Genomic DNA, 114,535 nt, shown 5'->3' with positions numbered 1-114,535 from the left:
GACGGCGTTCTGGTCGCCACCCCGGCCGGCTCGACCGCCTATAACCTCTCCGCGCAGGGGCCTATTCTGCCCATCGGCACGCCGCTGCTGGCGGTTACGCCGATTTCCGCCTTCCGCCCGCGACGCTGGCGCGGCGCGCTGGTGCCGGACCGCGCGCGGGTCGACATCGCGGTGCTGGAATTCGAGAAGCGGCCGGTGAACGCGACCGCCGACCACTTCCAAGTGCTGAGCGTGGTGGCGGTGCGTGCCCGGCTCGACCAGTCCTCGTCCATGACGATGCTGGTCGACCGCGACCATTCCATCGAGGAACGCATCCTCGCCGAGCAGTTCGGCTGAGCCCTCAGGCGGCCAGCGAGGCTGCCTGCCGGCGCTGGCGCGCTTCCGCCTGCCAGCGGCGCAGCAGCGCGAGCACGCTGTTCTCCGCTTCCTCCGGCAGCGCCTCATAGGCGGCAATCACCCTCTCGATGATGCGCTGCTGCAGGCCCGGCGCCTCTTCGCTCTCGTCGAGATAGGCCTCCGCCTGCACGACCTGAAGCGCCGTGCGGAAGGCCACGAAGGCTCCCGCCGGCAGGCCGAGGCGCTCATAGAGCAGGCGGAACGCATCGCCGGAACGGTCAGCCGCCAGCGCGGCGACGTGATCGACGGGAATGCCCGAACTGATCGACATCGCCTCCAGGAACAGGCGCATCTGGCCCGACAGCAGCGAGCGCAGCACCAGGGCGGAGGTGAGTTCGCCGCGCGCCTGCAGCGCTTGTGCGAGAGCGCGCACGTCCGTGAAATGGGGCCGGCCGGCCTGCGCGACCGTGGCACTGTCGCACGCCTCGCGGGCGACCCGGGCCGCCTCCCCCGGGGAGAGCCAGCGGCGCTCCTCGACGAAGGAGCTTAGCGCGCCGGCGACGGTGCGGATCAGCGCGTGATGCGCGTCGGCGGGAAGGTCGGGACGGATCAGCAGCGCCTCCCGCAGCTCCGGCACCGTGCCGAAACGCGCCACGATATGGCCGAGCGCGAAGCCAGGCACGTCGGCGGTCGGGTTCCGCACCAGCGCGAGGCAGGCGCCGATGTCGCCGGACTCGGCTAGCACGGCGGCGATGGGCGCCGGCAGTTCCTCGCGCCGGGCAATGGCAGCTTGGCGGTCCGGGGTTCCAGCGGTGCAGAACTCGATCAGCTCGCGGGTATTGAGCACCGGCGACTGTTCCAGCACGATCTCGCCCGCCTCGCCCGGCAGGGCGGCCAGCTTGACCACGAGGTCCGCAGGTACCAGCGGATGCCGGCAGAGCGCCGAGGCAAGCTCGAACTGCACCAGCGGCGAGGGATCGACGGCGATCAGGGGGAAGGCCGCATCCATGTCGGCCCGGTCCTGCACACCGAGATCGGGAAGCACATAGGCCCGGCCGAGGGCCGCGACCGCCTTGGCGCGCGCCCCATCCGGTGCCGTACGCGCCCATTCGAGAAACTGACGCACGATCATGGCCGACTCCCGGCTGCATCCATCGAGGTTCGATGATGCCGACCGGCACTTAAGAAAGCGTTGACCATAAAATGCGGGCACGCGGCGGATCAGTCGCCGCTGCCCTCCTGGGGCTCGATCCCCTGCGGCGCCACCTGATCGCCGATCATCACCTCGACCGGGCCGTCCTTGCCCGCCTCGACGGCGAATTCCTTGGTGTAGGTCTTGCCCTCATAGCGCGCGACAGCGGTGTATTCGCCTTCCGCCAGCACGAAGACCGGCAGAGAGTTGATCGATTCCTTGATGCCGTCGCCGCCCGGCGTGAGGATCGACCACTGGGTCTCGGGAAGCGCCTCGCCGCCGGCGACCCTCACCAGCCGCATCGTCACCTCACCGGCGCGGTGATGCAGCGTGGCATCCGTCACCTTGCCCGGCGCAACGGCCACATCCGCCTGAATGACGGCATTGCCCTCGCCATAGGTAGACACGACATAATAATCGCCAGCCGGCAAAATAATCGTGTCGCCCGAACTGGCGCCGCGAAAATAGGGCCGCGTGGAGGCCCGCCCCTGCAGGAAGCTGCCCTCGAAAATATCGTAGGTGACCTTCTGCGTCGGGATGGGACGGTCGTTCACATCCGAGTGCAGCGTGACTCCGCCGGCCGGCACGACGAGCTGTTCGCGGCGGGATTCGTCGCCGACGACGATGCGGCGCGCGACGCTGGCGAGCCCGTAGGAGACATGGACGACATAGCCGCCGGGCGACAGGAAGAACACCGGCGCGGGATCGGCGGCCTCCGCCACCAGCGGATAAGCGCCTGACGCCTCCGGGCGGTCGGCAAAGACCCGCCAGACCAGCCCGCGCGGAATGAAGGGCTCATTGTCGCCGAAGCGCGCGCTCATGCCGATCGCCACCTTTCCGGCCGGCGGCTGCGGCAGGATGCTGTGCGGATCGGTTATCGCGCCCGCCGCCCCGGTCGTGGGTCGCGGGCCGGCGGCTGGGCCGGTCGCAGGCGGGGTGCCGACGAAGGGGAGCGCCTGCGACGGAAGCGCCGGCGCGCGCGGCGCCTGGCCCTTTCCGTCCGACGCGGCGCGTCCGGCCGGCAGGCCGCCGAACCCTTCGACGGCGAGCGGCTGGGAGAATTGCGAGGGGCCGAACGACATCGCCCCGGACGGATCCTGCACAAAACCGGACTGCGCCTGCGCCGTCGCGGTCATCGCCACCAGCAGCGCGGCGGCGAGTCGCTGAACGCCGCCGCCGGCACGGGGGCGGCGGGCTCGAATCAGGCGGATCGGCAGCAGTCGGGCGTGGGACATCGCCGCCGTTGGTGCCCCCAAACGGCGGCAAATTCAAGTCGCGCACGCCGACGCGGAGGCCCCGCCAGCCCTCCCGTGGCTTTCCGAATTGCCGCCTTCAGGCACGCCCGCGCGCCTTGGTGCCCTGCCCGGCGCGTGCTAGGCGCATATATATAAGGAGTGAGGACGCCCATGACCGCCCCCCTGACCCTGCTGAAGACCCGCAAGAGCCCCAAGGTCTTCGATCTCGCCGCGCCGGGACCGACGCCGGAGGAAATCGAGGAGATGCTCACCATCGCCTCGCGCGTGCCCGATCACGGCAAGCTGACGCCCTGGCGCTTCATCATATTCGCGGGCGAGGCGCGCGAGCGCGCCGGCGAGGCCATCGCCGCCGTCTTCGCCGCCGAAAACCCGGACGCCGATGCCGAGCGCCTCGCCATTGAGCGTGCCCGGCTGACGCGGGCGCCGCTGGTGATCGCCGTCGTGTCGAAGGCCGGCCCGCACGCCAAGATCCCGGAATGGGAGCAGACGCTTTCGGGCGCCGCCGCCGCCACGCTTCTCGTGCTCTCCGCGCATGCGCACGGCTATGCCGCCACCTGGCTGACCGAATGGTACGCCTATGATGCCCATGCGCGCGCCGCTCTCGGCCTCGCCGAGGATGAGCGATTCATCGGCTTCATTCACATCGGCACGCTCGCGCGGCCACAGGAAGACCGCCCGCGCCCGCCCCTGAGCGCCATTGTGACGCGGTACTGAGCCATGTTCTACGAGCCGGCGCGACGCAATCACGGCCTGCCGCACGATCCCATCAAGGCCATCGTGGCGCCGCGCCCCATCGGCTGGATCTCGACGCTTTCCGAGGACGGGGTGGCCAATCTGGCCCCCTATTCCTTCTTCAATCTGGTCAGCGCCCAGCCGGATATCGTCGCCTTCTCGAGCGATGGCCTGAAGGACACCGTGCGCAACATCCTCGCGACGCGCGAATTCGTCTGCAATCTCGCCACGGTCGAACTCATCGAGGCGGTGAACCTCACCTCCAAGCCGATTCCGGCCGGCGAAAGCGAATTTGACCTCGCCGGGCTCGCCCGCGCGCCCTGCCGTATGGTGAAGCCGCCGCGCGTCGCCGCCGCGCCCTGCGCCCTCGAATGTGTCTGGATTGACACACTCGAACTGAAGGACCGGCACGGCGAACCGGCCGGAAGTCACCTTACGCTGGGTGAGGTGGTGGGGGTGCACATCGACGAGACCTTCATCGAGCACGGCCTGCTGCGCACGGAACGGTTGCACCCGCTCGGGCGCGACGGCTATTTCGACTATAGCTGGGTCGACGCCGTGCGCTCCCTGCCCCGGCCGCGCTGACCCTCAGCAGGCGACGGCCTGCACATTCCCCGACTCCGCATAATCGAGCAGAACCCGGTCGCGCGTCATCAGCCGGTACCCCTGGTCGCGCGCGGTCGCGATCAGAATGCGGTCGATGGGATCGCTCGGCGGCATGCCCGGCAGGAAGGACGCCGCGATCAGCGTGTCCGCCGTCAGCGCGGTGACACTCACCCCCGGCAGCGTGCTCAGCGCCGCGAACCACTTCGCCGGATCCATGGCCAGGCGGATCCGGCCCTGATGCACCAGCACCCCGATCTCCCAAGCCGTTACCGCCGAGACCGCGATCGGGGTCCCGCGCAGCCGCGCCTCGATCAGTGTGCCGCGCGCCTCGTCGGCGATCGGGGCGCCCTGGGCGATCCAGACCGCTGCGCAGGTGTCGAGCAAAAGCGGCAGTCCCATGTCACTCCTCCACCGTCCAGTCGATGCTCACCGGCTGGGTGAGATCGGTGCTCGGCTCGACATGGATCGTGCCCCTGAGCCCGCCGAAGAGCCCCGCCAGAGGCGAGCCTGTCGAGGCCGATGCCGGCCGCGCCGACGCGGGGTCGGCGGCGACATTTGGCAGGTGCCGAGAAAACACCAGTTTTCGACCGACCATATCGACTTCCTCGCTTCGGAAGCCTGCGGACAGCCAAGCCTTGGTCATAACACTGTTTGTTGGGTTGTTACTCCACCACGCCCGGTGATTGAACGCCGATTGTGGAAGTCGCGTGCCAACAATCCGCTCTATGTCATCGAAAGACATGGAGATTCGTGGCTGCGTCCGACTGGACAGAAACGTCGTCAAGGCACTGTACTTTGACATAGGCACACCCCCCGATGTACCGAAACACTACCTGCTGGAACAATAACATTGTTACTGGTAAATGCATATCCCAATCACGCCGAGTCAATTCCGGCGTGATGGCGGTATCTTGACACCCCGCCCGCATCACCCTCGCGCCTCCCGGCGACGATCAGCCAGATCGGCACGAGACCCAGGATCGGGCGCCCATCTCACCGCCCGACACATCTACCTGGATACCGGAAGTCGCCGCGAAACAACAGTACTGACGGTGCAGCAACATGAGTGTTGGTGTAACTACGTCGACAACTCACGGCTACGACTGTTAGGGGTTTTTGCTCACCTTATAAATGATGCCTAATGGGCTGATACCACGTATTATTTTGGCAAAAATGTTCCGCTTCTGGCGCCGAATTCCGAAATACCGATTCGACATTCACTGCGCGATAGTTTGCGATACAGTCACTACGGCGCGCAATTTAGTACATGCGCTTGGGCATTAACGTTACCGGCTGCCGGCCCTTCGGCCCGACATCGCACGCCTACCCTCCTCTGCGTCCGACGCGACTCATTATTCACGCGTTTGACAACAGGTTGTTTACCATATCCGCACTAATATTCAGCGTATGAACGCGTTGGGGCTTGTCACTGATGTTGGAATTTGATCGTCGCGCCGCGCTCGCCCTCTCCCTGGGGGCGTTTGCCCTCGCCCTGGGAGGGTGCAAGCGGACCACTACGGCCAGCGCACCGCTGACCCCGATCGCTCCGGTGACGGCCTATGCGCCGGTCGGCGCCTATGGCCCCGTGGCCGACAGGTTCCCAATCGCGGGGGTCGATACCGCCGAGATCGACCCCGCCTATCTGCGACGCGAGGTGGCCTATGTGACCAGCCAGCCGCCGGGCACCATCGTCATCGATCCGCGCGAGCACTTCCTCTATCTGGTCCAGCCCGGCGGCACGGCGATCCGCTATGGGGTCGGTGTCGGCAAGGAGGGGTTCGGCTGGTCGGGCACGGCGACCATCAACTCCAAGCAGGAGTGGCCGGACTGGTATCCGCCCAAGGAGATGATCGAGCGGCGACCCGACATCAAGGCGCAGCTCTCCCAGCTGCGCAGCGGGCAGGGGGTGGCGGGCGGACTGTCGAATCCGCTCGGCGCGAGGGCGATGTATCTCTGGCAGAACGGCAAGGACACGCTCTACCGCATCCACGGCACGCTCGAACCGGAGACCATCGGCACCAATGTGTCGTCCGGCTGCATCCGCATGATCAATCAGGACGCCATCGACCTCTATAACCGCATCCCCGTCGGGACGAAGGTGATCGTCCTGGGTGGCGCGGCCGCCGCCTGACCGTTTTCCGGCATCGACGCACTGCACCCATCGGTTGTATCGCCGACATCCCGGAGAGCCGCTCTTTCTACTGTTGCCTTTGAGACACGGTTATTTTTCTGAACTCTCTGGAGGCGTTTTCGATGAGTGGTATTATTATCACAATTGCCCAGCAGAAGGGTGGCTCGGGGAAAACCACCCTCGCGGCGCATCTCGCCGTCGCCCTCGCCCATCACGCTGCGGAACGTGGCATTGGCCGCGTCGCCCTGCTGGACTGCGATCCGCAGGGAAGTCTCGGCGAGTGGTTCGAGACGCGCGAGAGGACGCTCGGTGAGGACGGCACCGGATTTACCTTCCGCACCGCTTCTGGCTGGGGTGCGCGTCGCGAGGCGCGCAGCCTGGCGCGCGATTTCAGCTTCGTGGTGATCGACACGCCGCCGAAATCGGATGTGGAATCCCGTCCGGCGATCGAGGTCGCCAGCCTGGTCGCCGTGCCGGTCCAGCCCACGCCCATCGACCTCTGGGCGACGCAGCCGACACTGGAAATGATCGCCAAGGAGGGAAAGCCCTCGCTTCTCGTCATAAATCGCGCCCAGTCGCGCTCGGCGCTCACACAGGAGATCAGCGAGGCCATTCGCGCGCTGGGGCATCCTGCTGCTCAGACCCGCCTCGGCAACCGGGTGGCGTTCGCCGCCAGCATGGGTGAGGGGCTGACGGTGGTCGAGACCGCTCCCGGCTCGAAGGGCGCGCTTGAGATCGAGGCGCTGGCCGCCGAAATTCGCCAGTTTCTCGACGTCTGACCCACACGGCGCCTCCTGCGCCGACCGTCCGCGCGACAGCCGCCGCCGCGCAGTGCGGGTCGGTCGCGTGCGGGCCGAGGCTTTGAGGCGCAACGCCTTGCGCGCCGGGAGTTCGTAGCCCTAGGCTTGCCCGCCAAAGGTTGCGGACAGGAAGCGTGCGGACCAGGGGTGCACGCGACTGTTCTCCCATGAACTAGCCTCCGGCGATCCGGCTACGCGAATGGCGAAACGCCTTCGCGAATCCCCGATTATCCCGCGCATCCCCGCCTCAAGCCGGCTTCTCGCGGGTATCGGCACGACGCCGAAGCCGGCGGGATGACGCCGTGGCGGATCGGCTCGGAAGAGACGCCGCGCGTTGGAGGCTGATGCCCGGCGAGGAGGGCGACGAGTTTCTCGTTGTGGGCGGGCGTCCTGCGACCCTGTGCAGCGCATGCGGAAAGTCCAGCGCCGCCGTGCTGGCCGGAATATTCACGGAAGGCGGATTTGTTCGCGGAAAATCGGGAGCGACGCGGGCAGGGCCGAAGGCGCGGGCAGGGTGGAAGGCGCACTCCAGACCGTCTCGGACGACACCCGGAAGCGCTCCCAGGCGGAAAAGCCGACCCGACGGACCGTGCCCCGCCCTTCTCTGGAACCCATGCCGGCGCTCCCGTTGAACCGGCACCCTCGAGGCACAGGCCGGCTCGACCGGCATCGGCCTGAGCCGACAACACCACGCGTCTCGAGTAGCCGCACATGCCGCGCGCCGTCCATCGGCACGCCTGCGGACGCGACGCTTACGGGGCGAACCCGTGCCGCCGAGGCCCCGCGACTAAGATCGGGCTGAGCCGGCAACACACCGCGCCTGCGGCAGCGGTGCACGCCGGGCGCCGGCCATTGGCGGGCCTGCGCCCCCCAAGCCAACGGGCGGACACATCCAGCGCGCCGCGCCGCTGCACGGGCACGGACGACAGCGCCGGATGTTGAGGGGTTGGTCCGGGGGAAATCACCAGGCGCGCGCCCCGCACAAACCCTGATGGGCCGCCGCGAATGCCCCCGAGGGGCTCGGCGTAGGCGCAGCGGATGTCTGGCGGCGCCGATGGCGCGGTTCCGGGCGCCCGGCGGGGTGCGCCGCACCTGAGGTAGCGACACCGCCGCCGGGGCGCGTGCCGGTTGCCTTCCGGTAACCTTGCGGCAGCGAAACTTCGCATGCATCCTCCCTTACGGTTGACGCAGGCACCCGCGCGCGGCAATCAGTGAGGGCGCTTTCCTATTGGCAAGCCAGCACAATCGGTCGTGACGTCGATGGCGCGGCCTCATCGGAGACCGCCTCCCGCGAGGGCCCGGCCTCCGGGGACCAGCAGACGGAGGGCACTTATTGGCGGGCCGATGGGAGACAGATCGTCTGCGCCCGCTGCCCGCTCTGTTGCTGGCGGTGGTGCTTCTGGTCGTCTGTGCCCTTCCCGCCTCCGCCCAGCTCTTCGGCGGCACGGAATCCGCCGGCGCGGACGGCTCCCAGCGCGGCGGCCTGTTCGATCCGCTGCTGAACCTGTTCAACCCGCAGCGCACCGCCGACGCCGGCCCGCCCGCTCCCGACGCCACGCCCTACACGGTGACGATCGAACTCGCCGGCGGCGACAGCGCGCTGCGCGACAGCGTGGAGGCGGCGTCCAATCTTGAGCGGCTACAGGCACGGGCGCCAGCCGGCGCAGCCGGCCTCGTGCGCCGCGCTTTGGCGGACCAGCGCGACATCAACGCCGCGCTCTATTCCGCCGGCTATTATGGCGGCCTCATCCGCATCACGCTGGCTGGCGTGGCGCCTGACGCGCCCGGTATTTTCGAGCGGGTGGAAGCCGCCCGCCGGCAGGGGCCGGTCCCGGTGCGGATCGACATCACGGCCGGGCCGCTGTTCCATTTCGGCCGTGTGGCGGTGTTTGACGCGACGACCCGCCAACCGTTGCCGGACGCGCCGACGCTCAGGCGGCTGCGCCTCCTGCCCGGCGAACCGGCGCTCGCGACCTCGGTGGTCCGGGCCGAAGGCGCCCTTGTCGACCACTGGCGCCGCCTCGGCCACCCCTTCGCGCGCATCGCCGCCAAGGACGTGACCGCCGATCACGCCACCCGGACGCTGGATGTCACCTTCTACGTGGCGCCCGGGCCTTTCGCGACCTTCGGCCGTTTCACCGTGTCGGGGGCGGATTTCCTCACGCCGGGCTTCATCGAGGAACGCATCGAGATCCCTCCCGGCACGCCCTATTCGCCGGAGACGCTCGACCGGCTGCGACGGCGCCTGCTCGAATACGAGTCCATCGCCAGCGTGCGCATCCACGAGGCCGACCGCCTCGACGCCGATGGCAGCCTGCCGATCCAGATCGAGGTCGCGGCGCGCAAGCCGCGCTATGTCGGCTTCGGCGCCAGCTATTCCTCCACCGACGGTTCGGCGGTGAATGCCTATTGGGGCCATCGCAACCTTTTCGGCGGCGGCGAGACGCTGCGGCTCGATGCGCAGGTGTCGTGGTTCGGCGAGCGTTCCGAGGCGGTGCCCGATGCCGACCCGTTCGGCTACAAGATCGCCGCCTCCTTCACCAAGCCGGGCATCTTCACCGCGCAGGACGATCTCGTCGCGCAGGCCGCCGTGCTGCGTGAAGTCACGAACGCCTATGTGCGCGAGGCCGCGACGCTGCTCGTCGGCGTGCGTCACCGCTACAGCGACGAGTTGAGCCTGCAGGTGAGCCTCGACCTCGAACAGTCGCAGGTGGAGGACAGCACCGGCACCGGCGATTACGGCATTGTCGGCGTGCCGTTCGAACTGACCTACGACAGCACCGACAGCAAGCTCGATCCCTCGCGCGGCTGGCGCGTCCTCGCCACGGTGGAGCCCTTCGCCCATCTCGGCGATGCCGGCGCCGGGCCAACCCTGTTCAAGGGCACCGTCTCGACCTACCACGCATTCGACGAGGAAAAGAAACTCATCTTCGCCGGGCGCATGGCCGCCGGCAGCATCATCGGCGCCGGGCTCTACGACGTGCCGCCCCAGCGCCGCTTCTATGTCGGCGGCGGCGGCTCGCTGCGCGGCTACGAGTACCAGTCCGCGAGCCCGCGCAACGACGAGGGCATCATCATCGGCGGCCGGAGCTTCTTCGAGGCGTCGCTGGAAGCCCGGCTGCGCGTCACCGACACGATCGGCATCGTGCCCTTCCTCGACATGGGCTCAGCCTTCGCCTCCGAATGGCCGGACTTCGACGGCATGAAATACGCGGCCGGCATCGGCCTGCGCTACTATACGGCCATCGGGCCACTGCGCCTCGATGTCGCCTTCCCGCTGAATCCGGGCCCCGATGACGGGGATTTCGGCGTCTATGTCAGTCTGGGGCAGGCTTTCTGATGAAACGCGCGCTTCGCCCTCTCCTCCTGCTGCTGCTCGTGCTGGCACTGCTGCCGGTGCTGGCCTTCGGCGCGTTGCAGACCCCGCCCGGCCGCGCCCTGCTGGCACGGATCGTCTCCTCGGCCGCCTCCACGCCGGATCTCGCGGTGACGGTGAGCGGCATTGGCGGGCTCATTCCCTTCGACATCCGCGCCGCGCGCATCGAGCTTGCCGATGCTCAAGGCCGCTTCGCCGGTGTCGACGCCGCCGCGCTCGACTGGCGGCCGACCGCCCTGCTCGCCGGCCGGCTCGATATCCCGCGCCTTTCTGCCGCCCGCGTCGAGTTGCTCAGGCGGCCGGAACTGCCGCCCTCGCCGGATTCCGCCACCGGCGGCACGTCATGGGGTCTGCCCGTGCGCGTCGATGCGCTCGAAATCCCCGAAATCGTGCTGGAAGAGCCCGTGCTCGGCCATTCGGCGCGGCTGTCACTCACCGGCTCGGCCGATCTCGCCTCGCTGGCGCAGGGCGTCTCGCTCCATTTCGCGCTCGACCGGCTCGACGCGCCCGGAAACCTCTCAGGCTCGGCCACATACGCGCCCGAAAGCGGGCGGCTCGACCTCGACATTGCCGGCCAGGAGCCCGCCGGCGGGCTGATCGCGCGCGCCGCCGGCTTTGACGGCCTGCCCGAGATCGCCGCGACGCTGAAAGGCGGCGGTCCGCTCGACGCCTGGGACGGCCAGTTCCGCCTTTCCGCCGGCACGCTCGCGGAAGCCAGCGGCGCAGCCGGAATCCGCGCCGTCACCGGCGGCCGCCGGCTCACCTTCGCGCTCGACGCCGACATCGCCCGGCTGCTGCCGGCCGATATTGCGCCGATATTCGAGGGTCGCGCCGAATTCGCCGGCGCTGGGACGATCGACGACGCCCGGAATGTCACCGTCGAGAAGCTGACAGCACGCGCCGCCGGTTTTCAGGCGATGGCCAGCGGAACCATTGATTCAGCCGGCAAACTAAATGCCACCTACGACGTGACCGCGAACGACGCGGCTCGATATGTCGGCCTGTCGCAAGGCATTGCGTGGAAAGGGCTTCGTGCCGCGGGAACGGCAAGCGGCGCCGTTAATCAGCCGGCTATCAATGCAGAGATAACCGCCTCCGGCATCACCGGAGCGGGCTATGGCGCGGCATCGCTGAACGCGACGCTTCGCACCGTGCCCGATTCGTCGGGACGCCTCAATCTGACCGTCGACGGTACCGCGACGGGGTTGACCGCGCAGGATCCGCAGGTGGCCACCGCGCTCGGAACCTCCGGCCGGTTCAGCCTGACCGGCACCACCGATCCGCAGGCCGTCCCGGCCGCGCAGGCGGTCACCGTACAGGCGGCGACGGTCGAACTGACGGCCCTCGAGGCGCGTTTCACCGGCGAGGCGAGCACGCAGGCCATCGACGGCGACCTTTCCGTCCGGCGGCTCGACCTTGCCGCTTTCGCCCCCCTCGCCGGCCGCCCGCTCGCCGGCAGCGCGACGCTGGAGGCGCGGCTGTCCGCCGCTGCCGATCTTTCCCGCGTCAGCGCCAGCGTTCAGGGCAGCGCGCAGGGGCTGGCGACCGGCATCGCGCGGCTCGACGCGCTGGTCGGCTCGTCGCTGCGTGTCGACGGCGCCCTCGCCCGCGATGGCACCAACGCCGTATCGGTACGCGATCTCAAGATCGACTCGCAGGGCCTTTCCGCCACCGTCAACGGGCGCATCGCCGCCGATATCGCCGACCTTGCCGCCCGGCTGACGCTGGACGACCTCGCCCGCCTCGACCCGCGCCTCGGCGGCGCGCTGGATGCCGACGCCACCTTTTCCGGCACCGTCGACGATCTCGGCGTGAAGGCACGCCTGCGCGTGCCGCAGGGCGTCGCCGAGGGCCGTCCCGTGCGCGATCTAGCGATCGACGTGACGGCCACCGACATCACCGGCGCGGCTTCCGGCAGCTTCACCCTTTCCGGCGAGGTGGCCGGCAAGCCCGCGCGCGGCGCCGGCGCGCTCGCTACGCAGGCGGACGGAACGCGCGCGCTGTCCGGCCTCGATATTGCGATCGGCTCGGTCACGGCGCGCGGCGACGTTGCGCTCACGCCCGACAACCTCGCAACCGGCCGGCTCACCGTCGCCGCCGGCGATCTTGCCGATGTCGCCGCCCTTGCCCTGACGGAGATGGCCGGCCGGCTCGACGCCGATGTGACGCTCTCGGTCGCCGAGGGGCGGCAGGATGCCGCCATTCGCGCCACGGCCGCCAATTTGCGCGCCTTCGGCCGCTCCGTGACCTCCGCCACCGTCGACGGCACCGTGCGCGACGCCCGCGGCGTTCCGATGCTGAACGGCACGGCGGATCTGCGCGCGCTGGACCTTTCCGGCCTCACGGTGGAGACCGCCTCCCTGCGCGCCAACGGAAACGCCAACGGCACCGACCTGACGCTGGACGCCGTGGCACAAGGCACCACGTTGCGGGCCGGCGGAAGGCTGGAGCCACGCCCGGACGGCGCCCGGCTGCGGCTCGACCGGCTCACCGCGACGCGGGGAAGCCTCAGTGTGGCGACCAGCGCGCCGGCCACCTTCACGCTGGCCTCCGGCACGGTGAGCGTCGACCGCCTCGCCCTCGCCGCCGGCGGGGGAAGCGCGACGATCTCCGGTTCCGCCGGTGCGGCGCTCGACCTCTCGGCCGATCTGCGCGCCCTGCCCCTCGCGCTGGCGGGACTGGCCGGCAGCGACCCCGGCCTTTCGGGCACGCTCAGCGGCACGGCGCGCATTCGCGGCACCCCGCAGACCCCGAACGGCACCTATGATCTGCGCATCGCCCGCCTCAGCAGCCCGGATCTCGCCGCCTCCGGCGCCGGCCCGTTCGATATCACGGCGACCGGCACGCTTGCCGACGGGCGCGCCGCGCTGCGCGCCAGTGTCACCGGCCAGCATCTCCAGGGCTTCACCGTCAACGGCTCGGTGCCGGTGGGGGCCGGCGATCTCGATCTGGCGCTGCGCGGCGCCGTCAATCTCGCCATCGTCAATCCGCTGCTCGCCACCACCGGCTCGCGGCTGACCGGCACCGCCACTGTCGACGCCACGCTGCGCGGCACGGCCGCCGCGCCACGGGCGGGCGGCACGGTGCGTGTCTCGGGCGGACGCTTCGACGATGCGGTGAACGGCGTCGCGCTCGACCGCATCGAGGCGCTGCTGACCGGCACCGACCGCACCGTCACCATCTCCAGCTTCAGCGCCCGCACCACCAATGGCGGCAGCGTGACGGGGCGCGGCAACATCGCGCTCGATCCCGCCGCCTTCTATCCCGGCCGGATCGATCTCGACCTGTCGAACGCCGCGCTGGTGAACAGCGACCTGATGCGCCTCGTCGCCGAGGGGCGGCTGGGGTTGGAGGGTGCCTTTCTCAACGGCCCGCGCCTCACCGGCCGGCTCGTGCTGCGCGCGCTCGACATCAACGTGCCGGACCGCTTCCCCGGCGGCGTGCAGAACCTGAACGTCCGCCACGTCAATGCGAGCGGCAAGTTCAAGAAGCTCAGTCCTTCGGTGAACCGGTCGGCGCCGGCAAGCCGCAGCGGCATCGCCCTCGATCTCGCGCTCTCGGCGCCGAGCAACAATGTCTTCGTGCGTGGCCTCGGCATGGAGGCCCAACTCGGCGGCGAACTGAAGCTGAGCGGGACCACACGGGCGCCGGTGGCGCTCGGCGGTTTCGAACTGCGGCGCGGCACCTTCGATTTCGGCGGCCGCCGCCTCACCTTCTCGCGCGGACGCGTCACCTTCACTGGCACGACCGTACCCGAACTCGACTTCGTGGCGGAAACGACAAGCACGGACATCACTGCGCAGCTTCTCATCTCCGGCCCGGCCTCGCGGCCCACGGTGAGCTTCTCCTCGACACCGACGCTGCCGCAGGACGAGGTGATCGCGCGCCTGCTGTTCGGCCGCTCCGCCGGCTCGCTCAATGCCGGCCAGGCGCTCCAGCTGGCGCAGATCGCCGCGCAGTTTTCCGGCGGTGCCGGCGTGCTGGAGAATCTGCGCCGCTCGCTCGGCGTCGACAGCCTCGACATCGGCGCCAATGCCGAAGGAACCGGCGGTCAGATCGGCGTCGGCCGCCGGATCAACGACAACATCTATCTTGGCGTGCGGCAGGGCACGACGGCGGGATCGAGCCGGGTGACGGTGGATGTCGACGTGACCAAGAACATCCGCCTGCAGGGTGCCACGGGCGCCGACGGCTCGGCCGAGGTCGGCATCGGCGCCCAGTGGGACTACTGACGCAGTGGGATTGCTGACGCCTCAGACCGCCGCGCCGACGCCGTAGCGCGCCGCCGGGCGGCTGAGCGGAGGATGAGGTCGTAGCCGCGCCGGGCGAGGCGCTCCGCATAGACCCGCTTGAGGCGCCGGTGACGACGGCGGTCCCGGGGGACAAGACGGCGTTCATGTTGCCCCCTGTCGGCCGATGTACCGAACCTGTTTCGATGATGCTTATCATTGTTAAGTACCGGCAGGGTTTGGCCAGTGTCCGTGATCCTCGTTGGGAACGTTCGCGTAGGATAGGGCGCAACGTCATGGTGGACCGATCATGCCCACGCCTTCCCAGCACCCTGCCCTCGTCTGGCTGCGCGACGACCTGCGCCTTGCCGACAATCCGGCCATCGCGGCGGCGCGCGCGTCCGGCCGGGCGCTGGTCATCGCCTATGTGCTGGACGAGGAAAGCGCGGGCATCCGGCCGCTCGGCGGCGCCGCGCGCTGGTGGCTCGGGCGCTCGCTGGCGGCGCTGGGCGCGGAGATCGCCGCTCTGGGAGGGACGCTCGTGCTGCGGCGGGGGCCGGCCGGTGACGTCATTCCCTCGCTTGTCGAGGAGACCGCCGCCGATGCCGTGTTCTGGAACCGGCGCTATGGCGCGCCGGAGATCGCCCTCGACCGCGCACTGAAGGCCGGGCTCGCCGACCGGGGTATCGCGGTGGAGAGCTTCAACGCCGCGCTGCTGCATGAGCCGTGGACGGTGAAGACGCAGGCCGGCGGCCCCTTCCGCGTCTTCACGCCCTTCTACCGCAATGCCCGCCAGCAGGAGGTGAGCGTGCCGCGCCGCGCCGAGGGCGAATGGCGTTTCGCGAAGGCGCCCGACAGCGAGCGTCTCGACGACTGGGCGCTGGAGCCGACGGCCCCGGACTGGGCCGGCGGCCTGCGCGAAAGCTGGACGCCCGGCGAGCGGGGCGCGGCCGCCCGGCTTTCGGACTTCATCGATGAGGGCCTTACCGGCTATGCGCTGGGCCGCGACCGGCCCGACCGGCCGCATGTCTCGCGCCTCTCCCCGCATCTGCGCTTCGGCGAGGTCTCGCCCCGGCAGGTGCTCGCTGCCATCCGTCATGCCGGTGATGCCGGCCTTGTGCCCGGCCAGGACGTCGAGAAATTCGTCAGCGAACTGTACTGGCGCGAGTTCAGCTACCACCTGCTGTTCCATTTCCCCGACATCGGCCGGGAGAACTTCAACCGCAGCTTCGACGCCTTCGCATGGGAGCCCGACGCCGTGCTGGAGACGGCATGGCGGAAGGGCCTGACGGGCTACCCCATCGTCGATGCCGGCATGCGCCAGCTCTGGCAGACCGGGTGGATGCACAACCGGGTGCGCATGGTCGCGGCCTCCTTGCTGATCAAGCACGGTCTTACCGACTGGCGCCGGGGCGAGGACTGGTTCTGGGACACGCTGGTCGACGCCGACCCCGCCAGCAACCCGGCGAGCTGGCAGTGGGTGGCGGGATCCGGCGCCGACGCCGCGCCCTATTTCCGCATCTTCAACCCCGTCAGCCAGGGCGAGAAATTCGATCCCGACGGCGCCTATGTCCGCCGCTTCGTGCCGGAACTCGCTCGCCTGCCCGCGTCGCTCATCCACAGGCCGTGGGAGGCACCCGCCGAGGTGCTGCGCCGGGCCGGCGTCTCGCTGGGCGAGACCTATCCGCGCCCCGTCGTCGACCACGCGGCGGCACGGGCGCGGGCGCTCGACCGATTTGCGCGCATTCGCGGGAATTGACGCGCAAGCCGGTTGCCGAGCCGGTAGTGGCCCACTAACTTCGTGGACCTTTCGGGCAGGGCAGCAGAAGAACCATGGACATCCGCAACGGTCTCGTCGAGGCGATCGGCAATACGCCGCTCATCAAGCTCCAGCACGCCTCGCAGGCCACCGGCTGCACGATTCTCGGCAAGGCCGAGTTCCTCAATCCCGGCCAGTCGGTGAAGGATCGCGCCGCGCTTTTCATCATCCAGGACGCGGTGGCGCGCGGCGAGCTGCGCCCCGGCGGCGTCATCGTCGAGGGCACGGCGGGCAATACCGGCATCGGCCTCGCCCTCGTCGGCAACGCACTCGGCTTCCGCTCGGTGATCGTCATCCCCGAGACGCAGAGCCAGGAAAAGAAGGACATGCTGCGGCTCGCCGGCGCCACGCTGGTCGAGGTTCCGGCGGCCGCCTACGCCAATCCGAACAACTATGTGAAGGTCTCGGGCCGCCTTGCCGAGGCGCTGGCGGCGAGCGAGCCGAACGGCGCGGTGTGGGCCAACCAGTTCGACAACGTCGCCAACCGGCAGGCGCATATCGAGACCACCGGCCCGGAGATCTGGGCGCAGACCGGCGGCAAAGTCGACGGCTTCGTCTCGGCGGTCGGCACCGGCGGCACGCTGGCGGGCACCGCGATTGCGCTCAAGGCCCGCAACCCGGCGATCCGCATCGCTCTGGCCGACCCCTTCGGCGCGGCGCTCTACAGCTACTACACGACCGGCGTGCTCAAGTCGGAAGGCTCCTCCATCACCGAGGGCATCGGCCAGGGCCGCATCACCGCCAATCTGGAGGGCGCGCCGATCGACACGGCCTACCAGATTCCGGACGCCGAGGCGGTGCAGATCGTGTTCGACCTGCTGGAGCATGAGGGACTGTGCCTCGGGAGTTCGTCGGGCATCAACATTGCCGGCGCCATCCGTCTCGCCCGGGAGCTTGGCCCCGGCCATACCATCGTCACCGTGCTTTGCGATTTCGGCACGCGCTACCAGTCGAAGCTCTTCAACCCCGCCTTCCTGCGCGAGAAGGGCCTGCCCGTGCCGGGCTGGCTGGAGCGCAGCGTGGACATTCCGAACGTGCTGGTCTGATGGCAACGATCCTGCTCTTCCGCGACGACGCCTACCAGAAGGAGACGACCGCCGTCGTCACCGAGCTGACGGCGGAAGGCGGCATCGTCACCGACCGCACCGTGTTCTACGCCTCCGCCGGCGGGCAGCCGGGCGACCGCGGCGTGCTGGTGCGGGCGGATGGCCGCGAGATCGCCATCGAAACCGCCATTTACGGGCCGTCCAAGGTCGACGTCGTCCATGTGCCGGCGGCCGGCACGGAGTTGCCCGAGCCCGGCGAGGCGGTGACGCTGCGCCTCGACTGGCCGACCCGCCACAAGCGCATGCGCATGCACACGGCGCTGCACCTGCTCTCGGTCGCCCTGCCCTACCCGGTAACGGGCGGTTCCATCGGCGAGGAGGAGAGCCGGCTCGACTTCGACATTCCCGACGCCGGGCTCGACAAGGACGCGATCACCGCGAAGGTGGCGGAAATGATCGCCACCGGCGCGAAGGTGTCGGAACGCTGGATCACCGACGAGGAGCTGGACGCCAATCCGGGGCTGGTGAAGACCCTTTCGGTCAAGCCACCGCGCGGCACCGGGCGCGTGCGCCTCGTCGAGATCGCCGGGATCGACCTGCAGCCCTGCGGCGGCACGCATGTGCGCTCGCTCGACGAGATCGGCGCGGTGCAGGTGACGAAGATCGAGAAGAAGGGCCAGCAGAACCGCCGCGTGCGGCTGGCCTGGGCCTGAGGCGCCACGCACGCGGCCGGGAAGTGCCCCATGACCGACAATAACCGTTTTGTCTCGACCGACTGGCTCGCCGCACATCTGGGCGAGCCCGGCCTCGCCATCGTCGACGGCTCGTGGCACATGCCGGCCAGCGGCCGCAAGGCGCGCGAGGAATACCGCGCCGCCCACATACCGGGCGCGGTGTTCTTCGACGTCGACGCCGTCTCCGACGCGTCGAGCGGCCTGCCGCACATGCTGCCGGGTGAGGCGCAGTTCGCGCAGGCCGCCGGTGCGCTCGGGCTGACCAATGACTCCACCATCGTCGTCTACGATTCCGTCGGCCTGTTCTCGGCCGCGCGCGTGTGGTGGACCCTACGCGCCTTCGGGGCCAAGAACGTCTTCGTGCTGGATGGCGGCCTGCCCAAATGGCTTGCCGAGGGCCGCCCGACCGAGGCCGGGGATGCCGCGCCGGCGCCCGCGACCTTCGCCGCCCGGCTCGACCGTTCCCTCGTCGCCGGCATGGCCGATGTCGCGGCGGCCAGCATCGACGGCACGGCGCAGGTGCTCGACGCCCGCTCGGCCGAACGTTTCAGCGGTGACGCGCCAGATCCGCGTCCGGGCGTGCGCCCGGGCCACATTCCCGGTGCCCGCAACCTGCCCTTCAACGCGGTGGTGAAGGACGGCCGGCTCGCCGACCCGGCAACGATCCGCGCCGCCGTCGAGGCGGCCGGCATCGACACCGACCGCCCCGTCATCACGAGTTGCGGATCGGGCGTGACCGCCGCCATCCTCTGGCTGGCGCTGGACGCCATCGGCACGCCGCCCGCCGCGCTCTATGACGGCTCATGGTCCGAATGGGGCGCCTCCGACCAGCCGGCGGCCATCGGTCCCGCCTGACGGCTCGCGCCATCCCCGGCTCAGTAAAGGCGCACGGCGCGGCCGGGCTCACACGCCCGCCCGCTGCCTCTGGCGGAAGATGAGACGACCCGTGACGGCCATCAACGGCCGCTCCATGAGCGCATAGGCCAGCACCCCGGCTGCGAGGGTGACGAGCGTGGCGAGGGCTATCGCGAGATCGAGGGATAGTGCCGGCATCGTCTTCAGGACGACCTTGAACACGGCCGGTATCGTGAAGACCTGCACCAGGTAGAGCGAATAGGAAGCGTCGCCGAGGAAGCCGAGGCAACGGCCGACCGGCCCGATATCCGGCCAGCGACGATTGAGCATCACCGCCGCCCAAATGATCAGCGACGCCGGTATGCCCGCGACGATGAGCGAATTCCAGGGATTGTCGAAGAAAACGAGCGCCGTCGCCCCGAGAATGGCGACCAGGATGATGCCCGGGACCCGGCGCTGCTCCAGCCACATCGCGACGCTCACGCCATAGACGAATTCGAGCAGATAGGAGCGCGTCAGGAACATGAGCACCCAGGTCTTCTCGCCGGGATCCAGCATGGTCCCCGCCGCGACGCCTACGGCGAACAACACCGCTATGCTCACCCAGATGAATCGGGGAACCGCCAGCATGCAGAAGAAGATGAGGAAATAGAACAGCATCTCATATTCGAGCGACCAGCCGACATAGATGATCGGCATGCGGTCGAACAGGAACGACATGAAGAAGAACGACGACAAGATGAACCCGCCATCCATCCACGACAGCGACCGGAAGATAGCTGGAGACAGAAAGCCGATGAACAGGAAGGCCGCCGTCAGCACCCAGTAAATCGGAACAATCCGGCGGATTCGGTGCGCAATGAACAGCCACGGATCGACATTCGGCTTGTTGCACGAATGAAACATGATGAAGCCGGAGACGACGAAGAACATATCGACGCCGACGTCACCATGTCGAAACAGGCCGAACCACTCCGTGTCCTGCCCTCGCAGGTAGGTTTCGCCTGTACCTATCGCATGAAAAACGACGACGGAAAGCGCGGCCGCCGCTCGCAGGAACTGGATATAGACAAGCTTCATTGAGACATCCACGCCGGGCCCCGGCTGCCGCGCGGCGTGCCGGAAGCACGCTTTATCGCGGCTTCCGGCATGTGGACGCATGCGAGTGGCGGCCGGTCCCGCTTAGTGCAGGATCTGGCTCAGGAACAGCTTGGTGCGCTCGTGCTGCGGGTTCGAGAAGAACGCGTTCGGCTCGTTCGCCTCGATGATCTGACCGGCATCCATGAAGATCACCCGGTTGGCGACCTGCCGCGCGAAGCCCATCTCATGGGTCACGCACAGCATGGTCATGCCTTCCTCGGCGAGGCTCACCATGGTCTCCAGAACCTCCTTGACCATCTCGGGGTCGAGGGCGGAGGTCGGCTCGTCGAACAGCATGATCTTGGGCTTCATGCACAGGGCGCGGGCAATCGCCACGCGCTGCTGCTGGCCGCCCGAGAGCTGACCGGGATATTTGTTGGCCTGCTCGGGAATCTTCACCTTCTTGAGGAAGTGCATCGCCAGTTCCTCGGCGTCGCGCTTGGGCATCTTGCGAACCCAGATCGGCGCCAGCGTGCAGTTCTCGAGGATGGTGAGGTGCGGGAACAGATTGAAGTGCTGGAAGCACATGCCGACCTCGCGGCGGATCTCGTCGATCCGCTTGAGATCGTTGGTCAGCTCGATGCCGTCGACGACGATGGAGCCCTGCTGGTGCTCCTCCAGCCGGTTGATGCAGCGGATCATGGTCGATTTGCCCGAGCCGGACGGGCCGCAGATGACGATGCGTTCACCGCGGTGAACGCGCAGATTGATGTCCTTGAGCACGTGGAACTCGCCGTACCACTTGTGTACGCCGACCAGCTCGACGGCGACTTCCCGGCTCGGCGCCGTGTGCACTGCGGGGAGCTCGTCGCTCGGCACGATCGAATGGGTATCCGACATGGGTTTTCGTCTCCGTCAGCGCCGGTGAGATGTGTTGAGGCGCCGCTCCACGAACAGGGAGTAGCGCGACATGCCAAAGCAGAAGAGGAAGTAGACCAAGCCCGCAAAGGCGAAGCCCGTATAGAGCGTCACCGGCGAGGCCCAGTTGGGATCGGTGAAGGAGGCGCGAAGCTGGCCGAGGAAGTCGAAGATCGACACGATCAGCACCAGCGTGGTGTCCTTGAACAGGCTGATGAAGCTGTTCACGATGCCCGGAATGACCAGGGTGAGCGCCTGCGGCAGGATGATGAGCCGCATCATCTGGCTCCAGCTCAGCCCCATCGCCATCGCGCCCTCGTACTGCCCCTTCGAGATCGCCTGCAGGCCGCCGCGCACCACCTCGGCCATGTAGGCCGCCGAGAACAGGGCGACGCCGACCAGCGCCCGCAGCAGGGCGTCCGGGTTGGTGCCCTGCGGCAGGAACAGCGGCAGCATGTAGGTGGCGAAGAACAGCACGGTGATGAGCGGCACGCCGCGCCAGAACTCGATGAAGACCACCGAGAGCAGCCGCACGATCGGCATCTGCGAGCGCCGGCCGAGGGCGAGCAGAATGCCGAGCGGCAGCGAGGCGACGATGCCCGTCACCGCGATGACCAGCGTCACCAGCAGGCCGCCCCACTGGCGGGTCTCCACATATTCGAGCCCGAAGTCGATATCCCAGACCAGCACCAGCGCGCCAAAGGCGAGGAACACCCAGAGCGTGGTCCGCGCCGCCCCCGTCCCGCTGCCGCCGAGCAGCGCCAGGAGGCCGCCGACCAGCGCCGCCACCGCGACGGCGGTCAGCACGTAGTCGACCCAGAAAGTAGCGTTGACGCCGGCGACGGTCACGTCGCCGACCAGGGCGTGGATCAGGCCGAAATGCTCGAACAGGAACGCCGAGGCGTCGATGTTGCCGCCGGTCAGCAGCACGAAGGACACGACCGGATAGAGCACGAAGAACAGCAGCGAGTTCAGCCGCTTGAACGGCCAGCTCGGCACCAGCAGCGGCACCATGAGGAGAATGCCCGCCGCGAAGACGATGTCGGGCCGCCAGCGCTGGTCGATGGGATAGAAGCCGTAGATCAGCTGGCCGAACTTGGCATGGATGAAGGGCCAGCAGGCGCCGACATCCGGCCCGAGGCAGGCCTCGCGGTTCTCGCCGGTCCACACCGCGTCGATGATCATGAAGCGCACGAAGGGGGGCACCACCCAGGCAACCAGCAGGATGCCGCAAATGGTCAGCACCGTATTGAGCACACTGGAGAACAGGTTCTCCCGCACCCAGCCGACGACGCCGATCTGACGGCGCGGCGGGGGCAGCGGCGCCACCAGGTCGGTGCGGATGAAGGTGCCGTCGTCGAAGGTCAAGCTCATGGCCACGCCCTCACCGTTCCACCAGCGCGACGCGCTTGTTGTACGAGTTCATGATCACCGAGGTAATGATCGACAGCACGAGATAGACGCCCATGGTGATGGCGATGATCTCGATCGCCTGGCCGGTCTGGTTCAGCGTCGTGCCGGCGAACACCGCGACGAGATCGGGATAGCCGATGCCGACCGCGAGCGACGAGTTCTTGGTGAGGTTGAGATACTGGCTGGTGAGCGGGGGAATGATCACCCGCATCGCCTGGGGGATGATGACGAGGCGCAGCGTCTGGCCGTTGCGCAGGCCGAGCGAATGCGCCGCCTCGGTCTGTCCGTGGCTCACCGCCTGGATGCCGGAGCGCACATTCTCCGCGATGAAGGCCGCAGTATAGGTGGCGAGCGCGACCGTCAGCGCGACGAATTCGGGAATGACCCGGATGCCGCCGACGAAGTTGAACCCCTTGAGCTCGGGCCGCTCGAAGGTGATCGGGAAGCCGGTGATGATCATCGCGATCATCGGCAGGCCGATGAGCAGGGAGAGATTGACCCACAGCACCGGCAGCCGCCGGCCGGTCTCCTCCTGGCGCGCCGCGGCCCAGTGGCCGAACAGGATGGCGCAGATCAGGGCGAGACCCATGGCCCACAGCACGAGGCCTGTTCCTTCGCCGAACAGCGGGCGCGGAATGATGATGCCGCGATTGGAAATGAACACCTCGTCGAGCAGGTTGATGCTCTGGCGCGGGTTCGGCATCGCGCTCAGCACGGCGAGATACCAGAACAGGATCTGGAACAGCGGCGGCAGGTTGCGCAGCACCTCGACATAGATGGTCGAGATGAGCCGGACGACGAAGTTCTTGGAGAGCCGGCCGATGCCGACAAGGAAGCCGATGACGGTGGCGAGGATGATGCCGACCACGGCGACCAGAATGGTGTTGAGCAGGCCGACGACGAAGGCGCGGCCATAGGTCGAGGTTTCGCTGTAGGGGATCAGCGTCTGGTTGATGCCAAAGCCGGCGGTGTTGTCGAGAAAGCCGAAGCCGGTGGCGATCTTCTGCGCCGCAAGATTTTCGCGCGCATTGTCGGCGAACATCCAGCCGAGCACCACGACCACGATCAGGGCGATGATCTGCAGCCCTATGCTGCGCACTTTGGGATCGTTGATGAATGAACTCTTTGCACGCGCCGGGGCGTGCTCAACAAGGTCCGTCATAGTCCCCCTCGCCCCTTTTCGAGGCCCATTGCCTTGCCGGGGTCCGAACGTGCCGTCGGCTTCACCCGGAAAAGAACGAGGCTCCCGACACATGCCGGGAGCCTCGAATGCGTGGATCAGCGGATCGGCGGGGCGTATTGCAGGCCGCCCTTGTTCCACAGCGCGTTGACGCCGCGGGCGAGCTTCAGCGGGGTGTCGGGGCCGACATTGCGGTCGTACATCTCGCCGTAATTGCCAATCTGCTTGATGATGAAGAAGGCCCAGTCATTGCCGATGCCCATGCCCTCGCCATACTTGCCCTCGGTGCCCAGCAGGCGCTTGATCTCGGGGTTGGCGGTGGACTTGAGCTGCTCGTCGACATTCTTGGAGGTGACGCCAAGCTCTTCGGCGTTCAGCTGCGCGTTCAGCACCCACTTCACGATGTCGAACCACTGGTCGTCGCCATGGGCGACCACCGGGCCGAGCGGCTCCTTCGAGATGATCTCGGGCAGAACGATGTGGTCGTCCGGGTTGGTCAGCTTGAGACGCTCGCCGGCGAGGCCCGAACGGTCGGTGGTGAGCACGTCGCAGCGGCCCGCGTCGTAGGCCTTGACCACTTCGTCGTTGGTGGCGAAGGCGATGACCTCATAGGTCATGTTGTTGGCGCGGAAGAAGTCGGCGAGGTTCTGCTCGGTGGTGGTGCCGGTCTGGGTGCAGACCGAGGCGCCCGACAGCTCCATGGCCGAATTGACCTTCTTGTCCTTGCGGATCAGGAAGCCCTGGCCGTCGTAATAGGTCACGCCGGTGAAGTTCAGGCCCAGCGAGGTGTCGCGGGTGATCGTCCAGGTGGTGTTGCGCGACAGAATGTCGATGTCGCCGGACTGCAGGGCGGTGAAGCGGTCCTTGGCGGAAAGCGGGGTGAACTTGACCTTGGTGGCATCGCCGAACACCGCAGCAGCGACGGCACGGCAGAAGTCCACGTCGAGGCCCGTCCAGTTGCCCTTGTCGTCAGGATTGGAGAAGCCCGGGAGACCCTGGCTGACGCCGCACTGGATGAAGCCCTTGGCCTTCACCTGCTCGAGCTTGGTCGCGGCCTGCGCGCCGAAGGCGCACAGACCGAAGGCACCCGCGAGGGCGAAGGTGGAGAGGAGGCGTTTCATGTTGGCTGCCTTCTTCATTCGGTTTTGAGCTGACGTGTCCGCCGCGAGGCATGCGGTCGGCACGGGCGATGTGAAAAGCAATTCGCATGCCGTAAGGGGCGTGAGGGAGCGGAACATTCCTACTTCCTTCGTCAGACGCGACCCGAGGATCGACCGCCGGCCACCACCGCAACAACAGACGCAGGGTCATCAGAACCCCCTATTCCGGTCCGGTCAAGCGCTTGACGGCAGGCGGGCGCTGCTTTCCCAATGGCGCCGCTTCGGACCCAGCTAGCAGGCAGCAGGAATGGCAGATCAACCAGAAGGCGAAGCCTCCCCTCATCTCTCGATTGAAACCGAACTCGTTCTCGCGGGCCGCGATCCGCAGCGGTTTGACGGTTTTGTGAACGTCCCGATCGTGCGCGGATCGACCGTGCTGTCGCCCACCGTGGCCGATCTGGAGGGCCATACGGGCCGCTACAGCTATGGCCGGCGGGGCAACCCGACCGTGGAGGGGCTGGAGACCGCGCTGACCCGGATCGAGGGCGGCGCCGGAGTCGTGCTCACGCCGTCGGGGCTCTCGGCCGTCAGCGTCGCGCTGCTGTCGGTGCTGGAAGCCGGCGACCACCTGCTGATGGTCGACAGCGCCTATCAGCCGACACGGCGCGTCTGCGACGAGGTGCTGCGGCGGGCCGGTGTCGAGACGACCTATTACGACCCGCTGGTCGGCGCCGACATCGCCGCGCTGATCCGCCCGAATACCCGCGCGATCTATATGGAGACGCCCGGTTCGCAGTCTTTCGAGATGCAGGACGTGCCTGCCATTGTGGCGGCGGCGGCCGAGCGCGGGCTGGTCACGCTGATCGACAACACCTGGGCGACGCCGCTGTTCTTCCGGCCGCACGATTTCGGCGTCGACATCTCGATCCAGGCTGGCACCAAGTACATCAGCGGCCATTCCGACCTGAATCTCGGCACCATCTCGGCCAATGCGCGCACCTACCGCCGGCTCAGGCTCACCCATGGCGACCTTGGCATCACCGTGGCACCGGAGGACGCTTTCCTCGGCGCGCGCGGGCTGCGCACCCTGGCGGTGCGTCTGGCCCGCCACCAGGAATCGGCACTGACGGTGGCGCGCTGGCTGTCGCAGCGCCCGGAAGTGCTTCGGGTGCTGCATCCGGCACTGCCGGAGCATCCCGGCCATGCCATCTGGCAGCGCGACTTCAAGGGTGCGTCCGGCCTGTTCAGCTTCATCCTGCAACCCGCCCCGAAGGCCGCCGTGGATGCGTTCCTCGACAGCCTCGACCTGTTCGGACTCGGCTATAGCTGGGGCGGATTCGAGAGCCTCGCCATCCCGTTCGACTGCAGCGACTACCGCAGCGCCACAAGCTGGGAGCCGGGCGGCCCGGCCGTCCGGCTGAATATCGGGCTGGAGGATCCGGCGGACCTCATCGCCGATCTGGAACGCGGGCTGGCGGTGCTCGCCGCGCACAGCGCCGCTCAGGACCCGCTTCTGTAGGCGGTGATGCGCACCTCGCGCAGGTCGCCATAGGCGAGGCCCCGCAGTTCGGTGCCGCGCTGGATGCGCAGGCCGAGCGCCTCCGCCCGGCGGGCGAAGCGCGCCTCATGCCGCCGGTCGACGAAGACGACGCGGCAGCCGCCTTCCTTCAGGAAATCGGCGGCGGCCGCGCCGTCGAGCAGGCGCGGCGGGCGAGGCAGCAGGAAGACGAGGCTCGGCTCGCTATAGCCGGCGGACGCGACCTCGATCTCCCCGCCCCCGGCGGCACAGGGCTCCTGCGCCGCGACCGCGACCATGCGCTGCGAGAGCCAGAAGCTGTCCAGGTTCGGCAGCACGAGCTGCATCACGCCGAAACCCGACACCAGCATGCCGGCGATGGCCAGCAGGGCGGACTTCTCCACCCCATATTCGCGCACCGAGCTGGCCGCCGTCACCAGCGCGAAGAAGCCGAGCAGGAGAAACGGCCAGGCGAGCACGCTGGTGGTGCGGTCGAAGACGGCGAGCCCGAGCAGCGCGGCCACCGCGATGGCCGCGCCGATCACCGGCCAGAGCCAGAGCACGCGCGCCAGCCGCGTATTGCCGAGCGCCATCGCGCCGCGCTCCACGGCAAGGGCGATCAGTATGGCAATGGCCGGCAGGGTCGGGCCCACATAGGCCGGCAACTTGACTGGCCACAGTTCGAAGAGCAGCCATGCCGGCAGGATCCAGGCCAGCAGGAAGCGCACGGCGCCGATACGCCGGGCCTTCCAGATGATCGGAACCGCCAGCGCCGCCAGCGGCGCGCCGGGCCAGAACATCGCCCAGAACAGCAGCAGATAGGAGCCCGGCGGGCCGGTGAAGCCGGGATAGTCGGGCAGCACGCGCCCGATCAGGCCACGCGCGAGGGCGGCCTCCTGCGTGTCGACCGCGCCGTAGCGGCGCAGCAGGAACCAGCCCACCGCCACCAGCAGGATCAGCGCCAGTCCGGTATAGGAGCGGGCCCGCCGCAGGAACCGCGCGGAGCGGTCGACCAGCGTGAGCGCGGCCAGCGGCAGGATCACATAAATGGGGGTCATCAGCCCCTTGGCGAAAAGGCCGAAGGCAAGGGCCGCCCAGAAGATGAGCGCCAGCCGCCCGTCGCCGCCGGAATGCGCCGGGTACGCAAGGGCCTCGCCATGACGCTCGGCAAGATACAGCCGCCCCAGCGCCCCGATCATCGCAGCGGTGGCCGCCAGAAGCGACATTTCCGGGATGGCAAGCCGCCCGCCGACGCTGAAGGCGACGCTGCCGGCCAGCAGGCTCGCCGCCAGCATCGCGGCGCGGCGGTGGGTGAAGGCGAGCGCCGCCCAGAAAGTGAGCAGCACGGCGGCAATGGCGCTGGCCAGCGACGGCAGCCGGTACAGCCATATACGGCGATCCGCCGAGGAAATGCCGACCTTCTCGGCCGCCGCGACGACAGCCGCCTGGAGCCAGTGCTGGCCTATCGGGCGGGTGCGCTTGACCTCCCAGCCCAGCCGGGTCTCGCCGAGATGCCCGGTATCGACCATCTGCCGCGAGATTTCCGCGAAACGCGCCTCGTTGCGGTCGACCGGCGGGATGCTGAAGAAGCCGGGCAGCAGCGCAAGTAGGCAAAGCCCGACAAGGAACAGGCTGGCGCGGCGATCAGAACGGCTGCAGGCGTCGAACAGTTCGACGATCCGGCTGGGAATCCGCGGACCGCCCTTCGAATAGAGCGGCGCGTTGCGTCCGCTCCGGCCCGCACTCACTGACTTCATCTGGTGCTATCCCTCCGAGCCGGCGAACCATACCAGAGGAACGCCTCCTCGGTGCAGCCACCTGCGCGGCGGCGGGTCAGATCGCGAGGTCGATGGTCGGCCCCTCGCCCATCACCCCGGCGGGATCCCAGCCGCGCATGAGGCCGGGAATGCGCGAGGCCGGCAGCGCCTTGGAGTACAGGAAGCCCTGCGCGAAATCGCAGCCATTGGCGCGCAGATAGGCGGCCTGCGCCGCCGTCTCGACGCCTTCCGCCACCGTCTCGATGCCGAGGCTCTGCCCCAGATGGATGACGGCACGCACGATCGCGGCGTCGTCGACGTCGTGCTCGATGTCGTGAACGAAGGAGCGGTCGATCTTGATGCGGTCCACAGGAAACTGCTTGAGGTGCGACAGCGAGGCATAGCCGGTGCCGAAATCGTCGAGCGCGATGCGCACGCCGGCATTGTTCAGCGTCTGCAGGCTTTGCCGCACGACGTCGGTTCCCCGGCCGAGGAAGACGGTTTCCGTCACCTCGATGGTCAGGCGGCCGTGTTCCAGCCGCGCCTTGTCGAGCGCCGCGAGCACCCGCTCGGGCAGCCCGCCCCGCGCGAATTCGGAAGAGGTGACGTTGATGGCGACATGCCCGAAGTCGCAGCCCTGGGCCACCCAGTTGGCCATGTCGCGGGTCGTCGCCTCCAGAAGGCGCTCGCCGACGACGATGGCGAGGTCCGCATCGTCGAATATCTGACCGAAATCCTGCGGGCCGAGCAAACCCCGACGCGGATGGCGCCAGCGCATGAGCGCCTCGTAGCCGACGATGGAGCCGGTGCGCAGCGACACTTTCGGCTGGTAGTAGGGCTGGAACTCCCCGTTGCGCAGCGCCAGACGCACGCGGGCATAGAGCTGGATGCGCTTCTCGGTCGCCTGCTGCATACGGGTGTCGTACTCGACCGCGATTCCCCGCCCGCCACCCTTGGCCCGGTAGAGCGCGATGTCGGCGTTCTTGAGCAGCGTCGAGGGGTCGGTGCCGTGCTCCGGCGAGACGGCGATGCCGATGCTGCCGCGGCAGGAAAGCGCCGAGCGGCGATAGTTGAAGGGCAGGCTGAGCGCCGACAGCACGTGCTGCGCGGCAACGGTCGCATCGGTCGGGCTGTCCATGCGCGTCAGCAGCACGATGAACTCGTCGCCACCGAGCCGCGCCACCATGTCGGCGTCGCCAATGCAGTTGCTGAGCCGGCGGCCGGCCTCGACCAGCAGCGCGTCGCCGGCATCGTGGCCGAGCGTGTCGTTGACGTCCTTGAACTGGTCGAGATCCACCAACAGCACGCCGACTTGGCGCTGCGAGCGGCGCGAACGGCGCAGCGCCGCCTCCAGCCGCTCGCGCATCAGGCCGCGATTGGGCAGCCCGGTGAGCGCGTCATGGTTGGCCATGTGCCACATGCGCTGCTCGGCTTCCTTCTGCTCGGTCACGTCCTGCAGGATGCCGAAGGCGCGCACCACGACGTCGCCATCTGTCTCCACCTGGCAGGACTTGCGCACCAGCCGGTGATTGCCATGCGCGTCGACGAAGGGCAGTTCGATCTCGAAGGGCTCGCGCAGACGTAGCGCCGCGCTGAATTTCTTCTGCCAGTGCAGCCGAGCTTCCGGCGGGAAATGGGAAAGCGCGCGCTCCGTGTCAGGCTCGAAGCCGGGCGTCAGCCCGTAGATGCGGTAGATGCCGTCCGACCAGTTCAGGCGCTCGGTCGCGACGTCGAATTCCCAGCCACCGACCCTGGCCAGCCGCTCGGTCTGGGCCAGCAGGCTCTGGCGGCGCCAGAGCTCGCGGCTCTGCATCTCGAGCAGACTCTGGCTGATCCGCCGGTGGTCCAGGTCGCGCTTGGTGCGCCGCGTCGCCTCGTGCAGGCGGAACTGGTCGACGATGATCCGCGCCAGATGCCCGACCAGCTCGATCTCGGCCGATGTCGGCGTGCGCGGCTCGGGGCCCCAGAGACAGAGCGTGCCGATGTTCAAGCCGGAGCGAAGCGCCAGCGGCACACCGACATAGAAGCGGATGCGCGGCTCGCCGGTGACGTAGATGTTGTCGACGAAACGAGCATCCTTGGACGCGTCCGGCACGACCAGCGTGTCGGATGACAGGATGGTCCATGTGCTGAAGGAGTGCTCGCGCGAGGTGCCTTCCCAGTCGACTCCTGCCGCTGCCTTGAACCACTGGCGTTCACGATCGACCAGAGCGACCGCCGCGCTGGGAATGTCGAGCATTTCCCGCGCCAGAACGCACACACCTTCCAGCGCAGCGGAGCGGCCGGTGCCGAGAATCTCCAGCGAGTGGAGCTCGGCGAGCCGCTCGGCCTCGTTCTCGGGTAGCGGATAGGCCATCGGACACCTGGTGGGTCGGCAGGCAAGTCGGAACCGGGAGCACGTCGATGCACCGCCGGCGCCCGGCGGCACTGTCGGCTTCGTTCGCGAGCCGGACAAGCAATATACGAGCCTATAGACAATCGCGTGTCTAGGCGACCCGCCCTTAGGTCAAATGCCCTACCGGGGTGCCGACGAGGCCGCCGGCCTCCTCGATGAAGCGCGCCACCTCGGCAACGCCGTCGCCGGCGCGCACATTGGCGAAGACGAAGGGGCGCCGCCCCCTCATGCGCCGCGAGTCGCGGTCCATCACTTCGAGGGAGGCACCGACCATCGGGGCAAGGTCCACCTTGTTGATGACCAGAAGGTCCGAGCGGGTGATGCCCGGCCCGCCCTTGCGCGGGATCTTCTCGCCGGCGGAGACGTCGATGACGTAGATGGTGAGGTCCGCCAGTTCCGGGGAGAAGGTCGCGGCGAGGTTGTCGCCGCCGGATTCGATGAGGATCAGGTCCAGCGCCGGAAAGCGCCCGCGCATCTCGGCGATGGCGGCGAGATTGGCCGAGGCATCCTCGCGGATCGCGGTGTGCGGGCAGCCGCCCGTCTCCACGCCCATGATGCGCTCGGCCGGCAGCGCGCCGGCGCGGGTGAGGATCTCTGCATCCTCCTTGGTGTAGATGTCGTTGGTGATGGCCGCGAGGTCGTAGCGTTCGCGGAAGCTCCGGCACAGCGCCTCCATCAGCGCCGTCTTGCCGGAGCCGACCGGCCCACCGATACCGACCCGAAGCGGGCCGCTGCTGTCGCCTGCCATGGAATTCCCCTCGCCTTCAGCTTCGGAATAGCCGCGTGTACTGCGTCTCGTGACGCATCGACGCGATGTCGGACTTGAGCGCCGCGCCGCCCAGATCGTCGAGCGGCACTTGCGCCGCCAGCGGCGCGACCTCGCGGACGGTCAGCGTCGCCGCCGCCAGCGCCCGGTTGCCGTCGGTCTGGCCGAGCGGCACGAGGCGGACGGCGGCGGAGATGAGGTTGGCCGCCACCGCATTGAGGAAGGCCGCCAGCGTCGCCGCCAGCGGCAGGCCGTGCGCCGCCGCAGCCACGCCGACGGCGGCCGGGTAGGCGACGCGCCCGTCCCACAGCGCGGCGACCCGTTCCAGCGCCGGTGCCGGCCAGGAAACCCGGGTCGCGGCGAGGAAGGCGTCGCCCTGGTTGAGCGTTTCCATCTGCCGTTCGCGCGAGGGCGCGAAGGCGGCGGAAAGTTCCAGAACCTCGACGAGTCTGGCCTCGTCCGCCTCGCCCACCGCGCGCCAGGCATGAGCGAGGAGCGCCGCATCGGCGAAGGGGCCGCCATGGCGCAGCAGATCGTCGACCCAGCGCGTCAGCGAGGCGAGGTCGCGGATATCCTGCTGCTCCACCGCCCATTCGAGTCCGTGCGAATAGGCGAAGGCGCCGACCGGATAGGCCGGCGAGAGCCAGACGAACAACGGCAGCAGATCGGGCGAGGCGCCCACGGGCACGGCAGCCGCCTCGCTCATGGCGCCGGCCTAGTGCCCGTGCCGATGGCCGTGGCCATGATGTTCGTGATCGTGATGGTCGTGGTCTTCATGCTTGTGGCCGTGCTCATGGCCGTGATCGTGGCCGCAGCCGCACGCCGCGCCGTGCTCGTCAGCATGCGCGTGTTCGTGGGCGTGATCATGCACATGCAGCACGTCCCGCGACGGCTTCTCGCCGGCCTTGGGTTCGTGCGCGTGCTCGTGACCGTGATGCTCGTGCTCATGATGGTCGTGATCATGGTGATCGTGGCCGCAGCCGCAGGCCTCGCCATGCTCATGATGCGCGTGGTCATGATCGGCATGGCCATGATGGGCGTGGCCGTGCGCCTCGGCGCCCTCATAGGCGCCACCCTCCGGCTCGAAGGCCGCGTCCACGACCTCGACGCTGGCCCCGAGGCCGCGCGCCATCTCCTCCAGCACGCTGTCGCGGGCGATGCGGATGCGGTCGGCGAGCAGTTCGGCCGGCACGTGGCGATTGCCGAGGTGCCAGGCGAGCCGGGCGAGATGGTGCGGATCGCGGGCGACGATCTCGGCCACCGGCTCCTCGGCGGCGACGACCGCGACGGTGCGCCCATCCTCCAGCGCCAGCCCGTCGCCGTCCTTCAAGCGCGTGGCCTCGGCGAGGTCGAGCAGGAAGGCGACGTCGCCCTCGCCACGCATGGCGATGCGGCGGCGGTAGCGGCCGTCATGGGGCAGAACAACGCGGTCGGCGGCGATGGCGACATCCCAGCTTCCGGCGGGAAGAATGGTGCGGGCGCGGATCATGCTCGTCTCCTTCAGATCGGCGCGGCCGGCAGACGCGCGGTCGCGGCACCGATCCTTAGAACAGGAAGTAGCGCTGCGCCATGGGCAGCTCGGTGGCGGGCGCGCAGGTCAGCAACTCGCCATCCGCCCGCACCTCATAGGTTTCCGGGTCGATCTCGAGTTGCGGGGTCGCGCTGTTGTGAATCATCGACGCCTTGCCGATGCCGCCGCGCACATTCTCCACCGCCACCGTGCGCTTCTCCAGCCCCAGCTTCGCGGCGACGTTGAGGTCGATCGCCGCCTGCGAGACGAAGGTGAGGCAGGTCGCCGTGCGCGCCTTGCCGAAGGCACCGAACATCGGCCGGTAATGCACCGGCTGCGGGGTCGGGATGGAGGCGTTCGGATCGCCCATCACCGCCGCGACGATGGTGCCGCCCTTGATCACCATGTCCGGTTTGGTACCGAAGAAGGCCGGCGACCAGACCACGAGGTCGGCCAGCTTGCCGTTCTCCACCGAACCGATATGGCGCGAGACGCCGTGCGCGATGGCGGGGTTGATGGTGTATTTGGCGATGTAGCGCTTGGCGCGGGCATTGTCGTTGCGCTCGCTATCGCCCGGCAGCAGGCCGCGCTGAAGCTTCATCTTGTGCGCGGTCTGCCAGGTGCGGGTGATCACCTCGCCGAGCCGGCCCATGGCCTGGCTGTCCGAACTCATCATCGAGATGGCGCCGAGATCGTGCAGGATGTCCTCCGCCGCGATGGTCTCCTTGCGGATGCGGCTCTCGGCGAAGGCGAGGTCCTCGGCGATCAGCGGGTCGAGATGGTGGCAGACCATGAGCATGTCGAGATGCTCGTCGAGCGTGTTCACCGTGAAGGGGCGCGTCGGGTTGGTCGAGGAGGGCAGCACGTTGGGCAGGCCCACCACCTTCATGATGTCCGGCGCGTGGCCACCGCCCGCGCCCTCGGTGTGGAAGGCGTGGATGGTGCGGCCCTTGAAGGCGGCGACGGTGTCCTCGACGAAGCCGCTCTCGTTGAGCGTGTCGGTATGGATCATCACCTGGATGTCGTACTCGTCCGCCACCGCGAGGCAGTTGTCGATCGCCGCCGGCGTCGTGCCCCAGTCCTCGTGAAGCTTCAGCGCGCAGGCGCCGGCCTCGATCTGCTCGACCAGCGGGCCGGGCAGCGAGGCGTTGCCCTTGCCGGACAGTGCGAGGTTGACCGGGAAGCTGTCGAAGGCGCGCAGCATCATCTCGATGTGCCACGGGCCGGGCGTGCAGGTGGTTGCGTTGGTGCCCGCGGCCGGCCCCGTGCCGCCGCCCAGCATCGTCGTCACGCCGCTCATCAGCGCGTGCTCGATCTGCTGCGGGCAGATGAAATGGATGTGGCTGTCGAAGCCGCCCGCCGTGATGATCTTGCCCTCGCCGGCGATCACCTCGGTGGAAGCGCCGATGATGATGTCGACGCCCGGCTGGATGTCCGGGTTGCCGGCCTTGCCGATACCGTGGATGCGCCCGTCGCGGATGCCGATATCGGCTTTGACGATGCCCCAGTGGTCGAGGATCAGCGCGTTGGTGATGACGGTATCGACCGCCCCTTCCGCGCGCATGATCTGCGACTGGCCCATGCCGTCGCGGATGGTCTTGCCGCCGCCGAACTTCACCTCCTCGCCATAGACGGTGAAGTCCTTCTCCACCTCGATGATGAGCGCGGTATCGGCGAGACGCACGCGGTCGCCGGTGGTGGGGCCGAACATCTCGGCATACATGGCGCGGGAAATCTTGATCGACATGGGGCAATCCGTTCCGGACATTCGGTCAGGCGAAAAGGCGGTGCGAAGGGGCGGGTAGCTACAGCTTGCCCATCACGTCCTGGCGGAAGCCGTAGACCTCCCGCTTGCCGGCGAGCGCCACCAGCTTCACCTCGCGGCTCTGGCCGGGCTCGAAGCGCACGGCGGTACCGGAGGGAATGGCGAGGCGCATGCCGCGCGCCTTGTCCCGCTCGAAGGCGAGCGCCGGGTTGGTCTCGAAGAAATGGTAGTGGCTGCCAACCTGGATCGGCCGGTCGCCGGTATTGGCGACGGTGAGCGAGATGAACTCGCGACCCACCAGAAGCTCGATCTCGCCTTCCTCGAACATGATCTCGCCGGGCGCGCCGACATGATGGCCGCCGGAGATGGGTTCGTGCACGGTGACGAGCTTGGTGCCATCCGGGAAGGTCGCCTCGACCTGGATCTCGACAATCATCTCGGGCACGCCGGGCAGGACCTGATCGGCGGTGAGCACGGTGGTTCCGAGCGTCATCAGCTCGGCCACCGTCCGGCCGTCGCGCGCGCCTTCGACCACCACGTCGGTGATCAGCGCCACCGCCTCGGGATAGTTGAGCTTCACGCCGCGCTCCAGGCGGCGGCGGGCCACAATGGCGGCCATGGCGACGAGGAGCTTGTCCTTCTCGCGCGGGCTCAGGTTCATCGGTACATCTCCGGCTCTGCAAGGGCGGCGGTCGTGTGAAAGGCGAACGATACGTGCATCAGGAGTGCCAGATGCGCGGAACCTCGGCGACGCCGAGCGTACCCAGCGTGCGGGCGATGGCGCGCTCCAGCGGGGCGCCATCGCGGGCAAGCAGGCGCACCGAGAGCATGCCGTCCCACGCGCTGGCCCCGGCGTCGAGCCCGTCCGGCAATCCGTCCGGCGCGTCCTCGGACAGGCCGAGCGCCGCGCGCACGGCCTCCAGCCGCGCCTCGGCGTCGGGCGCCACCAGCAACAGCGTCGCGAAGGCGGCCCAGCCGCCGGCGGTGGCGCGGCGATCCAGCGTCGATGCGATGTCGCCGTCGAGATGGAGGCCGTCGGCATAGATCAGCCGGCCGCCGCGGCGGATGCGCCAGCGGTCGCGCAGCAGGCCGTGCGAGAGGCGTTCGCCGTGTGCGGTGCGGCCGAGTATGACCGGCTCGACCAGCAGCAGCCGCGCCTGCGGGGCGATGTTCGCGGCGATGGAGCGTTCGAGCCGTGCGCCGTCGAACACGATGGTCGCCTGCGGCATCCAGTCGATCGACGCGCCGTCCTCGACGGACAGTTCGACCGCGACGCGCGAGAGCGCGCCGTCCGAGCGATAGACCTTCTCGGCCGCCTGCGTCGTGACCACAAGTTGGGCACCGCGCCCGGCATGAAGGCAGGTTTGCGCGGCATCGCCGCCGGCGAGCCCGCCGCCGGTGTTGATCATCACCGCTTCCAGCGAACGGCCACGCCGGCCCGAGAGCGGAAAACGCACGCGGGCGAAACCGGACTCCTCGATGCGCCCGCGCACCGTGCGTCCGTCCAGCCCCAACGCCTCGACCGAAACCCGCCCCTGCCCGCGCCGCTCGACCGGGATCGAGGCGGCGACGGTGCCGTCAGACGGCAATTCGGTTGCGTACATCCGGGTCCTCGAGGGCCGCGCCGTCGCCGGACATGACGACCGCGCCGCGCTCCATCACGATGAAATGGTCCGCCAGTTCCTTGGCGAAGTCGAAATACTGCTCGACCAGCACGATGGCGATGTCGCCCTTGGAGCGCAAGTAGCGGATGGCGTTGCCGATATCCTTGATGATGGAAGGCTGGATGCCCTCGGTCGGCTCGTCCAGCACCAGCACCTTCGGCCGCATCACCAGCGCGCGGCCGATGGCGAGCTGCTGCTGCTGGCCGCCGGACAGGTCGCCGCCGCGCCGGCGCAGCATCGAATCGAGCACCGGGAACAGCGAGAACACGTCGTCGGGTATGTTGCGGTCGGCGCGCTTCAGCGGCGCGAAACCGGTCTGGAGGTTCTCGGCGACGGTGAGCAGCGGAAAGATCTCGCGGCCCTGCGGCACGAAGGCGATGCCGCGCCGGGCGCGCTCGGAAGGCGCCATCGTGGTGATGTCGTCGCCGTTGAACTGGATGCGGCCCTTGGCGACCGGCGCCTGGCCGACAATGGCGCGCATCAGGCTGGTCTTGCCGACGCCGTTGCGCCCGAGCACGCAGGTGACCTTACCGGGCTCGGCCTTGAGCGAGACCCCGCGCAGCGCCTGCGCCGCGCCGTAGAAGAGGTTGACGTCCTGAACTTCCAGCATGCGCCTAGCGTCCCAGATAGACTTCGATGACGCGCTCATTGGCGCTCACCTGGTCAAGCGTGCCCTCCGCCAGCACCGAGCCCTCGTGCAGGCACATGACACGCACGCCGAGGTCGCGCACGAAGGTCATGTCATGCTCCACGACGACGACGGAATGGCCGTTGGCGTTGATCTCGCGCAGCAGCTCGGCGGTCTGCGCCGTCTCCGCATCCGTCATGCCGGCGACGGGTTCGTCGACCAGCAGCAGCTTGGGATCCTGCGCCAGCAGCATGCCGATCTCGAGCCACTGCTTCTGGCCGTGCGAGAGCGCGCCGCCGAGGCGGTCGCGGTGCTCGGTCAGCCGGATGGTCTCGAAGATCTCGTCGATGAGGTCGCGCTCGGCCCCCGACTCGCGGCGGAAGATGTTGGGCAGCGCGCGGCGCTGGCCCTTGAGCGCGAGGCGCAGATTGTCGATCACCGTATGGCTCTCGAACACGGTCGGCTTCTGGAACTTGCGGCCGATGCCGAGGGTGGCGATCTGCGTCTCGTCGAGCTTGGTGAGATCCGTGGTGCCGCCATTGAAGAAGACGTCGCCGCGGTCGGGGCGGGTCTTGCCGGTGATGACGTCCATCATCGTCGTCTTGCCGGCGCCATTCGGTCCGATGACGGCCCGCATCTCGCCGGGATCGACGGTGAAGGACAGGGCGTTCAGCGCCCGGAAGCCGTCGAAGGTGACGGTCACGGCGTCGAGATAGAGCAGCGCCTCGGTCAGTCGCGTATTGGCGGGCGCGCCCTCCTCCGCGACGGGAGTCTCCGGCGCCAGCGTTTCGGTGTCGCTCATGGTCCGCTCCCCTACTCTGCCGGCTTCGGTTCGGCGAGGGCCTCGCCGCCAGGTATGTCGTCACCCTCGCTGCGCCGCGCCCTCCACTCGTAGAAGGTGCCGACGATGCCCTTGGGCAGGAACAGCGTCACCGCGACGAACAGGCCGCCCAGCATGAACAGCCAGTAGGGCGCCAGCAGGCCGGAGGTGAAGTAGGTCTTGGCGTAGTTCACCAGCACCGCGCCGAGCGCCGCGCCGACCAGCGTGCCGCGTCCGCCGACCGCCACCCAGACGATGATCTCGATGGAGTTGGCGGGCGAGAACTCGGACGGGTTGATGATGCCGACCTGCGGCACGTAGAGCGCGCCGGCAATGCCGGCCAGCATGGCCGAGACGACGAAGGCGACCAGCTTGTAGTTCTCGGCCCGGTAGCCGGTGAAGCGCACCCGGGTCTCCGCGTCGCGGATCGCCACCAGCACCTTGCCGAAATGCGAGCGCACGAGGAAGCGGCACAGCACATAACCGAGCCCCAGCGCCGCCGCCGAAAGCACGAACAGCACGAGGCGGGTGCCGTCGGCCTGGATGTTGAAGCCCAGTATGTCCTTGAAGTCGGTCAGGCCGTTATTGCCGCCGAAGCCCATGTCGTTGCGGAAGAAGGCCAGTAGCAGCGCGAAGGTCATCGCCTGGGTGATGATCGACAGGTAGACGCCGGTGACGCGCGAGCGGAAGGCGAACCAGCCGAACACCAAAGCGAGGATGCCCGGCGCCAGCAGCACCATGAGCGCGGCGAAGGGGAACCAGTCGAAGCCGTACCAGAACCAGGGCAGTTCCTTCCAGTTCAGGAACACCATGAAGTCCGGCAGCACCGGGTCGCCATAGACGCCGCGCGTGCCGATTTGGCGCATGAGGTACATGCCCATCGCGTAGCCACCGAGCGCGAAGAAGGCGCCCTGGCCGAGCGAGAGGATGCCGACATAGCCCCAGATCATGTCGACCGAGAGGGCCAGCAGCGCGTAGGTGAGGTATTTGCCGAGCAGCGAGACCACATAGGTCGGCACATGCACCGCCGAATCCGGAGACACGGCGAGGTTGAGGACGGGCACCAGCACGGCGACGGCGACGAGAACGCCGAGGAAGACGAGGCCGCTAATGCCCAGCAAAGCGGGTTGACGGGTCTGGGTCATGCTCATGCTTCGATCGACCTCCCCTTGAGGGCAAAGAGGCCGCGGGGGCGTTTCTGGATGAAGAGGATGACGATCACCAGCAGCGCGATCTTGCCGAGCACGGCGCCGGCATAGGGTTCGAGCAGCTTGTTGGCGACGCCGAGCGACATGGCGCCGACCAGCGTGCCCCACAGATTGCCCACGCCGCCGAACACCACGACGAGGAAGCTGTCGATGATGTAGCTCTGGCCGAGGTTCGGGGAGACGTTGTCGATCTGGCTGAGCGCCACGCCGGCTATGCCGGCGATGCCCGAGCCGAGGCCGAAGGTGGCGGCGTCGACCCAGTTGGTGCGGATGCCCATGGAGGCGGCCATGCGCCGGTTCTGCGTCACGGCGCGCATTTCGAGGCCGATGCGGGTGAGCCGCAGCGTCGCCAGCAGCGCCACGAAGACGAGAATGGCGAAGATGATGATCCAGAGACGGCCATAGGTGATGGAGAGCTGGCCGATCTCGAAGCTGCCCGACATCCAGCTCGGCGCGCCCACCTCGCGGTTGGTCGGGCCGAAGATGGTGCGGATGGCCTGCTGGAGGATCAGCGAGATGCCCCAGGTGGCGAGCAGCGTTTCCAGCGCCCGTCCGTAGAGGAAGCGGATCACCGTGCGCTCGATGATCACGCCGATGAGGGCGGTGAACACGAAGGCGAGCGGGATGGCAATGATCAGCGACAGGTCGAACAGCCCGGGATTGTAGGTGCGGATCAGTTCCTGCACGACGAAGGTCGTGTAGGCGCCGAGCATCACCATCTCGCCATGCGCCATGTTGATGACGCCCATCACGCCGAAGGTGATGGCGAGGCCAATGGCGGCCAGCAGCAGGACCGAGCCCAGCGACAGGCCGTACCAGACATTCTGCGCCATGCTCCACATGGCGAGGTTGCGCTCGATGGCGTCGATGGCGGCGGCCGCCGCCTGCTTCACCTCCGGCGCCGCGCTATCCGGCACGCTGCGCAGGATGGCAAGCGCTTCCTGGTTGCCTTCGGCGGCGACGAGATCGACGGCGGCGATGCGTTCGGCGGGGCTGATGCCTTCCTTGCCGATGAGGATCGAGGCGCGCGCCAGCGTCATCGCCGACTTGACCTTCGGGTCGGCCTCCTTGGCGAGGGCGATATCGAGCGCCGGCAGCGCCGCCTCGTCGCGGGAACGACCGACCGCCACCGCCGCCTCCAGCCGCTTGGCCGGGTCGGGGCTCACCAGCGAGAGGGCGCCGTCGGCAGCCTCGATGGCGCGGCGGATGCGGTTGTTGACGCGCACCGGCTTCACGGCCGGCGGATCGGCCACCGGCTGGAGCGTCACGGGATCGAGCAGGCCGGCGTCGCCCCGGATGTAGACCTGGCGGGGAGAGGCGCTGAAGACGAGCTTGCCGTCCGCGAGGGCGGCGACCACGCCGGCGGCAGCGGGGCTTCCGCTGAGCGCGAGGGCGGAAAGGGCGGCTTCGGTGTCGCCGTAATTGTCATTGGCGAGCTGGGCCAGCGGCGCGCTGATGTCCTGGGCCGAGGCGCGCTCCGCGCCGAGGACGGCGCAGCAGGCGACAAGGGCGACGAGGAACCCGCGGGCGAGGCGGAGAAGTCGGACGCTGAATGTCATCATCTTCCGTCGATATGGCGCTGCGGAATGAGCCGGAGGGCTTCCCGGCGACGGCAAGTCGGATGTGGAGGACCGGATGTCGGGAACCGGATCCCTGGGATCGAATGTCGGAACTCCCGGCCCCATCCCGGGACGCACGGCCGCCGACGCGCGGCGGAACCCCTGCTCCGCCGGCTTCGCCGCCCTCCCCGAGGGAGGCGGGCGGCCAGAGGCGGGATCCGGCCGCCCGTGGGCGGCCGGAGGTCGTCGCTGTGCTCAGGCGCGATCCACGGGACCGCGCCCGGGCGTCGGGCTCACTTGCCCGCGCCGCCGCACTTGCCGGTCTTGACGTTGAAGTTGCCGCAGTTCATCGGCGAGCGCCAATCGGCGATCAGGTCCTTCGAACCTTCGAGGTAGGGCGACCACTCTTCGGCAACGATCAGGCCGGGGGTCTGCTCGACGATGTCGAACTGGCCGTCGTCCTTGATCTCGCCGATCAGCACCGGCTTGGTGATGTGGTGGTTCGGCATCATCGCCGAGAAGCCGCCCGAGAGGTTCGGCACCGCGACGCCGATCAGCGCCGGGATCACCGCGTCCGGATCGGTGGTGCCGGCCTTCTCGACCGCCTTGACCCACATGTTGAAGCCGATGACGGTGGCTTCCATCGGGTCGTTGGTCACGCGCTTGTCGTTCTTGGTGTACGCGCGCCACTTGGCGATGAAGTCCTTGTTCTCGGGGGTGTCGACCGACTGGAAGTAGTTCCACGCGGCGAGGTGGCCGAGGAGCGGCTTGGTGTCGATGCCGGCGAGCTCTTCCTCACCGACCGAGAAGGCCACGACCGGAATGTCGGTCGCCTTGATGCCCTGGTTGCCCAGTTCCTTGTAGAACGGCACGTTGGCGTCGCCGTTGATGGTCGAGACGACGGCGGTCTTCTTGCCGGCCGAACCGAACTTCTTGATGTCGGCCACGATCGTCTGCCAGTCGGAATGACCGAACGGCGTGTAGTTGATCATGATGTCCTCGGCCGGAACGCCCTTGGACTTCAGATAGGCCTCGAGGATCTTGTTGGTGGTGCGCGGATAGACGTAGTCGGTGCCGGCGAGCACCCAGCGCTTCACGCCCTCATTCGCCATGAGGTAGTCGACGGCCGGGATCGCCTGCTGGTTCGGGGCGGCGCCGGTGTAGAACACGTTGCGCTCGCTTTCCTCACCCTCGTACTGGACCGGGTAGAAAAGGATGGAGTTCAGCTCCTTGAAGACCGGGAGCACGGACTTGCGGGACACCGAGGTCCAGCAGCCGAACACGACCGCGACCTTTTCCTTGGCGATGAGTTCGCGCGCCTTCTCGGCGAAGAGCGGCCAGTTGGAGGCCGGATCGACCACCACGGCCTCAAGCTTCTTGCCGAGCACGCCGCCCGCCGCATTCTGTTCCTGCACCATGAAAAGCACGGTGTCCTTCAGCGTGGTCTCGCTGATGGCCATGGTGCCCGACAGCGAGTGCAGAACGCCGACCTTGATCGTTTCCTGCGCGGAAGCCGGAATGGCGGTACCGGCAAGCGCGAGCGCGGCGGCACCGACGGCGACGCGACGAGCCGCGTGCCGCGCCTGACTGAACAGGTTGAGCATATTCTTTCCCTTCTGGAGTTCACGCGCAGGACCCCCGTCCGCGCGCCGAGGGAAAGGAGTGCAATGGCCGTGCCAAGCACCCGGCAGCCGGCCGGGCAACCGCCCGCTCCACCCCCGCGCCATGGCTGGAAGGCGGACATGCCTAAATCATGAGCGAAAACTTCGAAATTAGTCAGGTTCGCGTTCAATCCCGCGCAAAATCATTCATTTGTATGCATTCGAGAGCGCGGCCATGCCGGCCAGCCGCTCCAGCGCGCGGTCGAGCGTGGCGTCGGTCTTGGCGAAGCAGAAGCGCACCACGCTCTCCACCGGCTCCTCGGCATAGAAGGCCGAGACCGGGATCGCCGCCACCCCTTCCCGCTCCACCAGCCGCAGGCAGAACGCCTCGTCGCGCAGACTCGGGTCGAGCGGGGCGAGGTCGACATTGAGAAAGTATGTGCCGGCCGAGGGCAGCACCCGGAAGCCGAGCGCGGCGAGCCCGCCCGCCAGCCGGTCGCGCGAGCGCTGGAGACCGGCGCGGGTGGCGAGGAACCAGTCGCGCTCCTTCCCCAGCCCGTAGGCGACCGCCTGCTGGAGCGCCGGCGGCGTGGTGAAGGTGAGGAACTGGTGCGCCTTGGACAGCGCCTTCATCAGCCCCGGCGCGGCGCAGACGAAGCCGACCTTCCAGCCGGTCATGCCGAAGATCTTGCCGGCCGAGCCGATCTTCACCGCGCGCTCGCGCATCCCCGGCAGCGCCAGCACGCTCACATGCTCAGCACCATCGAAGATCACGTGCTCCCACACCTCGTCGCTCACCAGCACGGCCCCCGACGCCTCGCAGAAGCGGGCCAATAGGTCCAGCTCGTCGCGGCCGAACACCCGGCCGGTCGGGTTGTGCGGGTTGTTGAACAGCACGAGGCGGGTGCGCGGGGTGAACGCACCGGCCAGCGCCTCCTCCGTCAGCCGCCAGGCCGGCGGCACCAGGCGCACGAGGCGCGGCACGCCGCCGGCCCGCTTCACCAGCGGCAGGTAGGCGTCGTAGAGCGGCTGGAACAGCACCACCTCGTCGCCCGGCTCGATCAGCGCCAGCAGCGCGCCGGCAATCGCCTCGGTGGCGCCCGAGGTGATCATCACCTCGGCTTCGGGATCGAGGTCGAGCCCCTGCCAGTCGCGGTAATGGTCGGCGACGGCCCGGCGCAGCTCCGGCGTGCCCATCATCGGCGGGTACTGGTTCCAGCCGTCCACCACCGCCTCGGCCGCCTTGCGCCGCACGTCGAGCGGACCGGGATCGTCCGGGAAACCCTGCCCGAGATTGACCGCCTCGTGCTCGCGGGCGAGCCGCGACATGGTCTCGAAGATCGTGGTGGGCAGGTCGGCGAAGAGCGAGTTCATGACATTACCGGCGGCGATGACGGGTCCGCCACCTTATCCCTGCAGACGCCGGCAAAGAAAAGATCACGGCATGTCGGCCGCACCGTCATACCGCCGTCAGCGGCACCTCCTAGGAGGAGCGGACGGCCGGGGCAACCGTCGAGGAACCCTCCTCTCTCGCACGCTCCGGCCCCCAGAACATCGTCACCTTCCCGTCGGGCCGGCGGTCGCACCGCTCGACGAGGACTCCCGGGAGCCCCGAATGAAACGTCTTCTTCTGGCATCGCTGATCGCGTCCGCGCTTCTGCCGGCGGCGGCACGGGCCGCCGATCCGACCGAGCTGACGGTGATGAGCTTCAATATCTGGGGCGGCGGCGCCAATGACGGCAAGCCGGTCGACGAGACCGTCGCCGCCATCAAGGCCGTCAACCCGGACATCGTCGCCCTGCTGGAGACGCAGCCCGAGCCCGACCCCTGCGACGCCGACAATTGCGTGCCGACCGGCGCCAGCGTAGCGAAGGCCATCGCCGAGCGCCTCGGCTATTTCCACTACGATCAGACCAAGCGGAATCCCGCCCTGTGGGGCGGCGCCATTCTGAGCCGCTACCCGATCGTCCAGCCGACGGCGAACGACCTCGGCGTCCAGATCGACGTCAAGGGCCGCAAGGTGTTCGCCTATTCGCTGCATCTGCCCGATTTCCCCTATCAGCCCTACCAGCTGCTCGGCATCGAGTACGGGCCGGCCCCGTTCTTCAAGACCGCCGACGAGGCGGTGGCCGCGGCAAAGGCGGCGCGCGGCCCGGCCATGGACCTGTTCATGCAGGATCTGAAGGCGGCGGACGGCGCCGACGCGGTCTTCGTGTTCGGCGACTTCAACGAGCCCTCCCATCTCGACTGGACGGAAGCCGTGGCCAAGGCCGGCGGCCAGCCCCTCGCCGTCGCCTGGCCGACCTCGCTGCGGATGACCGGGGAAGCCGGCTTCCTCGACCTGTTCCGCGTGGCCAATCCCGATCCGGTGCAGAAGCCCGGCCTTACCTGGACCACCACGTCGGAGCCTTCGGACCCGAGCGACCATCACGACCGCATCGACTTCACCTATGGCCGCGCCGCCGGCCTGAGCGTTCTCAAGGCCGGCATCGTCGGCGAGAAGGCGCCGGAGGCCGATATCGTGGTCACGCCGTGGCCGTCCGACCATCGCGCCAGCATGGCCGTGGTCCGCTTCTGACAAACCCGAACGGCGCGCCGGCATGGCCGGCGCGTCGCTACAGGCCGACCAGCGTCGCGTGATTGTCGAAGCGCGGGCCACCCGAACGGCGGGCGACGACGCCGACGCCCTCCCCGTCGGTGGCGATCAGCACCGTCTCGCCGAGCCCGCTGGTGGCGAGGAACTGCCCCGCCTCGCGGGTCGGGGCGAGGCCGCAGCCGTCGACCAGAGTGAGCGAGCCGAGGAAGCGCCCATCGCGCCGCCACAGCGCCACCCGGTTGCCGCGCGGCGAGGCGGCGGCGACATAGGCGCCCGATGCGTCAAGACACACAGAGCCGACATAGGTGCGCAGGCCCCGCCATTCCTCGTCCGGCGCGTCGAAGGCCCGTAGGCCCTCGCCCTCCACCGCGTAGAGCAGCGGCCGGGCAATGCCGTCGGCCAGCAGGTCCTGCGCCGCCACGACGGTGAAGCCGTCGGCGCCCGAGGTGAGGTGGCGCAGCGACAGTGAGGAAAGGTCATCGCCCAGCGCCGCCACCGAGCGCACCGCGCCGGTGACGGGATCGAGCCGGGCGATACTGGCGCCGGCGATCTCCGCCCCCACCGCCTCCGGCGTGTGCGGCTCGACGCCGCCATTGGCGACGACCAGCGCGCCGCCGGCGGGCAGCATGTCATGCGGGCCGATGCCGGACGAGGCCCATTCCGCCTCGATGGCGAATCCCGCCTCGACGACGCGGCGCGTCACCACGCCCTCGCCGGTGTCGCGCTCGATCTCGACGGCAAGGAAGCGCCGGCCGCCGTCGATGAAGCGGCCATGGCCGGAGAACACCCGCCCCTCGCCCGGCTCGAACCCGGCGAGCACGGTGCCGGCGCGGCGGTCGAACAGAACGGCCATGGTGCCGGGGCGGCGGGCCACAGCCACCGCCGTGCGCCGGTCCGGGCTCGGCTCCACCCAATGCAGGCGCTGCGCGCCCAAGCCGACCGGCGTGGCGGCGAAGTCCGGCGCCAGCACCACCGGCGCGAAGCCGTCGCCCACCCCCGCCGTCGCCAGCCATTCGGCGTCAAGCAGATGGTCGCGCGCATGGGCGGCCCCGCCGGCGAACAGCACGCGCGGCGCCGCCGCAAGCGTCGCGAAGGTGCCGACCAGCGAACGGCGGGTGAGATCGAGAAGGCCCATGCGCGCCTCCCTCAGTCGCCGTCGAGCGCGTTGAAGCCGAGCGCCACGCCGAGGCCGGAGGCGAGCGGACGGGCGATGCCCGCCTGCGCCGCCTTGAAGGCGCCGATGGCGGTTTCGAGGCTCTTGCGCCCCTGCGGCGTGGTCGCCGCCTGCCCGATATCCTCCGGTAGCCCGGCCGCTGCCTTGGCAGCCGCCTGCAGGGTCGTCGTCAGGCTCGCCCGGTCGGCGGCGGGAAGCCCCTGCGCCAGCGCGTCGGCCAACGAGCCGGCGCTGGTGATGATGGCGACGACGGTCTCCTTGGCGAGCCCGCTGCGGCGGCGGTCGGAAAGCAGGGGCTTCGCCTCGTCGGCATTCTTGCCAAGCACCACCAGCAGACGCTGGTCGACGACGCGCTGATAGGCGCCGGCGAGATCGGTGACGATCTGGCTCAGCAGCGCGTTCGGCTCGGGAAAAAACACCGGGTCGGCCTTGCCGGCGAGGAGCTGGGCGAGCAGTCCCTGCGTGCGGTCGCCCCAGCCGGTGCGGATCTCGTCGGCGATGGTGGCGAGGTTGCCGGCGATGGCGAGCCCGAGCGCCTGCCGACGCGAGGCCTCCGGCCCCGACAGCAGCGCCGCCTCGGCGCCCTCGTCATAGAGCAGGCGCTCCAGCGCCGGCAGGCCCTGCACGGCGGCGCTGAGGCGGAAGAACCGCTCGGGCTGGAGCCGCTCGTCGGTCGGATCGTCGACGATCTCGGCCACCGAGCGCCCGACCGCGTTGCGCCGCTCGGGGAATAGGTTGAAGCGGTCCGCGCGCAGCGACAGCATCACCGGCCCGAAGGTGATGAACTCGACCGAGGCCCAGCCATCGGAGACGGCGGCGAAGCGCGCCTTCAGCTCCTTCACCCCCTCGGCGGACGGCGCGTTGGCGAAGGCCGCCCACGCCGCCTGCTGCGCCTTCGCGCTGGCCAGCAGCGTGTCGTAGCGCGGCAGCAGCCAGCCCTCGACCACCTCGGGCGCCGAAATCGCCGCCGCATCGGCGCGGCCGACGAAGAAACCGGAGACGAGAGCGGTGGCGGCGGCGAGGACCGGCACGCCCTGCGCCGCCTGCCCGATCTGGCTCGCCAGCGCGAGCGCCACGGCGATGGGGGAACGGTTCATGCTCGGCCTCGCTCTAAAGGGAAGAAACATAGTCGAGGAGCGCCCGGCGCTCCCGGGCGCCCAGTGCCTCGAAGCGCGCGCGGGCGCCCGATGCCTCGCCGCCGTGCCAGCGCACCGCCTCGGCGACGTCGGCGGCGCGGCCATCGTGCAGCAGCCCGGTGCCGCGCGCCAGAGCGCCGGAGAGCCCCGCCAGCGGCGCGGTGCGCCACTCCCCGGCCCCCGCGCCCGGCACGCCGGCCGGATCGGCGAGCCCCTCGCCCATCTCGTGCAGCAGGACGTCGGTGTAGAGGGCGACCTTCCCGCCCCCGCGCATGGGCAGCGCGGGACGGTGGCAGGCGGCGCAGCCGGTGGCGGCGAACAGCTTCGCGCCGCGCCTGTCGGGCTCGGAGGCGGGAGCCTTCAGGCCACGCAGATAGGCGACGATGCGCTGGACGATGGCGTCGGAAATCTCCGGCTCACCCTCGCCGTCGCGCCCGTGCGGGGCGCTGCGGCAGGCGGCCTGCGCCTGCGTACAGTCGCCCCACGGCTCCATGCGCAGCGGCGTCGACAGGCCGAGATCGAGCGCGAAGGCTTCCGAGGCCTGGCTGGCGAGGTTGGCGTGGCTCGCCTTCCAGCCGAAACGGCCGACGGTCGAGCCGCCCTCGGCATGGGCGAGCCGGCGGGCGCGCCCGCGCACGCCATCCTTGTTGCGGTCGTCCAGGTCCTCGAGCGCGAGGATCGCCGCATCGTCCACCCTTTCCAGCTTGCCGCGCCCGCGCAAATCCGGCGCCGTGCGCAGCGAGACATGGGTGGCGGCATCGAGCGGGCCGTAGCCCGGCGCTTCGACGCGCGGGATGCGGCGGCCATTCTCCACCGCGACCGCGAAGGTGCCCTCCGCCGGCACGCCGGGCAGGGTCATCGTCTCCAGCCGGTGGCCATAGACCGGATCGCCGGCACCGTCCGCGCGGAACAGCGAGAGCACCATGCCGAGCCCGTCCGGCCGCCCTTCGGCGTCGAGCGCGGCCGCTCCCCGCCCGGCCCCGCCGGGATGGCAGGCGGAACAGGAGCGCGCATCGAACAGCGGCCCGAGGCCGTCATTGGCGCGGGTGGAACTCGGCGCCGGCACCCAGGGCCGCTCGAACAGCGCCTTGCCGATGGCGGCATCGAGGCGGCTGTCCTCGGCGAACAGCGGCGCGGGAAGAAGCAGGGCGCAGAGGAGAACGACGCTGCCGATGAGGCCGCTGCGCGGAGTCTTCGCTGGGTCCCGGATCGGCGCTTCGGCTGCGCCTCCGCTGGTCCGGGACACGAGGGCGTCTCCCGGACAAGCCGCGCGCAGCGCGGCGCCGATCCGGGACCCAGGGGAAACCCTTCGGCCGAATCCCGCCTTCTGCGCGGCGCGCGGGCGGCGGGCGGAAGCGGAGCTCCGTGCCATCACACGATCCGGAACCAGCCCATCATCCCGGTCTCCATATGCTCCAGAATGTGGCAGTGGAACACCCAGTCGCCGGGTGCCGCGACGAAGGCGATCTCCACCGCCTCGCCGGGCTGCACCAGCACCGTGTCGGCGAAGTGGCGCGGCAGGCGGTCGAGGCTCGATTTCACCACCTCGAAGACATGGCCGTGCAGGTGGACCGGGTGCGGAAAGCGGGTCTCGTTCTTGATTTCGACGCGGCAGGAGCGGCCCGTCTCCATGCGCGCCAGCGGCGGCGGCAGGTTGCGCCGGCTCCCGGTCGGCCAGGATTCGGCATCGATGCCCCAATAGGTGGTCGATCCGACGCACAGGCTGTCGATCAGCGCCTTGGCCAACGGATCGTCGGCCGGCAGAGCGAGGTTCTTCACCGCCGCGTCGGTCGCCTGCTGGAGGGTGAAGGAGAAGCGGGCGGCCTTCTTCATGTCCGGACGCGGCAGCTCCGGTCCCGGAAGGGCCAGCGGCCCCTTGCGCGGCTTGGCCGCCCGGCCCTCGGCGCGGAGCGTGGCGAAGCGGTAGACCTCGGAGGCACGGTAGTCGCCGAGCGTCACCGCACCGCCCTCCGCCGGCATGCGGATGTCGAGGTCGATGCGCTGGGCCGGGCCCATGCGCCAGATGCCGTCCGGCAGATCGTCGAGCCGCACGGGCTTGAGCGCATGGCCGTCGACCGCGATCAGCCAGGCTTCGCCGCCCTCGACGCCGATATCCATGATGCGGGTGGAATCGAGGTTGAGGATGCGCAGCCGCACATGCCCGCCGGCGGGCGCCTTGAGATCGAGGGAGGCGGCGCCGTTCACCGTGCGGGTGGCGCCGAAGGTGCCGGCGCGGGAGGCGCCCTCGGGCTCGGACAGCGGAAGGAAGCTGCCGTCCGGCGCGAGGCGCCAGTCCTTGAGGCAGAGCACGTGCTCGGCATCGAAGGCGGGATCGCGGGGATCCTCGACCAGCAGCACGCCGGCAAGGCCCTTTCCGGCCTGCCCGGTCTCGTCGCAATGGGGATGGAAGAAGAAGGTGCCGGGATCGTCGAGCGGCAGCAGATAGGTGAAGCGCCCACCCGGCTGCACCAGAGGCTGCGTCAGCGTCGGCACGCCGTCGAACTCGTTCGGCATGCGGATGCCGTGGAAATGCAGCGTCGAGCCCTCATGGAGCCCGTTGACGAATTCCGCCTTCAGCCGCGTGCCGCGCGGCACGCGCAGCGTCTGGAAGGGCACGCCGTCATAGGCGAGGATGCGCGTCGCCGGGCCATCCGGGCCGAGCAGCTTCAGTTCCATCTCGCCGGCGGTCAGCGTCACCGTGCGCGTCGGCGCGAAGGGAGCCGCCGCGCGGGCCAGCCCGATGCGGCTCGGCCCCGGCAGGACCAGCCCGCCGAGCGCCGCGCCCGCGCCGAGAAAGGCGCGGCGCGAGAGACCCGCGCCGCCGGTTTTCATCGCGTTCTCACTCGCCGACCTTGGACGGATCGTCCAGGCTGTCCGAGCCCTCGACCTTGATCTTGAGCTTCAGCGCGCCGACCACGCCCTCGATGGCGCGGGTCTGGGCGACGAGCGAGTCGACGCCCTTCTGCACGAGGGCGTTGCCCTCGGCATTGCCCTCGCCGATCTGCTGGTCATAGGCCTGCTTGCCGCTGTCGGCCTCGTCCTTGATCGCCTTCAGCGCGGCGAGCGCGGCGTCGATCTTGGCTTCGGCCTCCTCGGCGGCCTTCGGCGCCTTGGCGGCCGCATAGGCGGCGACCGACGCGCCCTCGACCGTCGAGCCGTCCACGCGGCTGTACTTGCCGCGATAGATCGAGGCGATGCCGACCTCGTCGTAATAATGCGAGTTGTGGGTGTTGTCGGAGAAGCAGTCATGCTCCTCCTCGGGGTCGTGCAGGATGAGGCCGAGCTTCATGCGCTCGCCGGCCAGCTCGCCATAGGAGAGCGAGCCGAGGCCGGTGAGGATGGTACCGAGCGCGGCCTTGTCCTTCTGCTTCGCCACGGCGGCGCGGGCCTTGCCCTTCGGGCCCCACCACTTGGTCATGTCCTCGAGGTCGGAGACGAGCAGGTCGGTCGCGGCCTTGAGGTAGGCGGCGCGGCGCTCGCAATTGCCGCCGGTGCAGTTCTTCGTGTCGTAGTCGGTGACCGGGCGCTTGCCGGCGCCAGGGCCGGTGCCGTTGAGGTCCTGACCCCACAGCAGGAACTCGATGGCGTGGTAGCCGATGGCGACGTTCGACTCGACGCCGCCGGCTTCCTGCAGGCTGTCGAGCAGCTTCGGCGTGATCTTGGTGGCGTCGATGGTCTTCTTGCCGACACGGACCTTGGTGTTGGCGATCACGTTGGCGGTGTAGAGCGGGTTCTCGTCGGACGAGTCGCCATAGCTCTTGTCGACATAGTCGATCAGCCCCTCGTCAAGCGGCCAGGCGTTCACGCGGCCTTCCCACTCGTCGACGATGGCGTTGCCGAAGCGGAAGCCCTCGGTCTGCTGGTAAGGCACGCGCGCGGCCTTCCACGCTGCCTTCGCCTTGTCGAGATTGGCGTCGGTCGGCTCGGCGATCAGGGCATTAACGGCGCTCTGGAGATCTTTGGCGGTCTTCAGGCTGTCGCCATACATCGCTTCGGCGATGTTGGCATAGGTGGCGACGATGTCGCGGACCTTGGGAGCCGCGCTTTCCGCGGCGGCCGGGCCGGCGGCAAGGCTGGCCCCCAACGCAAGAGCCGCGACCACAGGCGCGGCGAACAGTGTTCTGGCTCGCATGGATTGTCTCCTCCCGCCGCCCGAGCGGCACATTGCGGGAGACTCCTACGCTACCAGCCGAAGACATCGCAAGTCTTCGGCTGCACTTTAGAATGGTTTTACATTATACATTCTCATGTCGTCGGCGACGACTGAATGTAAATCCGCTTGAATACTGCAATGCACCACCCGCGCTCATGACGCAGGGGCAAGTAATGGCTGCAAGGCCTCGGAAAGCTCGGCATCGGTGACGGTCGCCAGCGGCTTCATGAGCTTGGCCGCCTCGGTCCGGCGGCCCGGCCGCATCACCAGCACCACTGTCTCGGCTCCGCCGCAGGCCGGGTCGCCGCAGGCGATCTCGCTGATGGAAATGGTGGTTTCCTCGCCGACGCCGAGCATGGCCCGCGCCCGCGCGGCCAGTTCCCGGGCGGCATCGGGCGCCGCCTCCGCGGCCGATCCCCGGCGAAAGAACAGACGTGCCATGGCTCTCCTCGTGCGTCGCGCCCCCGGCAATCCCGCCCAAGGAGGTACGCCCCGCACCCCCGGCGCGCAAGGTGCCGTGGCGGCGCCGACGCCATTCTAAGTAAAACGTCGTGGGTATAGTTTAGAACTGTAATAATATCGGAAGATAATCGTTGTGCATGACAATCAGCGAGCGTAATTATCCTGCCAACGCCGATGACGGACCGCGAATACGCTGAAACAGCGGGAACGGACATCGGTAAACCCTTCGCGAGGCCGTTTTCCCGGCAGGTCTCGTGAACCGCGCGGGACGACGGCACGCGCTCCCTCAGCCGTCGTCCCGCGCCATCCCTTCCCTGTCCGCCGCATCGTCCGCCGCCGGCCATGGGCCGTCCCAGCCCTCCGGCGGGAGCAGGCCGAGCCAGTCCAGCATGCCGCCTGCCGCCGCGAAGCCGGTGGCGAAGCAGGCTTGCAGGAGATAGCCGCCGGTCGGCGCCTCCCAGTCCAGCATCTCGCCGGCAACGAACACGCCGGGCCGCGCGCGCAGCATCAGCCGCGCGTCGACACCCGCCCGCGTCACCCCGCCGGCCGAGGAGATGGCGCGCTCCAGCGGCGCCATGCCGGTCGCCGTCAGCGGAACCGCCTTGATGCGCCGCGCCAGTTCCTCCGGCGCGGCGGGAAGCGGCCCCGCCTCGCGCAGCAGGCCGGCAGCGGCCGGAGGCAGACCAACCTTGCGCAGCCGGTTCGCCGTGGATTCGCCCTTTCGGCTGCCGGCGAGACGGTCGGTCAGCACCTCGGCGCTCATGTCGGGGCGCAGATCGACGCTGAGCATCGCGCGGCCCTCCCGCGCGATCGCCTCGCGCAGCCGGGCGGAAAGCGCGTAGACCGCGCCGCCCTCCAGCCCTTCCGCGTCGATCATCGCCTCGCCGCGCACGCACGCGCCCTCGACAGAGAGCGCGATGCGCTTGAGCGGCTGCCCCTTGAAGCGCGTACGGAACGGTTCGGACCAGCCGATGCGCACGCCGCTATTGGACGGCCGCAGTGCGGCGACCTCGACACCCCCGGCGCGCAGCAGCTCCACCCAGCCGCCGTCGCTGCCGAGGCGCGGCCAGCTTGCGCCACCGAGCGCCAGCAGCACGGCGTCCGCCGCCGCCTCCCATTCGCCGCCGGGCGTCTCGAAGCGCAGCGCGCCCGCCGCGTTCCAGCCGAGCCAGCGGTGACGGCTCGCCAGCGTGACGTCGAGCGATTCCAGTCGCGCCAGCCAGGCGCGCAGCAGAGGCGAGGCCTTGAAGCTCCGGGGGAAGACGCGGCCCGAGGAACCGACGAAGGTCGGCTCGCCCACCCCCTCCGCGAAGGCGCGCAGCCGTGCCGGCGGGAAGGCGTCGAGGAACGGGGCCAGCCACTCCGCCGCGTCGCCGTAGCGGGCGAGGAAGGCGTCGCGCGACTCGGAATGAGTGAGGTTCAGCCCGCCGCGTCCCGCGATCAGCAGCTTGCGCGCCGGCGAGGCCATGCGCTCGTAGATCGTCACCTGGCAGCCGGTCCGCGCCAGAACCTCGGCCGCGATCAGCCCCGCCGGCCCAGCGCCGATGATGGCGACACGGGGATTGGCGGCAGGCGGATTTCGCGAGTCGCTCCCGTCACTTGCGGTCATGAGCTGACACTCCGATTCCGAAGCAACCTCGCGACAAAACTGTCGCGTCGCCAACCCGTTAGGCTCGGACACCGCAAAACCGATTCTAGCGTCTGACAGGCGCCCAGCACCACCTCGCGGGGCGATTCAATCCCTTCGCAACCTGATTCCGGAAGCGCGCCCAACCGCCTGATCCTCAACCGATTTCGGGCGAGGCGACATCGGTGATGCGCAGGCTGGTCTGGGTGCGGCCCTGCCATGAATCGAGATCGAGCGTGCCGGCGACATGCACCTGCTGGCCACGCGCGGCGAGCAGCGCCTGACCGAGCGGGGTATTGGCGGCGCGGAAGGCGACGCCCGAGATCACCGCCCCGTCCGAGCCGCGCAGCCGCACCCGTACCTGATCGGCGCTGCCAGGCTCGGCATAGACCACCCGATGGGCCGGGAAGGCGAAGACCGGCTGCGGATTGCCGGCGCCGAACGGCCCGGCCCGCTCGATCAGTTCGACCAGATCGGGATTGGCTCCGGCGGCCGAGAGGGCGCCGTCGATCACCGTCTCGTCCACCGCGCGCGCCTCGTCGACCGCGCCGGTCAGCGTCTCCTCGAGATAAGCGCGCAGCTCGCCGAGCCGCTCGCGCGCGATGGTGAGGCCCGCCGCCATGGCGTGGCCCCCGCCCTTCACAAGAATGCCGCGCTCCACCGCCCCCCGCACCGCGCGCCCGACATCGACGCCGGGAATCGAGCGGGCCGAGCCCGAGCCGGTCTCGCCGGTGAAGGCGATGGCAAAGGCGGGCCGGCCGAACTTCTCCTTCAGCCGGGCGGCGACGAGGCCGACCACGCCCGGGTGCCAGCCCTGCCCGCTGGAGAGGATCACCGCGCCCTCCCCGGCGCGGCCGAGCGCGGCTTCCGCCTCGGCCTCCGCCTGCGCGACGATGGAGCGTTCCACCTGCTGGCGCTCGCTGTTCAGCCGGTCGAGTTCGGCGGCGATCATCTGCGCCTCGATGGGGTCGCGCGTCAGCAGCAGCCTTGTCCCGAGCGCGGCATCGCCGATGCGCCCGCCCGCATTGATGCGCGGGCCGAGCAGGAAGCCGAGATGCCACGCCTTGGGCGGGCCGGAAAGCCGCGCCGCGTCCATCAGCGCGGTCAGCCCGGGGCGCTGGCGCTTGCGAAGCTGGATCAGCCCCTTGGCGACATAGGCACGGTTGAGGCCGAGCAGCGGCACCACATCCGCCACGGTACCGAGCGCCACGAGGTCGAGGCTGGCGAGCAGGTCCGGCTCCGGCCGCGCCGCGCTCCACCAGCCGCGCAGCCGCAATTCGCGCACCAGCCCGACCGCGACCACGAAGACGAGGCCGACCGCGCACAGATGCCCGAGCCCGGAAAGGTCGTCGGCGCGGTTCGGGTTCACCAGCGCCTCGACCGCCGGCAGTTCCTCGCCGGCCTGATGATGGTCGATCACCACCACGTCCATGCCGAGTTCCTTCGCCCTGGCGAAAGGCTCGAAGCTCATCGTGCCGCAATCGACGGCGACGAGCAGCCGCGCGCCCTGCGCCGCCAGCCCCTCGATGGCGGGTATGTTCGGCCCGTAGCCCTCGAAGATGCGATCGGGAATGTAGAAGGCCGGGTCCAGCCCGCCGGCGCGCAGCACCTCGACCAGCAGCGCGGTGGAGGTAGCGCCGTCGACGTCGTAGTCGCCGAACACCGCGACCTTCTCGCCGCCCGTCACCGCGTCGGCCAGCCGGGCGACCATGGCGCCCATGTCGGTGAGCGTGTCGGGATCGGGCAGGAGCCGCTTCACGGTCGGGTCGAGCCAGGCCTCCACCTCGTCGATGGCGACGCCGCGCCCGGCCAGCACGCGGGCGAGGATCTCCGGCACGCCGCAGCGCTGGACGATGGCGAGCGTCGTCTGCGCGCCGCGCAGGTCGAGACGCTCGCGCCAGAAGCGCCCGGTGGCCGAGCGGGCGACGCCGAGGAAGGGCCGGGGCGGCGGAGCGGCGGTGGGAAGGACGAGACTCATGGCGGCAAGGATAAGCCTCAAGCGCGCGCCCGCGTCGAGTCGGCAGGGCGCGCAGGGCGCCCCGCCCCTCGTCATGGCTCCGTCATCGCGCCGTAGCGCGCGCGACATGCCCAAGGGTCAGGAAAGCGGTTCGGCACCGCCGACCTCCCCCCGCACGGAGAACCGCCATGGCCCGTAACACCTTCCGTCATTGCCTGCTGGCGAGCGCCGCGCTCGCGCTCGTCGCGCTGGCCGGCCCCGCCGCCCGCGCCCAGGATGCCTATCCCGCCACGCTCGCCGGCCACGCCGTGCTGCCGGCGCAGACCTTCATCGCCATGCCGGCCGACGCGCCGGAAGACCTGAAGACTTCCGGCAAGTTCACCGCCGGCACTCGCGTCGATGCCGTCGGCACGGTCGAGGGCAAGTCGGCGGGCCGCCCGACCGGCGTGTCGGTTCCCTTCAAGGGCCAGCCGGTGCAGGGCCATTCGGGCATCAAGGTGATGCCGGACGGCAGCTTCTGGATCATCACCGACAACGGCTTCGGCTCGAAGGCCAACAGCCCCGACGCGGCGCTGTTCCTGCGCCACTACACGATCAACTGGGCGACCGGCGCGTTCGAGCCGCTGGAGACCGTGTTCCTCACCGATCCCGACAAGAAGGTGCCGTTCCGCATCGTTCATGAGGGCACGGAGAAGCGCTATCTGACCGGCGCCGACTTCGACATCGAGAGCTTCCAGCCCATCGGCGACCACATCTGGATCGGCGAGGAGTTCGGCCCCTATCTCATCAAGGCCGACAAGAGCGGCAAGGTGCTCGCAATGTTCGAGACCGTGGCCGGCGAGACGCCGGTGCGCTCACCCGACCATTACGCCGTCGCCTCCGCCGGCGCGCCGAACGCGCCCGCCACCTTCAACGCCCGCCGCTCCAAGGGCTATGAGGGCATGGCCGCCTCCAAGGACGGCAAGTATCTCTACGCCCTGCTCGAAGGCCCGCTGTGGGACGCGGAAAAGAAGGACTGGCAGAAGACCGCGGACGGCAAGGAATTCCTGCCGATCCTCGAATTCGACGTCGCTGCGCAGAAGTGGACCGGCCGCATGTGGCAGTACGTGCTGGAGCAGAACGGCAACGCCATCGGCGACTTCAACATGATAGACGGCACCACCGGCCTGATCATCGAGCGCGACAATGGCGAGGGCACTGTCGACAAGGCCTGCGCCACCGGCGCGAAGGGGCCGGACTGCTTCCACGACCTCGCCAAGTTCAAGCGCATCACCAAGATCGAACTGACCGACGCCAATGCCGGCGGCCCGGTGCGCAAGATCGGCCATATCGACCTGATGAAGATCGCCGATCCGAACAAGCTCGCCCGCAAGCCGCTCAATGACGGCGTGCTGACGTTCCCCTTCTTCACCATCGAGAATGTCGACGTTGTCGACGCCACCCACATCGTGGTCGGCAACGACAACAACCTGCCCTTCTCCTCGTCGCGCAATCCCGCGAAGGCCGACGACAACGAGCTGATCCTGCTGGAAGTCGGCGAGTTCCTGAAGGCGAAGTGAGTCTCGGACATAAGGTCGGGCGGGGCAAGCGCCCTGCCCGCACCTCACGCCGTGTCGGGCAGGGTCGGGTTCGACAGGTCGCGCGCGGGCTTGCGCAGGATCAGCGCGACGCCGGCGACCATGACAAGCGCGCCGATGATCTTCACCGGCGAGGGATCATCGCCGATCAGCACGATGCCGAACAGCACGGTCAGCAGCGGGTTCAGCATCGAATAGGGCACCACCACGTTGATCGGGTAGCGCTGCAGCAGCCAGTACCAGATGCCGTAGCCGATGATCGACGAGAACACCGCGCTGTAAACCACCGATAGCCAGCCATGCCATCCCGCCGAGCCGAGCGAGGCCCATTGATGGCCCTCGACCAGCCACGAGGCGAGCATGAGCTGGGGCACCGCGAAGAGGGACGACCAGCCCATCATCGTCATGGGCTTCACCTCGGTGATGCCCTTGACGATCAGGTTCGTCACCGCCCAGGCGGTCGCGCTCATCAACAGCAGCGCCAGCGGCAGCGGGCCGGGCATGGTCGGTCCGATGGCGAGAATGCCAATGCCGGCCACCGAGACGGCGAGACCGACCGAGCGGACCAGCCCAAGCCGCTCCTTGAGCACGAAGCAGGCGAGCAGGGTGGCGATCGGCGCGCCGAGCTGGATGATGACGGCGCTGGTGCCCGCCTCGGCCTGTTCGAGCGCCGCGAAGAGCAGGCCGAAATGCAGCGAGCCGAAGGTAAAGGAGACCAGCAGCACGCCGGGCATCAGGCGCAGGGGTACCCGCGTGAACGGCACGATGATCGCCGCCACCAGCACGAAGCGCAGCGCGCTCATGAAGACCGGCGGAATCTCGGCCACGCCGAGCTTCACCACGATCATGTTGAGCGCCCACACGCAGATCACGGTGAGGGCGAGCAGCTTGTCCCTGAGGGGCATTGCGGACCAGAGGCGGGAGGGTGCGGCGGCGGAATGCGCGCGGCAGCGCGGCGCGGGCCACGCGTCGGCCCGGCGCTGATAGCGCCGCGCCGCGTGCGTGCCTAGGGGGTCGGGCGCCGGCCAGCCCTGCGGGCCGAACATGACGCAGGCAAACGACCTCGCGGCGCCTCGCATGTGCTTGCGCGGGCACGCTCGCGCATTATGGTGCGCGCCATGCTGAACCTCTCGCTGCTTGGCCGGCTCGACTTCCGGCATGTCGCCCCGACCCGGCCCGCGCTCCCGCCCGGCCGGCACGATCTCGGCCTGTTCGACACGCGCGACTATGTGCTGATCGTGCCGGAAGGCATCGACCCAGCGCGGCCTACGCCGCTGATGGTGCTGTTCCACGGCGGCGGCGGCAGCGCCGAGAAGATCCTGCCGATCATGCGCCGGCACGCGGAGGAACACGGCTTCCTGCTGCTGGTGCCGCAGTCGCTGCTGCCGACCTGGGACATCGTCATCGCCGGCAACGGGCCGGACCTCGAGCGGCTCGGCACCGGGCTGGCCGAGGTGGCCTCGCGCTTCGCGCTCGACCCGGCGCATCTCGCCTTCGCCGGACACTCGGACGGGGGCAGCTACTCGCTCTCCACCGGGCTCAGCAACGGGCGGATCGTCACCCACATCCTCGCCTTCTCCGCCGGCTTCATGACCGTGCTGGCACAGGAAGGCGCGCCGAAAGTGTTCATCGCCCACGGCCAGAACGACACCCAGACGCCGATACACACCGCCGGCCGCTCGCACGCCGCCAAGCTGCGCCCGGCGGGCTATGAGCTGACCTATATCGAGCATCCCGGCCCGCATGCCTCGCAGCCGGACATGGTGAAGCTCGGGGTGGACTATTTCCTGAAGGACGTGGCCAGGGCGGGGTGACAACGCGGTGTCCCGGACAAGCCGCGCCCCTCGCGGCGCCGATCCGGGACCCAGGGAAAACCACGCGCAGCGGCAAGACCCTTTCTCGAAGTGCCTTCGGCGGGTTTGTGCGCTGGGTCCCGGCGCGGCGCTACGGCTGCGCCTTCGCTTGGCCGGCACACAAAACGAAAAAGGCCGGCGCGGTGCCGGCCTTTCCGAAGGCAGCGTCCGAACAGGAAATGTCGCTCAGGCGACCTTCTTGGACGACTTGGCGATCTCGGCGACATCCGCCTCGTACTTGGCGACCAGCGCCGCGAAGTCGGCGGGGCCGGCCTTCAGGGCGGCCTTCACGTCCGACGCCCAGGTGGTGTTGCGCAGGGTGAAGGTGTTGGTGGCCGAGGAACCGTACTTCTTCGAGAACGCCACGTTCAGCTTGAACGGGATCGGCTCGGAAGCGAGGTAGTTGGTGGTCGGATGCTCCTTCACGAAGGCCGAATAGGTCTCGGCGACCTCCTGGTACTTCTCCGCGCCGATGAGCGCGTCGATCTTGGTCAGCAGGGGCGGAAGCAGCGAATGAGGAGCGGGCATGGGTCGTTCCCTTGGCAATCGGTTTGGCGTTCTGGCGCGAGGCGAGCCCGAGGGCCCGCGTCCCGTCGCCACTCTGGTATACAGCACACCGGCCGCCAGCCAAAGCCCGGGCTGAAGCCGAGCCCCTCCCCGCACGCCCGATAGCCTGCGAAATGAAAACGGCGCGCCGCGCGCGCCGTAGGACAGTGCTCGTCATCCCGGCCGAAGCGAAGCGCAGGGCCGGGCCGGGATCGCTCGCAGGATAATCTCCCTGCGATCCCGGATCAGCCTTCGGCCGTCCGGGATGACGACGGGGAGCCTCAGCCCAGATGGAACTTGGAGAGGTCGCGGTGCTCGGCCTCGATCCAGCGCACCGTGCCGGTGGCGGAGCGCATGACAACGGTGTGGGTCTTCACCACGCCCTTGTCATACTTCACGCCCTTGAGCAGATTGCCGGTAGTCACGCCCGTCGCCGCGATCAGGCAGTCGCCGCGCACCATGTCGGTGATGGTGTAGATCTTCTTCGGATCGGAAATGCCCATCTTCTTGGCGCGCTCGCGCTTCTCCTCGGTGTCGAGGATCAGGCGGGTGTACATCTCGCCGCCGATGCAGCGCAGGGCCGCCGCCGCGAGAACGCCCTCGGGGGCGCCGCCGGTGCCGAGATAGATGTCGACCCCGGTCTCGTCAGGATTGGTGGTGTGGATCACGCCGGCGACGTCGCCGTCGGTGATCAGCTGCACCGCCGCGCCGGTCCGGCGCACCGCCTCAATGATGGCGGCATGGCGCGGCCGGTCGAGGATCAGCGCCGCGATCTCCGAGGGCTTCACGCCCTTGGCCTTGGCCAGCGAGTGGATGTTGTCCTCGGGCGAGGCGTCGATATCGATCGTGCCCTTGGGATAGCCCGGGCCGATGGCGATCTTCTCCATGTAGACGTCCGGCGCGTAGAGCAGCGTGCCGCCCTCGGCCATGGCCATCACCGCGATGGAGCCCGGCATGTCCTTGGCGCAGAGGGTGGTGCCCTCCAGCGGGTCGACGGCGATGTCGACGGCGGGGCCCTTGCCGGTGCCGACTTCCTCGCCGATGAACAGCATCGGCGCCTCGTCGCGCTCGCCCTCGCCGATGACGATGCGGCCGGCGATCGGCAGGCGGTTCAGCTCGCGGCGCATGGCGTCCACCGCCGCCTTGTCGGCGGCCTTCTCGTCGCCGCGCCCGCGCAGGCTCGCCGAGGCCACCGCCGCGCGCTCGGTGACGCGCACCAGTTCCAGCGTCAGGATGCGCTCGAGCGCCTGGCCCGCCTTGACCGTAATCTCTTCCGCCATCGTCCCAGCCCTCAGTCCTTCTCGATCCGTATCACCTGCGGCGGCGACGCGATCACGCCATCGAGATCGATGGCGGCGATCGCGCGGCGCACCGCGTCCTCAGTGGTGGCGTAGGTGATCAGCACCACCGGTGCCGGATCCTCCGCGCTCTCCGCGCGCTCCCCGCCATGGGGACGACCGCGTCGGTGCTGCATTATGGACTCGAGCGAAATGTTCTGCTCGGCCATATGGCGGGCAATGGCTGCCGCCGTTCCAGGCCGGTCGAGCGCCGCCAGGCGGATATAATACCCACCTTCATGACGCTGGATTGCGGCCTTCTCCGCCGCGCGGAGAGTTTCGGCCCGGCGGCCGAAGGGCACGCCGCCGCGCCCGGCCGCGATATCGCACAGATCCGCGACCACCGCCGAGGCGGTCGCGTCGCCGCCGGCACCCGGGCCGACCAGCGTCAGCGCCACCGCGTCGCCGTCGATCGCCACCGCATTGGTGACGCCGGAGACCTGCGCGATTGGCCAATGTTTAGGCACCATGGTCGGATGCACCCGCAGTTCGACCGCGCCGCCGGTGCGGGCGGCAACGCCAAGCAGCTTGATGCGGTAGCCAAGCTCGTCCGCCGCCTCGATGTCGGCGAGCGTGATGGAGCGGATGCCCTCGATATGGATCGCCTCGGGGTCCGGCTGCACGCCGAAGGCGAGCGAGGCGAGCAGCGCCAGCTTGTGCGCGGTGTCGAAGCCGTCGACGTCGAAGGTCGGGTCGGCCTCGGCATAGCCGAGCTGCTGGGCCTGATCGAGACAGATGTCGAAGGAGAGCCCCTCCTCCTGCATCCGGGTGAGGATGTAGTTGCAGGTGCCGTTCAGGATGCCGGAGACGCGGTTCAGCTCATTGCCGAGCAGTGCCTCGCGCAGCGTCTTGATAACCGGAATGCCGCCCGCGACAGCCGCCTCGAAATGGATGCCGACGCCCTTCACCTCCGCTGCGCGGGCGAGCGCGACGCCATGATGGGCCAGCAGCGCCTTGTTGGCGGTGACGACGTCATGGCCGGCCGCGATGGCGGCCTCCACGGCCGCCTTGGCGATGCCGTCCGGCCCGCCGATCAGCTCGACGAAGACGTCGATGTCAGGATCGCGCGCCAGTTCGACCGCGTCAGTGTACCAGCGCACGCCGGCAAGGTCGCAGTCCCGGTTGCGGTTGCGATCGCGCGCGCTCACCGCCACCACCTCGACCGGCCGGCCGATACGTGCCGCGATCTCATCGCCACGGCGGGCCAGCATGCGCACCACGCCCGCGCCGACCGTACCGAGGCCGGCGATGCCAATTTTAAGCGGCGGCGCCATCAATGTGTCCGAACTCAACAGAAGACCAGGATGCGGCGCCGCCCCGAGGAGCGGGCGTCAGCGCGCCGCGGCGAGAGGGACGACGTTGTGCAATGTTTCCGCGCCCGTTTCAAGGAAGCGGCGGATATTGCGTGCCGCCTGGCGGATCCGCTGCTCATTCTCCACAAGGGCGATGCGCACATATTCGTCGCCGTGCTCGCCGAAGCCGACGCCCGGCGCCACCGCCACGTCCGCCTTCTCGATCAGCAGCTTGGAGAATTCGAGGCTGCGCAGATGACGGAACTTCTCCGGGATGGGCGCCCAGGCGAACATGGAGGCGGTCGGCACCGGAATGTCCCAGCCGGCCTTGCCGAAACTGTCGACCAGCGCGTCGCGGCGCTTCCGATAGACGCTGCGCATCTCGGCGATGCAGTCCTGCGGGCCGTTCAGCGCGGCGGTCGCGGCGACCTGAATCGGGGTATACGCGCCGTAGTCGAGATAGGACTTCACCCGCGCCAGCGCCGCGATCAGCCGGTCATTACCGACCGCGAAACCCATGCGCCAGCCCGCCATGGAGAAGGTCTTCGACATGGAGGTGAATTCCACCGTCACATCCATCGCGCCGGGCACCTGCAGCACCGAGGGCGGCGGGTTGTCGTCGAAATAGACTTCGGAATAGGCGAGGTCGGACAGCACGATCAGGTCGTGCTTCTTCGCGAAGGCGACGACGTCGCGGTAGAAATCGAGGTCTGCCACCTGCGCGGTGGGGTTGGACGGGTAGCAGAGAACCAGCGCCAGCGGCGAGGGAATCGAGTGCGCCACCGCGCGCTCCAGCGCGTGGAAAAACTCTGGCCCCGGCTCGCAGGGCACCGAGCGGATCGCCGCCCCCGCCATCAGGAAGCCGAAGGCGTGGATCGGGTAGCTGGGATTGGGCACAAGGATCACGTCGCCGGGGGCGGTGATCGCCTGCGCCATGTTGGCGAAGCCTTCCTTGGAGCCGAGCGTGGCCACGACCTGGGTGTCCGGGTTCAGCTTCACCCCGAAACGACGCTCGTAATAGGCCGCCTGCGCGCGGCGCAGGCCGGGAATGCCCTTGGAAGCCGAATAGCGGTCGGTGCGCGGCCGGCCGATGGTCTCCTTGAGCTTATCCACCACATGGGCCGGGGCATCGAGATCCGGGTTGCCCATGCCGAGGTCCACGATGTCGGCACCGCCGTTGCGGGCGGTAGCCTTCACGCGGTTCACCTGCTCGAAGACATAGGGAGGCAGCCGGCGGATACGATGGAAGTCGGTCATGGGTCTCAAGCTCCAGGCCGCCCCTCTCTCGCGGGGTCGGCATCATGGGCGCTTCATATCACCGTTCGAGCGCCCGCACATCGACCGATGTCAGACCAAAGGGGCAGAAGAATGGTATCGGAGCCGGCGCAGGACAAAGCCGGGCGAGAGCCGCCCCGCTACCGATCTCGCTACTGGTCCTGCTCCAGCTCGCGCACCGCCTTGGCCTCGCGCTCGCGGGCGAGCTTCTCCAGATTCTGCTGAAGCTGGGTCGCCTCGTCGGTGGTGAGCACCGGACGGTCGCCGATCTGGACGGGCGTGCCGAAATGCGGGAAGGGCTTCTCCGCCTCTTTCTCGCGCCCCTTCGGCGCCGGCGCCGCGCGCGAGGTGGAGGAATCCCGGTAGCCCGGCGACGCGGCGGGAGCGGCCGGCGGCACGGATGCGGGCGTCGCTGCGGCGACAGGCTCGGAAACCGGCACGGCGGCCGTCGACGGGGCGGGGCGCAGTCGCCCAGCCTGGATCGGCGCCACGTCCACGGTGGTGCTGCCGGCGGAGTAGCTCGGAACGCCCGTGGTGACGCCGGTTGCGGGTGTGGCTACCTCGGCCTCGGCTTCGGGCACTGCCGGGGGCTCGAGCGCCTCGCCGGTGATGATGCCGGACGGCCCGCCCGACGCGGCGCAGCCCGCGAGCAGCAGCCCGGCAAGAAGGAGCGCAACCGCTCCCCGCCGACCGCCTCGCCGCTTCTGGCCCACCCGTACTCTCACCGAACCTCCCGGCAACGTCCTTCCTCCGGCCTGTTACGCACTCGCTAGCACCGGACGGGGCGTCTATTATGGCCACCTATGAACGTAGCTGCGCGCGGGGACAAGCGTTGAGCAACCGACGAATCAGCCGGAAGACGACCACGCCCTCCACCACGGAGCCGGCCGCCGAAGCTCCCGCGCGCGCCGGCGCAGCGCCCAAGCGCGCCAGCGCGCCGGCGAGACCCGCCAGCGCCGCCAAGGCTTCCGGCGCCGCTGCCATTACCGAGGCACCGGCGGCACCGAAAGCCCGCAAGGACGCCAAGGCGGTCGGTAAGCCGGCTCCCGCTCCGGCGCCGAAAACCACGCGCAAGTCGCCGGTCGCCGTCGCTTCCGTTAAGGTTGCCGCTGTCGCCGCGCCGCCTACCCCCGCACACCCACCGGCGAAGGCGAAGGCGGCGAAGGTGATCACCGATTCGCGCCCGGCACCGAAGGCCGAGGCAAAGTCACCGCAAGCGCAGGCATCCGAAGCGAAGGCTCCCGAGGCAAAGATGGCCGGGGTCAAGGCCCCCGCCGCCCGGCCCGGGATCTCACCAGCCCGCCGCGCCGCCATCAAGGCGCGGTTCACCGTCAGAACCGCCCCGCCGGCACAACAGCCGGTCGAGCCGGCGGCGCCGGCGAAGCCCGTGGCATCGGCCAAGCCGGCCGCAGCCGCAAAGACGGCGGCCCCTGCAAAGCTGGCGGCGCCTGCGAAACCGGCCGCTCCCGCCAAGCCCGCGCCTCCGGCCGCCGAATCGGCGAGCGCGGCGGCGGACGCCGCCCGCGCCGCTGTCGCGCCGATCGACATCGAGGTCTTCGCCGCCAATCTGGCGCGCATGATGGAGGAAGGCGGCCGCGCCATGGCCGCCTATCTGCGCCCGCGCGAGGACGGACGCATCAAAGACGACGTGGCCGAGGACCTCGCCGACGTCGCCAAGACCATCGGCAATGTCGCCGAGTACTGGCTGGCCGATCCCCAGCGCACGGTGGAGGCGCAGTCCCGGCTGATCGGCGGCTATCTGGAGCTGTGGTCGTCCGCGCTCAAGAAGGCCAGCGGCAAGAAGACCCGTCCGGTGGTCGAGCCGACACCGCGCGACGGGCGCTTTTCCGACCCGGAATGGAACAGCAACCCCTTCTTCGACGCCATCAAGCAGGCCTATCTGCTCGCCTCCAACTGGGCGGAGAAGATGGTCGAGGAAGCCGAGATCGACTCCCACACCAAGCACAAGGCGGAGTTCTATGTGCGCCAGATCGCCAGTGCGATCTCGCCCTCCAACTTCGTGCTGACCAATCCCGAACTGCTGCGCACCACGCTCGCCACCAATGGCGACAATCTGGTGCGCGGCATGAAGATGCTGGCCGAGGACATCGAGGCCGGCGGCGGCGACCTGAAGATCCGCCAGACCGACGATTCCAAGTTCCAGGTCGGCGAGAACCTCGCCGTCACCCCGGGCAAGGTGATCTTCCAGAACGAGCTGATGCAGCTCATCCAGTACGCGCCGCAAACCGAGACGGTGCTGGCGACCCCGGTGGTGATCGTCCCGCCCTGGATCAACAAGTTCTACGTGCTCGACCTCACCGCCGAAAAATCCTTCATCCGCTGGGCGGTGGCCAACGGGCTGACAGTGTTCGTCGTCTCCTGGGTCAACCCGGGTCCCGAGCTCGCCCGCAAGGGCTTCGAGGACTACATGAAGTCCGGCGTCCTGACCGCCTTCGACGTCGCCAAGAAGGCGGCCGGCACGAATGACCTGCACGCCGTGGGCTATTGCGTCGGCGGCACCATGCTGGCGATGACGCTGGCCTGGCTGGCGGCCTCCGGCAAGGATGCCGGCGTCGCCAGCACGACTTTCCTCACCACCCAGGTCGACTTCACCCATGCGGGCGACCTGAAGGTTTTCATCGACGAGGAGCAGGTCGCCAATCTCGAACGCAAGATGCTGGAATCCGGCTTCATGGAGGGGCGCAAGATGGCGAACGCCTTCAACATGCTGCGCGCCAACGACCTGATCTGGCCCTATGTCGTGAACAACTACCTGAAGGGGCAGGCGCCGTTCCCGTTCGACATCCTGTACTGGAACTCGGATTCCACCCGGCTGCCGGCGGCCAACCACTCCTTCTATCTGCGCAATTGCTACCTCGACAACAAGCTGGCGCAGGGCAGCCTTCTACTCGCCGGCAAGCTGCTCGACCTCAAGCGTATCAACCTGCCGATCTACTCCGTGGCGACCCGCGAGGACCACATCGCTCCGGCCGCTTCCGTGTTCCTCGGCGTGCAGCTGCTGGGCAATCCGGGACGCTTCGTGCTCGCCGGCTCGGGCCATATCGCCGGCGTCATCAACCCGCCCGCGCGCGGCAAGTACCAGTACTGGACCGGCGGCACGCCGAAAGGGAAGATCGAGAACTGGATCGCCAAGGCGCAGATGCATCCCGGCTCATGGTGGCCGGACTGGCTTTCCTGGATCGAGGAACAGGACGGACGGCGGGTGCCCGCCCGCATCCCGGGCGAGGGCCCCTTCCCCGCCATCGAGGACGCGCCGGGCAGCTATGTGAAGGTGAAGTCCTAGCGCCCCCGGGCCAAACCCGGGGAAGCGGCGCCTTGGGTCTGTGCCGTCATCCCGAACGACCAGGGGCCGATCCGGGATCGCGCGCATTAGAGAGCGGTCCCGGAAGAGCGATCCCGGCTCTGCGGCTTCGCCTTCGGCCGGGATGACGACGGGATGCACATGCCCCTCACGGGAACAGAGCGATCTGCTCCAGCCCCGTCGTCTCCGGGTAGCCGAGCACGAGGTTCATGTTCTGCACCGCCTGCCCGGAGGCGCCCTTGACCAGATTGTCGATCGTCGAGACCACGATCACGCGGTCGGGCGCGCGGTCCTGCACCACGCCGATGAAGGTCATGTTGGACCCCTTCACGAAGCGCGACTGCGGCACCTGGCCGAGCGGGAGCACATGCACGAAGGGCTGGCCGCGATAGAAGTCCGACAGCACCCGGTGCACGCCCTCGGCACCGATTCCGGCGCCGGTCTTCAGGTAGATGGTGGCGTAGATGCCCCGGCTCATCGGCACGAGGTGCGGCGTGAAGCTCGGCACAATGCTGCGCCCGGCCGCCCGGGAGAATTCCTGGTCAAGTTCGGCCATGTGGCGGTGGCCGCCCACGCCATAAGCGTGCATGCCGTCCGTCACCTCGGTGTAGAGCAGGTTCTCCTTGGCGGAGCGGCCCGCGCCGGTGACGCCGCTCTTGGCATCGACGACGATGGAATCGGGCTCGATGGCGCCGGCCTCGATCAGCGGCACCACCGGCAGGATGGCGGTCGTGGTGTAGCAGCCCGGATTGGCGACAAGCCGCGCCTTGCGGATGTCGTCCCGGTACAGCTCGACGAGGCCATAGACGGCTTCCTGCTGCAGTTCCAGCGCCTGGTGCGGGTGGCCGTACCAGCGTTCATAGGCGCCGTCGTCGCGCAGCCGGAAATCGGCGGAGAGATCGACCACCTTCACATGCGGCGCGGTCTCGAACACCTTCTTGATGACGAGTTGCGTGGTGCCATGCGGCAGCGCGCAGAAGACGAGGTCGACGCCGCTCCACTCCACCTGCTCGATGGTGACGAGCCGGGGCAGCGCGAAGGGCGCGAATTGCGGGAACACCTCGGCCATGGACTGGCCCGCCTTGCGGTCGGCGGTCAGCGCGACGATCTCGACGCGGGGATGGCGCAGCAACAGTCGCACGAGTTCCGAGCCCGTATAGCCCGAGGCCCCGAGAATCGCGATCCGCGCCTTGCTGTCCGTCATGTCCGGTCTCCTTTGCGCCCTCCTCTAGCGCCATTGCGTGATGGCGGGAAGACGGCGCGCGCATGGCTGCCTATCGCGCGACGAGGAACCGTGACACCAATTTCTCATCGGGCGAATCGGGATGCCAACGGAGAGCTGGCAAATGAGCGTCGAGGAAGCGGCCGATGAACGGGTCGTCCGGCATGCCGAGCTGATCGCGCAGGCCAGGCGCGACCAGCAGACGGTGGCGAGCGACGGTGCCTCGGTCGCGCAGCTCATCGATGGCGTCGTGATCCGCGATCTCGCGACCCATGTCGACGAGCGCGGCTCGCTCTGCGAGCTTTTCGACCTGCGCTGGCCGGAATATCCCGATCCCTTCTTCTACTCCTACTTCTTCACCATTCGACCCGGCGTGGTGAAGGGCTGGAATCTTCATCAGATGCATGAGGATCGCTATGCCCTCATCCAGGGTGAGATGGAGCTCGTGCTCTACGACACCCGCCCGTGGTCGCCGACCTGCGGCATGCTGAACCGGCTGAAGCTGACGCCCTATCGCCGACAGCTCGTCAACGTGCCGAAGCATGTCTGGCACGCCGACCACAACATCGGCAGCACCGACGTTCTGGTGGTGAACTACCCCACCATGGCCTACGACCATCGCAGCCCCGACAAGTACCGCCTGCCGATCGACACGCCGCTGATCCCGTTCTCGTTCGGCCCGCACGCGCGCGGCGGGTGAGCCATGCCGGACCCCTCGGCGCCGCGCTTCTCGGTGCTGCTGCCCACTCACAACCGGGCTGACGTCGTCGGAGTCGCGATCCGCTCCGTGCTGGCACAGAGCGAACCCGACTTCGAACTGCTTGTCGTCGGCGATGGCTGCACCGACGCCACCGCGCAGGTGGTCGCCGCGTTCGACGATCCGCGCATTCGCTGGTTCGATCTGCCCAAGGCGCCCGGATTCGGCTACGCCAACCGCAATGTCGGGCTGCGGCAGGCACGCGGCGAACTGATCGGCTTCATGGCGCATGACGACATTGTGCTGCCCGACCATCTCGAACGCATGGGCCGCTTCTTCGACGACGCGCACATCGACCTCGCCTATTCGCGCCCGCTCTGGGTGACGACCGACGGCATCGTGGTGGCGACCGCGACCAACCTGCGCAATCGCGAGGATGCGGCCGCCTTCCGCCGGCACAATTTCGCGCCGGCCTCCTGCATCGTCCACCGGCGCTCCTGCCTGGAGCGGGCCGGCTACTGGCCGGAGGACGTGCCGACGCAGGGCGACTGGCACCTTTGGAAGCGGATCGTGCGCGAGGATGCCGGCAATGTCGCCTATGAGCCCTGCCCCACCGCGCTGCACTTCGTCGCCGACTGGAAGCGCGACCGCGCCAGCCTGATGCCGCAGGTCGCCCGCATGCTCGCCATCGTCGACACCACCGACTGGTGGCCGGCGTCGCTGCGCGTCGACGTCTCGCAGGCGGCGAACGAGCAGGCCGCCTTCGCGCGGCTGATGGAGACGGACCCCGGCTGGACCGGGCGCATGCGCGAGGATGTCGTGCTGGTGCTCGACCGGCTGGCGCGCAGCGTGCTCGACGGCACGATGGTCGACCCCAGGAGGCGGCGGCGGACGCTCCGCGCGTTGCGCCGCCTGTGGGCGCGCCTGTCGCCATGATGCCGGCGGTGTTCTCCTTTCGGTCCCATCCTGCCATAGTAGCGACGCACGATTCCCGTTAGAGAGGTGCCACTGCGCCTCCTGCCCGGAACCGCGCCCGCATTGCCCAGCGAATGGCCCTGCCACGAGACACGATGTCCGACGCCGATAACGACCTTTTCGCCGCCCCCTCCTCGCCCCGTCCCGTCCGCGCGCCGGCACGGCCGGCCGCCGCCGTTCCGCGCGAGGGAACGCCCGGCGAGGCCGGCTATACCGCCGCCGACATCGAGGTGCTGGAAGGGCTGGAGCCGGTGCGCCGGCGGCCGGGCATGTATATTGGCGGCACCGACGAGAAGGCGCTGCATCACCTGTTCTCCGAGGTGATCGACAATTCGATGGACGAGGCCGTGGCGGGCCATGCCAATTTCATCGAGGTGGAGCTGACGACCGACGGGTTCCTGACCGTGACCGACAACGGGCGCGGCATCCCGATCGAGAACCACCCGAAATATCCCGGCAAGTCGGCGCTGGAGGTGATCCTCACCACGCTGCATGCCGGCGGCAAGTTCGACAGCAAGGTCTATGAGACCTCCGGCGGCCTGCACGGCGTCGGCGTCTCCGTCGTCAACGCGCTCTCCGACGTGCTGGAGGTCGAGGTGGCGCGCGGCCAGACGCTGTACCGCCAGACCTATTCGCGCGGCCAGCCGCTCGGCCGGATCGAGGAAGTCGGCCGTGTGCAGAATCGGCGCGGCACCCGGGTGCGCTTTCATCCCGACCCGCAGATCTTCGGCGAGAGCGCCCGCTTCAAGCCGGCGCGGGTCTTCAAGATGGCCCGTTCCAAGGCCTATCTGTTCGGCGGCGTTGAAATCCGCTGGAGCTGCGATCCGGCGCTGGTCGAGGGCAGCGACATCCCGCCCAAGGCGGTCTTCCGCTTCCCCGGCGGCCTGAAGGACTATCTCGCCGCCGACATAGAGGGCCACACGCTGGTCCACCCCGACATCTTCGCCGGCAAGACCTCGCGCCCTGGCGGCCACGGCTCGGCGGAATGGGCGGTGGCGTGGCTCGGCGATGCCGACGGTGCGGTCTCCTCCTACTGCAACACCATCCCCACCGCCGAGGGCGGCACCCATGAGACCGGCCTGCGCGCCGTGCTGCTCAAGGGCCTGCGCGACCATGCCGAGCGCACGGGCAATGCCAAGCGCGCCGCCATCGTCACCGCCGACGACGTCATGGCCGGCTGCGCGGCGATGCTTTCGGTCTTCGTGCGCGAGCCGGAATTCCAGGGCCAGACCAAGGAAAAGCTGGCTACGGTCGAGGCCGCCCGCATCGTCGAGAGTGCCCTGCGCGATCCGTTCGACCACTGGCTCGCCGGCAATCCGGCGCAGGCCAGCCGCCTGCTCGACTGGGTGGTCGAGCGCGCCGACGAGCGCCTGCGCCGCCGGCAGGAGAAGGAAATCTCCCGCAAGACGGCGGTGCGCAAGCTGCGCCTGCCGGGCAAGCTCGCCGACTGCTCCAACAATTCGGCGGCCGGCTCCGAACTCTTCATCGTCGAGGGCGATTCGGCCGGCGGCTCGGCCAAGCAGGCGCGCGAGCGCCAGACCCAGGCGGTGCTGCCGCTGCGCGGAAAGATCCTCAACGTCGCCAGCGCCGGCCGCGACAAGCTCGCGCAGAACCAGCAGCTTGCCGATCTCGTGCAGGCGCTGGGCGCGGGGACCGGCGCGCAGTACCGCGATGAGGACCTGCGCTACGAGCGCGTGATCATCATGACCGACGCCGATGTCGACGGCGCCCACATCGCCTCGCTCCTCGTCACCTTCTTCTACCGGCAGATGCCGAAGCTGATCGAGAACGGCCACCTGTTCCTCGCCGTGCCCCCGCTCTACCGCATCAGCCAGGGGGCCAAGACGCTGTACGCCCGCGACGAGGCGCATCGCGACGAGTTGCTGGCGAAGGAGTTCTCCCCGCGCGGCAAGGTGGATATCGGCCGCTTCAAGGGCCTCGGCGAGATGATGCCGGCCCAGCTCAAGGAAACCACGATGAGCCGGAAGACGCGCACCCTGCTGCGCGTCACCGTCGCGGAGGCCGAGCGCGCCATGACCGCCGACATCGTAGAGCGGCTGATGGGCAACAAGCCGGAGAGCCGCTTCGCCTTCATTTCCGAGCGCGCGGCCTTCGCGAACGAGGAACTGCTCGACATCTGACGACCGGCCGCCCCGACGTCAGGCCGGCGGAGTCGGCGCGAAGTCCCGGTCGATGATCGCCTGAAGCGCCGGCTTGTAGCGTTCGTGCGCGACGGCCTTGGCGATCTCGCGCACCAGGCGGCCGCTGGCCCGCCGGGACTCGGCGGAGGCGCCGCTCCACACCCCTTCCGCATGCTGGCGGTAGACGCTCATGGGCCGGCGCATATAGCCGAGCGGGCCGATGCGCTCGAGATGGAAGGCGAGGCCGATCTCGCTCAGCCGGTGGCGATAGAGCACGCTCGGCAGCGTCTTCATGAGATCGGTGCGGAACATGCAGCACGACAGGTTGGCGATGAGGTTGAGCGTCGGCTCGGCGAGGAAGTCGGCGCCGTCCAGCCGGTCCTTGCGCAGCCGGTTCTGCCGCTCCAGCGTCTGGCGTTTGGGATTGCCCGCCGCCTCGATCTCGATGCGCGAGAACACCATCGGGCAGTCGGGATTCGCGTCGAGAAAGCCGCTCTGCCGCGCCAGCTTCTGCCGGTCGTGCCAGAAATCGTCGCCTTCGAGGATGGCGACATAGTCCCCGCTGGCGGCGGCGAAGGCGCGCCGGTAGTTGCCGGCGATGCCCCGATTGACCCCATCGCCGATCAAGCGGATCAGCCATGGCCATTTCTCGCAGTAGGACAGCGCGATCTCGGCCGTGCCGTCGGTCGAGCCGTCGTCGGCGATCACCACCTCGTGCTGGAAATCGCCGCGCTGAAACGCCACGCTCTCGATGGCGCCGGCGATGAAGTCCGCCTGATTGTAGCAGACGATCAGACTGGTGACCGTCTTGCGTCCGCCATAGCGGCGCAGGATGCGCGTCTTCGGCGACAGCACCGCCTCGGTATCGGAGATCCGCGCCCGCCCGCCGCGGGGATCCTCGCGATAGGTGAGCAGCACCTCGTCGATGAACAGCGGCGGGTGACGATGCAGGTATTTGAGAACGAGGTCCCAGTCGACGAGGCGGCGCAGGCTGACATCGAACCCGCCGAGTTCGCGGAAGCAGTCGATGTGATGCACGAACACGCCGAGATCGACGAAGTTCTCCCGGCGCAGCTCCGCGAGATCGAACCGCCTGCCGATGATGAGCGCGTCGCTCTCGCGCAGGAAGCGTGCGTACAGCGTGCGTGCCGCGCCATGGAAGACGATGCGCCGGGCGAAGGCGTCGAGCAGCCCGGGTGATGGTAAATTGTCGGAATCCGCATAGGCGATCCAGGGATGGCGCGCCATCAGCAGTCCCGCATTGCGGGCCGCGGCGACGCCGAAGTTTTCGGAGAGGCGCAGATACACCATCCGCCCCTGCGCAAGCTCGGCGGCGTAGTGCCGGTGCAGCCAGTCCCCGGTGCCGTCGGTCGAGCCGTCGTCGACGACGATCACCTCGAAATTGCGGTGCGTCTGCGCGAGGAGCAAGCGGAGGCAATCGTCGAGGATGGGCATCCGGTCAAAGGTCGGCAGGATTACCGAGAAGGCGACGTCCGCCGCAGCGTCGCATGTCTCCTCCGCGCGGATCGTGCGGCCCTCGTCGCGCCCCCACAGAGCATAGTGCAGCAGGGGATTGCAGCCGGCGGCGGCGACGTCGGCATGGGCGGCGAGATAATGCGTGCCGTCGAAGAAGGGCGAGGGTTGCAGACCCTCGCGCCAGCCCGTCCGCAGATAGTGCCTGAGCGGGCGCCGGCCCGCCTCGCGGACGAGGCCGGGACGCTGGCGCACATACCAGTGTGCATCGAACAGACCCGTCTGCTCGATGCGCGCTATGTCTTCCTTCGTCACGGGTGCGCCCGCTCCCCTGCCGCGAATCGTCGGCCAAACGCGCCGATGATGATAGCCGGCGCCATGGCCGGCAGCTATCGCCGCTCGAAGGCAATCCGGGCGGCGAGGCCGAGGAAGATCAGGCCGGTCAGCCGCTGGAACGCCCGCGCCAGCCCCTCCCGGCGCTCCAGCCAGCCGCCGATGGTGCCCGCGAATCCGCCGACGGCCGCGTTCACCACGGTTCCCCCGACATTGAACACGGTTCCCAGCAGCAGGAACTGGAGAAAGCCCGATCCGCGCGCGGGGTCCACGAACTGCGGCAGGAAGGCGAGGATGAAAACGGCCACCTTCGGGTTCAGCACGTTCACCACCACCGCGTCGCGAAAGGCCCGCCACGGCGTGCGCCCGATCCCCCCGGCGGGCGTCAGCAGCGGCCCCGGCGCGCGGAACGCCTGCACCGCCAGCCAGACCAGATAGGCCACGCCCGCCCAGCGTATCGCCTCAAACGCGCCGGGATACGAGGCGAGCAGCGCCGCCAGCCCCAGCGCGGCGGCGAAAACATGGATGAAACCGCCCGCCGCGATTCCCAGGCTGGCGGCGATGCCGGCGCGCGGACCCGCGCGCATGCCCTGCCCAAGGCAGAACAGCATGTCGTTTCCGGGCGTCAGGTTCAGCGCGAGGGCGGCGGGCACGAAGACCAGCAGCGTCTCAAGGGGCACGATCATGGCGCTCACTCCGCCTCCGGCTGGCGGTCGACGGTGACGATCTCCATCGTGCCGCCGGGCAGGCTCACCTCGTCGCCGATCCATTTGCCGGTCAGCGCGCGCGCCACCGGCGAGACCCAGGCGATGCGCCCCTCGCGCGGATCGGCCTCGTCCTCGCCGACGATGCGGAAGCGGCGCTGCTGGCCCTTGGCGTCCTCCAGCGTCACCGCCATGCCGAAGGTGATGACCTCGCCGTCCTGCGGCGGGTCGATGGGCTCGGCATTGGCCCGGCGCGCCGACCAGTAGCGCAGCTCGCGCGAGGCGCTCGCCACGGCATCGCGATCCGCCCGCGCGCCGGCCCCGGCCAGCGCCTCGCGATAGTGGCCCAGCTCGGCGTCGATCCGGGCAAGGCCGCGCCGCGTGACGAGGTTGCGGTTCATGCTCACCGGACGCTCGGGCAGCGAATCGGCGCCGCTGTCCTCCTTCACGAATGCGCGGCTCATCGCGCTACCTGCCTTCCCTTGCCGCCCGGGCCGGTCGCGAATGCACCGGAGGACCCTTGACAGCGGCGAAACTCGTTGACTTCTCGGGCGTTGCGCCTATGGTGCGTCGCGTCGTCCGATCCTATCCGACTGATGCGCTCCGTGCGACGACGAAGCAGCCTTCCCCCGGTTACGGCCCGAGGAAACGGCAAGCGGTGCGCGGCCGTAGAATTGATCCCAGATGCCTTTTGATGAACTGGGCCTGAGCGACAAGGTGCTCTCGGCCGTCGCTGCCGCAGGTTATACCGAGCCGACGCCTATCCAGGCGCAGGCCATTCCCCACGTACTCGCCCGGCGAGACGTGCTGGGGCTGGCCCAGACCGGCACCGGCAAGACGGCAGCCTTTACGCTTCCAATGCTCACCCTGCTGGAGCAGGGCCGCGCCCGGGCGCGCATGCCGCGCACGCTCATCCTTGAGCCGACGCGCGAACTCGCCGCCCAGGTGGAAGAAAACTTCAGCCGCTACGGCAAGAACCACAAAATCAACGTCGCCCTGCTGATCGGCGGCGTCTCCTTCGGCGATCAGGACGCCAAGCTGGTGCGCGGCGTCGATGTGCTGATCGCCACGCCCGGCCGCCTGCTCGACCATGTCGAGCGCGGGCGCCTGCTGCTCTCCGGCATCGAGATCCTCGTCATCGACGAGGCCGACCGCATGCTGGACATGGGCTTCATCCCGGACATCGAGCGCGTCTGCAAGCTGGTGCCGTTCACCCGCCAGACGCTGTTCTTCTCGGCGACCATGCCGCCGGAAATCCAGCGCCTCGTCGCGCAGTTCCTGTCGAACCCGGTGCAGATCGAGGCCTCGCGCCCGTCCTCCACCGCCTCGACGATCACCCAGCTTCTCGTCGCCTCCGGCAGGGAGGACTATGAGAAGCGCGACACGCTGCGCAAGCTGATCAACGAAGCCGATGCCCTCCAGAACGGCATCATCTTCTGCAACCGCAAGAGCGAAGTCGCGGTGGTGCACAAGTCGCTACTGCGGCACGGCTACAAGGCCGTCTGCCTCCATGGCGACATGGACCAGCGCTCGCGCATGCAGGCGCTCGACCAGTTCCGCACCGGCGAGGCGACGCTGCTGGTGGCGAGCGACGTGGCCGCGCGCGGCCTCGACATCCCGGCGGTCAGCCACGTGTTCAACTACGACACGCCGCACCACGCCGAGGATTATGTCCACCGCATCGGTCGCACCGGCCGCGCCGGCCGCGCCGGCGCCGCCTTCACCATCGTCACGCCGTCCGAAACCAAGTCGCTTGCCGCCATCGAGAAACTGATCGGGCGGCCGATCGACTGGATGGAGGGTTCCTCCCTCGACGCACTGCCGCCCTCCGAGCCGCGTGCGCGCGGCGGACGCGAGCGTGGCGAGCGCACCCCGCGCGGACGCGAGTCCGGCCGTGAATCGGGTCGGGACTCCGGCCGCGAGGAGCGCCGTGGCGCCCGTCCGGCACGCCGCCGCGACAGCGAGGCGACGCCCGCCCCGGCGGATGTCGTCGACGAGAAGGTCGCTGCTGCCCCGACGACCGAGACGCCGGCTGCTGAGCGTCCGGCCCGTCCCTCCCGCCGTCGCGGCAAGGATGGCGACGCCGCGCAGGCTGCGACGCCGACCGCGGCACCGGCTGCCCCCGCTCCGCGCGGACGCGAGCGCGAGAAGGCTCCGGCCCACGCCGCCGCGCCCGCTCGCGCGCCGGTCACGCCGCTGACCCATCGCCGCAGCGAGCGCGCCCCGGCCGACGAGCCGGCGGACACCTCACACCTGCCGGCCTTCCTGCTGCGCCCGGTGAAGATCAACAAGGCGGGCTGATCGGCCCGCCGACGGTGCCGGCCCGCGCGGCCGGCGCCTTCTCATTCCCGTCATGGCCGCTCGACGCGGGCGCAATGTCCCGCACGCGGGTGATCTCGCGCAGGCGCGCAATCAGGTCGCCGCGTACGCCGCCGGCCTCGCCGCTCGATGCCCAACCGGAAAAGCCCACCTCCACCCGGTCCAGCGCCATCTTCGAAATGCTGCCCGACGGACCGGGCTCCGTGCGCACGCGTGGATCGGCGCGCAGGAAGGCCAGTCCTTCGGTCAGCACGCGTTCGATATCGGAATCGGGCTTCAGCTCCAGCGCGAAGGCGAAACTGCGCTCGCCATAGACCGACTTGTTGACGATCGGCGCACCCCAGACGCGCCCGTTCGGCATCAGCACCTGGATGTTGTCGCCGGTGGCGAGTTCGGTGGTAAACAGCGACAGCCCCTTCACCGTGCCCGCCTGCCCGCCGACCTCCACCGCGTCGCCGACCCGGAAGGGCCGGAACAGCAGCAGCATCACCCCGGCCGCGACATTGCTCAGTGTGCCCTGCAAGGCGAGGCCGATGGCGAGCGAAGTCGCGCCCAGCACGGCGATGAGGCTGGTGGTCTGGATGCCGAAACGTTGCAGCACGGCGACGCCGACGAAGACCAGCACGCCGTAGCGGGCGATGCTGGCGAGAAAACTCACCACCGTCGCATCGACCCGCCGGGCATTCTCCAGCCCGCGCGTCACCAGTCGCTCGACCAGGCCCGCCACCCACCAGCCGGCGACCATCAGCGCCAGCGCATAAAGGATGTTGAGCCCGTACAGGACGAAGAGATTGCCGAGTTCTTCCAGATTCATGCCGCACGCTCCATGGCTGGCCACTCCATGGCAACGGCGCAGGCGGCGGGAGGTTCAGCCGCGCGCGCGGCTTAGCGACGGTTTGCGCCGCGCCGGAGCCACGGCGGCCGCCTGACGCGCGACCAACAGCGCGCGCCGCGCGAGGTCGGCGGCAAGATCGACGTCGTCGAGCGCCGCCTCGGGCAGCGACCAGAAGCCGAGCGTGACCCTGCGGCCCTGCCGTTCATAGGCGAAGATATGCGCGCCCTCGCCTTCGAGCCGCGCGGCGAAGCCGGCATCGGCTTTCAGGTAAAGGGTGTCATCGACAGCAATGGCGAACATCAGCCCGTCGGCATAAAGCCCGAGCCCGCCGAACATGCGCCGGCAGCGCACCGGGCCGAAGGCGGCGAAGATGTCCGATATCGCCGCCTCGTCCATCGCCGCGCCGGGTTCAGGCGCCGGCGCCGGTCGCTTCCGGCTGGACCGGGGTAATGGCGACCGATTCGCCACAGCCGCAGGCCGAGGTCTGGTTCGGGTTGTTGAACACGAACTGGGCCGAGAGCTTGTCCGCCTTGAAGTCCATCTCGGTGCCGATCAGGTACAGGATCGCCTTGGGGTCGATCAGCACCTTCACGCCCTTGTCCTCGACCACCTCATCGAAGCGGCCCGCCTCCTCGGCGAACTCCATCGTGTATTCCATGCCGGCGCAGCCGCCATTCTTCACGCCGACGCGCAGGCCCAGCACGGGCTTGTCGGATCGGGCGATCACCTGCCGCACGCGCTCGGCGGCGGCGTCGGTCAGCGTCATCACAGTGGGACGCGGGCGGGGCTGACTCATATCTCGTCTCCTAATCGACGCCGGTTCAAGGCCGGCGGATCGGTGTGCCTAATGTGGGGCAGACGGCCACCCGACACAAGATCACGCGGCGCGGATCAGCCATCGCAGCGGCGAGGACGTGGGTGGATGGCCTTTTTCCGGCCGCTTCCACCTCGCCGTCATCCCGGACGGCCGCAGGCCGATCCGGGATCGCGTGCCAATTGGAGAGCGATCCCGGCTCTCCGCTTCGCTTCGGCCGGGATGACGAATTCTCAATAATTCGGCCACAGCCCGCGTGTCGCCAGTTCGACGAGATTTCCGTCGGGGTCGCGGAAATACAGGCTGATGCCGCCGCCGGGCCAGTCGACCCGGCTCTCCAGCACCACGCCCCGCGCCGCCAGATGAGCGGCCCAGTCCTCGACCGCATCCGTGGGGATCGCCAGCGCGTAATGCAGCGCGCCCTGCCCGTCATGCGGGGGAATGGTGCCACCGGGCAGTTCGACCGGGGTCGTCGTCGCGCCGCGCAGGAACAGCAGCAGCACGCTGGCCGGGCCGGCCTCATAGGCGCAGAAGCGGCTATCGGCGAGCATCGGCTTCAGACCGAGCACACTCTCGTAGAAGTCACGCGCCCGGGCGAGGTCGTCGACATAGAGCCCGGTTTCCAGCACGCCGGAGACCGGCGGCACACCCGCCGGCGCCGTGCTCACCAGAGGTTCAGCGACAGCCGCGCTTCCTCGGACATCCGGCCCTGGTCCCAGGGCGGGTCGAAGGTGAGGTTCACGGTGACGCCCGACACGCCGCCCACGCTCGCCACCGCGCCCTCTACCATGCCGGGAAGCTCGGCGGCGGAGGGGCAGTTCGGCGTCGTCAGTGTCATCTCGACGGCCACCTGCCGGTCATCGGCGATGTCGACCTTGTAGATCAGGCCGAGCTCGTAGATGTCGACCGGGATCTCCGGGTCGTAGACGGTCTTCAGTGCCGTCACGATCTCGTCGGTCAGCCGCTCCAGCTCCTCCTGAGGGATGCCGGATTCGAAGGTGGCCGCGTTCGGGCTTTCAGAGGTCTGGGTCTCGCTCATGCGAAAAGATCCTGAGCCTTGATGAGGGCGTCGGCAAGGGCGTCGACTTCCTCATGTGTGTTGTAGAGCGCGAACGACGCCCGGCACGTCGCCGTGACACCATATCGCCCCAGAAGCGGCATCGCGCAATGGGTGCCGGCGCGAACGGCGATGCCGGCGCGGTCGATGACGGTCGCGATGTCGTGCGGATGGGCGCCCTTCACGTCGAAGGCGAAGATGGCGCCCTTGCCCGGCGCATCGCCGTAGATCTGCACGGAATTGATCCGCGACAGCCGCTCGCTGGCATAGGCGCCGAGCGAGGCCTCATGCGCGGCGATGCGCCCGCGCCCGAGGCTCTCCATATAGGCGAGCGCCTCGCCGAGGCCGATGGCCTGCACGATGGGCGGCGTACCGGCCTCGAAGCGGTGCGGCGGCTCGCCATAGGTCACGCCGTCTTCGGTGACGGTGCGGATCATCTCGCCGCCGCCCTCATAAGGCGGCATCTTCTCCAGCAGCGTCCGCTTGCCGTAGAGCACGCCGATGCCGGTGGGCCCGTACAATTTGTGGCCGGTGACGCCGTAGAAATCGGCGTCGAGATCGACCACGTCGACCGGCATGTGCACTGCCGCCTGCGCGCCGTCGACCACCACCAGAGCGCCGGCCTCATGGGCGAGCCGGGCGATTTCCTTGATCGGCGTCACCGTGCCGAGCACGTTCGACATGTGGGTGATGGCGACGATCTTCGTGCGCTCGTTGAGCAGACCCTTATAGGCCTCCAGATCGAACGAGCCGTCCTCCGTCACCGGCACCCAGCGGATCACCGCGCCCTTGCGCTCGCGCAGATAGTTCCACGGCACGATGTTGGAGTGGTGCTCCATGATGGAGAGCACGATCTCGTCGCCCTCCTTGATCGACTGGCCGAGCGAGGAAGCGACGAGGTTGATCGCGCCTGTCACCGAGCGGGTGAAGATCACCTCTTCCAGCGACGGCGCGTTGAGGAAGGCGCGGCAGCGCTCGCGCGCCTGCTCATAGGCTTCGGTCATCGCATTGGCGAGGAAGTGCAGGCCGCGATGGACGTTGGAATATTCGTTCTCATAGGCGTAGCGCATGCGGTCCAGCACCTGCACCGGCTTCTGCGCCGAGGCGGCGTTGTCGAGATAGACCAGAGGCTTGCCGTAGACCGTCTTTGACAGGATCGGAAAATCCTGCCGCACGCGCTGGACGTCGTAGCTGCCGTCGGCGACGGCGGGGTGGAGGGTCATCTTCCGGCCTTTCGTTAAGGCGTCATCCCGGCCGCAGCGAAGCGCAGAGCCGGGATCGCGGGCCGACAGATGGCCCTATTCGGCGGACGATCCCGGATCGCGGCAAAGCCGCGTCCGGGATGACGACATCAATGCGCGGCCAGCGGCCTCAGCCGCGCGCCTTCAGCCAGCCCTCGGCGCGCTCGACCAGCGCCTCGCGCAGCCCGTCATGCTCGACGGTCTCGATCGCCTCGCCGACGAAGGCCTGCACCAGAAGGCTCTGCGCCTCCTTCATCGGGATGCCGCGCGCGCGCAGGTAGAACAGCAGTTCGTCGTCGATCGCCCCGCAGGTGGCGCCATGGCCGCACTGCACGTCGTCGGCGAAGATCTCCAGCTCCGGCTTGTTGTCCATCTCCGCCTCGTCGCCGAGCACCAGCGCGCGGCTCATCATCCGCCCGTCGGTCTTCTGCGCCGCCTGGCGGACGACGATCTTGCCCTGGAAGACGCCGCGCGCGGAATCGTCCAGCACGGTCTTGAACAGCTCGCGGCTCTCGCAGCCCGGCGCCGTGTGGTCGAGGAACAGCGTCGCGTCAGCGTGCTGGCGGCCCTTGAGCAGCGTCGCGCCGTTGAAGCCGACCTGGCTGTCCTCGCCCGACAGCGTGGCATAGAGCGAGGTCCGCGCCACCGCCGCGCCGGTCGAGAAGGTGAAGGCGTGCACGATGGCCTGCCGGCCGATGTCGAACAGCAGGGTGGCGAGATGGAAGGCGCCCGCCCCGTCCTCCTGCAACCGCACCACGTCGAGATGCGCCTCGTCGCCGACCATGAACTCGGTGGCGGCGTTGGCCTGATAGGCGAGGCCATCCGGCCCCTCGAAGCTCTCGGCGAAGGTGAAGGTCGCGCCCGCGCCGATCACGACCAGCGAGCGGACATAGCTCGCCGCCGCCGTCTCGCCGGCGAAAACATGGGCGACATGCACCGGGCGCTCGATCTTCGCGCCGGGCGCGACGACGATCACCACGCCGTCCTTGGCCAGCGCGGTGTTGAGCGCCAGCGCTGCATCATAGCGGCCCGGCAGGATGCCGCCGAGCCGGCCCAAAACCTCGTCGCCAGAGGCGAGCGCGGCGGAGAGCGTGGTGAGGTTCAGCCCCTCCTCGAGATCGGCAAGGTCGGAAAGCTCGGGCACCACGGCGCCGTTGGCGACGACGATACGGCGCGCCTCGACGCCGCGCAGCAAAGTCGCGCGCGCATCGGCCTGCGCCACCGCGGCGGTGCCGGCGACCGGGACGGCCTCGCGCATCAGGGTGCGCAGGTCGGTATACTTCCATTCCTCGACCCGCCGGTGCGGCAGGCCGTGCTCCTCGAAGGAGCGGGCGGCGGCGCGGCGCAGGTCGGCGAGGCGGTCGCCGCCAGCCGGCAGGCCGCTCAGGGAGGCGAGGATCGCCTGCTCGGCAGGGGTCCGTATCGGACGGATGTCAGCGTTCATCGCCCGATCCTCACGCCGCGTCCTGCTGGTACTCGGCATAGCCGTTGGCTTCCAGCTCCAGCGCCAGTTCCTTGCCGCCCGAGCGCACGATGCGGCCCTTGTGCATCACATGCACGAAGTCCGGAACGATGTGGTTGAGCAGGCGCTGATAGTGGGTGATGACGATCATCGCGCGGTCGGGCGAGCGCAGCGCGTTGACGCCCTCGGACACGACCTTGAGCGCATCGATGTCGAGGCCGGAATCGGTCTCGTCGAGGATCGCGACCTTCGGCTCGAGGATCGCCATCTGCAGGATCTCGGCGCGCTTCTTCTCGCCGCCGGAGAAGCCGACATTGACGCCGCGCCGCAGCATGTCCTGGCTGATGCCGAGATTGGCGGCCTTGTCCTTCACGAGACGCAGGAAGTCGGGGGTGGAGATTTCCTCCTCGCCGCGCTTCTTGCGCTGCGCGTTCAGCGCCGAGCGCAGGAAGGTCATGGTGGCGACGCCGGGCACCTCGACCGGGTACTGGAAGGCGAGGAAAACGCCCTTGGCGGCGCGCTCGTCGATTTCCATCTCCAGCAGGTCCTCGCCATCGAGCGTCACCGAGCCTTCCGTGACCTCGTAGTCTTCCTTGCCGGCGAGGATGTAGGACAGCGTCGACTTGCCGGAGCCGTTCGGCCCCATGATGGCGTGCACCTCGCCGGGATTCACCGTCAGCGAGAGACCCTTGAGGATCTCCTTGCCGTGTTCGCCGTCGATCTTGGCGTGCAGGTTGTCGATTTCGAGCAGGGCCATGTCGTTCATTCCGTATCTGAAGCACGTCATCCCGGCCGAAGCGAAGCGGAGCGCCGGGACCGCGCTGAAATCTGGGAAACGATCCCGGATCGCGGCGGGCCGCGTCCGGGATGACGATTACGGACGGGCCGTCAGCCCACCGAGCCTTCGAGGCTCACCGCGATCAGCTTCTGGGCCTCGACGGCGAACTCCATCGGAAGCTGCTGAAGCACGTCCTTGACGAAGCCGTTGACGATCAGCGCCGTTGCCTCTTCGGGATCGAGCCCGCGCTGGCGGCAGTAGAACAGCTGGTCGTCGGAGATCTTCGAGGTGGTGGCCTCGTGCTCGAACTGCGCGGAGGAGTTCTTGCTCTCGATGTAGGGCACGGTATGCGCGCCGCATTTGTCGCCGATGAGCAGGGAATCGCAGTTGGTGAAGTTGCGCGCCCCGGTCGCCTTGCGGTGCGCCGAGACGAGACCGCGATAGGTGTTGTCCGAGTGCCCGGCGGCGATGCCCTTGGAGATGATGCGGCTCGACGTGTTCTTGCCGAGATGGATCATCTTGGTGCCGCTGTCGACCTGCTGGTAGCCGTTCGAGATGGCGATGGAATAGAACTCGCCCTGCGAATTGTCGCCGCGCAGGATGCAGCTCGGGTACTTCCAGGTGATCGCCGAGCCGGTCTCGACCTGCGTCCACGAAATCTTCGAACGGTCGCCACGGCAGTCGCCGCGCTTGGTGACGAAGTTGTAGATGCCGCCCTTGCCGTCCTTGTCGCCGGGATACCAGTTCTGCACCGTCGAGTACTTGATCTCGGCATCGTCGAGCGCGACCAGCTCGACCACGGCGGCGTGGAGCTGGTTCTCGTCGCGCTGCGGGGCGGTGCAGCCTTCGAGATAGCTCACATAGGCGCCTTCATCGGCGATGATGAGCGTGCGCTCGAACTGGCCGGTGTTGCGCTCGTTGATGCGGAAATAGGTCGACAGCTCCATCGGGCAGCGCACGCCCTTGGGCACGTAGACAAAGGAACCGTCGGAAAATACCGCCGAGTTCAGCGTTGCGAAGAAGTTGTCCGTCACTGGCACCACCGAACCGAGATACTTGCGCACCAGATCGGGGTACTCGCGGATCGCCTCCGAGATCGGCATGAAGATGACGCCGGCCCGCGAAAGCTCCTCCTTGAAGGTGGTCGCCACCGAGACCGAGTCGAACACCGCGTCGACCGCGACCTTCGAGCCGCCGCTGGCGATGCCGAGCAGCGCGTCGCGCTCGCGCAGCGGGATGCCCAGCTTCTCGTAGGTCTTCAGGATCTCCGGGTCGATATCGTCGATCGACAGCTGCGTCGGCCGCTTGGGCGCGGAATAGTAATACAGATCCTGATAATCGATGCGCGGATAGCTCACCCGCGCCCATTCCGGCTCCTGCATGGTCTGCCAGCGGCGAAATGCCTCCAGCCGCCATTCCAGCATCCATTCGGGCTCGTTCTTCTTGGCCGAAATAAAGCGGACCGTGTCCTCGTTCAGGCCCTTGGGAGCCTTCTCGGACTCGATATCGGTGAAGAACCCGTACTTGTACTGATCGACATCAATGGAGCGGACCTGGTCCACTGTCTCCTGTACGGCCGGCATCGTCTCATCTCCTCTCCCACGCGGGGTCAAGGCCCGCGGGTCAGGTCAACACTCGCCGGCAGCCATCGCGCGATGACCGCCCTGCGCCTTCATCCACCGCGCGAGCGCGGCTCCTCACATCCTCACGCCGCCGCGCGGCGGCGCAAAAGGCCCGGCAGCACCCGGCGGAAAACGCCCAGCGCCCGGTCCAGATCCTCTTCCCCGCTCGACCAGCCGAAGGACAGCCGGATCGCCGAGCGCGCGATGCGCTCGGGCACGCCCATCGCCGACAGCACGTGCGAGGCCGCCACCTTGCCCGACGAGCAGGCCGCGCCGGCGCTCGCCGCCACGCCCGCCAGATCGAGCGCGATCACGAAGGTCTCGGCCGGGACGCCCGGCAGGGCGAGGCACGACGTGTTCGGCAGGCGATCGACATCGCCGACGAGCAGGACGAGCTCGGGAAACTCGCACCTTAGAGCGTCTTCAAGCCTTTCACGCAAGGCTTGAATGCGCGTCCGGTCGGTGTCCACAAGGGCCGCCGCGCGCTCGGCCGCCGCCCCGAAGGCGGCAATGGCGGGAACGTTCTCGCTGCCCGCGCGCAGGCCGCGCTCCTGCCCGCCGCCGGCAAAGACCGCCGCCGGACGCAGTTCGGGATCGGCGATCACCAGCGCACCGGCGCCCGGGGCGCCGCCGATCTTGTGCGCCGATACCGACAGCAGGTCGGCGCCAAGCTCGGGCAGCGATACCCGGATGCGACCGGCCGCCTGCACCGCGTCGGTATGCACCAGCGCGCCTTGGGCGTGGGCGCGGCGCGCCACCTCGGCAACCGGCTGGATCACGCCGGTCTCGTTATTGGCCACCATCACCGACACCAGCGCCCGCCGGCCGGCGGCGGCATGGCGCGCGAGCGCCGCGTCGAGAGCATCAAGGCGAACGCGCCCGCGCGCGTCCACCGGCAGCACCTCGACGCGATCGGCGGGAAAACGATGGCCGCGCAGAACGGCCGCATGCTCGACAGCGCTCACCAGCAGCACGTCGAGCACCAGCGGCTCCTCGCCGCGGCGGTAGTCGGGCGTCAGCGCCAGCGTGTCGGCCTCAGTGCCGCAAGAGGTGAAGATCACACCGCGCGGCTCGGCGCCGACGAGGGCGGCCACGTGACCGCGCGCGGCCTCCATCACAGCGCGCGCCGCCCGTCCCTCGCTGTGCACGGACGAACCGTTGCCGGTCGCGTCCAGCGCCGCCAGAAGCGCCGCGCGGGCTTCCGGCCGGACCGGGGATGTCGCATTGTTGTCGAGATAGATGCGTTCGTTCATCGTCTTCTGGGCTCGAATTCGCGCGGGTGTTCCCTATATAGGAAGCTGTCGCGCAGTCTGCCCGTTCCTTCCGCTATATGCTTGCAAATTCAGGCGGCGTCCTTCATAGCTTGGCGTCCATTGTCTTCGAAGGGCGAGACTGACGAGCAGGTTGAACGCGCCGTCACCGCAACCCAACGTAGCATATTAGAATTATTCTAATAAGTTAGGGTTCAAGCCCTATGTCGTCAAGGCGTCTGCGGCATGGCCGTCCCTTGGGACACGCGCCGGATGCCTTTGATCCGACGCTCCCCAACGGACGCTCCCTGCCCCGCCGCATCCAAGGTCAAGAACTTCATGCCTGAGGTCATCTTCACCGGCGAGAAGGGGCGGCTCGAAGGCCGCTACCAGCCGGCCAAGCAGCGCCACGCGCCCATCGCCATCATCCTGCATCCGCACCCGCAGTTCGGCGGGACGATGAACAACCCGGTCGTCTACAACCTCTACTACCAGTTCGTGAATCGCGGCTTCTCGACGCTGCGCTTCAACTTTCGGGGCGTGGGCCGCAGCCAGGGCACGTTCGACCACGGGCAGGGCGAGCTGGCGGACGCCGCCGCCGCGCTCGACTGGGCGCAGTCCATCAACCCGGACGCGCGGGCCTGCTGGATCGCCGGCTTCTCCTTCGGCGCCTGGATCGGCATGCAACTGCTGATGCGCCGCCCGGAGGTCGAGGGCTTCATCTCGATCGCCGCGCCGGCCAACCTCTACGACTTCTCCTTCCTCGCCCCCTGCCCGTCCTCCGGCCTGTTCGTGCATGGCGACAAGGACGCGGTGGTGCCGTTCTCGGCCGTCACCGGCCTCGTCGAGAAGCTGAAGACGCAGAAGGGCATCGTCATCGACCAGCAGACCGTGCCGGGCGCCAACCACTTCTTCGACGGCAAGACCGAGGATCTGATGGAGGTTGTCGGCGCCTATCTCGACAAGCGCCTGCCCGAGACCGCCAAGAAGACCAGCGCCGCCTGACGCGCCCTTTTCTTTCGGCCGACATATGAAAAAGCCCGGCGTATGCGCCGGGCTTTTTGCTGTGCGGGGGAATGCGGGCTCAGTTGAGCACGAGACGCGCCGGCGGGTTCGACACGGTGAGGGCGTCGCCACGGCGGGCGATCTGCACCACGCTCGGTGCGGTCTCGGCCGCGCCGGGGACCGAGAAGCTGACGGCCTGCTCGGGCTGAAGGGTCGCGGCGACCCGGATCGGCGCACCGCCGGCGACGCTGAGCGTCGCGACGACATGGTAGCCGTCTTCCCGCGGCGTATAATACGCAACGCCGCTCACATAGCCGATATTGATGGTCTGGGCGGCGGCGGGACGCAGACCGGCCACCTTGTCGGCGGCGCGGACGGGGGCGATGACGGCGACGGCGACGAGGCCGCCAGCTACGGCAAGCGGCAGAAAATCGCGGAGAAAGCTGCGCATCTGAAAGTCTCCAAGTTCTGTCCAGGCCTGTTGATGGGAAGCGGCGTGCCTGGCGAGCCGGACTTCCGGGAGGCCTCAATGTAGCTGGGATATTGTGCACTGCATCATCAGATTTTGCATTGCACTAATGCGTTTCAGGAATACTGCGACATTCCTGACATGAATTCAGATTTTTTGAATGACGCGTTCAGCTTTGCTGTAACCCGTCGCGGCAGCGGCTCTTGCTGCGGCTCATGCAGCCGGTGCCGGCGGGACGATGACGCCACCGGAGAGCGGGCGGGGCACGCCGGTCGTGGTGGGAAAGCTCAGCGGCAGGCCGCGCAGCGCGCGCACCGCGAGAAAGGCGAAGGCCTGCGCTTCCAGCGCGTCGGTGGACCAGCCCACCGCATCGGCCGCCCTCACCTCGACGCCCAGCCGCTCGCGCAGGAAGCGCAGCAGCGTCGGGTTGTGCGCCCCGCCGCCGGCCGCGATCAGCGTCGCCGGGCGGGTGGGGAGATGCGCCAGCACCGCGCCGACACAGGCGGCGGTCAGTGCCGTGAGGGTCGCGGTGCCATCCTCCACGCTCATCGCCTCGAGGCCGCCCTGCGCCGCGACCCAGGCGCGGAAATCGTTGCGGTCGAGCGACTTCGGCGGGCGCCGGGCGAAGAAGGGATGATCCAGAAGCCGCACCAGCGCCGCCTCGTCGACCCGGCCCATGGCGGCCGCCGCGCCGTCGCGGTCGAGCGGCACGCCGGTGCGCGCCTTCATGAAATCGTCGATCAGCGCGTTGGCCGGGCCGGTGTCGCAGGCGATGGGGTTCGCCTCGCCGTCGATGAAGGTGATGTTGGCCACCCCCCCGAGATTGAGCACCAGCAGGGGCCCCGGCAGCGACAGGCCCCGCGCCAGCGCCCGGTGATAGACCGGCACCAGCGGCGCCCCCTGCCCGCCCGCCGCCACGTCGGCGGCGCGCAGGTCGTAAACGAGAGTCGGCCCCGGCGCGCCGGTCAGCGTGCGCACCGCCCGCGCCAGCGCCGGCCCGTCGCCGATCTGCACGGTGAGGCCGATCTCCGGCCGGTGCAGCACGGTCTGGCCGTGGAAGCCGAGGGCGGCAACGTCGCGATGGCCGGGATGCGCGTCGAAGAAGGCCGCCAGCGCCTGCGCGTGGCGCTCGGTCAGCCGCCGCTCGGCCTCGGCAAGGATGCCCGGACGGGCGTCGCGGTCGGTGAGTGCGTGCGCCTCCTCCAGCGCCTGCGTGAACAGGGCACGATCCCGAGCGTCATAAGGCAGGGTCAGGTCGGGGCCGAAGGCGGCGACGCTCTCGCCGTCGGTTTCGATCAGCGCCACGTCCACGCCGTCGAGCGAGGTTCCGCTCATCAGGCCGATCGCCTTCAGGGGACGGGGCATCCTCATTCCTCGCATGCGCGGGCTCGGGGTGCTTTCGCCGCGCGGAACTGATACATGACGCGCCGTTCCTAACATGGCGTTGATGCCCGCAGGCCCGATATGAGCACGTTCAAATCCGATTTCCTCCGCACCCTCCAGGAGCGCGGCTTCATCCACCAGATCTCCGATGAAGCCGGCCTCGACGACCTCTTCGCGAAGGAAACCGTCACCGCCTATATCGGCTTCGACCCGACGGCGCCGAGCCTGCATGCCGGCGGCCTGATCCAGATCATGATGCTGCACTGGCTGCAGAAGACCGGCCATCGCGCCGTCTCGCTGATGGGCGGCGGCACCGGCATGGTCGGCGACCCCTCCTTCAAGGACGAGGCGCGCCAGCTGATGACGGTCGACACGATCGAGGCCAACATCGCCTCGATCAAGCGCGTCTTCTCGAACTACCTCACCTATGGCGAGGGCCCCACCGACGCGCTGATGATCAACAATGCCGAATGGCTGCGCGGCCTCAACTATCTCGAGTTCCTGCGCGATGTCGGCCGGCATTTCTCGGTCAACCGCATGCTGTCCTTCGACAGCGTGAAGACGCGGCTGGAGCGCGAGCAGTCGCTGTCCTTCCTCGAATTCAACTACATGATCCTGCAAGCCTACGACTTCGTCGAACTGTCGAAGCGCTACGGCGTGCGCCTCCAGATGGGCGGCTCCGACCAGTGGGGCAACATCATCAACGGCATCGATCTCGGCCACCGCATGGGCACGCCCCAGCTCTACGCGCTGACATCGCCGCTCCTCACCACCGCCTCCGGCGCCAAGATGGGCAAGTCGGTCAATGGCGCCGTGTGGCTGAACGCCGACCTGCTCGGCCCCTACGAGTTCTGGCAGTACTGGCGCAACACCGAGGACGCCGACGTCGAGCGCTTCCTCAAGCTCTACACCACCCTGCCGATGGACGAGATCGCCCGTCTCGCGCAGGAGGCCAAGGGCTCGGCCATCAACGAGGTGAAGAAGCTCCTCGCCACCGAGATCACCGCCCTTCTGCACGGCCGGGCGGCGGCGGAAGCGGCGGCCGAGACGGCGCGCAAGACCTTCGAGGAAGGCGCGATTTCCGGCGACCTGCCCACCGTCGAGGTGCCCGCCCGCGAGCTTGAGGAAGGCATCGGCGTGCTCGCCGCCTTCGCCGAGAAGGCCGGGCTGGTCGCCTCCAATGGCGAGGCGCGCCGGCAGGTGAAGGGCGGCGGGCTCAAGGTGAACGACGCCGCCGTCACCGACGAGAAGGCGGTGCTGACCGCCCGCGACCTGACGCCCGAAGGCGTCATCAAGCTCTCTCTCGGCAAGAAGAAGCACGTGCTGCTGAAGCCGGTGTGAGGGCCTCGCGTACACACGTCATCCCAGACGGCCGGCAGGCCTATCCGGGATCGCGCGCAGTTTGGAGAGCGATCCCGGCTCTCCGGCTACGCCTCCGGCCGGAATGACGACATTCGCGCCGTAAGGGCGATTCCTACCGCGTCGGCACCACGGCGGGCGGGGTCGGGTCGGGCGCCTGCCGAAACTCGAAGATCTTGCGCAGGAAACCCGGCGCGATGGCGGAGATCGGGTTCACCCGCAGCGTCGGACCCGAAAGCGGTCCGACGATCTCGTAGGTGACGCCCACCAGCCCCTCGTTCTGGCCGCCGCCGAGGAAGAATCCGACAACGGGCAGCCGGCTGAACAGGTTGTTCAGCCCATAGGCCGGCACATAGGTGCCGCGCACCGCGATGCGGTCGCTGGCGAAATCGAGCGTGCCGTCGAAGGTGGAGCCGATGGTCGGTCCCCAGATCGCCCCTTCGCGGATCGAAAGCTGCTCGGCGGAGCGCTGGAATTCGACCTGAAGCTTGCGGAAGACAATGGCTGAGCCCGGCTGCGGGCGCCCGTCGCCGCCGGTCTTCGGCGCGGCGGCGATCAGCCGGTCGAGGCCGGGCTCGCCGCGGATGATGAAGTCGCGCATGTTGACCGTGCCCAATTGGGCCTTGCCGTCTCCGCGCGGCGCGTCGATGTCGACCCACATGTCGCCGCCATAGATGCGCGCATACAGGTTGATGAAGCGCAGCAGCGCGCCGGCATCGCTGGTGGCGACGCGCAGGCGCGGGCGTCCGTTGCCCTGCGTGGCAAGGTCGCCATTGACCCCGCCGTCGCGCCCGACCAGCGCACCGAGCGAGAAGGCGCGCAGGTCGCCGTTGCGGCGCGAGAGGGTGAGCGCGGCCTGGCGCATGGTCTCGCCATTGTTGCCGACCACGACCCCGAGCTTCACATCGAGGTCGATGTCGGCCGGCTTGACGTTCTGCTGGCCGGCAATCGGGGCTTCCATCAGGTCCTTGAGGAAGGCGCGGGCCTCGATCACCTCGCCGCGCACCGTGATCTTCAGCGCCCCGTCGGCATTCTCGACCTTCACGCTCGCCTTGTCGCCGTCCGAGAGCTGGAAGGTCGGCAGGTTGGCGCTCACCAGCGCGGATTTGGAATCAAGCTCGACGGTGCCGCGTATGTTGACGCCCTGCCCCGTCACCACGAGGTCTTCCAGCCGCGTGCCCGCGCTCGTCAGCGTCGCCTTGGCGGTCAGGCGCGCCGGCTTGCCCGCCGGCTTCGACCAGCCCGGCACCAGCTCGGCCAGACGCGCATTGGTGAGGTCGATATCGACATCGGCAGTCTTCGACTTGGGGCCGACTATGCCCGATACCTTCACGCCCACCGATCCCGACATGCCGCCGAGATCGAGGCCGAGCTTCTCGCGGGCGGCGTCGTCGAGCGTCGCGGCGAGCACGAAGGTGATGTCGCCGCTGGCCGGGCGGCTGTACTCGAAGCTCGCCGGCGCGCCGCCGACCTTGCCCTGTCCGCGCAGCACGGTGGCGGCGGGGGTCACAAAGACGCGCACCTTGGCGTCGTCGAGATTCTGGCCGAACGCCACCTTGCTGGCATCGAAATTGGTGAGATCGGCATCGAAGGCGTAGTCGACGTCGGAGGGCTGGATGTTCTCCGACAGCCTGATGTTGATCTGCGCCGTGCCGTCTATGGTCCCGTTCACGGTCTGCACGTCCACCGGGAACACGCCGGGCGTGCGCAGGGCCGGCATGGCGGCAAGCTCGATGGCGGCGGCGGCCGAGCCGTTCACCGCCACCCGCACCTTGGCGTCGGGCTTGGCCGGCGCGGTGTCGGGCACGTCGAACACCGCCTCGCTGATGTTGAGCCGGCGCCGGCCCGGCGTCTCCATGACGCCCTTGGCGACGTCGACATGGGCGGTGCGCCCGGTCACGCGCACGGCGACGTTGGCCTCGCCGATGGTCGGCAGCCCCACCACCGGGACGAAACGGCCATTGGTGCCGGTAATGTCGATGTTCAGCGCGTCGTCCGCGAGCGGCCGGTCCTTGCGGCCGATCGAGGCCAGCGGCGCCTTGAAGAAGATCTCGGCGTGAGTCACATCGCCGGCGACCAGATTGTCGTAGACCCAGCGGCGCGGCTCCGGCGCCGCCAGGACCGGCCAGAGCCGGATCAGCGAGGTGGCCGACATCGGCGTCGCTGACACGCTCATCGAGAGCGAGGGCACGGCGGCGCCGAGATCGAGCGCCCCGCCAATGGTCACGCCGCCCTGCGGTCCCTTCAGCTCGCCACGCTCGATGGCGAGGCGCTGGCCCGCCGGATCGAAGGACAGGACGGCCGCGTTGTCGTCGAGGACGAAGGGCGGCACCTTCTCGGCAAACGGGCCACCACCGCTGAAACTCGCGCGGGACGTGCGCGTGGTGAGGGTCCATTTGCCCGCCGCGTCGGCGGGCATGCGTACCTCGCCGGTCAGGTCCATGGCGAAGGGTCCGGCCTGCACCGTCACCGAGGTCAGGTCGATCAGGCGCTGGGCGGGATCGATCGCGAAGGCGATGGAGGCTTCCTCGACGAGCATGCGGCCCGCCGCGTCGGAGCCGAGTTGGAGTTCGCCGGCGCCGACGCCGAGGCGCCCCTCGCTCGCCAGCAGCAGCCCGAAATTGTCGATGCTGGCCTTGAGGTCGACGGTAAGCGGTGAGGTGGCGAGGATGTCGCCATCGGCCTTGCCGGCGGCAAGAAGCAGGTCGCGCGGGGCAAGGTCGCGGATGGCCAGAACCAGATCGCGGCGGCCATCGACCAGTGCGCCGATGGTGGCCTGCGCCGACCACGGCCCGTCGGTGCCCCCGGCCGTGAGGTCGAAGGTCACGCCGCCCTCGTGCGGACGCGACAGGGACAGGTCGATATCGTCGAAGGTCCAGCTGCGCCCGCTGGCCTCGCTGCGGATGACGACGACGCCGTCGCGCAGGCCGATGGAACTCAGCGTGCCGCCGTCGAGACCGCCGCGGTCGATCTGGTGGGCGAGCGCGGCCAGCGCGGTGAGCCGCAGCGGGGCGAAGGGCGCCGCCAGCGGCGGCGCCTGCGACGTGCCCGCAGGGCTCCCCTCATGCGCGAGGGCGGCCGGGCTGACTTCCCCCGGTGCCGCCGACGGCGCAGGAAGCGTGGCGATGGGATGGTCGGGCGAGGCGATGGCCGCGCCGCCCTCGGTGGAAACGGCAAGCTGGCCCTGCGCGTCGATCAGGACGTTCAGCCGGACGCCGACGAGATCGACGCGCTTGGGTTGCATCAGCCAGGGCAGCCAGCGATCCTGAAGCGCCACTTCCGCCTGCGGGGCGACGGCGATCACATCGCCGCCGGCATCGCGCACCACGATGTCGGTGGCGTGCAGAACCATGCCGCCCTCCGGCGCGCGGTCGGCCAGAATGCCGCCAATCTCGACCGTGCGTCCCTCGCCAAGCCGGGATTCGAGCGCGCGCTCGACATAGGGGCGCGCCATGTCGATGGTCACGACGCCGGTAACGAACAGCAGATAGGCAAGGGCGACGACGACGACACCGGCGCAGATGAGCGAGCCGCCCGACCAGTAGCAGACGCGCAGCCAACGGCGACCGCCGGCGGGCTCCGCGCACGCCTGCTCCACACACGCTTTGGCCGCGCGACGCATGCGCAGCTTTCTGACGTTGCGCTTTCCGCCGGGGTCCGGCCTGTGCGTCGTCGGCTCTTTCATCTAGGGCTCGAATCCTCGCAAGCTTGGGCATAATGCCCCTGCCGTCGACGGGGAGCGACAGCTTTCGACACGCGGATGGTCATGCGCAGTATCACGAACGGTGATCCGCTGCGTCCTTCCAGCCGAACAACGCAAAATCACGCCGAAAGGAAGGCAAATGGCCGAGATTGCTGACGGGCAACCCGCTCCCGACTTCACCCTTGCGACAGATGGGGGCGAGAGCGTGACGCTCGCCGCCTGTCGCGGGCGCAAGCTGGTCCTGTATTTCTATCCAAAGGCGGGCACGCAGGGCTGCACGCTCGAAGCTCACGACTTCAACCGGCTGAAGCCGGACTTCGACGCCGCCGACACGCGCGTCATCGGCATCTCGCCCGATCCCGACAAGGCGCTCGCCCGGTTCCGCTCCAAGGAGGGGCTGACCTTCGACCTTGCCGGCGACGAGGCGCACAAGGTGCTTGAGGCGTATGGCGTATGGGCGGAGAAGTCGATGTATGGCCGAAAATACATGGGCGTCGAGCGTACCACCGTTCTGATCGACCGCGACGGCGGGATCGCGCGCGTCTGGCCGAAGGTGAAGGTCGCCGGCCATGCCGATGAGGTCCTCGCCGCCGCCCGAACGCTGTAGGGGGCGTGGCCGACCCGCAAACGGCCGTCGTCCCGGCCGAGCGAAGCGAGAGCCGGGATCGCTCTCCAATGTTTGCGCGGTCCCGGATCGGCCCTCCGGGCCGTCCGGGATGACGAGAATGGGGAGGACGCGCTTCGGCGTCCTCGCCTCAGTCCACGTCGTCGACGCTGGCCGGGCCGCCGCCATAGGCGCGCTGGGCCAGCGCGGCCTCCATGAAGGGGTCGAGGTCGCCGTCCAGCACTTCCTGCGGGGTGCCAGACGTGACGCCGGTGCGCAGGTCCTTCACCAGCTGGTAGGGCTGGAGCACATAGGAGCGGATCTGGTGGCCCCAGCCGATGTCGGTCTTGGCCGCCTGATCGGCGGCGGCCTGCGCCTCGCGCTTCTTCAGCTCCATCTCGTAGAGCTTGGCGCGCAGCATTTCCCACGCGGTGGCGCGGTTCTTGTGCTGCGAGCGGTCGCCCTGCGCCACCACGGCGATGCCGGTCGGGATATGGGTGAAGCGCACCGCCGATTCGGTCTTGTTGACGTGCTGGCCGCCGGCGCCGCCCGAGCGCATCGTGTCGATGCGCAGATCGCTTTCCTTGATGTCGACCACGATGCGGTCGTCGATGACGGGATAGACGTCGACCGAGGCGAACGAGGTCTGGCGCCGCGCATTCGAATCGAAGGGCGAGATGCGCACGAGGCGATGCACGCCGGCCTCGGTCTTCATCCAGCCATAGGCGTTGTGGCCCTTGACCAGGATGGTCGCCGACTTCAGCCCGGCGGTCTCACCGGCCGATTCCTCGATCAGCTCGACCTTGAAGCCGCGCCGCTCGGCCCAGCGCGTGTACATGCGCAGCAGCATCAACGCCCAGTCCTGGCTGTCGGTGCCGCCGGCACCGGCATGGACTTCGAGATAGCTGTCATTGGCGTCCGCCTCGCCCGAGAGCAGAGCCTCGAGCTGGCGACGGGCCACTTCGGCCTTGAGCTTGCCGAGCGCGGCCTCGGCCTCCGTCACGATCGATTCGTCGCCCTCGGCCTCGCCGAGCTCGATCAGCTCGACATTGTCGGCGAGCTCGCGCTCGATGCGCTCCAGCGCGCCGAGACCGTCCTCCAGAGTGCCGCGCTCCTGCATCAGCTTCTGGGCGCGCTCGGGGTCGTTCCACAGATTCGGATCCTCGGCGAGCGCGTTCAGCTCGGCAAGGCGCGCCTTGGAGCGATCGAAATCGATGTGCTGCCGCAGCAGGCCGGCGGCTTCACGGATCTCGTCGATGCTCGTTTCGAGATCGGCGCGCATGGTTCGGTCACTCTCAGAAGGAGGCGGAAGGCGGCGGAAAATAGAGAGCTTGGGCAGGGCTGTAAACGGCCCGCCTGCCGTGGAACGGAAAACGCGTCCGGCGCGACCCTCAGGCATTGCGGGATGGCGCCCCGGCAATAAGCTGGTGCCTCCCGAAAACGGAGAGCCCCATGCGCCTCATCGGCATGCTGGATTCGCCTTATGTCCGCCGCGTGGCGGTCTCGCTGGCCTTCCTCGACCTTCCCTTCGTCCATGAAGGGGTATCGGTGTTCCGGCACTATGACCGCTTCGCCGCCGTCAATCCGGTGGTCAAGGCGCCGACTCTGGTGACGGATGCGGGCGTGGTGCTGATGGAATCCAGCCTCATCCTCGAACATGCCGAGCGCCTCGCCGATCCGGCCCGTTCGCTCGTGCCGGCCGACATCGACGCCCATGCGCGCGCCCAGCGCATCATCGGCCTCGCCCTCGCCGCCTGCGAGAAGAGCGTGCAGATCGTCTATGAACGCCAGCTTCGCCCGGCCGAAAAGCAGCACCAGCCCTGGATCGACCGGGTGACGGGCCAGTTGCTCGCCGCCTACGGGCTGCTGGAGGAAGAGATCGGCACCGGCGGCGACTGGCTGGCCGGGACGCGGCCGCTGCAGGCCGACATCACCGCCGCCATCGCCTGGACCTTCACCCGCGACCTCATCCCCGACGTCGTGGCGGCAAATGCCTTCCCGGCCGTGGCGGGTCACGCCGCGCATGCCGAATCGCTGCCGGAATTCCTGGCCTGGCCGCACGCCTGAGAAAAGCGAGGCCGGCGGACCCGCCGGCGGGCGCTCAGTAGAGCCCGCCGGTACCGCTCGCGCCGACCGCGCGGTCGGCCTCGGGATTGATGCCGATCGGATTGCCGGACGCATCGGTGGCGCCAATGATCGAGTAGCTGTCCGGCGGCGAGGTGCCCGGCTTGAAAGCTTCGAGGATCGACGCCTCGCCCGGGCCGGCGCGCAGGCCGCTCTTCGGGTTGATGCGGATCAGCTTGATGCCCGGCGGCACGCGGAACGGCACCGCCGGACGGTCGGCCAGCGCCGCCTTCATGAAATCGCGCACCACCGGCGCGGCGAGCAGGCCGCCGGTCGAGCCCTTGCCCATCGGCTTGGGCGTGTCGAAGCCGAGATAGACCGCGACCACGATGTCGGGGGTGTAGCCGACGAACCAGGCGTCTTTTTCCTCGTTGGTCGTACCGGTCTTGCCGGCAATCGGCTTGCCGAGCTCCTTCAGCGCCGTGCCGGTGCCGCGCTGGACCACGCCTTCCAGCATCGAGGTGATCTGGTAGGCGGTCATCGGGTCGAGCACCTGCTCGCGGCGGTCGATCAGGACCGGCTCGCTCTGGCCGCTCCATTTGGCGGCGTCGCAGCCGCGGCACTCGCGCTCGTCGTGACGGTAGATGGTCTTGCCGTAGCGATCCTGGATACGGTCGATCAGGGTCGGCTTGATGCGCTTGCCGCCATTGGCGAACATCGAATAGCCGCCGGCCATCCGCACCGCCGTCGTCTCGCCGGCGCCGAGCGACATGGAGAGCACGGGCAGCAGGTTGTCGGACACGCCGAAACGCTTGGCGTATTCGACGATCAGCGGCATGCCGAGATCGTTGGCGAGGCGCACGGTCATCACGTTGCGCGACTGCTCGATGCCGAAGCGCAGCGTCTGCGGCCCGTAGAACTTGCCGGAATAGTTCTCCGGCCGCCACGTCGCCTGCCCGGCCTGCGCCAGTTCGAAGGGCGCATCCATGATCACGCTGGAGGGCGTGTAGCCATTGTCGATGGCCGCCGCGTAGACGAAGGGCTTGAAGGAGGAGCCCGGCTGGCGCTGGGCCTGGGTGGCGCGGTTGAACTGGCTCTCGTCGAAGGAGAAGCCGCCCGCCATGGCCAGCACGCGCCCGGTCGAGGGGTCCATCGCCACCAGCGCGCCCTCGATGTTGGGCTGCTGGCGCAGGCGCCACTGGTCGGGCTTGCCGTCCACCGGCTCGACATAGATCACGTCGCCGGGCTTGAGCACGCCGGAGACGCCGTTCTTGGCGTTGCGGGTCGCCCATTTCACGCCGTCCGGCGTGATCATGCCGACGTCGCGCTGGTTCGACAGCACGCCGGAACGGTCGCGCTGCGGCTGAAGGCCGATGCGCGCGCCCTTGGCGTCGGAATCGAGCACCACGGCGAGGCGCCAGGGAATGTCGGTGAAGGTGCGCACATCGGCGAGGCGCCCGCCCCAGTCGCCCGAGGTCTCGATGCGCGTCACCGGGCCACGGAAACCGCGCTGCTCGTCATAGCGCGTCAGCCCGTCCAGCAGCGCCTTCTTGGCGTATTGCTGGAGCTTGGGGTTGAGCGTGGTGCGCACCGACAGGCCGCCGCCATAGAGCTTTTCCTCGCCGTAGCGCTCGAAAATCTCGCGGCGGACCTCCTCGGCGAAATACTCGGCCGAGAAGATGTGCGCGCCGGTCGGGCGCACGGTGACGGCGAGGTCCGTCGCCTTGGCGGCGTCGGCTTCCTGCTGGGTGATGTAACCGTTCTCGGCCATGCGATCGATCACCCAGTTGCGGCGGTCGACGGCGGCATCGTGGCGGCGGAACGGATGGTAGTTGTTCGGGCCCTTGGGCAGCGCGGCGAGATAGGCGGCCTCGGCGATGGTCAGCTCGGAGACCGACTTGTCGAAATAGAGCAGCGAGGCGGCGGCGACGCCGTAGGAGCCGATGCCGAGATAGATCTCGTTCAGGTACAGTTCGAGGATCTTGTCCTTCGAATAGGCGCGCTCCATGCGCAGGGCGAGCAGCGCTTCCTTGATCTTGCGGTCGAAGGAGACCTCGTTGGTCAGCAGGAAGTTCTTCGCCACCTGCTGGGTGATGGTCGAGGCGCCCTGCGGGCGGCGGCCCGAGCCGTAATTCTGCAGGAAGGCGTAGCCGGCGCGGCCGATGCCGGTCAGGTCGATGCCGCCATGCGAATAGAAGTTCTTGTCCTCGGCGGACAGGAAGGCTTCCTTCACCAGCTCGGGAATGTTCTGGATCGGCAGATAGAGCCGGCGTTCCTTGGCGTACTCGGCCAGCAGCGATCCATCGGCCGCGTGGATGCGCGTCATCACCGGCGGCTCGTAGTTCTGGAGCTGGGAGTAGTCGGGCAGGTCCTGGGAGAACTTCCAGACGAAATAGCCTGCCGCCGCCCCGCCGACGATGAACACGATCGTGCCGAGAGCGAACAGGAAACCAAGAAACCGCAGAAGCAGCCGCATGCGGCCCTCGCCCCCGTAAGCTGGGGACTCCACCGCGCGCCAACGCGATGCGAGTCCGTTATCCGACGTCGCCCTTAGGGCAGCGTGTGCGCGGCAACTATGGCCTAATCGCGGCCGGTGACGGCTGCGTGGCGGCCACCGGCCGGGCGCTGGCTCCGTTCACGCCGGCAGGCAGCGCGACCGGAACGGCATCGTGAGGCTTCTGCGCCGCGAAATAGGCGTCGATGGCCACCGTCATCGCCTCGGTGACATTAGCCTGCCATTCCGTCGATGTCATGAGTTCGAGGTCCTTGCTGCTCGAAAGATAGCCCAGCTCGAACAGCACGGAGGGCACGTCGGGTGCCTTCAGGACCTTGAATCCCGCCGATTTGAGCGGGGATTTGTGCAGGCGCGCCGCCCCGGCCACGTTGCCCGCCAGCGTGCGGGCGAAATGGGCGGAGAAATTGCGCGTCTCGCGCTGGGCGAGGTCGAACAGGATGCCCGCCACGTCGGCCGGTTCCTCGGAAAGATCGAGGCCGGCGATCATGTCGGCCTTGTTCTCCGAATCGGCGAGGCGCTGGGCTTCCCCGTCCGAGGCGCGGTCGGAGAGCGTGTAGATGGTGGCGCCGCGTACGTCGCCGTCGCGCGAGCCGAGCGAATCGGCATGCAGCGAGATGAACAGCCGGGCGTTGTTCTCGCGGGCGAAGCGCACGCGCTGGCCGAGCGAGACATAGGTGTCCTTGGTGCGCGTCATCAGCGTGCGGTAGCGCCCGCTCGCCTCCAGCCGGTCGTGGAGCTGCCGGGCGATGGTGAGCACGAGCTGCTTCTCGGTGACGTCGAAGGCCGGGTTCACCGCGCCCGAATCGACGCCGCCATGGCCGGGATCGATGACGATCACCGGGCGCATGTCGCCCACCTGCGCCTGCTCGGCCGTCGGCATCTCGGGCACTTCGGCACGGTGGGGCTGCGACGAGGACGCCTTGAGCGCACTGACGAAGGTGGCGCGGTCGGTCTTGACGAGATCGACCACGAGGCGGGCCGGCTGGTCGTCCATCGGCTCCAGCACGAAGGCCTTGTCGATGGTCACCGGCGCGTTGACGTCCATCACGATGCGCGCCTTGCCGGGCGCGAACAGGCCGAAGCGATAGGCGGCGACGAGGCCGCGCCCCTCCTGCCCCGCCGTCGGCGGCAGCGCGAAGACGACGTCGGGAATGTCGATGACGACCCGGTAGGGATCGGCAAGGGTGAAGGCGCCGAGCGGCACCGAACGCGAGAGGTCGACGACGAGGCGGGTGCGCTCGCCGTCGCCAGCCAGACGCGCGTCGCTCGCCACCACCGGCTCGGCGGCCCGGGCGGGGGCGAACACGGACAGGCTGGCCGGCAGCCACAGCGCCGCCGCCAGCCAGAGCCCGATCATTCCCCCACGCATCGCCATCGCCGCCTGCCACCTCCAGCCCGGAAAACATCCTGCCGCGCATCGCGTCGCACATCGCGCCGCGCCTCCCGACCTTTCTAGCCAAATACCAACGAAGCGTTAACCGTCGCCCGCATGGCGACTCGCGGTTGCGTCCGGCCGTTGCCCGCGAGCAACGCGCCGATTCCGATCAATCGGATGCGATCCTTGCCAAATCGGCACGCATGCCGCTATTAAGGGCACGCATATGGTTCGCATTCCGGGTCGCTCGATGACGTCCGGCTTTGCGATCCCGAGGCGAAGGGCGCGCCAGCGATGGATGCGCCCGGCACAGGGCGACGATAAAAGCCCCCGCGCTGACTGGCGCGGAGGCGCGTGGCGGTGCCGCACGCGGTCGGAACGACCGCGCGCCGAAGGATCGCGGTCCGCGCCGTCGCTTCCGGGCCATCGGACACCGCTTCCACGCGCGACTCTTCGTGATGTCGCGCCCATTGCGGCCCTGCCACCATGTGCCTTGAGCCGGATCGCGCGCGGTCGCGGCTTGTCCTGTTCGGTCGAGGATGGACGGCAGCCTACGATGATGCGTCAGCCGGCGAGTGAGGGTCAGGTGCGCGGAGGGTTTTCCCGCCGCATGCGCGCCCTCCGGCCCGTGGCCTGTGCATCGCGTCGGCGCTCCTCTTGCGAGACGTTCCGTTCCAATCGCCGCATCCCCTGCCCGCTTCCGATCACCGCTTACTGGCACGGCCCCTGCCGTCGGGCGTCCCTCGCGACGTCGACGCGGCCGCTGCCGCATATGAGAGTTCTATGGCCAACAAGATGCTTATCGACGCCACCCATCCCGAGGAGACCCGGGTGGTGGTGGTGCGCGGCAGCCGAGTCGAGGAATTCGACTTCGAGGCCGCCAACCGCAAGCCGCTGCGCGGCAACATCTACCTCGCCAAGGTAACGCGGGTAGAGCCTTCGCTTCAGGCCGCCTTCATCGAGTATGGCGGCAACCGGCATGGCTTCCTCGCCTTCAGCGAGATCCATCCCGACTACTACCAGATCCCGGTCGCCGACCGTCAGGCGCTGCTCGCCGAGGAAGAGCGCCAGCAGCGGCGCGACGCCGAGGCGGAAGACGAGGACAAGCCCAAGGGCCGCGTCCGCCGCCCGCGCGGCGCCGCCAGGAGCGCCGACACCGAGGAGAGCGTCTCCGAGGCCGCAGCGCCCGAGGATGGCGACGGCGAGGCCGCCGCGCCCGCGCGCCGCTCGCGTCGGCGTCCGTCCTCCTCCGATGACGAGGGTGGCGGCGAGGTCGAGGAGATCGCCGGCGAAGAAGAGATCGTCGACGAGGTCGGCTCAGACGACGCGCTGGAGGAAGTGCCCGAGCGCGCCGCCCCGCGTGGCCGCGCCCGCACCTACAAGATCCAGGAAGTGATCAAGCGCCGGCAGGTGATGCTGGTGCAGGTCGTCAAGGAAGAGCGCGGCAACAAGGGCGCGGCGCTCACCACCTATCTGTCGCTCGCCGGCCGCTATTCGGTGCTGATGCCCAACACCGCGCGCGGCGGCGGCATCTCCCGCAAGATCACCTCCGCCGAGGACCGCCGCCGGCTGAAGGAGGTCGCCTCCGACCTCGAAGTGCCGGAGGGCATGGGCGTCATCCTGCGCACCGCCGGCGCCAACCGCACCAAGCCGGAGATCAAGCGCGACTTCGAGTATCTCCTGCGCCTGTGGGAGAATGTCCGCGAGCTGACGCTGGGTTCGACCGCGCCGTCGCTGGTCTATGAGGAAGGCTCGCTGATCAAGCGTTCGATCCGCGACCTCTACAACAAGGACATCGACGAGGTTCTGGTCGCCGGCGAGGAAGGCTATCGCGAGGCCAAGGACTTCATGCGCATGCTCATGCCGAGCCATGCGAAGAACGTGAAGGTCTACAAGGACCTGCAGCCGGTCTTCACCCGCTTCGGGGTGGAGAGCCAGCTCGACGCGATGTTCCTGCCGCAGGTGCAGCTGCGCTCGGGCGGCTATCTCGTCATCAACCCGACCGAGGCGCTGGTCTCCATCGACGTGAACTCCGGGCGCTCGACCCGCGAGCACAATATCGAGGACACCGCGCTCAAGACCAACCTCGAAGCCGCCGAGGAAGTCGCCCGCCAGCTGCGCCTGCGCGATCTCGCGGGCCTCGTCGTGATCGACTTCATCGACATGGACGAGAAGCGCAACAACCGGGCGGTCGAGCGCAAGCTCAAGGACTGCCTGAAGAACGACCGCGCCCGCATCCAGCTCGGCCGCATCTCGCATTTCGGCCTGATGGAGATGAGCCGCCAGCGCATCCGCACCGGCGTGCTGGAAAGCTCGACCGAGGTCTGCCCGCACTGCGGCGGCACCGGCCATGTGCGCTCCTCGCCCTCCGTCGCGCTGCAGCTCCTGCGCGCCGCCGAGGACATGCTCCAGCGCTCCAACACGCATAACCTCGTGGTCCGCACGCGCGCCGAGAACGCGCTCTACGTGCTCAACCACAAGCGCGCGCATCTGCACGAGCTGGAGACCCGCTTCGGCGTGCTCATCACCATCTCGGCCGACCCGACGCTGACCGGGCTGACCCCCTTCGCCATCGACAAGGGCGAAGCGGTGCTGAACCCGATCCCGCTGCCGCGCGCGCCGGAACTGGTGATCGAGCCCGAGGACGAGATCGTCATCGCCGACGAGCTGGACGAGGCCGAGGAGGAGGCTGCGGCCCCGAGCCGTCCCCAGCCGGCGGCCGCCGCGAGCGGCGAAGGCCCGGGCGACGCCCAGGGTGACGCGCTGGGCGATGGCGGCGGACGCCGTCGCCGCCGGCGTCGCCGGCGTCGGCGCGGTGCCGGCCCCAATGGCGAGAACGGCCAGCGCAACGGCGAGAACGGTACCGATACCGCCGGCATCGAGTTCGAGGACGACGGCGAGGGCGACGAGGATGCGGATGGCGACGCGGACACCGCCGCCGAGGCTCCCGCCGCTCAGGCGCCTGCCGAGGCCTATGTGACCGAGACGACCGCCGACGACGCCAGCGCCGAGGCTCCCGCGCCGGTCGCGGAATTGGCGGCGGCGGAAGCTCCTGCCGAGGACGCTCCCGCCGAGGACGTCCCGGCCGAGGAGGCGCGTCCGCGCCGTGGCCGTCGCGGCGGCCGCCGCACGCGTGGCGGCAAGGCCGGCGAGGACACCGGCACCGAGGCCGTCGCGGAAGCGGCGACCGAGGCTGCCGCCCCCGAAGCGGTCGCGACCGAGGCTGCGGCGGTGGAAGCCGCCCCCGCGCCGGAGGCGGCACCCGCCACCGAAGCCAAGCCGCGCCGGCGTCGCTCCACGGTGCGCGAGCCCGCGCCGGTCGTGAGCGCGCCTGTCGAGGTTCCGGCCGAGGCTGCCGAGCCGGCGCCGGTTGAGTCGACCTCTGCCGAGCCGTTCGCCGAGGCCCCCGCCGAAGAGCCGGCGGCGGTTTCCGCTCCCGAGGCGGCGCCTGCACCGGCCGATGACGACCCCAACCGTCCGCGCCGCACCGGCTGGTGGCAGCGCAAGATCTTCGGCGAGTGAGCTTACTCGCCGTCTGAAAACGGAAAACGGCGCCTCACGGCGCCGTTTTCTTTTGCGGGAGAGGCTGCCCGCGCCTCAGGCCCGCAGCGCCGCCGCATTGTCCTGCGCCCACCGGGCTACCGAAATCGGCGCATGGCCGGTCAGCGTCTCCACCGCGTCGGTGACACCGGCCGTCCAGCCCTCGCGCACCGGATGGAAGATGAAGGCGAGGAAGCGCGCATAGTCCTCGCCGACGCCCGCGCCGGTGAGGATGCCGACGAAAGTCTCGTCGTCGATCGGCGTGTAGCCGACCTTCCGGCCGATGACGCCCGAGAGGATTTCCGCCGCCTCGCCATAGCCCAGTGCCTGCGGGCCGGTGAGGTTGAAAGCCAGCCCGTCGAGGCGGTCGCTGGTGAGCGCGCTCGCCGCGCTGGCGGCGATGTCGCGCGCGTCGACGAAGCTCGACTTGCCTTCGCCCGCCGGCACCGCGACGACGCCGGCGTGGTCGATGCCCGGCTTCCAGAAATTGAGGAAATTGTCGGTGAACCAGTTCGGCCGCAGGATCACATACGGCACGCCCGCGCCGATCAGCGCCAGCTCGACCTGGCGGTAGGGGATGGAATCGTCGGCGTCGACGCCGATGGCGGTCTGGAGCACCACCTTGACCTTGCGGGCGGCGGCGGCCTCGATGACCGGCGTCAGCAGTTCTTTCGAGTTCACATAGCCGCCGGGCAGCATGACGAAGGCGCGGTCGACGCCCTCGAACGCCGCCGCGAAGGTCTCCGGCTTGCCGAATTCGAAGGCGACGCCCTCGGCGCCCTCGATGGGCTGGCCGCCGCGCGAGGCCGCCTTCACCGCCTCGCCCTTGGCGAGCAGCGCCTTCACCAGCGGGCGGCCGACATGGCCGCTGGCGCCGAGCACGAGAATTTTCCCGGCGGGATTGTTGCCTGACATCATCACTCTCCTTAGTATCCAGTAGAAACCATGTTTCTGATGAAAACATACTGGTTGCCGGAGAGGCGCGAAAGAGAGCACTTTCGGCTCACATGGTGGCGTCGGGGAAACCTGCCGCGCCGCCGGGATCGACGGAGAGACGATGCACCCCGCCTATGACGTCTATGAGGACCGCTGCCCTACGCGCCTCGTGCTGGACCGGCTGGCCGACAAATGGGCGCTGCTCATCCTTGACCATCTCGGCGAGGGCACGATGCGGTTCAATCATCTGCGCCGCGACATCAAGGGCATCTCGCAGAAGATGCTGTCGCAGACGCTGAAGAAGCTGGAGCGCGACGGCCTGATCACCCGCACCGTCTACCCGACCGTGCCGGTGACGGTGGAGTACGCGCTCACCCCGCTCGGGCGCACGCTGGCACAGACCGCGGCGGCGCTGACCCATTGGGCCGAGAGCAACATGGACACCATCCTCGCCGCCCAGGCCGCCTATGACGCGGCCGGCGCGGAACGCTGAGCGCCCGCCTCACCCCTTGCGCAGGAAATCGCCGATGCGGTGCACGGCCTGGCGCATCTCGTCGGCGGAGCCGGCATAGGACAGGCGCAGGTAATGGTGGCCGCGATGCGGGTCGAAATCGACACCGGGCGTCGCCGCCACCAGCGCCTCGTCGAGCAGGCGGCGCGCGAAGCCGGCCGAATCGTCGGTGAAGCGCGAGACGTCGGCATAGAGATAGAACGCCCCGTCGACGGGCAGGAATTCCGGCAGCCCGGCGGCCGGCAGGCCCTGGGTGAGAATCAGGCGATTCTCCTCATAGCCGTGCTTGACCGCCTCCATCTCGGCCGCGCCGTCGAACGCCGCCTCGGCGGCGACCTGCGAGAGCGTGGGCACGGAGATCATCAGGTTCTGCTGGAGCCGCTCGACCGCCCGCACCAGCGAGGCCGGCATCACCATCCAGCCGACGCGCCAGCCGGTCATGCAGAAATACTTCGAGAAGGAATGGATGATGGTCGCGTCGTCGCTCACCGCCGCCGCCGTGCTGGCGGGGAAGGCGTAGTCGAGCCCGTGATAGATCTCGTCGGAGATGAAGCGGATGCCGAGCCCCTCGGCGGTGCGGATCAGCTCGGCCAGCGCCTCCGGGCGCATCATGGTGCCGGTCGGGTTGGCGGGGCTGGCCACCAGCACGCCCTTGAGCGGCGTGCGCCGGTGCGCCTCGATCAGCGCCTGCGGCGTGATCACCCAGCGCGAGGCGGCATCGGTCTCGATCAGCACCGGCTCGCAGCCGAGCGCGGTCAGGATATGGCGATAGGGCGGATAGCCCGGATTGGCGATGGCCACCCGGTCGCCCGCCTCGAACATCGACAGGAAGGCGAGCAGGAAGCCGGCCGAGGAACCCGTCGTCACCACCACGCGCGCCGGGTCGAGGTCGAGCCCGTAGGTGTCGCCATAGTGGCGGGCGATGCGGGCGCGCAGGCCCGGCAGGCCGAGCGCGGTGGTGTAGCCGATGCGCCCGTGCTCCAGCGCGCGGCGCGCCGCCTCGCGGGCGGTCGAGGGCGCCGGGGCGGCCGGCTGGCCGACCTCCATGTGGATGACGTGGCCGCCCGCCGCCTCGATGCGGGCGGCGCGCTCCATCACGTCCATGACGATGAAGGGGGCGATCTCGCTGCGGCGCGAGGCGCCGGCGAGACGCGCGGCGACCTGCGTCGGGGTCGGTGCGGAAGATGAGCTCATGTTGCCGAACCTTGCCGGGCCGCCGCATCCGCGCCGCATTCTCGGGCTCGTGTCGGCTGGCGTTCAATAGAAGATGATGAGGGCGAGACTTGACCCTGCCGTCGCGGCAGCGTCAGGTCGCCCGCACAATTTCGTGTCGATGGATGATGCTTCCCAGGCTCGTTGACAACCCCCCGCTTCGGCGGAACCCGCCCGCCCGGCCCTCGCGGCTCGGGTGCGCCTTCGCGCGCGCGGCGCGGGGGCTCGGCCTCGTGGCCGCGACCGCCCTCGCCGGCCAGGGTGCCCTCCAGCCCGCCATGGCGCAGAGCCAGGGCCGGCAGCCCAACATCATCCGCGACGCCGAGATCGAGCAGCTTCTGCGCGACTATACGCGACCGATCTTCAAGGTCGCCGGCCTGACCCAGCAGAACATCCAGATCGTGCTGGTCGGCAGCGACTCCTTCAACGCCTTCGTCGCCGACGGCCGGCGCATCTTCATCAATACCGGGGCGCTGAAGCAGTCCAAGACGCCGAACGAGATCATCGGCGTGCTGGCGCACGAGACCGGCCACATCGCCGGCGGCCACCTGTCGAACATGCGCCAGCAGCTCGAATCCGTGCAGACCGCCGCCATTGTCGGCATGCTGCTCGCCGCCGGCGGCATCGCCGCGGGCGCGGCCTCCGGCGCCAATATGGGCGCGGCGGCCAGCGCCCTCGTCGCGCCGCAGGAAATGGCGCGCCGGACGCTGCTGTCCTACCAGCGCGGCCAGGAAGCCTCGGCCGACCAGGCGGCGGTGAAGTACCTCACCGCCACCAAGCAGTCCGCCAAGGGCATGCTGACGACCTTCGAGCGCTTCCAGAACGAGCAGATGTTCCTGAGCCAGCGTGTCGACCCCTATGTGCTGAGCCATCCGATGGCGACCGAGCGCATCGCGCTGCTGTCCGAACTCGCCCGCCGGAGCCCCTATTACGACACCAAGGACCCGCCGGCGCTGCAGGCCCGCCACGACATGATGCGCGCCAAGCTGGTCGGCTTCACCCAGACCCCGGACGCGGTCAGCCGCGCCTATCCGGCCTCCAGCACCTCGCTGCCGGCACGCTATGCCCGCGCCATCTCGGCCTATCGCTATGGCAGCATTCCCGACGCGATCCGCCAGATCGACGCGCTGATCGCCGAGCAGCCGGGCAATCCCTATTTCTACGAGATCAAGGGGCAGGCGCTGCTGGAGGCCGGGCGGCCGCGCGAGGCGGTTCCGCCGCTGCGCCGCGCGGTGCAGCTCTCCAACGGCCACCCGCTGATCCGCATGCTGCTCGGCCAGGCGCTGGTGGCCACCGAGGACAAGTCCACCATGGACGAGGCGGTGCGGGAGCTGACTTTCAGCCTCCAGCGCGAGCCTTCCTCGCCCGGCGGCTGGCGCTACCTCGCCATGGCCTATGGCCGGAAGGGCGACATACCCAATGCCGATCTCGCCTCCGCCCAGGCCGCGTTCATGAGCGGGGAGTTCCGCTCCGCCCGCGAACTGGCGACGCGCGCGAAGAACGGCTTTCCCCTTGGCTCGCCCGGCTGGCTGAAGGCCGACGACATCGTCAACTTCAAGCCGCCGGTCGATCCCCGTTCGAAGAAAAAGGCCGGCCCGTGAGGCCGCGCCGCATCCCCTGTCCCCTGGAGAATCCGATGTCGCCGCTGTCCATCCTTCGCCGTGCCGGCCGCGGCACCCTCGCCGCCGGGCTCGCCGCCGTCCTCCTTTTGGGGGCGGCGCTCACGCCCGCCGCGGCGCTCGACGACGCGCAGCGCAAGGAGTTCGAGGGCGTCATCCGCGACTATCTGCTGAAGAACCCGGAAGTGATCCAGGAAGCGATCGTCGAGCTGCAGAAGCGCCAGCAGGCCGCCGAGGCCGGCCAGCGCAAGCAGGCCCTGACCGAGCTCAAGCCGCTGATCTTCGATTCGCCGCGCGGCGTCGTGGTCGGCAACCCCGATGGCGACGTCACCCTCGTCGAGTTCTTCGACTACAATTGCGGCTACTGCAAAAGGGCGCTCGGCGACCTCGTCGATCTGGTCGGCAGCGACAAGAAGCTCAAGGTGGTGCTGAAGGAATTCCCGGTGCTCGGACCGGGCTCGGTCGAGGCCGCGCGCGTCGCCGTGGCGGTGCGCCTGACCGCGCCGGACAAGTACTTCGCCTTCCACCAGAAGCTGCTGAGCGATCGCGGCCAGGCCAACAAGGCGAAGGCTCTGGAAGCCGCCGCCGAAGTGGGCGTCAACCGCGCCGCGCTCGAGAAGGCGCTGGAGAACCCGGAGATCGACGCCTCCCTTCAGGAGAGCCTGAAGATCGCCGATGCGCTCGGCATCGACGGCACGCCGAGCTATGTGCTCGGCGACGAGGTGGTGGTCGGCGCGGTCGGCCACGACCAGCTCCGCGAGGCCATCGCCGCAGTCCGCAAATGCGGCAAGGTCCAGTGCTGAGCCGCTGACCCCGTCAGCCCCATGCGTCCGGCGGAAGACGTGGATGCCCGGACCCGGCCCGGGGATGACGCCTTCCCGGCCCACCCGGCGCCCCCTGCCGCTGCAACCGGCTGGGGGTTACTGCCGCGTGCGGCGCGGCGGGGCTTGGCGCGGGGCGAGGCATTGCCTATAAACCCCAGCCGCCCCGGCCACTGCGGGCGGCGGCTGGCTTCCTGAGGCGCGATGCCCGACACGGTGCATGTTCTCAACGGTCCGAACCTCAACCTGCTCGGCACGCGCGAGCCGGAGGTGTACGGCCGCGCCACGCTGGCCGATGTCGAGGCCGCCTGCCGGGCGGCCTGCGAGAGCCACGGCCTCAAGCTGGTGTTTCGCCAGACCAATCACGAGGGCGAGCTCGTCACCTTCCTGCAGGAGGCGCGCGGCTCGCTCGGCGTCGTGCTCAACGCCGCCGCCTACACCCACACGTCCGTCGCCGTCGCCGACGCCATCAAGGCGGTCGGCCTCAATGTCGTCGAAGTCCACCTGTCCAACGTCTTCGCGCGCGAAGCCTTCCGCCATCACTCCTACATTTCGCCCGTTGCCCGCGGCGTGATCTGCGGGCTCGGGATCGAGGGTTACCGGCTCGCCATCGACGCGCTTGCCGGCTCCGCCGGCAGCCGCGCCAGCTGAAGGGAGACGGGAAGCGACCGTCACGGGATCATGATGAAAACCAACAAGCCGAACATCGACCCTGCGCTGGTGCGCGAGATCGCCAACCTGCTGTCCGAGAGCGACCTCACCGAGATCGAGGTGCAGCACGAGGATCTGCGCATCCGCGTCGTGCGCGCCCCGCCGACGGTCTATGCCGCCGCGCCGGTGGCGGTCGCCGCGCCGGCCGCTGCACCGGCCCCGGCCGCCGCTGTCGCCGCCCCCGCCGCGTCGGAAGACGTGTCGAAGCATCCCGGCCTCGTCACCTCGCCGATGGTCGGCACCGCCTATCTCGGCCCGGAGCCGGGCGCGAAGTACTTCATCGACGTCGGCTCGGTGGTCAAGGAAGGCCAGACGCTGCTGATCGTCGAGGCGATGAAGACCATGAACGCGATCCCCGCCCCCCGCGCGGGTACCGTCACCCGCATCCTCGTCGAGAACGCGCAGCCGGTCGAATATGGCGAGCCGCTCCTGATCATCGAGTGAGGAGCGCCCCGATGTTCGGCAAGATCCTGATTGCCAATCGCGGCGAGATCGCGCTGCGGGTGCTGCGCGCCTGCAAGGAAATGGGCATCGCCACCGTCGCGGTGCACTCCACCGCCGACGCCAACGCGATGCATGTGAAGCTCGCCGACGAGAGCGTGTGCATCGGCCCGCCGCCGGCCCGGGACAGCTACCTGAACATCCCGGCCCTGCTCGCCGCCTGCGAGATCACCGGCGCCGAGGCGGTGCATCCGGGCTACGGCTTCCTCGCCGAGAATGCCCGCTTCGCCGAAATCCTGATCGACCACGGCGTGCAGTTCATCGGGCCCAAGCCCGAGCATATCCGCATCATGGGCGACAAGATCGAGGCCAAGAAGACCGCCAAGAAGCTCGGCATTCCCTGCGTGCCCGGCTCGGATGGCGGCATCACCTCGGATGACGAGGCGGTCAAGGTCGCCAACGAGATCGGCTATCCCGTGCTGATCAAGGCCGCCGCCGGCGGTGGCGGTCGCGGCATGAAGGTTGCGCGCTCGGAGCAGGAGCTGTCCTCTGCCCTGTCGACCGCCCGCTCCGAGGCCCGCGCCGCTTTCGGCGACGATGCGGTCTATATCGAGAAATATCTCAGCACGCCGCGCCATATCGAGATCCAGGTGCTGGGCGACGGCAAGGGCAACGCCATCCATCTCGGCGAGCGCGACTGCTCGCTGCAGCGCCGCCACCAGAAGGTGCTGGAGGAGGCCCCCTCCCCGATCCTCACGCCGGAACAGCGCGAGCGCATCGGCGGCACGGTGGCGCAGGCCATGCGCGACCTGAAATATCTCGGCGCCGGCACCATCGAGTTCCTGTACGAGAACGGCGAGTTCTATTTCATCGAGATGAACACCCGTATCCAGGTGGAGCATCCGGTGACGGAGGCGATCACCGGGGTCGACCTGATCAACGAGCAGATCCGCGTCGCCGCCGGCCTGCCGATGAGCGTGACGCAGGACGACATCAAGCTGAACGGCCACGCCATCGAGTGCCGCGTGAACGCCGAGCACCCGCGCACCTTCCGTCCCTCGCCGGGCCGGATCGACAACTGGCACGTGCCCGGCGGGCCGGGCGTGCGGGTGGATTCGGCGGTCTATCAGGGCTATTCGATCCCGCCCTATTACGACAGCCTCGCCGGCAAGCTGATCGTCCATGCGGCCACGCGGGACGAATGCCTCGCCCGCCTCAAGCGCGCGCTGGACGAGTTCGTGGTGGAAGGCATCGAGACCACGCTGCCGCTGTTCCGCGAGCTGGTCGACAATGACGACATCAAGCGCGGCGCCTACGACATCCACTGGCTCGAGCACTTCCTCGCCGAAGGCGAGCCGGGCAGCTGACGCGCCTTCCGGCGTGACGGCGGAACGGGCGGCGGCGCCTTCACAGCGCCGCCGATCTCCGTCATTCTGCCGCTATGTCACACCCGCGCGAACATCAGGTCGAGATTACGCCGGAAGTGCTGCTGAAGGCCTATGCCTGCGGCATCTTCCCGATGGCGGAGAGCGCGGACGATCCGGGCCTCTACTGGATCGAGCCGGAGCGGCGTGGGGTGATCCCGCTGGACAGCTTCGCCATCACCGGCCGCCTCGCCCGCACCGTGCGCTCCGACCGCTACGAAATCCGTATCGACCATGATTTCGAGGCGGTCATCGACGGCTGCGCGGCCCCGGCGGACGGGCGCGGCTCGACCTGGATCAACCGGCGCATCCGCAAGCTGTATTGCGACCTGCACGCGCGCGGCTACTGCCATTCGGTCGAGGCGTGGCAGGACGGGGAACTCGTCGGCGGGCTCTACGGGGTGCGGCTGGGGCGCGCCTTCTTCGGCGAGAGCATGTTCCACACGGCCCGCGACGCCTCGAAGGTGGCGCTGGTGCATCTGGTGGCGCGGCTGAAGCGCGGCGGCTTCGTGCTGCTGGATACCCAGTTCGTGACCGATCACCTGAAGAGCTTCGGCGCCATCGAGGTGCCGCGGCGCCAGTATCACCGCCTGCTCGCCGAGGCGCTGGCGGAGGGCGAGGCCGATTTCTACTGCTGGCCGCCGGGCGAGGCGATCACCGGCGCGCTCTGCTTGCAGTCGGTCAGCCACACATCGTAGATCGGGTGCTCGACACCGTGCAGGCCGGGGCTGGAAGCGAACATCCAGCCGCCGAACAGCGGCTGCACCTTGCCGTCGAGCGTGATCTCCTGAACCTCCACGAAGCCCGTGGTGTTCTGCTGCTCGGTCTCCGGCCGCGTGTAGCAGGCGCGCGGGGTGATGCGCAGCGCGCCGAACTGGACGGTCTCGTTGATCGAGACGTCGAAGGAGATGATCCGGCCGGTGATCTTGTCGAGGCCGGAGAACTCGGCGGTCGGGTTCTCGACCTTCTGCTCGGGCGGCTGCACCACCTCGATGTCGCCGCCGGGGCCGACGCTGGCCTGACCGGGAACCTCGGGCGGCGCCTGCGCGGGCGCGCGCGGGGCGCCGGCGTCCGGGTCTTCCATGATGGAGGGCACGCCGGGGCCGCCGGGGGGCGAATCGGGATTCTCGACCGGGCCGGACGGCAGGCCGGGCGGCGGCGCCAGCGGCTGGGCATCGACACCGCCCTGCCAGCCCTGCTGGGCGGCGAGCGGCGCCGTCAACGCGGCAAGAACCACGGGGGCGAGAACCACGGGGGCAAGCGCCACGGCGGCGAGAAGCGCGGAACGGAACGGAGCGGCGAACATCGAAAGGCCTCGGCTGCCGCGCATCCCCGTCGACGCGCGCCTGAGGCCAAGATGACGGGCAATGCGGCGATGTCGGGGCGGGCGCGGCGACATGCGCCCCGCCGGACGCGGAAGGGTCACTCGGGCGTCCAGGCCTTGTAGTCGCCCGTCACAACCGGGCGGTGGCCGCTGGCGAGGGTCGAGCCGGGCGGGTGATAGGCATTGGCGGTGCCGGTCGGGTTGGGCCGGTGCGGCTTCTCCCACTCGCGCGGGACATAGGTCTCCTGCGACGGCGGCACGTCGGAGCGCTGGTGCATCCAGGCATGCCAGCCGGGCGGAATCGCGGTCGCCTCGGCATAGCCGTTGAAGATCACCCAGCGGCGCTCGAAGCCGAGCGCCGGGTCGATCTTGCCGCCCTTGGTGCGGTAGTAGCGGTTGCCGGCCTCGTCCTCGCCAACGAACTCACCATGGCGCCATGTGTGGAAGCGCGTGCCCATGGTCTGGCCGTTCCACCAGGTGAAGGTCTCGGTGATGACGTCGGAAAGCTTCACGGAATTCGTCCCTGCGCCGGCTTGGAGCTCGGGCGGAACATGCCACCCGCGCCGCCCGGTGTCCAGCGTGCCCGCGCTCGCGCGCGGGTCTTACGCACGGCGGAACTCGGTGGCGAAATAGGCCAGGGCGAGCCCGACGAGGCCGATGCCGGCGCCCGTCACCGCGCCCCAGCCGGCGAGTTCGTAGAGCGGGCTCGCCAGCGCCGAGCCGAGCGCCCCGCCGAAGAAGAAGGTGGCGATGTAGAGCGCGTTCAGCCGCGAGCGCACCTCCGGCGCCAGCATGAAGATGGCGCGCTGGCCGAACACCAGATTCGCCGTCGCCGCGCAGTCGAGCACGATGGCGCCGATGGCGAGCACCACCACCGAGGAGAGGCCCACGCCCAGCTCGGTGACGAGGAAGCCGGCCACCGCCAGCACCAGCGCCCAGCCCGTCGCGGCGCGGGAGAAGCCGCGGTCGGCGATCCATCCGGCCAGCGGCGAGATGACGACGCTCGCCGCCCCCGCCAGCGCGAACAGCGCGATGCCCTGCTGGCCGAGCCCGAACTGCGGCGTGGCGAGCAGAAGCGGAACGGCGGTCCAGAACAGGGTGAAGGCGCCGAACATCGCCGCCTGATACGCCGCGCGCCGCCGCAGCACCGGCTGCGAGCGCATCAGCGGCCAGAGCGAGCCGACGAGTTGGCGATAGCTGGTGCGCCCGCCGGGATGGCGCGGCGGCAGCGCCGCCCGCAGGCCGACGGCCAGCGCCAGCATGGCCAGCGCGGCAATGAGGAAGACCGCCCGCCAGCCGAGCCAGTGGGCGAGCAGGCTGGACACCGGACGGGCGAGCAGGATGCCGGTCATCAGCCCGCTGACCACGCTGCCGACCTTGCGCCCGCGCTCCTCGGGCCGGGCCAGATGGGCGGCGAAGGGCACGGCGACCTGCGCCACCACCGAGCCGACGCCATAGACCAGCGCCGCCAGCAGGAACGTCGCCGGGGTGCTGGAGACGAAGGCGAGCCCGAGCCCCGCCGCCGCGCACAGGATGATCGAGCCGATCAGCCGTCGATTCTCCAGGATGTCGCCGAGCGGCACCAGCAGCAGCAGGCCCAATATGTAGCCCACCTGTCCGACGGTCACGACGAGGCTGGCGAGCGTCTCGTCCAGCCCGATATCGTCGGCGATCAGCGCCACCAGCGGCTGGGCGTAATAGAGATTCGCCGCCCCAAGGCCGGCCGCCAGCGCGAGCAGGAAGAAGGTGACGGAGGAGTGCGAGGGCGGGGCGACCGCTGCGCCGCCTCCGGCGTCGGCTTCGGGATGGGAGCGGCTCATGGGTCTGCCTTCGCGCCAGGGGATTCGGGCCAGAGGATGCGGGCTATGGAATGTCGGGGCAGATATACGCCGGTCCCCCGGCCCGCCAAGGCCGCGGCCCGGCCTTTCGAATGCCTTTCCGCAAAGGCCGGATTGCCCGGCGGGCGATGCCGATGGGGAAGCATGGAAGCAGGCGCCTTACACTCCTGAGGAGTGGCCCGACCCACATCTACAAACTGAAATTGTGGGGCCCCAACAATCCCCGCTTTTCTACGCATCCTGCCTCGCCGTTTATTCGGGCTGGACTCGGAACGCGAATCCCCGCGGAATCGGGACTTCCGCTCTGGAAAGCGAGCGATTACGGCACCATCTACATTTAGATATTTTTCACCTCCTCCACACTAGAGTTTGTGACGGAAGGTTGACGCGATTAAGGGAGTCGGCCAGTTTGGCCCCGTCGGCGGCAGCGTAGGTTTTGCAGCCGACTCATCCAGATTG

The 114,535-nt window shown here is 68.9% G+C and carries 95 protein-coding genes (1 of these 95 cut by a window edge); 32 read left to right on the top strand and 63 right to left on the bottom strand.

What is annotated here, in order from left to right:
- Positions 1-336: the final stretch of an NAD kinase gene (locus tag GBB76_RS02635; protein ID WP_152301854.1), read on the top strand. 483 nt of this gene lie to the left of the window's left edge; 336 of the gene's 819 nt are visible here — the last part of the coding sequence; its start codon lies off the left edge, out of view; its stop codon occupies positions 334-336.
- Between the two features lie 4 nt (positions 337-340).
- Here GBB76_RS02635 and GBB76_RS02630 read toward each other — a convergent pair whose 3' ends face one another.
- A complete protein-coding gene (locus GBB76_RS02630; protein ID WP_152301853.1) occupies positions 341-1,468 on the bottom strand; it encodes a DUF2336 domain-containing protein in 1,128 nt (375 codons plus the stop codon).
- A gap of 89 nt (positions 1,469-1,557) precedes the next feature.
- On the bottom strand, positions 1,558-2,763 hold the full coding sequence (locus tag GBB76_RS02625) for a hypothetical protein (protein ID WP_246669012.1): 1,206 nt from the start codon (positions 2,761-2,763) through the stop codon (positions 1,558-1,560).
- A 171-nt stretch (positions 2,764-2,934) separates the two neighbouring features.
- Here GBB76_RS02625 and GBB76_RS02620 point away from each other — a divergent pair, with 171 nt between their 5' ends.
- Both GBB76_RS02620 and GBB76_RS02615 read left to right on the top strand, forming a co-directional pair.
- Positions 2,935-3,498: a nitroreductase gene (locus tag GBB76_RS02620; protein WP_152301852.1), complete on the top strand. Its 564-nt coding sequence runs from the start codon at positions 2,935-2,937 to the stop codon at positions 3,496-3,498.
- Positions 3,499-3,501: 3 nt separating this feature from the next.
- Positions 3,502-4,101, top strand: coding sequence for a flavin reductase family protein (locus GBB76_RS02615; protein ID WP_152301851.1), 600 nt, complete (start codon positions 3,502-3,504; stop codon positions 4,099-4,101).
- A gap of 3 nt (positions 4,102-4,104) precedes the next feature.
- Here GBB76_RS02615 and GBB76_RS02610 read toward each other — a convergent pair whose 3' ends face one another.
- Positions 4,105-4,521: a type II toxin-antitoxin system VapC family toxin gene (locus tag GBB76_RS02610; RefSeq protein ID WP_152301850.1), complete on the bottom strand. Its 417-nt coding sequence runs from the start codon at positions 4,519-4,521 to the stop codon at positions 4,105-4,107.
- A 1-nt stretch (position 4,522) separates the two neighbouring features.
- Positions 4,523-4,717, bottom strand: a complete 195-nt coding sequence (locus tag GBB76_RS02605) for a hypothetical protein (RefSeq protein ID WP_152301849.1) — start codon at positions 4,715-4,717, stop codon at positions 4,523-4,525.
- A gap of 837 nt (positions 4,718-5,554) precedes the next feature.
- Between GBB76_RS02605 and GBB76_RS02600 the strand changes: the two genes are divergently transcribed.
- The 8 genes from GBB76_RS02600 to sseA all read left to right on the top strand — a co-directional run bounded on the left by GBB76_RS02600 (position 5,555) and on the right by sseA (position 19,112).
- Positions 5,555-6,253, top strand: coding sequence for a L,D-transpeptidase (locus GBB76_RS02600; RefSeq protein WP_152301848.1), 699 nt, complete (start codon positions 5,555-5,557; stop codon positions 6,251-6,253).
- Positions 6,254-6,375: 122 nt separating this feature from the next.
- Positions 6,376-7,032 (top strand): ParA family partition ATPase, encoded by a 657-nt coding sequence (gene parA, locus GBB76_RS02595; protein WP_152301847.1) that lies wholly within the window; start codon positions 6,376-6,378, stop codon positions 7,030-7,032.
- A gap of 1,354 nt (positions 7,033-8,386) precedes the next feature.
- Entirely contained in the window at positions 8,387-10,393 is a 2,007-nt protein-coding gene (locus GBB76_RS02590; protein WP_202911155.1) for an autotransporter assembly complex family protein, read from the top strand.
- Positions 10,393-14,661 (top strand): translocation/assembly module TamB domain-containing protein, encoded by a 4,269-nt coding sequence (locus tag GBB76_RS02585; RefSeq protein WP_202911154.1) that lies wholly within the window; start codon positions 10,393-10,395, stop codon positions 14,659-14,661. The genes GBB76_RS02590 and GBB76_RS02585 overlap by 1 nt, the downstream gene beginning before the upstream one ends.
- A gap of 307 nt (positions 14,662-14,968) precedes the next feature.
- Complete coding sequence (locus GBB76_RS02580) at positions 14,969-16,417, top strand: deoxyribodipyrimidine photo-lyase (RefSeq protein ID WP_152301846.1); 1,449 nt, start codon at positions 14,969-14,971, stop codon at positions 16,415-16,417.
- Between the two features lie 74 nt (positions 16,418-16,491).
- A complete protein-coding gene (locus GBB76_RS02575; RefSeq protein ID WP_152301845.1) occupies positions 16,492-17,523 on the top strand; it encodes a cysteine synthase A in 1,032 nt (343 codons plus the stop codon).
- Entirely contained in the window at positions 17,523-18,236 is a 714-nt protein-coding gene (locus GBB76_RS02570) for an alanyl-tRNA editing protein (protein WP_152301844.1), read from the top strand. The genes GBB76_RS02575 and GBB76_RS02570 overlap by 1 nt, the downstream gene beginning before the upstream one ends.
- Positions 18,237-18,266: 30 nt before the next feature.
- Positions 18,267-19,112 (top strand): 3-mercaptopyruvate sulfurtransferase, encoded by an 846-nt coding sequence (gene sseA, locus GBB76_RS02565; protein WP_152301843.1) that lies wholly within the window; start codon positions 18,267-18,269, stop codon positions 19,110-19,112.
- Between the two features lie 48 nt (positions 19,113-19,160).
- Here sseA and GBB76_RS02560 read toward each other — a convergent pair whose 3' ends face one another.
- From GBB76_RS02560 to GBB76_RS02540, 5 genes are all read right to left on the bottom strand, one after another.
- Complete coding sequence (locus GBB76_RS02560) at positions 19,161-20,192, bottom strand: acyltransferase (protein WP_162375458.1); 1,032 nt, start codon at positions 20,190-20,192, stop codon at positions 19,161-19,163.
- Positions 20,193-20,294: 102 nt separating this feature from the next.
- Entirely contained in the window at positions 20,295-21,092 is a 798-nt protein-coding gene (locus tag GBB76_RS02555) for an amino acid ABC transporter ATP-binding protein (RefSeq protein WP_152301841.1), read from the bottom strand.
- 15 nt (positions 21,093-21,107) lie between these two features.
- On the bottom strand, positions 21,108-22,484 hold the full coding sequence (locus tag GBB76_RS02550; protein ID WP_152301840.1) for an amino acid ABC transporter permease: 1,377 nt from the start codon (positions 22,482-22,484) through the stop codon (positions 21,108-21,110).
- A 10-nt stretch (positions 22,485-22,494) separates the two neighbouring features.
- Positions 22,495-23,685, bottom strand: coding sequence for an amino acid ABC transporter permease (locus GBB76_RS02545; RefSeq protein WP_152301839.1), 1,191 nt, complete (start codon positions 23,683-23,685; stop codon positions 22,495-22,497).
- A 116-nt stretch (positions 23,686-23,801) separates the two neighbouring features.
- On the bottom strand, positions 23,802-24,824 hold the full coding sequence (locus GBB76_RS02540; protein ID WP_202911153.1) for an amino acid ABC transporter substrate-binding protein: 1,023 nt from the start codon (positions 24,822-24,824) through the stop codon (positions 23,802-23,804).
- A 286-nt stretch (positions 24,825-25,110) separates the two neighbouring features.
- On the opposite strand from GBB76_RS02540, the gene metC reads away from it, so the two are divergent.
- On the top strand, positions 25,111-26,322 hold the full coding sequence (gene metC, locus GBB76_RS02535; RefSeq protein WP_152301837.1) for a cystathionine beta-lyase: 1,212 nt from the start codon (positions 25,111-25,113) through the stop codon (positions 26,320-26,322).
- Here the strand turns inward: metC and GBB76_RS02530 are convergent.
- The 14 genes from GBB76_RS02530 to GBB76_RS02465 form a co-directional block, all read right to left on the bottom strand.
- Complete coding sequence (locus GBB76_RS02530) at positions 26,304-28,076, bottom strand: glycosyl transferase (RefSeq protein WP_152301836.1); 1,773 nt, start codon at positions 28,074-28,076, stop codon at positions 26,304-26,306. The genes metC and GBB76_RS02530 overlap by 19 nt on opposite strands.
- Before the next feature lie 76 nt (positions 28,077-28,152).
- Positions 28,153-30,432 carry an EAL domain-containing protein gene (locus GBB76_RS02525; RefSeq protein ID WP_152301835.1) on the bottom strand — a complete coding sequence of 760 codons (2,280 nt, stop codon included), beginning with the start codon at positions 30,430-30,432 and terminating at the stop codon, positions 28,153-28,155.
- Between the two features lie 145 nt (positions 30,433-30,577).
- The gene (gene ureG, locus GBB76_RS02520; protein ID WP_152301834.1) at positions 30,578-31,219 is read right to left on the bottom strand and encodes an urease accessory protein UreG; all 642 of its coding nucleotides are present in this window, start codon (positions 31,217-31,219) and stop codon (positions 30,578-30,580) included.
- A 16-nt stretch (positions 31,220-31,235) separates the two neighbouring features.
- A complete protein-coding gene (locus tag GBB76_RS02515; protein ID WP_152301833.1) occupies positions 31,236-31,943 on the bottom strand; it encodes an urease accessory protein UreF in 708 nt (235 codons plus the stop codon).
- A 9-nt stretch (positions 31,944-31,952) separates the two neighbouring features.
- Positions 31,953-32,726 carry an urease accessory protein UreE gene (locus tag GBB76_RS02510; RefSeq protein WP_152301832.1) on the bottom strand — a complete coding sequence of 258 codons (774 nt, stop codon included), beginning with the start codon at positions 32,724-32,726 and terminating at the stop codon, positions 31,953-31,955.
- Positions 32,727-32,781: 55 nt separating this feature from the next.
- Positions 32,782-34,494 (bottom strand): urease subunit alpha, encoded by a 1,713-nt coding sequence (ureC, locus tag GBB76_RS02505; protein ID WP_152301831.1) that lies wholly within the window; start codon positions 34,492-34,494, stop codon positions 32,782-32,784.
- 58 nt (positions 34,495-34,552) lie between these two features.
- A complete protein-coding gene (locus GBB76_RS02500) occupies positions 34,553-35,173 on the bottom strand; it encodes an urease subunit gamma (RefSeq protein WP_152301830.1) in 621 nt (206 codons plus the stop codon).
- A 58-nt stretch (positions 35,174-35,231) separates the two neighbouring features.
- Positions 35,232-36,116 carry an urease accessory protein UreD gene (locus GBB76_RS02495; protein WP_152301829.1) on the bottom strand — a complete coding sequence of 295 codons (885 nt, stop codon included), beginning with the start codon at positions 36,114-36,116 and terminating at the stop codon, positions 35,232-35,234.
- Positions 36,091-36,786 carry an urea ABC transporter ATP-binding subunit UrtE gene (gene urtE, locus GBB76_RS02490; RefSeq protein ID WP_152301828.1) on the bottom strand — a complete coding sequence of 232 codons (696 nt, stop codon included), beginning with the start codon at positions 36,784-36,786 and terminating at the stop codon, positions 36,091-36,093. Before urtE ends, GBB76_RS02495 begins: the two co-directional genes overlap by 26 nt.
- A 4-nt stretch (positions 36,787-36,790) precedes the next feature.
- Positions 36,791-37,606 carry an urea ABC transporter ATP-binding protein UrtD gene (gene urtD / locus GBB76_RS02485; RefSeq protein ID WP_152301827.1) on the bottom strand — a complete coding sequence of 272 codons (816 nt, stop codon included), beginning with the start codon at positions 37,604-37,606 and terminating at the stop codon, positions 36,791-36,793.
- A gap of 11 nt (positions 37,607-37,617) precedes the next feature.
- The gene (gene urtC / locus GBB76_RS02480; RefSeq protein WP_152301826.1) at positions 37,618-38,775 is read right to left on the bottom strand and encodes an urea ABC transporter permease subunit UrtC; all 1,158 of its coding nucleotides are present in this window, start codon (positions 38,773-38,775) and stop codon (positions 37,618-37,620) included.
- The gene (gene urtB, locus GBB76_RS02475; protein WP_152301825.1) at positions 38,772-40,391 is read right to left on the bottom strand and encodes an urea ABC transporter permease subunit UrtB; all 1,620 of its coding nucleotides are present in this window, start codon (positions 40,389-40,391) and stop codon (positions 38,772-38,774) included. Before urtB ends, urtC begins: the two co-directional genes overlap by 4 nt.
- Before the next feature lie 293 nt (positions 40,392-40,684).
- A complete protein-coding gene (gene urtA, locus GBB76_RS02470) occupies positions 40,685-41,995 on the bottom strand; it encodes an urea ABC transporter substrate-binding protein (RefSeq protein ID WP_152301824.1) in 1,311 nt (436 codons plus the stop codon).
- A 204-nt stretch (positions 41,996-42,199) separates the two neighbouring features.
- Positions 42,200-43,366, bottom strand: a complete 1,167-nt coding sequence (locus GBB76_RS02465; RefSeq protein WP_152301823.1) for an aminotransferase — start codon at positions 43,364-43,366, stop codon at positions 42,200-42,202.
- A gap of 241 nt (positions 43,367-43,607) precedes the next feature.
- Here GBB76_RS02465 and GBB76_RS02460 point away from each other — a divergent pair, with 241 nt between their 5' ends.
- Complete coding sequence (locus GBB76_RS02460) at positions 43,608-44,570, top strand: endonuclease/exonuclease/phosphatase family protein (RefSeq protein WP_162375455.1); 963 nt, start codon at positions 43,608-43,610, stop codon at positions 44,568-44,570.
- 37 nt (positions 44,571-44,607) lie between these two features.
- Here the strand turns inward: GBB76_RS02460 and GBB76_RS02455 are convergent, their stop codons facing one another.
- From GBB76_RS02455 to recJ, 8 genes are all read right to left on the bottom strand, one after another.
- Positions 44,608-45,723 (bottom strand): DUF1513 domain-containing protein, encoded by a 1,116-nt coding sequence (locus GBB76_RS02455; protein ID WP_152301821.1) that lies wholly within the window; start codon positions 45,721-45,723, stop codon positions 44,608-44,610.
- 11 nt (positions 45,724-45,734) lie between these two features.
- Positions 45,735-46,859: an imelysin family protein gene (locus GBB76_RS02450; protein WP_152301820.1), complete on the bottom strand. Its 1,125-nt coding sequence runs from the start codon at positions 46,857-46,859 to the stop codon at positions 45,735-45,737.
- Between the two features lie 13 nt (positions 46,860-46,872).
- Complete coding sequence (locus GBB76_RS02445; protein ID WP_246669011.1) at positions 46,873-48,144, bottom strand: di-heme oxidoredictase family protein; 1,272 nt, start codon at positions 48,142-48,144, stop codon at positions 46,873-46,875.
- Between the two features lie 125 nt (positions 48,145-48,269).
- Positions 48,270-49,730: a multicopper oxidase family protein gene (locus tag GBB76_RS02440; protein ID WP_152301818.1), complete on the bottom strand. Its 1,461-nt coding sequence runs from the start codon at positions 49,728-49,730 to the stop codon at positions 48,270-48,272.
- 7 nt (positions 49,731-49,737) lie between these two features.
- Positions 49,738-51,030, bottom strand: a complete 1,293-nt coding sequence (locus GBB76_RS02435) for an imelysin family protein (RefSeq protein ID WP_152301817.1) — start codon at positions 51,028-51,030, stop codon at positions 49,738-49,740.
- A 174-nt stretch (positions 51,031-51,204) separates the two neighbouring features.
- A complete protein-coding gene (locus GBB76_RS02430) occupies positions 51,205-51,492 on the bottom strand; it encodes a hypothetical protein (RefSeq protein WP_152301816.1) in 288 nt (95 codons plus the stop codon).
- 307 nt (positions 51,493-51,799) lie between these two features.
- Positions 51,800-53,122, bottom strand: coding sequence for a TIGR03862 family flavoprotein (locus tag GBB76_RS02425; protein ID WP_152301815.1), 1,323 nt, complete (start codon positions 53,120-53,122; stop codon positions 51,800-51,802).
- Between the two features lie 175 nt (positions 53,123-53,297).
- Positions 53,298-55,118: a single-stranded-DNA-specific exonuclease RecJ gene (gene recJ / locus GBB76_RS02420; RefSeq protein ID WP_152301814.1), complete on the bottom strand. Its 1,821-nt coding sequence runs from the start codon at positions 55,116-55,118 to the stop codon at positions 53,298-53,300.
- A gap of 167 nt (positions 55,119-55,285) precedes the next feature.
- Here recJ and GBB76_RS02415 point away from each other — a divergent pair, with 167 nt between their 5' ends.
- Positions 55,286-56,656 carry an esterase-like activity of phytase family protein gene (locus GBB76_RS02415; protein WP_152301813.1) on the top strand — a complete coding sequence of 457 codons (1,371 nt, stop codon included), beginning with the start codon at positions 55,286-55,288 and terminating at the stop codon, positions 56,654-56,656.
- 44 nt (positions 56,657-56,700) lie between these two features.
- Here the strand turns inward: GBB76_RS02415 and GBB76_RS02410 are convergent, their stop codons facing one another.
- Positions 56,701-57,579: a DMT family transporter gene (locus tag GBB76_RS02410; protein WP_152301812.1), complete on the bottom strand. Its 879-nt coding sequence runs from the start codon at positions 57,577-57,579 to the stop codon at positions 56,701-56,703.
- Positions 57,580-57,792: 213 nt separating this feature from the next.
- Here GBB76_RS02410 and GBB76_RS02405 point away from each other — a divergent pair, with 213 nt between their 5' ends.
- Positions 57,793-58,488, top strand: a complete 696-nt coding sequence (locus GBB76_RS02405) for an alpha/beta hydrolase (RefSeq protein ID WP_246669010.1) — start codon at positions 57,793-57,795, stop codon at positions 58,486-58,488.
- 225 nt (positions 58,489-58,713) lie between these two features.
- Here GBB76_RS02405 and GBB76_RS02400 read toward each other — a convergent pair whose 3' ends face one another.
- From GBB76_RS02400 to GBB76_RS02375, 6 genes are all read right to left on the bottom strand, one after another.
- Positions 58,714-59,055 (bottom strand): hypothetical protein, encoded by a 342-nt coding sequence (locus tag GBB76_RS02400; protein WP_152301810.1) that lies wholly within the window; start codon positions 59,053-59,055, stop codon positions 58,714-58,716.
- A 299-nt stretch (positions 59,056-59,354) separates the two neighbouring features.
- Entirely contained in the window at positions 59,355-60,353 is a 999-nt protein-coding gene (gene glpX, locus GBB76_RS02395) for a class II fructose-bisphosphatase (protein WP_152301809.1), read from the bottom strand.
- 11 nt (positions 60,354-60,364) lie between these two features.
- Positions 60,365-61,684, bottom strand: coding sequence for a homoserine dehydrogenase (locus GBB76_RS02390; protein ID WP_152301808.1), 1,320 nt, complete (start codon positions 61,682-61,684; stop codon positions 60,365-60,367).
- 57 nt (positions 61,685-61,741) lie between these two features.
- The gene (locus GBB76_RS02385; protein ID WP_152301807.1) at positions 61,742-62,959 is read right to left on the bottom strand and encodes an LL-diaminopimelate aminotransferase; all 1,218 of its coding nucleotides are present in this window, start codon (positions 62,957-62,959) and stop codon (positions 61,742-61,744) included.
- A gap of 170 nt (positions 62,960-63,129) precedes the next feature.
- Entirely contained in the window at positions 63,130-63,702 is a 573-nt protein-coding gene (locus GBB76_RS02380; protein WP_152301806.1) for a hypothetical protein, read from the bottom strand.
- A gap of 76 nt (positions 63,703-63,778) precedes the next feature.
- A complete protein-coding gene (locus GBB76_RS02375; RefSeq protein ID WP_162375430.1) occupies positions 63,779-64,378 on the bottom strand; it encodes a hypothetical protein in 600 nt (199 codons plus the stop codon).
- Between the two features lie 175 nt (positions 64,379-64,553).
- Here GBB76_RS02375 and phaC point away from each other — a divergent pair, with 175 nt between their 5' ends.
- Complete coding sequence (gene phaC / locus GBB76_RS02365; protein ID WP_152304725.1) at positions 64,554-66,281, top strand: class I poly(R)-hydroxyalkanoic acid synthase; 1,728 nt, start codon at positions 64,554-64,556, stop codon at positions 66,279-66,281.
- Between the two features lie 166 nt (positions 66,282-66,447).
- On the opposite strand, the gene argC is transcribed toward phaC, so the two are convergent.
- Positions 66,448-67,503: an N-acetyl-gamma-glutamyl-phosphate reductase gene (gene argC / locus GBB76_RS02360; protein ID WP_152301804.1), complete on the bottom strand. Its 1,056-nt coding sequence runs from the start codon at positions 67,501-67,503 to the stop codon at positions 66,448-66,450.
- A 142-nt stretch (positions 67,504-67,645) separates the two neighbouring features.
- Here argC and GBB76_RS02355 point away from each other — a divergent pair, with 142 nt between their 5' ends.
- The 3 genes from GBB76_RS02355 (at position 67,646) to parE (ending at position 71,334) form a co-directional block, all read left to right on the top strand.
- A complete protein-coding gene (locus GBB76_RS02355) occupies positions 67,646-68,221 on the top strand; it encodes a dTDP-4-dehydrorhamnose 3,5-epimerase family protein (RefSeq protein ID WP_152301803.1) in 576 nt (191 codons plus the stop codon).
- Between the two features lie 3 nt (positions 68,222-68,224).
- Positions 68,225-69,154, top strand: a complete 930-nt coding sequence (locus GBB76_RS02350) for a glycosyltransferase family A protein (protein WP_152301802.1) — start codon at positions 68,225-68,227, stop codon at positions 69,152-69,154.
- A gap of 134 nt (positions 69,155-69,288) precedes the next feature.
- Entirely contained in the window at positions 69,289-71,334 is a 2,046-nt protein-coding gene (gene parE / locus GBB76_RS02345; RefSeq protein ID WP_152301801.1) for a DNA topoisomerase IV subunit B, read from the top strand.
- An 18-nt stretch (positions 71,335-71,352) separates the two neighbouring features.
- Here parE and GBB76_RS02340 read toward each other — a convergent pair whose 3' ends face one another.
- The 3 genes from GBB76_RS02340 to GBB76_RS02330 all read right to left on the bottom strand — a co-directional run bounded on the left by GBB76_RS02340 (position 71,353) and on the right by GBB76_RS02330 (position 74,308).
- Entirely contained in the window at positions 71,353-73,122 is a 1,770-nt protein-coding gene (locus GBB76_RS02340; RefSeq protein WP_152301800.1) for a glycosyltransferase family 2 protein, read from the bottom strand.
- A gap of 74 nt (positions 73,123-73,196) precedes the next feature.
- Positions 73,197-73,826, bottom strand: a complete 630-nt coding sequence (locus GBB76_RS02335; protein WP_152301799.1) for a LysE family translocator — start codon at positions 73,824-73,826, stop codon at positions 73,197-73,199.
- A gap of 5 nt (positions 73,827-73,831) precedes the next feature.
- Positions 73,832-74,308 (bottom strand): GreA/GreB family elongation factor, encoded by a 477-nt coding sequence (locus GBB76_RS02330; RefSeq protein ID WP_152301798.1) that lies wholly within the window; start codon positions 74,306-74,308, stop codon positions 73,832-73,834.
- A gap of 220 nt (positions 74,309-74,528) precedes the next feature.
- Here GBB76_RS02330 and GBB76_RS02325 point away from each other — a divergent pair, with 220 nt between their 5' ends.
- Positions 74,529-76,145: a DEAD/DEAH box helicase gene (locus tag GBB76_RS02325; protein ID WP_152301797.1), complete on the top strand. Its 1,617-nt coding sequence runs from the start codon at positions 74,529-74,531 to the stop codon at positions 76,143-76,145.
- Here GBB76_RS02325 and GBB76_RS02320 read toward each other — a convergent pair.
- The 10 genes from GBB76_RS02320 to GBB76_RS02275 form a co-directional block, all read right to left on the bottom strand.
- Positions 76,129-76,977, bottom strand: a complete 849-nt coding sequence (locus tag GBB76_RS02320) for a mechanosensitive ion channel family protein (protein ID WP_152301796.1) — start codon at positions 76,975-76,977, stop codon at positions 76,129-76,131. The two genes, GBB76_RS02325 and GBB76_RS02320, sit on opposite strands and share 17 nt — an antisense overlap.
- A 54-nt stretch (positions 76,978-77,031) precedes the next feature.
- Complete coding sequence (locus GBB76_RS02315; protein WP_152301795.1) at positions 77,032-77,394, bottom strand: TfoX/Sxy family protein; 363 nt, start codon at positions 77,392-77,394, stop codon at positions 77,032-77,034.
- A gap of 13 nt (positions 77,395-77,407) precedes the next feature.
- Positions 77,408-77,794, bottom strand: coding sequence for a Fe-S cluster assembly scaffold SufA (sufA, locus tag GBB76_RS02310; RefSeq protein WP_202911152.1), 387 nt, complete (start codon positions 77,792-77,794; stop codon positions 77,408-77,410).
- 251 nt (positions 77,795-78,045) lie between these two features.
- The gene (locus GBB76_RS02305) at positions 78,046-78,483 is read right to left on the bottom strand and encodes a VOC family protein (protein WP_246669096.1); all 438 of its coding nucleotides are present in this window, start codon (positions 78,481-78,483) and stop codon (positions 78,046-78,048) included.
- On the bottom strand, positions 78,477-78,851 hold the full coding sequence (locus GBB76_RS02300; RefSeq protein ID WP_152301794.1) for an SUF system Fe-S cluster assembly protein: 375 nt from the start codon (positions 78,849-78,851) through the stop codon (positions 78,477-78,479). The genes GBB76_RS02305 and GBB76_RS02300 overlap by 7 nt, the downstream gene beginning before the upstream one ends.
- Positions 78,848-80,092, bottom strand: a complete 1,245-nt coding sequence (locus GBB76_RS02295) for a cysteine desulfurase (RefSeq protein ID WP_152301793.1) — start codon at positions 80,090-80,092, stop codon at positions 78,848-78,850. The genes GBB76_RS02300 and GBB76_RS02295 overlap by 4 nt, the downstream gene beginning before the upstream one ends.
- Positions 80,093-80,240: 148 nt before the next feature.
- Positions 80,241-81,554 (bottom strand): Fe-S cluster assembly protein SufD, encoded by a 1,314-nt coding sequence (gene sufD / locus GBB76_RS02290; RefSeq protein ID WP_152301792.1) that lies wholly within the window; start codon positions 81,552-81,554, stop codon positions 80,241-80,243.
- A gap of 10 nt (positions 81,555-81,564) precedes the next feature.
- A complete protein-coding gene (gene sufC / locus GBB76_RS02285; RefSeq protein WP_152301791.1) occupies positions 81,565-82,329 on the bottom strand; it encodes a Fe-S cluster assembly ATPase SufC in 765 nt (254 codons plus the stop codon).
- A 131-nt stretch (positions 82,330-82,460) separates the two neighbouring features.
- Entirely contained in the window at positions 82,461-83,933 is a 1,473-nt protein-coding gene (sufB, locus tag GBB76_RS02280) for a Fe-S cluster assembly protein SufB (RefSeq protein ID WP_152301790.1), read from the bottom strand.
- Between the two features lie 122 nt (positions 83,934-84,055).
- Positions 84,056-85,225: a cysteine desulfurase family protein gene (locus GBB76_RS02275; RefSeq protein ID WP_152301789.1), complete on the bottom strand. Its 1,170-nt coding sequence runs from the start codon at positions 85,223-85,225 to the stop codon at positions 84,056-84,058.
- Positions 85,226-85,561: 336 nt separating this feature from the next.
- On the opposite strand from GBB76_RS02275, the gene GBB76_RS02270 reads away from it, so the two are divergent.
- Positions 85,562-86,227 carry an alpha/beta hydrolase gene (locus GBB76_RS02270; protein WP_152301788.1) on the top strand — a complete coding sequence of 222 codons (666 nt, stop codon included), beginning with the start codon at positions 85,562-85,564 and terminating at the stop codon, positions 86,225-86,227.
- A gap of 79 nt (positions 86,228-86,306) precedes the next feature.
- On the opposite strand, the gene GBB76_RS02265 is transcribed toward GBB76_RS02270, so the two are convergent.
- Entirely contained in the window at positions 86,307-86,678 is a 372-nt protein-coding gene (locus GBB76_RS02265; protein ID WP_152301787.1) for a hypothetical protein, read from the bottom strand.
- Positions 86,679-86,909: 231 nt separating this feature from the next.
- The gene (locus tag GBB76_RS02260) at positions 86,910-88,061 is read right to left on the bottom strand and encodes an anhydro-N-acetylmuramic acid kinase (protein WP_152301786.1); all 1,152 of its coding nucleotides are present in this window, start codon (positions 88,059-88,061) and stop codon (positions 86,910-86,912) included.
- 99 nt (positions 88,062-88,160) lie between these two features.
- On the opposite strand from GBB76_RS02260, the gene tyrS reads away from it, so the two are divergent.
- On the top strand, positions 88,161-89,420 hold the full coding sequence (tyrS, locus tag GBB76_RS02255) for a tyrosine--tRNA ligase (RefSeq protein WP_152301785.1): 1,260 nt from the start codon (positions 88,161-88,163) through the stop codon (positions 89,418-89,420).
- 133 nt (positions 89,421-89,553) lie between these two features.
- Here the strand turns inward: tyrS and GBB76_RS02250 are convergent, their stop codons facing one another.
- Complete coding sequence (locus GBB76_RS02250) at positions 89,554-93,060, bottom strand: DUF3971 domain-containing protein (RefSeq protein ID WP_246669008.1); 3,507 nt, start codon at positions 93,058-93,060, stop codon at positions 89,554-89,556.
- Between the two features lie 220 nt (positions 93,061-93,280).
- Here GBB76_RS02250 and bcp point away from each other — a divergent pair, with 220 nt between their 5' ends.
- On the top strand, positions 93,281-93,748 hold the full coding sequence (bcp, locus tag GBB76_RS02245; protein ID WP_152301783.1) for a thioredoxin-dependent thiol peroxidase: 468 nt from the start codon (positions 93,281-93,283) through the stop codon (positions 93,746-93,748).
- 148 nt (positions 93,749-93,896) lie between these two features.
- Here bcp and prfB read toward each other — a convergent pair whose 3' ends face one another.
- A complete protein-coding gene (prfB, locus tag GBB76_RS02240; RefSeq protein WP_152301782.1) occupies positions 93,897-95,027 on the bottom strand; it encodes a peptide chain release factor 2 in 1,131 nt (376 codons plus the stop codon).
- A gap of 170 nt (positions 95,028-95,197) precedes the next feature.
- Here prfB and GBB76_RS02235 point away from each other — a divergent pair, with 170 nt between their 5' ends.
- Complete coding sequence (locus GBB76_RS02235) at positions 95,198-95,812, top strand: glutathione S-transferase (protein WP_152301781.1); 615 nt, start codon at positions 95,198-95,200, stop codon at positions 95,810-95,812.
- Positions 95,813-95,846: 34 nt separating this feature from the next.
- Here GBB76_RS02235 and GBB76_RS02230 read toward each other — a convergent pair whose 3' ends face one another.
- Together GBB76_RS02230 and GBB76_RS02225 are read right to left on the bottom strand one after the other, a co-directional pair.
- Complete coding sequence (locus GBB76_RS02230) at positions 95,847-98,285, bottom strand: penicillin-binding protein 1A (RefSeq protein WP_152301780.1); 2,439 nt, start codon at positions 98,283-98,285, stop codon at positions 95,847-95,849.
- 97 nt (positions 98,286-98,382) lie between these two features.
- On the bottom strand, positions 98,383-99,699 hold the full coding sequence (locus GBB76_RS02225) for an N-acetylmuramoyl-L-alanine amidase (protein ID WP_152301779.1): 1,317 nt from the start codon (positions 99,697-99,699) through the stop codon (positions 98,383-98,385).
- Between the two features lie 783 nt (positions 99,700-100,482).
- Here GBB76_RS02225 and GBB76_RS02220 point away from each other — a divergent pair.
- Positions 100,483-103,221: a ribonuclease E/G gene (locus GBB76_RS02220; RefSeq protein ID WP_152301778.1), complete on the top strand. Its 2,739-nt coding sequence runs from the start codon at positions 100,483-100,485 to the stop codon at positions 103,219-103,221.
- A gap of 75 nt (positions 103,222-103,296) precedes the next feature.
- Here GBB76_RS02220 and GBB76_RS02215 read toward each other — a convergent pair whose 3' ends face one another.
- Positions 103,297-104,154 (bottom strand): SDR family oxidoreductase, encoded by an 858-nt coding sequence (locus GBB76_RS02215; protein WP_152301777.1) that lies wholly within the window; start codon positions 104,152-104,154, stop codon positions 103,297-103,299.
- 142 nt (positions 104,155-104,296) lie between these two features.
- Between GBB76_RS02215 and GBB76_RS02210 the strand changes: the two genes are divergently transcribed.
- A complete protein-coding gene (locus tag GBB76_RS02210; RefSeq protein ID WP_152301776.1) occupies positions 104,297-104,668 on the top strand; it encodes a helix-turn-helix domain-containing protein in 372 nt (123 codons plus the stop codon).
- A 9-nt stretch (positions 104,669-104,677) separates the two neighbouring features.
- Here the strand turns inward: GBB76_RS02210 and GBB76_RS02205 are convergent, their stop codons facing one another.
- Positions 104,678-105,880 (bottom strand): pyridoxal phosphate-dependent aminotransferase, encoded by a 1,203-nt coding sequence (locus GBB76_RS02205; RefSeq protein ID WP_202911151.1) that lies wholly within the window; start codon positions 105,878-105,880, stop codon positions 104,678-104,680.
- A gap of 143 nt (positions 105,881-106,023) precedes the next feature.
- Here GBB76_RS02205 and GBB76_RS02200 point away from each other — a divergent pair, with 143 nt between their 5' ends.
- The 6 genes from GBB76_RS02200 to aat all read left to right on the top strand — a co-directional run bounded on the left by GBB76_RS02200 (position 106,024) and on the right by aat (position 111,612).
- Positions 106,024-107,499, top strand: coding sequence for a M48 family metalloprotease (locus GBB76_RS02200; protein ID WP_152301775.1), 1,476 nt, complete (start codon positions 106,024-106,026; stop codon positions 107,497-107,499).
- Between the two features lie 35 nt (positions 107,500-107,534).
- Positions 107,535-108,320 (top strand): DsbA family protein, encoded by a 786-nt coding sequence (locus tag GBB76_RS02195; RefSeq protein WP_152301774.1) that lies wholly within the window; start codon positions 107,535-107,537, stop codon positions 108,318-108,320.
- A 222-nt stretch (positions 108,321-108,542) separates the two neighbouring features.
- On the top strand, positions 108,543-108,989 hold the full coding sequence (gene aroQ / locus GBB76_RS02190) for a type II 3-dehydroquinate dehydratase (RefSeq protein WP_152301773.1): 447 nt from the start codon (positions 108,543-108,545) through the stop codon (positions 108,987-108,989).
- A 33-nt stretch (positions 108,990-109,022) separates the two neighbouring features.
- The gene (gene accB / locus GBB76_RS02185; RefSeq protein ID WP_371717050.1) at positions 109,023-109,493 is read left to right on the top strand and encodes an acetyl-CoA carboxylase biotin carboxyl carrier protein; all 471 of its coding nucleotides are present in this window, start codon (positions 109,023-109,025) and stop codon (positions 109,491-109,493) included.
- Between the two features lie 11 nt (positions 109,494-109,504).
- Positions 109,505-110,857, top strand: coding sequence for an acetyl-CoA carboxylase biotin carboxylase subunit (gene accC / locus GBB76_RS02180; protein WP_152301771.1), 1,353 nt, complete (start codon positions 109,505-109,507; stop codon positions 110,855-110,857).
- Between the two features lie 74 nt (positions 110,858-110,931).
- Complete coding sequence (gene aat / locus GBB76_RS02175; protein ID WP_152301770.1) at positions 110,932-111,612, top strand: leucyl/phenylalanyl-tRNA--protein transferase; 681 nt, start codon at positions 110,932-110,934, stop codon at positions 111,610-111,612.
- Here aat and GBB76_RS18995 read toward each other — a convergent pair.
- The 3 genes from GBB76_RS18995 to GBB76_RS02160 form a co-directional block, all read right to left on the bottom strand.
- Complete coding sequence (locus GBB76_RS18995) at positions 111,543-112,220, bottom strand: DUF2155 domain-containing protein (RefSeq protein ID WP_371717049.1); 678 nt, start codon at positions 112,218-112,220, stop codon at positions 111,543-111,545. The two genes, aat and GBB76_RS18995, sit on opposite strands and share 70 nt — an antisense overlap.
- Positions 112,221-112,336: 116 nt before the next feature.
- Complete coding sequence (locus tag GBB76_RS02165) at positions 112,337-112,750, bottom strand: NADH:ubiquinone oxidoreductase subunit NDUFA12 (RefSeq protein ID WP_202911150.1); 414 nt, start codon at positions 112,748-112,750, stop codon at positions 112,337-112,339.
- A 90-nt stretch (positions 112,751-112,840) separates the two neighbouring features.
- Positions 112,841-114,058: an MFS transporter gene (locus GBB76_RS02160; RefSeq protein ID WP_152301768.1), complete on the bottom strand. Its 1,218-nt coding sequence runs from the start codon at positions 114,056-114,058 to the stop codon at positions 112,841-112,843.
- Positions 114,059-114,535 lie beyond the last annotated feature (477 nt).

This window comes from Ancylobacter sp. TS-1 (assembly GCF_009223885.1).
In the GTDB taxonomy this organism is placed as follows: Bacteria; Pseudomonadota; Alphaproteobacteria; order Rhizobiales; family Xanthobacteraceae; genus Ancylobacter.
Note: the sequence above shows the minus strand (reverse complement) of the source record. Positions and strands in the feature narration are given on the sequence as shown.

What these genes read in the sequence shown, in the direction of transcription:
- GBB76_RS02630 (WP_152301853.1), bottom strand. Translation starts at nt 1,468, where the DNA reads ATGATCGTGCGTCAGTTTCTCGAATGGGCGCGTACGGCACCGGATGGG.
- GBB76_RS02625 (WP_246669012.1), bottom strand. Translation starts at nt 2,763, where the DNA reads ATGTCCCACGCCCGACTGCTGCCGATCCGCCTGATTCGAGCCCGCCGC.
- GBB76_RS02620 (WP_152301852.1), top strand. Translation starts at nt 2,935, where the DNA reads ATGACCGCCCCCCTGACCCTGCTGAAGACCCGCAAGAGCCCCAAGGTC.
- GBB76_RS02615 (WP_152301851.1), top strand. Translation starts at nt 3,502, where the DNA reads ATGTTCTACGAGCCGGCGCGACGCAATCACGGCCTGCCGCACGATCCC.
- GBB76_RS02610 (WP_152301850.1), bottom strand. Translation starts at nt 4,521, where the DNA reads ATGGGACTGCCGCTTTTGCTCGACACCTGCGCAGCGGTCTGGATCGCC.
- GBB76_RS02605 (WP_152301849.1), bottom strand. Translation starts at nt 4,717, where the DNA reads ATGGTCGGTCGAAAACTGGTGTTTTCTCGGCACCTGCCAAATGTCGCC.
- GBB76_RS02600 (WP_152301848.1), top strand. Translation starts at nt 5,555, where the DNA reads ATGTTGGAATTTGATCGTCGCGCCGCGCTCGCCCTCTCCCTGGGGGCG.
- parA (WP_152301847.1), top strand. Translation starts at nt 6,376, where the DNA reads ATGAGTGGTATTATTATCACAATTGCCCAGCAGAAGGGTGGCTCGGGG.
- GBB76_RS02585 (WP_202911154.1), top strand. Translation starts at nt 10,393, where the DNA reads ATGAAACGCGCGCTTCGCCCTCTCCTCCTGCTGCTGCTCGTGCTGGCA.
- GBB76_RS02580 (WP_152301846.1), top strand. Translation starts at nt 14,969, where the DNA reads ATGCCCACGCCTTCCCAGCACCCTGCCCTCGTCTGGCTGCGCGACGAC.
- GBB76_RS02575 (WP_152301845.1), top strand. Translation starts at nt 16,492, where the DNA reads ATGGACATCCGCAACGGTCTCGTCGAGGCGATCGGCAATACGCCGCTC.
- GBB76_RS02570 (WP_152301844.1), top strand. Translation starts at nt 17,523, where the DNA reads ATGGCAACGATCCTGCTCTTCCGCGACGACGCCTACCAGAAGGAGACG.
- sseA (WP_152301843.1), top strand. Translation starts at nt 18,267, where the DNA reads ATGACCGACAATAACCGTTTTGTCTCGACCGACTGGCTCGCCGCACAT.
- GBB76_RS02560 (WP_162375458.1), bottom strand. Translation starts at nt 20,192, where the DNA reads ATGAAGCTTGTCTATATCCAGTTCCTGCGAGCGGCGGCCGCGCTTTCC.
- GBB76_RS02555 (WP_152301841.1), bottom strand. Translation starts at nt 21,092, where the DNA reads ATGTCGGATACCCATTCGATCGTGCCGAGCGACGAGCTCCCCGCAGTG.
- GBB76_RS02550 (WP_152301840.1), bottom strand. Translation starts at nt 22,484, where the DNA reads ATGAGCTTGACCTTCGACGACGGCACCTTCATCCGCACCGACCTGGTG.
- GBB76_RS02545 (WP_152301839.1), bottom strand. Translation starts at nt 23,685, where the DNA reads ATGACGGACCTTGTTGAGCACGCCCCGGCGCGTGCAAAGAGTTCATTC.
- GBB76_RS02540 (WP_202911153.1), bottom strand. Translation starts at nt 24,824, where the DNA reads ATGAAACGCCTCCTCTCCACCTTCGCCCTCGCGGGTGCCTTCGGTCTG.
- metC (WP_152301837.1), top strand. Translation starts at nt 25,111, where the DNA reads ATGGCAGATCAACCAGAAGGCGAAGCCTCCCCTCATCTCTCGATTGAA.
- GBB76_RS02530 (WP_152301836.1), bottom strand. Translation starts at nt 28,076, where the DNA reads ATGAAGTCAGTGAGTGCGGGCCGGAGCGGACGCAACGCGCCGCTCTAT.
- GBB76_RS02525 (WP_152301835.1), bottom strand. Translation starts at nt 30,432, where the DNA reads ATGGCCTATCCGCTACCCGAGAACGAGGCCGAGCGGCTCGCCGAGCTC.
- ureG (WP_152301834.1), bottom strand. Translation starts at nt 31,219, where the DNA reads ATGGCAGGCGACAGCAGCGGCCCGCTTCGGGTCGGTATCGGTGGGCCG.
- GBB76_RS02515 (WP_152301833.1), bottom strand. Translation starts at nt 31,943, where the DNA reads ATGAGCGAGGCGGCTGCCGTGCCCGTGGGCGCCTCGCCCGATCTGCTG.
- GBB76_RS02510 (WP_152301832.1), bottom strand. Translation starts at nt 32,726, where the DNA reads ATGATCCGCGCCCGCACCATTCTTCCCGCCGGAAGCTGGGATGTCGCC.
- ureC (WP_152301831.1), bottom strand. Translation starts at nt 34,494, where the DNA reads ATGTCGATCAAGATTTCCCGCGCCATGTATGCCGAGATGTTCGGCCCC.
- GBB76_RS02500 (WP_152301830.1), bottom strand. Translation starts at nt 35,173, where the DNA reads ATGAACCTGAGCCCGCGCGAGAAGGACAAGCTCCTCGTCGCCATGGCC.
- GBB76_RS02495 (WP_152301829.1), bottom strand. Translation starts at nt 36,116, where the DNA reads ATGTACGCAACCGAATTGCCGTCTGACGGCACCGTCGCCGCCTCGATC.
- urtE (WP_152301828.1), bottom strand. Translation starts at nt 36,786, where the DNA reads ATGCTGGAAGTTCAGGACGTCAACCTCTTCTACGGCGCGGCGCAGGCG.
- urtD (WP_152301827.1), bottom strand. Translation starts at nt 37,606, where the DNA reads ATGAGCGACACCGAAACGCTGGCGCCGGAGACTCCCGTCGCGGAGGAG.
- urtC (WP_152301826.1), bottom strand. Translation starts at nt 38,775, where the DNA reads ATGAGCATGACCCAGACCCGTCAACCCGCTTTGCTGGGCATTAGCGGC.
- urtB (WP_152301825.1), bottom strand. Translation starts at nt 40,391, where the DNA reads ATGACATTCAGCGTCCGACTTCTCCGCCTCGCCCGCGGGTTCCTCGTC.
- urtA (WP_152301824.1), bottom strand. Translation starts at nt 41,995, where the DNA reads ATGCTCAACCTGTTCAGTCAGGCGCGGCACGCGGCTCGTCGCGTCGCC.
- GBB76_RS02465 (WP_152301823.1), bottom strand. Translation starts at nt 43,366, where the DNA reads ATGAACTCGCTCTTCGCCGACCTGCCCACCACGATCTTCGAGACCATG.
- GBB76_RS02460 (WP_162375455.1), top strand. Translation starts at nt 43,608, where the DNA reads ATGAAACGTCTTCTTCTGGCATCGCTGATCGCGTCCGCGCTTCTGCCG.
- GBB76_RS02455 (WP_152301821.1), bottom strand. Translation starts at nt 45,723, where the DNA reads ATGGGCCTTCTCGATCTCACCCGCCGTTCGCTGGTCGGCACCTTCGCG.
- GBB76_RS02450 (WP_152301820.1), bottom strand. Translation starts at nt 46,859, where the DNA reads ATGAACCGTTCCCCCATCGCCGTGGCGCTCGCGCTGGCGAGCCAGATC.
- GBB76_RS02440 (WP_152301818.1), bottom strand. Translation starts at nt 49,730, where the DNA reads ATGAAAACCGGCGGCGCGGGTCTCTCGCGCCGCGCCTTTCTCGGCGCG.
- GBB76_RS02435 (WP_152301817.1), bottom strand. Translation starts at nt 51,030, where the DNA reads ATGCGAGCCAGAACACTGTTCGCCGCGCCTGTGGTCGCGGCTCTTGCG.
- GBB76_RS02430 (WP_152301816.1), bottom strand. Translation starts at nt 51,492, where the DNA reads ATGGCACGTCTGTTCTTTCGCCGGGGATCGGCCGCGGAGGCGGCGCCC.
- GBB76_RS02425 (WP_152301815.1), bottom strand. Translation starts at nt 53,122, where the DNA reads ATGACCGCAAGTGACGGGAGCGACTCGCGAAATCCGCCTGCCGCCAAT.
- recJ (WP_152301814.1), bottom strand. Translation starts at nt 55,118, where the DNA reads ATGAGTCTCGTCCTTCCCACCGCCGCTCCGCCGCCCCGGCCCTTCCTC.
- GBB76_RS02415 (WP_152301813.1), top strand. Translation starts at nt 55,286, where the DNA reads ATGGCCCGTAACACCTTCCGTCATTGCCTGCTGGCGAGCGCCGCGCTC.
- GBB76_RS02410 (WP_152301812.1), bottom strand. Translation starts at nt 57,579, where the DNA reads ATGCCCCTCAGGGACAAGCTGCTCGCCCTCACCGTGATCTGCGTGTGG.
- GBB76_RS02405 (WP_246669010.1), top strand. Translation starts at nt 57,793, where the DNA reads ATGCTGAACCTCTCGCTGCTTGGCCGGCTCGACTTCCGGCATGTCGCC.
- GBB76_RS02400 (WP_152301810.1), bottom strand. Translation starts at nt 59,055, where the DNA reads ATGCCCGCTCCTCATTCGCTGCTTCCGCCCCTGCTGACCAAGATCGAC.
- glpX (WP_152301809.1), bottom strand. Translation starts at nt 60,353, where the DNA reads ATGGCGGAAGAGATTACGGTCAAGGCGGGCCAGGCGCTCGAGCGCATC.
- GBB76_RS02390 (WP_152301808.1), bottom strand. Translation starts at nt 61,684, where the DNA reads ATGGCGCCGCCGCTTAAAATTGGCATCGCCGGCCTCGGTACGGTCGGC.
- GBB76_RS02385 (WP_152301807.1), bottom strand. Translation starts at nt 62,959, where the DNA reads ATGACCGACTTCCATCGTATCCGCCGGCTGCCTCCCTATGTCTTCGAG.
- phaC (WP_152304725.1), top strand. Translation starts at nt 64,554, where the DNA reads ATGATGGAGGAAGGCGGCCGCGCCATGGCCGCCTATCTGCGCCCGCGC.
- argC (WP_152301804.1), bottom strand. Translation starts at nt 67,503, where the DNA reads ATGACGGACAGCAAGGCGCGGATCGCGATTCTCGGGGCCTCGGGCTAT.
- GBB76_RS02355 (WP_152301803.1), top strand. Translation starts at nt 67,646, where the DNA reads ATGAGCGTCGAGGAAGCGGCCGATGAACGGGTCGTCCGGCATGCCGAG.
- GBB76_RS02350 (WP_152301802.1), top strand. Translation starts at nt 68,225, where the DNA reads ATGCCGGACCCCTCGGCGCCGCGCTTCTCGGTGCTGCTGCCCACTCAC.
- parE (WP_152301801.1), top strand. Translation starts at nt 69,289, where the DNA reads ATGTCCGACGCCGATAACGACCTTTTCGCCGCCCCCTCCTCGCCCCGT.
- GBB76_RS02335 (WP_152301799.1), bottom strand. Translation starts at nt 73,826, where the DNA reads ATGATCGTGCCCCTTGAGACGCTGCTGGTCTTCGTGCCCGCCGCCCTC.
- GBB76_RS02330 (WP_152301798.1), bottom strand. Translation starts at nt 74,308, where the DNA reads ATGAGCCGCGCATTCGTGAAGGAGGACAGCGGCGCCGATTCGCTGCCC.
- GBB76_RS02325 (WP_152301797.1), top strand. Translation starts at nt 74,529, where the DNA reads ATGCCTTTTGATGAACTGGGCCTGAGCGACAAGGTGCTCTCGGCCGTC.
- GBB76_RS02320 (WP_152301796.1), bottom strand. Translation starts at nt 76,977, where the DNA reads ATGAATCTGGAAGAACTCGGCAATCTCTTCGTCCTGTACGGGCTCAAC.
- GBB76_RS02315 (WP_152301795.1), bottom strand. Translation starts at nt 77,394, where the DNA reads ATGGACGAGGCGGCGATATCGGACATCTTCGCCGCCTTCGGCCCGGTG.
- sufA (WP_202911152.1), bottom strand. Translation starts at nt 77,794, where the DNA reads ATGAGTCAGCCCCGCCCGCGTCCCACTGTGATGACGCTGACCGACGCC.
- GBB76_RS02300 (WP_152301794.1), bottom strand. Translation starts at nt 78,851, where the DNA reads ATGAGCGAGACCCAGACCTCTGAAAGCCCGAACGCGGCCACCTTCGAA.
- GBB76_RS02295 (WP_152301793.1), bottom strand. Translation starts at nt 80,092, where the DNA reads ATGACCCTCCACCCCGCCGTCGCCGACGGCAGCTACGACGTCCAGCGC.
- sufD (WP_152301792.1), bottom strand. Translation starts at nt 81,554, where the DNA reads ATGAACGCTGACATCCGTCCGATACGGACCCCTGCCGAGCAGGCGATC.
- sufC (WP_152301791.1), bottom strand. Translation starts at nt 82,329, where the DNA reads ATGGCCCTGCTCGAAATCGACAACCTGCACGCCAAGATCGACGGCGAA.
- sufB (WP_152301790.1), bottom strand. Translation starts at nt 83,933, where the DNA reads ATGCCGGCCGTACAGGAGACAGTGGACCAGGTCCGCTCCATTGATGTC.
- GBB76_RS02275 (WP_152301789.1), bottom strand. Translation starts at nt 85,225, where the DNA reads ATGAACGAACGCATCTATCTCGACAACAATGCGACATCCCCGGTCCGG.
- GBB76_RS02270 (WP_152301788.1), top strand. Translation starts at nt 85,562, where the DNA reads ATGCCTGAGGTCATCTTCACCGGCGAGAAGGGGCGGCTCGAAGGCCGC.
- GBB76_RS02265 (WP_152301787.1), bottom strand. Translation starts at nt 86,678, where the DNA reads ATGCGCAGCTTTCTCCGCGATTTTCTGCCGCTTGCCGTAGCTGGCGGC.
- GBB76_RS02260 (WP_152301786.1), bottom strand. Translation starts at nt 88,061, where the DNA reads ATGCCCCGTCCCCTGAAGGCGATCGGCCTGATGAGCGGAACCTCGCTC.
- tyrS (WP_152301785.1), top strand. Translation starts at nt 88,161, where the DNA reads ATGAGCACGTTCAAATCCGATTTCCTCCGCACCCTCCAGGAGCGCGGC.
- GBB76_RS02250 (WP_246669008.1), bottom strand. Translation starts at nt 93,060, where the DNA reads ATGCGTCGCGCGGCCAAAGCGTGTGTGGAGCAGGCGTGCGCGGAGCCC.
- bcp (WP_152301783.1), top strand. Translation starts at nt 93,281, where the DNA reads ATGGCCGAGATTGCTGACGGGCAACCCGCTCCCGACTTCACCCTTGCG.
- prfB (WP_152301782.1), bottom strand. Translation starts at nt 95,027, where the DNA reads ATGCGCGCCGATCTCGAAACGAGCATCGACGAGATCCGTGAAGCCGCC.
- GBB76_RS02235 (WP_152301781.1), top strand. Translation starts at nt 95,198, where the DNA reads ATGCGCCTCATCGGCATGCTGGATTCGCCTTATGTCCGCCGCGTGGCG.
- GBB76_RS02230 (WP_152301780.1), bottom strand. Translation starts at nt 98,285, where the DNA reads ATGCGGCTGCTTCTGCGGTTTCTTGGTTTCCTGTTCGCTCTCGGCACG.
- GBB76_RS02225 (WP_152301779.1), bottom strand. Translation starts at nt 99,699, where the DNA reads ATGGCGATGCGTGGGGGAATGATCGGGCTCTGGCTGGCGGCGGCGCTG.
- GBB76_RS02220 (WP_152301778.1), top strand. Translation starts at nt 100,483, where the DNA reads ATGGCCAACAAGATGCTTATCGACGCCACCCATCCCGAGGAGACCCGG.
- GBB76_RS02215 (WP_152301777.1), bottom strand. Translation starts at nt 104,154, where the DNA reads ATGTCAGGCAACAATCCCGCCGGGAAAATTCTCGTGCTCGGCGCCAGC.
- GBB76_RS02210 (WP_152301776.1), top strand. Translation starts at nt 104,297, where the DNA reads ATGCACCCCGCCTATGACGTCTATGAGGACCGCTGCCCTACGCGCCTC.
- GBB76_RS02205 (WP_202911151.1), bottom strand. Translation starts at nt 105,880, where the DNA reads ATGAGCTCATCTTCCGCACCGACCCCGACGCAGGTCGCCGCGCGTCTC.
- GBB76_RS02200 (WP_152301775.1), top strand. Translation starts at nt 106,024, where the DNA reads ATGATGCTTCCCAGGCTCGTTGACAACCCCCCGCTTCGGCGGAACCCG.
- GBB76_RS02195 (WP_152301774.1), top strand. Translation starts at nt 107,535, where the DNA reads ATGTCGCCGCTGTCCATCCTTCGCCGTGCCGGCCGCGGCACCCTCGCC.
- aroQ (WP_152301773.1), top strand. Translation starts at nt 108,543, where the DNA reads ATGCCCGACACGGTGCATGTTCTCAACGGTCCGAACCTCAACCTGCTC.
- accB (WP_371717050.1), top strand. Translation starts at nt 109,023, where the DNA reads ATGAAAACCAACAAGCCGAACATCGACCCTGCGCTGGTGCGCGAGATC.
- accC (WP_152301771.1), top strand. Translation starts at nt 109,505, where the DNA reads ATGTTCGGCAAGATCCTGATTGCCAATCGCGGCGAGATCGCGCTGCGG.
- aat (WP_152301770.1), top strand. Translation starts at nt 110,932, where the DNA reads ATGTCACACCCGCGCGAACATCAGGTCGAGATTACGCCGGAAGTGCTG.
- GBB76_RS18995 (WP_371717049.1), bottom strand. Translation starts at nt 112,220, where the DNA reads ATGTTCGCCGCTCCGTTCCGTTCCGCGCTTCTCGCCGCCGTGGCGCTT.
- GBB76_RS02160 (WP_152301768.1), bottom strand. Translation starts at nt 114,058, where the DNA reads ATGAGCCGCTCCCATCCCGAAGCCGACGCCGGAGGCGGCGCAGCGGTC.